Consider the following 113,764-nt stretch of genomic DNA (forward strand, 5'->3'; position numbering starts at 1 on the left):
AGCCGGGAGCTTGTCGACGCTGTCGGCGGAGTCGAGCGTCACAGCCGAGGGACTCCAGCGGGTGCCCGAGAAGTCCACGAGGTCGACGAGCTTGAGGTACTGCCCGGTCGAGGCCGACGTGCTGTAGGTGAGGACGGTGACCGGGTCGCCGCGCCGGAGGTCTTTGCCGAGGTTGATGACCGGGTTGACACCCGTCGAGATGCCTGTCCCGGTGCCGATGCCGGTCAGCGGCGACGCCAGCGACGCCGGGAGGAGAGCGGTGATGATGCCCGCGACCACGATGCCTGCGAGACCGGTGACGAAGCTGGCCTTCGACGGCCTCCGGCCGGTCGAGATCAGCAGGATCGCGATGTAGCCGAGGACGGTCGCGACGACCCACACCCACGCCGGGTCGATGTTCGGGATCAGCGCCGGGACGAGGATGACGACGGCGAACACGACGCCGGTCAGCCCCGGGATGCGGCTCACCCGCGCGAGCACGTCGAGCAGCACGGACGCCGCGGCGACCGACACCACGATCACGGCGAGCAGAGCGTCGCCGACGACCACGGGCGCCTGGTCGCTGACGATGGCGTCCTCCGCCTGCTGAACGAGCAGCCGGATGCGGTCCACGGTGTCGCTGGTCGGGATGATGCCGGCGATCGCCGTGCCGCCCTGGACGATCACCGTCGACGCGACGAGCCCCACGACCAGGCCGGCCAGCGAGGCGACCGCCGACGGCCAGTGGGCCGCGCGGGCGGCAGCCGACGCGGCGAAGACGAGGCCCGACACCACTGCCGGGACGAACCACCAGGAGGAGCCCTGGAAGAGCGGGTGCAGGCTCGCCAGCGACGTGAGAAGGGTCAGCCAGAGCACGAGGGTCAGCCCCCAGCGCGCATTCCCGGGCGCGAACCGGTCGGGCACGCGCTCAGCCACCGAGCACCCCCGGTGCGTGCAGGACGGCCTCGCGGTCGCCCGCCGAGTCGGTCTCGACGACCCGCCAGCCGGTCTGGCGGAGGGTCGCGGCCACGTGGCGCGGCGCATCGCGGTCGGTGTCGTCGGGCGTCAGCGGGTCGCCGTCGAGATGAACGACGATCGCCACTCCCCCGACGCCGGGGCCGCGCGCGTGGCCGAGGCGCACCAGGTCGCCGGGCGTGAGGCTCGAGACGATGGCGATGACGGGCTCGCGCGGTGCGGCGTCCGGGCTGCGGTCGTCGACCGGGTCGTCGAGGGCGATGTCGGCGAGGCGCTCCAAGAAGAGCGGCGTCGTCGAGGGGTCGTGGACACCCACCGAGCTGCCCTCTAGCGTCACTACGCGGGTCTGCGAGCCGGCCATGCCGTACTCGAGCGCGAGCGATGCCGTCAGAGACACCGCCCACTCGAAGCCGTCGCTGACCGGATCGCCCGAGCCGAGGGCCGGATGCCAGTCGCGCCAGTTCTCCTTGGCGACGGGCAGGACGACGCGGACGCTGGGAAGCGCGTGCTGCTCCTCCTGCCGCACCATGAGCTCGCCCTGCCGGGCGGTCGCGCGCCAGTGCACGCGGCGCATGGGGTCGCCGCGACGGTACTCGCGTGTGATGGGATCGTCCTGCCCGCCGGCGAGGCTGTGGTCGCGGCGCTGGCGCGCCCCCTCGCCGAGGGCACCCGACTCGCGGCCGCCACCGGTGCCGACGATCTCGGGGAACACGACCAGCTCGCCGCGGCCGACGATCTCGACGTGGCGCCGAGCAAGGCCGAACGACTCGATGACGTCGATGCGGGCAGGACCGACGCGGTGCCGGCCTCGGGGCAGGTCGTCGTGCTCGAACGTCAGGCGGACCACCCGGCCGGGCTCGATCTCGGCCACCATCGCCTCGTCGGCGTGCATGCTGCGCCACGGAACGCTCTCGCGCACCCGCAGCGCCACGTGCCCGGTCGACGACGGCGACGACACGCTCAGCGTCTCGACGACCGACCAGCCGGCGACGGCCCGGTCGGGCGAGAAGCGGCGAGCGATGACGAGCTCGGGCATCGTTATCCCGACGGAGACCAGAGCGGCGACGACCACGGCGATGAGGGCGACGCCCGCGAAGACGAGCGGCATGGAGCTCAGCAGATAGCCGACGACGGCTGCTGCCAGGCCCGCGACGGCCGCGCCGAGGCCGCGCGGGGTCGGCCTCGGCCAGCCCCTCGCTCGCTCGGCGAGTGCGCGCCGCACGCTCAGACGGCGGGCTCGTCGAGCGGCACGGGCGTCGTGCGCACCACCTGCTCGACGATGTCGTAGGCGGCCGACACCGCGCCGGCGCCGGAGCGGCCGGCGAGGATCAGCCGGTGGCCGAGCACTGGCCCGCTCAGGGCGTCGACGTCGTCGGGGATGACGAAGCGGCGGCCGTTGAGCGCGGCCCACGCCTTGGCGGCGCGCATGAGCTGCAGGGTGGCACGCGGGCTCGCCCCGAGGCGGAGGTCGGGGTGGACGCGCGTGGCCTGCACGATGTCGACGGTGTAGCGCTCGACAGTGCGGGCGGCGTACACGCGGCGCACGGCGGCGATCATCCGGCGCAGCTGCGCGAGCGTGACGAGGGGCCGGAGCGCGTCGAGGGGGCTCGCCGTCTCGCGCTGGCTGAGCATGCGCAGCTCGCTGGCGGCGTCGGGGTAGCCGAGCGAGATCCGGGCCATGAAGCGGTCGCGCTGGGCCTCGGGGAGCGAGTACGTCCCCTCCATCTCGACCGGGTTCTGAGTCGCGACCACGAGGAACGGGTCGGGCAGCGGGTGCGAGAAGCCGTCGACGGTCACCTGGCGCTCCTCGAGGCTCTCGAGGAGGGCGGACTGCGTCTTGGGCGAGGCCCGGTTGATCTCGTCGCCGATGACGATGTTGGCGAAGACCGGGCCGGGCTTGAACTCGAACGCGTTGGCCTGGCGGTCGAAGATCGAGACGCCGGTGATGTCGCTCGGCAGCAGATCGGGCGTGAACTGGATGCGGCTGACCGACGCGTCGACGGCCTTGGCGAGGGCGCGTGCGAGCTGGGTCTTGCCCACACCCGGCACGTCTTCGATCAGGAGGTGGCCCTCGGCGAGCATGACGGTCAGGGCGGTCGAGATCGCGCCGGCCTTGCCGTCGATGACGGTGCCGACTGCCTCGAGGATGGTGCGCGCGAGGTACTGCACCTCGTCGAGCTCCATCGGGGCCTCGCCGCCGGATGAGAGGGAGGGGTTCTGGGCGTTCTGCGTCGTCGTCGTCATGCTGATCCGTTGTTCGGAGCCGAGGGGAGCTCGGGCGGGGTCGTGCCGGCTGCGGCGGGCGCGCCGGGCCCGGTCGCGAGGTAGGCGGCCACGTCGGCGGGGACGTAGGGCGAGATGTCGCCGCCCAGCGCGGCCACCTGACGCACGAGCGACGACGACACGAGCGCGTGCGCCGGGTCGGGAAGCAGGAACACCGTCTCGACGCCGGCGAGGCTGCGGTTCATGATCGCCATCGGCGTCTCGTAGGCGACGTCGACCTGCGAGCGGATGCCCTTGACCAGCACCTTCGCTCCGACGCGCACGCAGTAGTCGACGAGCAGCCCCTCGCTCCAGCTGGTGACCGTCACCTTGTCGGGCGCGCCTGCGGCAGCGACCGCATCGCTGATGAACTCGACGCGCTTCTCGATGGGGATCAAGGCCGCCTTGTCGGGGTTGTGCACGACCAGGACGTGGAGCTCGTCGAACAGGCCCGCGGCCCGGACGATCACGTCGAGGTGCCCGAGCGTCACCGGATCGAAGGACCCCGGGACGACGGCAATCGTGCTCATTCGGCCACCCTAGTAGTCGAAGGCGACACCTGGCTGAACACTTCCGTGACGCGTCACTGACGGTCTCGGTGAACTCGCGGTGACGCGCACGGGTGTCAGTTCTTGGCGAGCGCGTCGCGGCTGGCGTCGTCGAGTCGGCGGGCCAGCGCCGCGGCGAGGGCCGGGTGCCCGGCGAGCGTCGGGTCGGCCTCGATCACCTCGGCGGCGTGCTCGCGCGCCAGCGCGATCACGTCGCCGTCGTGCGCGACCCGCAGCAGCCGCAGCGACGAGCGTCCGCCCGACTGCAGGCTGCCGAGCACATCGCCCTCCCTCCGCAGGTCGAGGTCGATCTGGGCGAGCTCGAAGCCGTCGGTCGTGGAGGCCACGGCGGCGACCCGCTCTCGCGCGGTCGTCCCCTCCTCCGCGTTCGTGACGAGCAGGCAGAGCCCCGGGTGCCCGCCCCGGCCGACCCGGCCGCGGAGCTGGTGGAGCTGCGAGACGCCGAACCGCTCGGCATCGAGCACCACCATCGTCGAGGCGTTCGGCACGTCGACGCCCACCTCGATCACGGTGGTCGCGACGAGCACGTCGATGCGTCCGGCGGCGTACTCCTGCATCACGGCGTCTTTCTCGACGGCGCTCATCCGGCCGTGAAGCGGCTCGATGCGCCGCCCGGCGAGAGCGGGCGCGTCGCGCAGGGCGGCCAGGACGCCGTCGACGCTGGCTATGGCCACCGGCGCCTCGGCGGCCTCCGCGTCTTCGGCGAGCTCGTCGGCGACCTCGGGCGTCGCGGCGTCGATGGCCGGACACACCACGAACACCTGGCGGCCTCGCGCGATCTCCTCGGACGACCGCTCCCACACCCGCGAGATCCAACCCGGGTGGTCGACGAGCGGCACGACGAACGACTCGATCGGCTGCCGTCCCTTCGGCAGCTCCGCGATGGTCGACACGTCGAGGTCGCCGAACACCGTCATGGCCACCGTGCGCGGGATCGGCGTCGCCGTCAGCACGAGCACGTGCGGAGGGGTCTGCCCCTTGCGCCGCAGCGCCTCCCGCTGCTCGACGCCGAACCGGTGCTGCTCGTCGACGACCACGAGCCCGAGGTCGTAGAACTCGACGCGGTCCGAGATGAGGGCGTGCGTGCCGACGACGATCTGCGCCTGTCCGCTCACCATCGCGAGCGTGGCCTTGCGGCGCTCGGCGACCGGCATCTGCCCGGTCAGGAGGACCGGCCGCAGCGTGGCCGCGAGATCAGGACCGAGGGTCGTCACGATGGATCGGAGGTGCTGCGCCGCGAGCACCTCGGTGGGCGCGAGCAGCGCCGACTGCCCGCCCGACTCGGCGACCGCGAGCATCGCGCGCAGGGCGACCAGCGTCTTGCCCGAGCCGACCTCGCCCTGCACGAGACGGTTCATCGGCACGTCGGCCGCCAGGTCGCGTGCGATCTCGGCACCGACGAGCGACTGGTCGCCGGTCAGGTCGAAGGGCAGGGCCTCGTCGAACCGGGCCAGAAGACCAGCGGGCGCAGGAACTCGCGCCACCGCCGCCGACACCCTCAGCTCGGCGCGCTGCTGCAGCAGTGCCGCCTGCAGCACGAACGCCTCGTCGAACTTCAGCGTCTCGCGCGCGGCCTTCCAGTCGCGGTCGCGCTCGGGCCGGTGCACCTTCTCGAGCGCTTCGCGCAGCGGCATCAGCTGCAGCTCGGCACGTACCGTCTCGGGCACGGAGTCGGGCAGCGGCGGCAGGGTGTCGAGGGCGACCTCGATCGACTTCTGCACCTGCCACGAGGCCACCGACGCGCTGGCCGGGTAGATCGGGATGGGCTGCTTCGCCCATCTCTGCGCCGTGGCATCGCCGGCCTCGGCGTTCCGCTCGTCGCCCTGCTCGAACAGCTCGTAGTCGGGATGCGCCAGCTGGCGGTTGCCCCGGTAGTCGCCGACCTTGCCCGCGAAGATGCCGCGGATGCCCGGGACCAGGTCTTTCGCCCGCCAGGCCTGGTTGAAGAAGGTCAGGGTCAGGATCCCCTGGCCGTCGCCGATCCGCACCTCGAGGATCGACCCGCGTCGCGCGCGCATCGTGCGCTCGCGCACGTCGAGCACCTCGGCCACGATCGTGACGCTCTCGCCGATGGCCAGCTCGCTGAGGGCGGTGAGCTCGCCGCGCCGCGCATAGCGCCGCGGATAGTGGCTGAGCAGGTCGCCGACCGTCTCGTACCCGAACGCGCGCTTGAGGGCACCGGCCGTGCGCCCGCCGAGCGCGTTGGACAGCGTCGTGTCGAGCGGAGAGGTGGGCACGGCTCAACGCTACCCGGCGCCGCCGACACCGCCTGCGATGATGGTGCCGTGACTCGCATCATCAGCGGCTTCGCCGGCTCCACCGCCCTCCGCGTCCCGAAGACCGGCACCCGGCCCACCAGCGACCGCGTCCGCGAGGCGCTGTTCTCGGCGCTGGAGGCGCGCGACGAGGTCCGCGGCCTCCGCGTGCTCGACCTCTATGCGGGCACGGGGGCTCTCGGCCTCGAGGCCGCCTCCCGCGGCGCCGCGACGGTCACCCTCGTCGAGAAGGGCCCGCAGGCCGCCCGCCTCTGCCGCGCCAACGGCACGCTCGTGGCCGGCCGCGCGCCCCGCGGGTCGGCCCCCTCGATCGACGTCGCGACCCAGACTGTGCGCGCCTACCTGCAGCACGCCCCGCAGAAGGCGTTCGACCTGGTACTCATCGACCCGCCCTACGAGCTCGGCGACGACGACCTCCGCCTCGACCTCGTGGCCCTCGTGCCGGCCCTCGAGGCCGACGCGCTCGTCGTCGTCGAGCGCCGCGCCCGCAGCGGCGAGCCGATCTGGCCGGACGGCCTCGCCCTCGAGACGAAGAAGTCGTACGGCGACACCGTGCTCTGGTGGGCTCGCGCCTAGCGGCCTCCCGAGAGCATCGGGCGCAGGAACTCAGCCCACCCCGCCCGACCACCGCGCGTACGGGTCCCACCCCGTCGCATCCGCGAGGGGCGCTCCGTCGAGGAGCACGACGTGCTCCCCCGCGCGCACGACGCCCACCGGGCGGAAGCCGCCGGGCAGGACGGCGTCGGCGGGGAACGTCGCCAGGAGCGAGTGGTCCTCTCCCCCGCGGAGGGCCGCGAGCGGGTCGGGCCCGAGCGCCGACCCGACGAGGTCGAGCGTGACGCCGGAGGCCCGGGCGACGCGGCCCGCGTCGAGGGCGAGTCCGTCAGAGAGATCGAGCATGGCGGTGGCCCCGGCGACGGCGGCCAGCACACCGTCGGCGACCGGCGGCGTCGGCGCGAGGTGCCACGCGACACGGGGGTCGCTCAGGCGGAGAGCGTCGGCGGCTCGGCGATCGGGAGTTCCTGCGCCGTCGACCGCCTCGGCGAAGAGCCGCTCGAGGCCCGACCCCGAGTCGCCGAGAACCCCCGACACGGCTACGAGGTCGCCCGGACGAGCGCCGTCGCGCCGCACGGGAGCACGCCCGTCGAGGTCGCCGAACGCGGTGACGGCGATGGTCATCGTGCGCGAGACCGACATGTCGCCGCCGACCACGCCGCAGCCCGGCGCCATCACCGCGCAGCCGTCGGCGAGGCCGTCGGCGAACCGCTCGAGGAAGGCCGCCTCGGTATCGCCCGGCACCGCCAGCGCGACGACCAGCGCCGTCGGAGCCGCCCCCATCGCGGCCACGTCGGTGAAGTTGGAGGCGGCGGCCTTCCAGCCCAGGTCGTAGGGCGTCGACCAGGCGAGCCGGAAGTCGGGGCCGTGCACCATCAGGTCGGTCGTGACCACGAAGCGCCCGTCGGCCGCGGCCACCACCGCCGCGTCGTCGCCGGGCCCGAGCAGCGTGCGGTCGCCCTTCGGCAGGCGCGGCAGGATGCGGCCGAGGGTGGCGACCTCGCCGAGGCTCTCGACGGTCTCGGGCGCGCTGGTCGCGGCACTCTCACTCATGCACTCACGGTAGCGTGGACGTCGATGCCTCCCCGTCGCCGCCGCCGCGCGGCCCTCGCCCTCGCCGCCGCCCTGGCCGCCGTGCCCGTGCTCGCCGGGTGTGCCGCCGTGCAGGTCACGAGCGTGCATCTGCAGCCCGCGGCGCGGGCCGACACCGTCGCGTGCGCCGACGTCGTCGTGCACCTGCCGACCTCGGTGGAGTCCGAGACCGTCCGCGAGACGAACGCGCAGGGCACGAGCGCGTGGGGCTCACCGACGTCGATCGTGCTGACGTGCGGCATCACGACGCCCGAGGTGTCAGACCTCTCGTGCTACACGATCGAGGGCGTCGACTGGCTCGCCGACATCGGCACCTCGAAGGCCACCTTCACCACGTACGGCCGTAGCCCCGGCGTGCAGGTCGTCGTCGACACGAAGGCCGTCGAGGCCCCGACGAACGTCCTGCACGACGTGTCGAGCGCCGTCGGCACGCTGCCGCAGAACCGGGCGTGCCAGTCGCCGTCCGACGCGACCCCCGCCCCGTAGCCCGCCCAGGCGGGCAGGCACAGGCGGGCAGGCACAGGCGGGCAGGCGCAGGCGGGCAGGTGCAGACGGGCCGGCACAGACGGGCCGGCGCAGGAACTCGCCCTAGCGGATCGTCTCGAGGCCGAGCGCGATCAGCTCGTCGAGCAGCGCGGGGTAGCTGAGGCCGGAGGCCAGCCAGCACGCCGGGAACATGGAGATCGGCGTGAAGCCCGGCATCGTGTTCAGCTCGTTGACGATGAACCCCTCGTCGGTGAGGAACACGTCGACGCGGGCGAGGCCGGCCCCGCCGATGGCGTCGAAGGCACGGGCGGCGAGTTCGGAGAACTGCTCGAACTCGGCGCCCGACAGAGCGGCCGGGCAGACCAGGTCGGCCCCGGGGGCGCCGAGGTACTTCGACTCGAAGTCGTAGAACTTGTCGTCAGCGAGCACGATCTCGCCCGCGACGGATGTGCGGGGCGCTCCGCCGCCGCGGCCGCCGAGCACGGCCATCTCGAGCTCGCGGCCGACGACGGCCGCCTCGACGAGCACCTTCGAGTCTTCGGCCAACGCGATCTCCATGGCGGTGGCGAGCGAGGCGAGCGAGGTCGCCTTCGAGACGCCGACGCTGGAGCCGGCACGGGCCGGCTTGACGAAGACGGGCCAGCCGAGCTCTTCGACGTGCTCCTCGACGACGGCGCGACGGTCGGCCCAGTCGCGGGCGGGGACCGTGATCCACGGCGCGACGTCGATGCCGGCGGCCTGGAGCACCGTCTTGGCGAAGTGCTTGTCCATGCCGACGGCTGAGGCGAGGATGCCCGCGCCGACGTACGGCAGGCCGAGCAGCTCGAGCATGCCCTGGACGGAGCCGTCCTCGCCGAAGGGGCCGTGCAGGATGGGGAACACGACGTCGACCTCGCCCAGCGACCGCTCGACCCCGTCTTCGACGACGGTCATCTCGCGCGTCGCGGACGACTCGGGCCAGCGCACCTGCGTGCCGTTGGCCTCGACGGAGGGCAGCTTCTCGGCGTCGAGGGCGAAGTGCGCCGCGTCGTCGGGTTGGAGCGTGAAGGCGCCGTCACGGGTGATGCCCACCGGGATCACGTCGTAGCGGTCGCGGTCGAGCGCCGCGAGCACTCCGCCCGCTGTGGCGCAGCTGATCGAGTGCTCGCTGGAGCGGCCGCCGAACAGGAGGACCACGCGAAGACGGGAGGCAGGAGTGGTGTCGGTCACGGGGCGCCTTTCGACGATGCGGTGCGAGCCCTACTCGCCCTGCGGCTCGTCGGTCTCGGTGAGGTGCGGCGCGATGTTGCGCGGGTCCAGAGTACCGGCGAGGACCTCGGCGACCTGCTGGACGATGGGCATGTCGACGCCGCGCGACCGGGCCAGCTCGAGGATGGGGGCGACCGACGCGAGGCCCTCGGCCGTCTGGTTCATCTGGCGGATCACGTCGTCGTACCGGTAGCCCTGGCCGAGCAGGCGCCCCGCCGTGTTGTTGCGCGAGAGCGGGGACTGGCAGGTGGCGATCAAGTCGCCGAGGCCCGCGAGACCGGCGAGCGTCTCCGGCTTGGCGCCGAACGAGACGGCGAAGCTGGTCATCTCGGCGAGGCCGCGCGTGATGATCGACGCCTTCGTGTTCTCGCCGTAGCCGACTCCGTCGACGATCCCGATCGCGACGGCGATGAGGTTCTTCAGGACGCCGCCGAACTCCGTGCCGATCACGTCGGTGTTGACGAACGAGCGGAAGTACGGGTTCGTGGCGGTCGCGGCTACCAGCGTCGCGGTCTCGAGGCTCTGGGACGAGATGACGGCCGCGGTCGGCTGGCGCTTGGCGATCTCGAGGGCGAGGTTCGGCCCGGAGGCGACGGCGACCAGCGACGGGTCGATGCCGAGGGCCTGGATGATGACCTCGCTCATTCGCAGGCCCGTCGACTTCTCGACGCCCTTCATCAGGCTGATGACCGGCACGCCGTCGGGGATCAGGTCGCGGATCTCGGAGAGGTTCTGGCGGAGCGTCTGCGAGGGCACCGACACGTAGATCTGCTCGGCCCGGTCGAGCACCGCGGGGATGCTCGGCGACGCCGTCAGGGTGATCGGCAGGTTGATGCCGGGCAGGTAGTCGCTATTGCGGTGGGTCTCGGTGACCTCGCGGGCGATCTCGGGCCGGCGGGCCCACATCTGCACCTCGGCGCCGCCCTCGGCGAGCACCTTCGCGAACGTCGTGCCCCAGCTGCCGGCGCCGAGCACGGCCACGCGGCGCTCCATCGACGCGGCCCGGACGATCGAGATCGCCTCGGTCGTCACGAATCCCTTGCTGAGTCGGTCGAGGCCCTCCTGAGGGCCGGAGGAGCTAGGAGGTGCCACGGTCGAAACGCCCGATCTCGGATTGGTTGTGGTGCGCGGGGTCGTACCGGACGGCCGGCGGCTGCCCGCCCCGGAGCTCGGCGACGAGCGCGTCGATGCGGCTCATGACGAGCTCGGTGGCCTCGGCGACCTCGTGTTGGTCGAGGTGGCGCCCCCGGTAGGCCGAGAGGTCGACCGGGTCGCCGATGACGAAGGTGAACCGCTTGCGCGGAAAGAGGCGGAGTTTGTTCGACGGCGGCAGGAGCTCCTGCACGCCCCAGCTGGCCATCGGGATCAGCGGCACGCCGGCGTCGATCGCCATGCGGACGGCGCCGCCCTTGCCCCGCATCGGCCAGAGGTCGGGCTGACGCGTGAGCGAGCCCTCGGGGTAGACGACCACGCAGGCTCCCGTGGCGAGCGAGGCGACGCCGGCCGCGACGGGGTCGGACCCCCGGGTGCGCCCGGAGCGATCCACCGGCACCATCTTCGTCTGGCGCAGGATCCACCCGAGCACGGGCACCCGGAAGAGCGACTCCTTCGCGAGGAACCGCGTGATCCGCCCCCGCCGCCACAGGGCGAACGCCACGGCGAGCGGGTCGAAGTTGCTGTAGTGGTTGGGTGTGAGCACGAAAGCGCCGTCGGCCGGGAGCTTCTCGGGGTTCTTCAGCCGGTAGCTCGCGAGGGCCAGCAGCGGCACATAGGCGATGCGTCCTGCCACGGCGAAGACGGCGTTGGGTTCGCGTGTGCGCTTCTGCGGGGGCAGGGGCGCGTCGGGGTTCATTGCGACGATGGCCGTCTATCCCGCGAAGTCGAAGTCCGCACCGAGCTTCCGCAGCTTCGCCACGAAGTGCTCGTAGCCGCGCGCGATGATCCCGACGTTCGTGATCTTCGACTCGCCCTCCGCGGTCAGCGCCGCGATCAGGTGGCTGAAGCCGCCGCGCAGGTCGGGCACGCGGATGTCGGCGCCGTGAAGCGGAGTCGGGCCGGTGATGACGGCGGCCTGCTCGAAGTCGCGACGGGCGACGCGGCGGTCGGCGTGCTTGAGGCCGTCCTTGTGAACGACGATCTGCGCACCCATGTCGTTGAGCGCCTCGGTGAACTGGAAGCGGTTCTCGTAGACGGTCTCGTGGACGACGGAGACGCCATGAGCCTGAGTGAGGGCCACGACGAGCGGCTGCTGCCAGTCCGTCATGAAGCCGGGGTGCACGTCGGTCTCGATGACGACGGGCTTGAGCTCGCCGCCCGGGTGGTAGAAGCGGATGCCGTCCTCGTGGACGTCGAACTCGCCGCCGACCTTGCGGAAGACATTGAGGAAGGTCATGAGGTCTTGCTGCTTGGCGCCCTCGACGAAGATGTCGCCCTTGGTGGCCAGAGCCGCGGCGGCCCAGGAGGCCGCCTCGTTGCGGTCGTTGATTGCACGGTGGGTGTAGCCGCGGAGCGACTTCTGGCCCTCGATGAAGATGACGCGGTTCGGCTCGACGTTCACGATCGCGCCCATCTTCTGCAGGATCGCGATGAGGTCCATGATCTCGGGCTCGATGGCGGCGTTGCGCAGCTCCGTCACGCCCTCGGCGAGGACCGCCGTCAGCAGCACCTGCTCCGTCGCGCCGACGCTCGGGTACGGGAGCTCGATATTGGCGCCCTTGAGGCCGTTCGGGGCAGTCAGGTGGATGCCGTTGTACGACTTGTCGACGACGGCGCCGAACGCGCGGAGGGCGTCCATGTGGAAGTCGATCGGTCGGTCGCCGATGCGGCAGCCGCCGAGGTCGGGGATGAACGCCTCGCCCAGCCGGTGCAGGAGCGGGCCGCAGAACAGGATCGGGATGCGCGAGGAGCCCGCGTGCGCGTCGATCTCGGCGAAGTGCGCGCCCTCGACGTTCGACGGGTCGAGGATCATCTCGCCGCGAGCCGGGTCGGTGATACGGACGCCGTGGATCGAGAGGAGCCCGCGGACGACGTTGACGTCGCTGATGTCGGGCACGTCCTTCAGGATCGAGGGCGTGTCGCCGAGGAGCGAGGCGACCATGGCCTTCGTCGCCAGGTTCTTGGCGCCGCGGACCTCGATGCGTCCGATCAGCGGCTTGCCGCCGCGGATGACGATCTCGTCGGACTTCAGGCCCACGCGGGCGCCTGCTGCTGCTGCATCCTGAACAAGGGAGTTCACTACTTCACCGGCAATGTCTTGGGCCGCCAGGTGGCGCGGCGTGATTCGAATTCTGTGATTGCCGCCTCGTCGCGGAGAGTCAGGGCGATGTCGTCCAGCCCCTCGAGGAGACGCCACTTAGTGTAAGCATCGACCTCGAACGAAACCGTGTAGCCCGCGATCGTGGCGGTTTGCTCGGCCAGGTCGACCGTGATCTCGGGGACCGGCTCGCCGGCCTCCACGGCCGCGTCGATGATGGCCCAGATCTTCTCGATCTCGGGTTCGGCCACGACGGCGGCGAGCAGGCCCTGCTTGCCCGAGTTGCCGCGGAAGATGTCGGCGAAGCGCGGGCTGAGGACGACCTCGAAGCCGAAGTCGCGAAGCGCCCAGACGGCGTGCTCGCGGCTCGATCCGGTGCCGAAGTCGGGCCCGGCGACGAGCACCTTTGCGCCCTGGAACTCGGGGCGGTTGATCACGAACTCGGGGTCCTGGCGCCACGAGTAGAACAGGGCGTCCTCGAAGCCGGTCTTGGTGACGCGCTTGAGGAAGACGGCCGGGATGATCTGGTCGGTGTCGACGTTCGATCGCTTGAGGGGCGCGGGCGTGCCCGTGACCACGGTGGTCTTGTGCATTACAGGGCCCCTTCCAGCTCGGAGGCGGCAGAGTTCGAGGCGGCGGCGGTGGAGGAGTCGGCCGCGAGGTCCCACGGGCTCGAGAGCGTGCCGCGGATGGCCGTGGCGGCTGCGACGAGCGGCGACACGAGGTGCGTGCGCCCGCCCTTGCCCTGGCGGCCCTCGAAGTTGCGGTTCGACGTGGAGGCGCAGCGCTCGCCCGGTGCGAGCTGGTCGGGGTTCATGCCGAGGCACATCGAGCAGCCGGCGAAGCGCCACTCGGCGCCGAAGTCGGTGAACACCTTGTCGAGGCCCTCGGCCTCGGCTTCGATGCGGACGCGCGCCGAGCCCGGGACGACCATGACCCGGACGCCCTCGGCCTTCTTCTGGCCCCGGACGATCGACGCGAAGGCCCGCAGGTCTTCGATGCGGCTGTTGGTGCAGGAGCCCATGAAGACCGCGTCGACGGCGATCTCCTTCATCGGAGTGCCGGCGGCGAGGTCCATGTACTCGAGGGCGCGCGACGCGGCGGCCTTCTCGTTCGGGTCGCTGATGGCGGCAGGATCGGGGACGGACTCCGAGAGCGACACGCCCTGGCCCGGGTTGGTGCCCCACGTCACGAACGGCTCGAGCTCGCCCGCGTCGAGGAAGACCTCGGCGTCGAACACGGCGTCGTCGTCGGTGGGCAGAGTGTTCCAGTAGGCGACAGCGTCGCGCCAGTCTTCGCCCTCCGGGGCGTGCGGACGGCCCTGCAGGTAGTCGTAGGTGATCTGGTCGGGCGCGACCATGCCGGCTCGGGCGCCGGCCTCGATCGACATGTTGCAGATGGTCATGCGCCCCTCCATCGAGAGGGAGCGGATGGCGCTGCCGCGGTACTCGAGCACGTAGCCCTGGCCGCCGCCGGTGCCGATCTTGGCGATGACGGCCAGGATGATGTCTTTCGCCGTGACGCCGGGGCGCAGCTCGCCCTCGACCGTGATGGCCATCGTCTTGAACGGCTTGAGCGGCAGCGTCTGCGTGGCGAGGACGTGCTCGACCTCGCTGGTGCCGATGCCGAACGCCATGGCGCCGAAGGCGCCGTGCGTCGACGTGTGCGAGTCGCCGCAGACGACCGTGACGCCCGGCATGGTGAGGCCGAGCTGCGGGCCGACGACGTGCACGATGCCCTGCTCGGCGTCGCCCAGCGAGTGCAGGCGGACGCCGAACTCGGCGGCGTTGCTGCGCAGCGTCTCGATCTGGGTGCGGCTCGTCAGGTCGGCGATGGGACGGTCGATGGCGAGCGTCGGCGTGTTGTGGTCCTCGGTCGCGATCGTGAGGTCGAGGCGGCGGACTGGGCGGTCGGCCTGGCGGAGGCCGTCGAACGCCTGGGGGCTCGTGACCTCGTGCACGAGGTGGAGGTCGATGTAGAGAAGGTCGGGAGCGCCGTCGGCGCCTTTGACGACGACGTGGTCGTCCCACACTTTTTCTGCGAGCGTTCTACCCAAGGGTGTGCCCTCCATCGGTTGGCTTCGGATCGGACGAGTCTAGCCGTGTTACGGCTGTGTTTCCCCGGAGGGGAACCAGGGGCAACAGCCCGGAGGGGAACCAGGGGCAACAGCCCGGAGGCCAACGCGCCCCCGCGCCGCGTTCTTCCCGGACGGATAGAGTGCGGCTGACGAGGGGGCCGAGCGAAGGCGGTGCTGGGATGACGGGTTGGACCCCGGCGCGCCCCGAGCGCCCCGCCCCCGCCGCACCGCACGGCGCCGCGCTCGGCACGCCGACGGCGATCGCGGGCCTGCCGGTCGCGCCCGTCGGCGAGCGCCGAGTTCCTGCGCCCGTCGCCTCCCGACGCCGTCGACGACGGCTGCCGCTCTCGCCCGCCAAGAGGGTGATCGCCGGCTTCGCGCTGCTGGCCCTCGTGATCGGGGCGGTCACGGGCGTGGGCACGGCCCTCACTCCGTCGTACGGCGATCTCGCTCCGTGGCGTGACGCGGCGATCGCCGACGTGCGCCAGAGCCCCGAGCCCACCGGCTGGACGACGAACCTGTCGCGCGCGATACTGCCCGGCGTGCCGTCGCGGTGTGCGGAGTTCCGGGCCTCGTCGGCCACCGACCCGCTCGTGATGATCACGGCCGACTCGCCCTCGCTCGGATCGACGGCGAACTGCTCGGTGTCGACGATCCAGCAGGTCGACGCCACCGTCGCCCTCTTCGACCCCGTCACCGGCGACGTGCGATGGCGTCACGACCTGAGCCGCGAGTTCCCGGCGACGACCGGGACGTTCACGGTGCAGCAGACCTGGATTCGCGCCGACGTGGGGCGCGTGCTCGTGGCGTTCACGACCGACGGCCGGTTCACTCTCGCGGTGCTCTCGCTCGGCGACGGGACGCTGCTGAGCAGCATCCAGGTGCCGCGCGGCGACATCGGCTCGGGCCCGCTGGTCGAGGGCAGCCTGGTCGCCTACAGCGTCAGCACGTCGCGCGAGGGCTCGAGCCTGTGGACCCTCACGGACATCCGCACCCTCGGCGACCCGGTCTGGACCGACCTCCTGCCCGACTCGACCCCGGTCGTGCTGCTGCGGAGCGGCCTCTTCACCGAGGTCGACGGCCGGTCGGTCCGCATCGACGGCGCCACCGGCGAGGCGAACCAGGTCGGCGACGGCACCGTGGGCTTCGGCTCGGTCGAGGAGGACGGCGTCGACCTGTTCACGAGCGACACGCTGGCGAGCGGCGTCGCGATCACGGCGTGGAGCCCGGAGGGCAGGCGCCTGTGGACGCGCGGCGGCCTCGGCGACTTCGCCGGGCTCAGCCGCAGCTGCCTGCTGACCTCCCTGCCCGGAACCACGTCGCTGCGGTGCGTCGATCGAGCGACCGGCGCGAGCCGCTGGACTCGCGACCTGGCCTCGCAGGGCTCGCCCACCGGCATGATCGGGCAGACGACCGACGACGTCGCGGTCTTCCGGAGCTTCGGCAACCACTCCGAGCTCGTGATGCTCGCCGGCGGCAGCGGCAGGCCGAAGTTCTCGGTCGACCTCCTGCCGACGACGACGATCGCCGCCGTCTCGCGCACGACCGGCTACCTGGTGTCGTCGAGCCTCAGCGGCACGCCGATCGGCCTGATCGCGTTCGATACCGAGTCGGGGCGGATCCTCTGGCAGCGGAACGTGCTCGACGACGGCGACACCGAGATGTGGGGCGGGCGGCTGGTCGAGCTCTCCAGCGACGGCATCGTGAGAGAGCTGACGAATCCTCCGGGCACGGTGCTCGGAACGTAGGCGCGAAGACTAGGCTCCGGGGCGGTCGGTGATTCCGGCCGCAACACGATCGCGCAGCGTCGCGCGAGGAAGCGTCGTCATGTCGCAGATCGACCACCGCCCCTGGACTCCGCCGCGTCCTCCGGGGCCCGCCTCGCCGTGGAGTCCGCCCCTCCCGACCGCGCAGCCGAGCACCGGGGCGCAGGAACTGCCCGCACCCCGCCTCGCCACCCCGCCGTCGGCGCCCCCGCGCCGCCCGGGTCGTCGAGCACCGCGCCGCGGGCGGATCGCCGGTCTGTGGTCCCGAACGTCGCTGCCGCGGCGGATCCTGCTCTCCTATGTCGCTCTGGCCGCCGTCATCGCCGCGGTCGTCGGCGTGGGCGTCGTGGTCCAGCCGTCGTACGGCACCCTCTCGCCGTGGTCGGGCGTGCGCGTCGACGACGTCCGCGCCTCGCCGACCCCGCGCGCCTGGGCCGTCGACCTCGCCTCGACGCTCGCTCCCGGTGCGCCCGCCGAGTGCCTCCGGTTCACGGCCGTCGACGTCAGCCAGGACCTCGCCGCGGTGCGCGCCGACTCGGCGTGGAACTCCGGCTTCTCGGACGACGCCTCGTGCTCCATCGTCCCCTCGGGCTACAAGTCGCGCGTGGCGCTCCTCGACACGGCGACCGGCGCGGTCCGGTGGGTGCACGACACCGCCAACGACGTGGATGCGCGGTCGGGCGTGGCCATCTCGTGGGTCTCCACGACGGGCTCCGGCACGCGCCTCCTGGTGCGCTCGGGCACGGACACCTCCTCCGTCGTCGAGACGCTGTCGACGATCACGGGCCAGGTGCTCGGCTCGACCGGCACGCAGTCGTGGAGCGGCGACGACCGGTTCACGGCGAACGGCGATGTCGTGGCCATGGGCCGCCGCACGGGCGACGGCCTCGAGTACATCTACGAGCTCCGTGATTCGCGTGCGCTGTCGAGGGTGGTGTGGCAGGGCACCGCGAACGAGACGGCGACCCTGATCGCCCTCGACGACCGGCTGCTGCTGGGCGACCGGGGGACACTGCAGATCCCGCTGGCCACCGGCACGCCCCGTCCGTGGAGCGGACCGGTGAACACGGCGCTCGGCTACGCGCTGCGGGGCGACGTGGTCTTCGCCGCCCGTACCCGCGGCTCCGGCGTGACGACGAGCGCCGCGGGCGGCTTCTCGGCCGTCGACAAGACCGGCAGGGTGCTCTGGTCGTCCGACCTCGACCTGCGCGGCAGCTTCTCGGTCGGCCGCGACTGCCTCGTCGTCACCAACCTGCGCGGCGATCGGCTGACCTGCCTCGACTACCGCACGGGCGCGGTCCGCTGGAGTCGCGACACCGAGTCGTACAGCTACGCCGGCAGCGCCGTCGGCCAGCGGACGGACGACGTCTACACGGTGTCGACGAACGACGAACCGCAGGTGGTCGCGCTCGACGGAGGCACCGGACGCGTCCGGTTCCACGCCGACGTGCCCGCCGGTTCGTACGTGGTCGCCGCCGGCCACACGGTCGGCTACGCCCTCACCTACGGGGCCACCGGAGCGAGGACGACCGTCGTGGCGTTCGACCTGTCGAGCGGCCGGAGGCTGTGGGCGCACACCTCGCAGCTGCAGCTGGGGGTCTGGGGAGGGCACGTCATCGACGTCGGGCTCGACGGACTGGCACGTCGACTGGGGTAGCGGACGGCCCCGGTCGTGCCCCGCGCCTCGCGTAGGGTGAGCCGGGTGCTCGCAACGATTACGTACACCGGCCCCGATGCCACCGATCTCGGCTTCCTCCTCCACAAGCACCCCGGCCGCCTGCAGTCGTTCGATCTCGCAGTCGGCCGCGCCCATGTGTTCTACCCGGAGCAGACCGACGAGACCTGCACTGCGGCGCTGATGCTCGAGGTCGACGCGATCGACCTGGTCCGCAGCAAGCGCTTCTCAGGAGGCGACTCCTCCGAGCTCGGCCACTACGTCAACGACCGCCCCTACGCGTCGTCGTCGATGCTCGCCGGCGCGCTCGCTCAGGTGTTCCGCACGGCGATGACCGGCCGCTGCGACGCGTGCCCTGAGCTCGCGGCGAGCCCCCTCCCCCTGACCATCACCCTGGCGGCCGTGCCGTCGCGCGGCGAGCCGGGTCTGGCGAGCCGCCTGTTCGAGCCGCTCGGCTGGACCGTCGTCGATGCCGCGGTTCCGCTCGACCCGGAGTTCCCGGAGTGGGGCGACTCCCGGTACTCCGACCTGACGCTGACGGGCACCCTCCGTCTCGCCGACGCGCTGCACCAGCTCTACGTGATGCTCCCGGTTCTCGACGACTCGAAGCACTACTGGGTGGGCGACGACGAGATCGGCAAGCTGCTGCGCGCGGGCGAGGGCTGGCTGCCGGCGCACCCCGAGCGGGAGCTCATCACCCGGCGGTACCTGGCGCACCAGCGCGGCCTGGTCCGCGACGCGACGGCGCAGCTGGAGGTCCTCGACGGATCGCCGGTGCGCGAGGGGCTCGACGACGCCGAGATCGCGACGCCGCTGCGCGTGCACCGCGCCGAGGCCGTCCTGACCGCGCTCCGAGACGTGGGCGCCCACCGGGTGGCCGACGTGGGCTGCGGTCCGGGCGCGCTGCTCACGCACCTGCTCGCCGACTCCGCGTTCACCGACATCATCGGCACCGACGTCTCGCACCGCGCTCTCGACGTCGCCGAGCGCCGCCTGCACATCCGTGACCTGAGCGACCGGCAGCGCGACCGCATCCGGCTGCTCCAGTCGTCGGTCACCTACCAGGACGACCGGCTGGCGCATCTCGATGCGATCGTCCTGATGGAGGTCGTCGAGCACATCGAGCTGGAGCGCCTCGACGCCCTCGAGTCGTCGATCTTCGGCAGCGCGGCTCCGGGCGCGGTGATCGTGACCACGCCGAACTCCGACTACAACGCCCTGTACCCGTCCTTGCCGGCCGGCCGGTTCCGGCACCCCGACCACCGCTTCGAGTGGTCGCGCGTCGACTTCGCCGCCTGGGCCGACCGCGTCGCGGCCTCCCACGGCTACTCCGTGGAGTACCGGCCCGTCGGCGACGCCGACGAGACTCACGGCTCCCCCACCCAGCTCGCGCTCTTCCGGAAGGCCTGACCATGGCTGAGATCACTGTTCCCGCCATGTCGCTGGTCGTGCTCGTCGGCACGAGCGGCTCCGGCAAGTCGACCTTCGCCGCGCGCGCCTTCGAGCCGTTCGAGACGCTCTCGAGCGACGTGTTCCGCGGCCTGGTGTCGAACGACGAGAACGACCAGTCGGCCACGGCCGCCGCGTTCGAGGCGCTGCGCCACGTCGCGGGCCAGCGGCTGCGTCGCGGCCTCCTCACCGTCGTCGACGCGACGAACGTCCAGAAGGACGCCCGGGCGTCGTTCGTCGAGCTCGCCCGCTCGAACGACGTCCTGCCGGTGGCGATCGTCCTCGACGTGGCGGAGTCCGTGGCCGTCGCCCGCAACGCCGAGCGCACCGACCGCGACTTCCCCGCCTCCGTCATCCGCCGACAGCACGACCAGCTGCGACGGTCGCTGAAGTTCCTCGGCAAGGAGGGCTTCCGGCGCGTGCACGTGCTGTCGAGCGTCGACGAGATCGACCAGGCGACCATCCGCCGCGAGCCGCTCCTGAACGACCTGCGCACCGAGCACGGCCCGTTCGACGCCATCGGCGACGTGCACGGCTGCCGCTCCGAGCTCGAGTCGCTGCTCGGCGAGCTCGGCTACGAGCTGACCCGCGACGAGCAGGGTCGCCCCGTCGACGCAGCCCACCCCGAGGGGCGGCGCGCGGTCTTCCTCGGCGACCTGGTCGACCGCGGGCCCGACGTGGTCGGAGTGCTGCGGCTGGCGATGGGCATGGTGGCCTCCGGCAACGCCCTCGCCGTCCCCGGCAACCACGAGCACAAGCTGGTGCGGGCGCTTCAGGGCAAGAACGTCCAGACCTCGCACGGGCTCGCCGAGACGCTGACGCAGCTCGCCGGCGAGACGCCCGAGTTCCGGCGCGACGTCGAGCGCTTCTGCCACGACCTCGTCTCGCACCTCGTCCTCGACGACGGAAAGCTGGTCGTCTGCCACGCGGGACTCCCCGAGGCGTACCACGGCCGGGCGTCCGGGCGCGTCCGCTCGTTCGCGCTCTACGGCGACACCACGGGCGAGACCGACGAGTTCGGCCTGCCCGTCCGCTACCCGTGGGCGAACGACTACCGCGGCGACGCCGTCGTGCTCTACGGCCACACGCCGACCCCGGTCGCCGAGTGGGTCAACAACACGCTGTGCCTCGACACCGGGTGCGTCTTCGGCGGCGCCCTGACGGCATTGCGCTACCCCGAGCGCGAGATCGTCTCGGTGCCCGCCGAGCGCGAGTGGTACGCGCCGGTCAAGCCCCTGCAGACGCCCGAGCAGGCGGCCCTGTCGCAGGAACGCCCTCCGGGGGTGCTCTCCGTCCAGGACGTCCTCGGCCGGCACATCATCGAGACCAGGCACCACGGCCGCATCGGCGTCCGCGAGGAGAACGCCGCCGGCGCCCTCGAGGTCATGAGCCGGTTCGCCCTCGACCCGAACCACCTGCTCTACCTGCCGCCGACCATGAGCCCGCCCGCGACCTCGAAGCTCGACGACTACCTCGAGCACCCCGCCGAGGCCTTCGCCGCCTTCCGCCGAGACGGCGTCGAGAGCGTCATCGCCGAAGAGAAGCACATGGGGTCCCGCGCCGTCGTGCTGCTCACGCGCGACCCCGCGCGGTTCGGAGCGAAGCCCGGGTGGCGCGGCGTCGTGCACACCCGCACCGGGCGACCGTTCTTCGATGAGGCGACCGGTGCCGAGTTCCTGCGCAGGATCGACACGGCCGTCGACGGCGCGGGCCTGTGGGGCGAGCTCGACACCGACTGGCTCCTCCTCGACGCCGAGCTGCTGCCGTGGTCGTTCAAGGCGGGCGACCTCATCCGAGACCAGTACGCGTCGGTGGGCGCCGCGGCGACCACGGCGCTGCCCGCGGCGGTCGCCGCACTCGAGGCGGCAGCCGCCTCCGGGGTGGACGTCGGCGAGCTCGCCGAGCGCACCCGGCTCCGATCGGACGACGCCGTGAAGTACGTCGCCGCCTACCGCCGCTATGCCGCGCAGTCGTCGGGACTCGACGGCGTGCAGCTCGCGCCGTTCCAGCTGCTCGCGACCGAGGGTCGCACCCACGTCGATCGCCCGCACGAGTGGCACCTCGACCTCGCCGACCGGCTGGCCGACGCCGACCCGGTGCTGTTCCGCCGCACCCGTCGCACGATGGTCGACCTCGGCTCCGACGACTCGGTTGCCGCCGCCACCGCCTGGTGGGTCGACCTGACCGAGGCGGGCGGGGAGGGCATGGTCGTCAAGCCGGCCGAGGGCCTGCGCCGCACGAAGAACGGGCTCGTGCAGCCCGGCATCAAGGTGCGCGGGCGCGAGTACCTGCGGATCATCTACGGCCCCGACTACACGAGGCCGGAGAACCTCCGGCGTCTCAAAGACCGCGGGCTCGGGCTCAAGCGATCGCTCGCGCTGCGCGAGTACGCCCTCGGAGTGGAGGCGCTGGACCGGGTCGTCGCGCGGGAGCCGCTGTGGCGGATCCACGAGGCCGTGTTCGCGGTGCTGGCGATGGAGTCGGAGGCGGTGGATCCGCGGCTGTGAGAGGGTCGGCGGGCTCGCCAGCGCAGTGAGCTTCGCTCAATTTGTTTCCACGCCGAGCCGTATGGCATACTCGACGAGTTGCAAATACGGCCCCATCGTATAGCGGCCTAGTACGCTGCCCTCTCACGGCGGTAACACCGGTTCGAATCCGGTTGGGGTCACGATGCAAAATGCCCTCCCCTGCGGGAGGGCATTTTGCATCTGTGCCTGTCAGAACAGATGTGCCTGTCAGAACAGATGCGCTTGTCAGAACAGCTGAAGGGTCGCTTCGCTCCCTTTCCTTCCGGGGCTGTCGGCCGGGAGCTTGAGCCTCGTGCGCAGTAGCGTGGGGACATGTTGGTTACCAAGTACGAGCACGCAGCCCTTGTCGTCGAAGTGGACGGGCAGCGGCTCGTCATCGATCCGGGCGGATTCACGCGCCCGCTCACGGATGTGACCGACGTCGAGGGCATCGTCATCACCCACCAGCACCCCGACCACTGGACCCCCGGCCAGATCGAGGGCCTGCTCGAGGCCAACCCCGGCGCGCGCATCCTCGGCCCCGAAGGCGTCGCGCACGCTCTCGGCGAGGTGGGGTTCGCCGTGGAGACGGTCAGCGACGGCGACGTCGTCGAGGTCGGCCCGTTCACCCTCCGCTTCGCCGGCACCGACCACGCTGTGATCCACGAGACCCTCCCCCGCGTCGACAACACCGGCGTGCTGGTCAACGACACGCTCTTCCACCCCGGCGACTCGTACACCGTCCCCCCGTTCGACGTTCCTGTGCTCGCTGCTCCGATCGGCGCCCCGTGGCTCAAGATCGGCGAGGCGATGGACTACGCGGCCGCCGTGAAGCCGGGGCGGGCCTTCCCGATCCATGAGAAGACCCTCTCGGAGACGGGGCTGGGGATGCACGTCGACCGGATCCGCGCGGTCGTCGAGGCAGCCGGAGGCGACGTCGTCGTGCTGGCGCCCGGAGAGTCGCTCGAGCTCTAGTTCCTGCGCCCCGGGCTCGCGAGGTGGCCCCCGTCGTCGCCGCGCCTCCAGCGGTGCGACGACGGGGGCCATCTCGCGCACCGCCGTGACGCGAAACGCCCCGTCGCACGAGGCGGCGGGGCGTTCCAGGGCCGAAAGCTAGGCGTCGAGGCGCGTCAGCCAGCCGTGGCGGTCTTCGCGACGGCCGTACTGGATGTCGGTCAGCTCGGCGCGGAGCGACAGCGTGAGCGAGTCGGGGCCGGCGACGGGCGACACGATCGACACGCCCTCGCCTTTCAGCTCGCCGATCGGCACGACCACCGCGGCGGTTCCGCAGGCGAACACCTCGACGATGTCGCCCGAGGCGACGCCGTCGCGCCACTCGTCGAGCGACACGCGGCGACGCTCGACCGTGTGGCCGCGGTCTTCGGCGAGCTGCAGGATCGAGTCGCGCGTGATGCCCTCGAGGATCGAGTCGGAGTCGGGGGTGACGATGGTTCCGTCTCTGTAGACGAGCACCACGTTCATGCCGCCGAGCTCTTCGATGTAGGTCGTGTCGACGGAGTCGAGGAACAGCACCTGCGAGCAGCCGTTGGCGTACGCCTCCTCCTGCGGGAGGAGCGATGCGGCGTAGTTGCCGCCGGTCTTCGCCGCGCCGGTGCCGCCCTTGCCCGCACGGGAGAAGTTCGTCGACAGCCAGATCGACACCGGGGCGACGCCGCCGGTGAAGTAGGCGCCGGCCGGGCTCGCGATCACGTAGTAGCCGACCTTGTGCGCCGCCCGGACGCCGAGGAAGCTCTCGGTCGCGATCATGAACGGACGCAGGTAGAGGCTGGTCTCGTCGGCCGACGGGACCCACTTCTCGTCGACCTGGACGAGCTGCTTGAGCGACTCGACGAAGTCGTCGATCGCCAGCTCGGGCAGCGCGAGGCGCTTGGCGGATCGCTGCAGGCGCCGGCCGTTGGCGTCGGGCCGGAACGTCCAGACCGAGCCGTCGGCATGGCGGTAGGCCTTGATGCCCTCGAAGATTTCCTGCCCGTAGTGGAGGACGGCTGCGGAGGGGTCGAGCATCAGCGGGCCGTACGGGCTGACGGTGGCGTCGTGCCAGCCGTCGTCGGCCGTCCACTCGATGGCGACCATGTGGTCGGTGAAGTACTTGCCGAAGCCGGGGTCGGCGAGCATGGCCTCGCGCTCGGCGTCGGCGCGGGCAGCCGGCGACGGCGTCAGCTGGAAGTTCAGGGGGTAGGTGTCGTGGGTCGTGGTCATGAGCGCGCCTATCGGGAAGTGGGGACGAGTGCCACGGCGGCGGCGATCGCGTCGCCGATCTGCGCCGTGGTTCGGGAGGACCCAGCGGTGCGGCCGCCGATGTCGGCCTCGACAGCCGCCGTCACCCGGGCGGACTCTTCGGCCAGACCGAGGTGGTCGAGGAGAAGAGCCGTCGAGAGGATGGCGGCCGTGGGGTCGGCCTTCTGCTGGCCGGCGATGTCGGGAGCGGAGCCGTGCACCGGTTCGAACATGCTGGGGAAGGCGCCCTCGGGGTTGATGTTGCCCGAGGCTGCCAGGCCGATGCCGCCGCTGATTGCGCCAGCCAGATCGGTGAGGATGTCGCCGAAGAGGTTGTCCGTGACGATGACGTCGAATCTAGCAGGGTCGGCGACCAGGTGGATCGTGGCCGCGTCGACGTGCTGGTAGTCGACGGCGACGTCGGGGTACTCGGCTGCGACCGCGTCGACGGTGCGCTGCCAGAGAGAGCCCGAGAAGACGAGCACGTTGGTCTTGTGCACCAGCGTCAGACGGTGTGCGGGGCGCTTCTGCGCGAGCTCGAAGGCGTACCGGACGACGCGCTCGACACCGTAGGCCGTGTTGACGCTGACCTCGTTGGCGATCTCGTGCGGCGTGCCGGTGCGCAGCGAGCCGCCGTTGCCGACGTACGGACCCTCGGTGCCCTCGCGGACGACGACGAAGTCGACGTCGCCGGGGCTGGACAGCGGCGACGGGACGCCAGGATAGACCTTCGTCGGGCGAAGGTTCACGTAGTGGTCGAGCGCGAAGCGGAGCTTGAGCAGCAGACCCCGCTCGATGATGCCGCCGCGCAGGTCCGGGTCGCGCGGGTCGCCCCCGACGGCGCCCAGCAGGATCGCATCGTGCTGCCTGATGGCGTCGAGGTCGGCGTCGGTGAGGATGTCGCCGGTGGCCTTGAAGCGGGCGGCGCCGAGTGAGAACTCGGTGACGTCGAACGCGGTGTCGCTGCCGTCGGTGACCGCGCGAAGCACCTTGACGGCCTCGGCAACGACCTCGGGTCCGATCCCGTCGCCCGGGATGCTGGCCAGTCGGACGGTGCGGCTCATGCGTTCTCCTCGCTTCGGGGCTGCTGCGTCAAGCTTACCGAGGGGGCGGGGGCGCGAAGGAGTTCCTGCGCCCCTCGGAAGAAGGCCTACAGCGTGACGTCGATCTCCTGCAGCACGTCGGCGTCGATCGCGCGGCGCACCTTCTCGAGCAGCCCCTCGGGAGCCGGGGAGTCGATGGTCAGGACCGACAGAGCGGTGCCGCCCGCCGTGGTGCGCGCGATCTGCATTCCGGCGATGTTGATCCCGGCCTCGCCGAACTCCTTGCCGTAGACCGCGACGATGCCGGGGCGGTCGGTGTAGAGCATCACGATGTGGTGCTTCGCGAGCGGGACCTCGACGTCGTATCCGTTGATCTCGACGATCTTCTCGACCTGCTTCGTGCCGGTCAGCGTTCCCGAGACCGAGATCTGACGACCGTCGGCGAGGGCGCCGCGCAGGGTGATGATGTTGCGGTACTCCTCCGACACGGCGTCGGTGAGCAGGCGCACGGTGACTCCTCGCTGCTCGGCGAGCAGAGGCGCGTTGACGTAGCTGACCGTCTCTTGCACGGCGTCCGAGAACACGCCCTTGAGCGCCGCGAGCTTGTAGACGCTGACGTCGTACTCGGTGAGGTCGCCGTGCACCTCGACGTCGATCGACGTGAGCGGGCTGTCGGCGAGGCCGGAGAAGACCTGGCCGAGCCTCTCGACCAGCGGGATGCCGGGGCGGACGTACTCGTCGATGACACCGCCGGCGACGTTCACGGCATCGGGAACGAGCTCGCCGCCGAGCGCGAGGCGCACCGACTTCGCGACCGAGACGCCGGCCTTCTCCTGCGCCTCGTCGGTCGACGCGCCGAGGTGCGGGGTGACGACGACGTTCTCGAGGGCGAGGAGGTCGGTGTTCGCGGGCGGCTCGGAGACGAACACGTCGAGGCCGGCGCCGGCGATGGTGTCGCTGCGGAGGGCCTCGAACAGCGCCTCCTCGTCGATGAGTCCGCCGCGGGCCACGTTGACGATGAAGGCGGTCGGCTTCATCTTCGCGAGCTGAGCCGTCGAGATCATCCCCGTGGTCTCGGGCGTCTTCGGCATGTGGATGGTGATGAAGTCGCTCTGCTCGAGCAGCTCGTCGAGCGTGAGCAGGGTGACGCCGAGCTGCTGAGCGCGAGCCGGGGTGACGTAGGGGTCGAACGCGACGATGTTCATGCCGAACGCCTGGAGGCGGGCGGTGATGAGTGCGCCGATGCGGCCGAGTCCGATGATGCCGACGGTCTTCTCGAAGAGCTCGACGCCGGTGTACTTCGAGCGCTTCCACTGACCCTGCGCGAGTGCCGCGTGGGCGGCGGGGATGTGGCGGGCGAGGCTCAGGATGTGGCCGACGGTCAGCTCGGCCGCCGAGATGATGTTGGAGGTCGGGGCGTTCACGACCATGACGCCGGCGTTGGTCGCGGCCTTGATGTCGACGTTGTCGAGGCCGACGCCCGCGCGGGCGATGACCTGCAGGTGAGGAGCCGCGGCGATCGCCTCGGCGTCGACCTTCGTGGCCGAGCGCACCAGGATCGCGTTCGCATCCGCCAGGGCGGAGAGGAGGGCGGGGCGGTCGGTGCCGTCGACGGTGCGGACGTCGAAGTCGGGCCCGAGGGCGTCGACGGTCGCGGGCGAGAGTTCTTCGGCGATCAACACGATGGGCTTGGCCACGGGATTCCTAACGATGGTTCGTGCGCGGGGACTCGTCCACAGTAGCCAGGCCCTCGGCCCTTTTCGGGCGCAGGAACTGCCCTCGCGGGTCGAACCTGAGAATCCGCAGAGCATGCCCAGGCGACCCGGACCTAATTGCGCGGCCCGCGTTCCTCTGGCAAGGACAACCCGATGGCGGTCCTTGCGGCACTGGCATTCGCGCGCAGAAATCCTTGCTGGCGATGCGCGACGATGCCCGAATCCTCGACTGCACGAAAGCGTTCCTTGCGGACGGATCGTGTGGCGCGGTCAGAGCTGGTAGGTACTCGTAACGTACGCCGAGACCGACGCCGAGATGGCCGACGCAGCGCAGGCGGCCGCCAGGAGCAGGACGATTCGACGCCCCAACGAGCGGCGCCGACCGATGAGCACCGCGCCCAGATAGGCGACGGCCGGCGCGACGAGGGCGACGATCAGCTGAACCCAGGGAAGCGGCTTGACGAGTCCGTCGAGGCCGTTTGCCCTGTAGAAGGAATAGTTCTTGCTGATGAGGGGAGGAACGGTGATCACGTTCTGCAACCCGATCCAGGTGAAGTACGCCGCCAGCAAGCCGAAGACAGCCAGCGCCGTGATCCATCCGACGAAGGTGGACGAGCGGTCCGACATGATGCCGTTCTCACCGGCCTCGTCACCGCTCGTCGATTCTGCCGACGCCAGGTCGCTCACGAGGTTCCTCCATAGACGAACTGCCACGGGATCAGCACGATGACTCCCACCAGCAGCCAGACGACACGACGACGTGCCGACGAGGCAGGCGTCAGGGAGAGAGTCGCGGCGAACCACAGTGCCGGGGCGAAGACGGCCAGCCATTGCCCGAGATGCCACAGTGTCAATGAGGCGCCGGCGAGCCCCGGTGCCGTCGCACGGGTGACGGCCAAGAGCCAGGCGACCGTGTAGAGCAGGAGGATCGCGGCGAAGACGCCGTGGGCGACGAGCATGCCCGAACTGAGCACGCCCTCGGGCAACTCGTCTTCGTCGCCGTCCGCGTCGTCGGCGGTCTCGTCGCCCCGGTGCCCGCGGGCGGGGCCCTCGACGTAGCTGCTGTCGGCCGACTCGCCCCAGCTCAGGGCCTCATCGTCGTCGAGCTCGTGGTCGACGGGATTCTTCTCGGGGCTCACGCGGCGACCCGCGACGAGATCTTGTCAGCGACCACGGCCGCCAGCGACGGAAACAGGGGGTGGCCGGGAAACACTCCCGTGAGCGTCTCGGCGAGCAGCTCGGGACTCACGCCGGAGCCGGCGCTCGTGCGCAGCAGAGACTGCAGCTCGCGACTCTCGACGTCGTCGGGCACGTCGAAGTCGAGAGCCGCGCGGACGACGCGGACGAGGCCGTCGAAGGCCAGACCGCGCTCGGCGAGCTGCGCGGCCGGTCCGACGAGGCGTTCGTGGCGGCTCAGCTTGCTGAGCGGGTTGCGACCCACGCGGCCGGTGGTGTCGGGGAGGTGCGGGTTCGAGATGCGCTCGAGGTTGCGGTCGATGTAGACCTGCTGCTCGGCGGCGTCGAATCCGTGCTTCTCGATCAGGAGGGCCTTCGTCTCGAGCAGAACCTCGAGCACCTGGGCGTGGATCTCGGGAACCTCGAGGGCCTCGCGGACGCTGCCGATCCCCCGGGCCCAGCCGTAGTAGGCGGCGGCGGCGTGCGCGGTGTTGACGGTGAAGAGCTTGCGCTCGATGAACGGCGCCAGGTCGTCGACCCAGGTGACGCCGTCGATGCCGGGTGCGTCGACGCGGCCCGCGAACGGACCGATCTCGATGGCCCACTCGGCGAACGACTCGATGATCACGTCGAGGCCGGGCGTCTGCTCCGGCACGATGCGGTCGATCTCGCAGTTGGCGAAGACGGCGGAGTCGGCGGCGATCGGCGCGCAGCCGCCCAGCGACTCGACGGAGCGGGCGACGGAGGCGGCGAGCGTCGTGGACGCGCCGATGGCGGTCTCGCAGGCGATGACGACGAGCGGAGCCAGGTCGGCGTCGCGCTCGATCAGGCCGCGGGCGATGAGGGGTGCGAGCGATGGGAGGACGCGCGGGCCGACGGAGGTGGTGACGATGTCGGCGGTGGAGATCTCGTAGACGGCGCGCGCCTCGTCGAGTCGGCTGTCGACGGCGCGGAAGCCGTCGACCGAGGTGGTGCGGCCATCGCCGCCGACCTCGTGGACCTCGTACGACGCGGCTGCTTCGAGCTCCCGGACCAGTTCGGAGTTCACATCGCAGAACACGACCTCGTAGCCCGAGGCGTGGAGGTACTGACCGACGAAGCCTCGCCCGATGTTTCCGGCGCCGAAATGGACGGCCTTCTTGATCACAACCATCCTTCGATCATCGCACGTCGTTCCGTGCAGGACGACAACACCGCTTCCGCCCGAAGATACCGGAGATGACCGGTGCTTCCGGGCGAAAGCGGTGTCGAAAAGGTCACGAAACGGCTAGCGGGCGGCGTTGCCGTCTACGTAGTCGGCGTCCTGCTGCTTCCAGGCGAAGAGCGCGCGGAGCTCGTGGCCGGTGGCCTCGATGGGGTGCTCCTCGCCCTTCTTGCGGAGGGCCAGGAACTCCGGAGCGCCGGCGTCCTGGTCGTTGATGAAGCGCTCGGCGAAGGCACCCGACTGGATGTCCGCGAGGACGGCCTTCATGTTCTCCTTGACGTCGGGCGAGATGACGCGCGGGCCGGAGACGTAGTCGCCGTACTCGGCAGTGTCGGAGACCGACCAGCGCTGCTTGGCGAGGCCGCCCTCCCAGATGAGGTCGACGATCAGCTTGAGCTCGTGGAGCACCTCGAAGTAGGCGATCTGCGGCTGGTAGCCCGCCTCGGTGAGGGTCTCGAAGCCGTACTGGATCAGCTGCGAGGTGCCGCCGCAGAGGACGGCCTGCTCGCCGAACAGGTCGGTCTCGGTCTCTTCTGTGAAGGTCGTCTTGATGCCGCCGGCGCGGAGGCCGCCGATGCCCTTGGAGTACGACCAGGCGAGGTCCCACGCCGAGCCCGTGGCGTCGACCTCGACGGCCACGATGACGGGGACGCCTCGGCCGGCCTCGAACTCGCGGCGCACGGTGTGGCCCGGGCCCTTGGGCGCGACGAGGACGACGTCGATGCCCTCGGGGGCCTCGATGTAGCCGAAGCGGATGTTGAAGCCGTGTCCGAAGACGAGGGCGTTGCCGGCCTCGATGTTCGGGGCGATGTCGTCTTTGTAGACGTGGCGCTGTACCTGGTCGGGCGCGAGGATCACGATGACGTCGCCCCACTTCGCGGCCTCGGCCGGCGTGAGCACCTGGAAGCCGGCCTCCTCGGCCTTCGGGCGGCTCTTGGAGCCCTCCTTGAGGCCGACGACGACCTCGACTCCGGAGTCGCGGAGGTTCAGCGCGTGGGCGTGACCCTGCGAGCCGTAGCCGATGACGGCGACCTTCTTGCCCTGGATGAGCGACAGGTCGGCGTCTTTGTCGTAGAAGATTTCAGTCACAGTGGTGGTTCTCCTTGTTGGTGGTGCGGGTCAGTTCGTGAAGCTGCTAGATCGTGACGCTGTCAGTTCGTGACGCTGTCAGTTCTTGACACTGTCAGTTCTTGAAGACGCGGTCGGTGATGCTCTTGGCACCGCGGCCGATCGCGAGGAGCCCGGATTGCGAGATCTCCTTGATGCCGTAGGGCTCGAGCACCCTCAGAAGAGCCGTCGTCTTGCCGGTGTCGCCCGTGACCTCGATCACGAGCGCATCGGTCGACACGTCGACCACGCTGGCACGGAAGAGGTTGACGGCCTCGAGCACCTGCGACCGGGACGTGTTGTCGACGCGGACCTTGATGAGCATGTGCTCGCGCTGGACCGACTGCGAGTAGTCGAGCTCGACGATCTTGATGACGTTGATCAGCTTGTTGAGCTGCTTCGTCACCTGCTCGAGCGGGAGCTCCTCGACGTCGACGACGACGGTGATGCGGCTGAGGCCGGGGATCTCGCTCTTGCCGACGGCGAGGCTCTCGATGTTGAAGCCGCGGCGGGCGAAGAGGCCGGCGACGCGGGTCAGCAGACCGGGTTTGTCTTCGACGAGGAGGGAGAGGACGTGGCTCATGCGTGTTCTCCGGTCATGTCGCCGTCGCGGGTGGTGTCGGTCGCGCTCGTGCCGGGCGCCTCGTCGTCCCACTCGGGGGCGAGGGCGCGAGCGTGCTGGATCTCGGAGTTCGACACGCCCTGCGGCACCATGGGCCACACCATCGCGTCGCGGCTGACCACGAAGTCGATGACGACGGGACGGTCGTTGGTCGCGAGGGCCAGCTGGATCGCGGCGTCGATCTCGTCTTCGCGGGTGACCCGGATGCCCAGCGCGCCGTAGGCGTCGGCGAGCTTGACGAAGTCGGGGACCATGCGAGTGACGGTGCCGCCGCCGGTGTGGCCGGTGTTCAGGTCGGTGAACGAGTGGCGGCCCTCGTAGAACAGGGTCTGCCACTGGCGCACCATGCCGAGCGACGAGTTGTTGATGATCGCGACCTTGATCGGGATGTCGTTGATGACGCAGGTGGCGAGCTCCTGGTTGGTCATCTGGAAGCAGCCGTCTCCGTCGATCGCCCAGACGACGCGGTCGGGCTGGCCGACCTTGGCGCCCATGGCGGCGGGGACCGAGTAGCCCATGGTGCCGGCGCCGCCGGAGTTCAGCCAGGCGTGCGGACGCTCGTACTGGATGAACTGGGCCGACCACATCTGGTGCTGGCCGACACCCGAGGCGTAGACGGCCTCCGGCCCGGAGAGCTGGCCGATGCGCTGGATGACCTTCTGCGGTGACAGCAGGCCGTCGTCGGGCTCGGTGAAGCCGAGCGGGAACTGCTCGCGGAGACCGTTCAGACGCTCCCACCACGCCGACAGATCGGGCTGCGAACCGCCCGTGATGTCGGCGTAGGCGGCCGTGAGGTCGATGATGACCTCGCGCGCGTCGCCCACGATCGGCACGTCCGCCAGGCGGATCTTCGAGATCTCGGCGGGGTCGATGTCGACGTGCACGACTTTGGCGTTCGGGGCGAAGAGCTCCGCCTTGCCGGTCACCCGGTCGTCGAAGCGGGCGCCGAGGGCGATGATGAGATCGCTCTCCTGCAGGCCGAGGACGGCTGGGACGGTGCCGTGCATGCCCGGCATCCCGAGGTGCTGCCGGTGCGAGTCAGGGAACGCGCCCCTAGCCATCAGCGTGGTCACCACGGGTGCCCCCGTGGCCTCGACGAGCTCGAGCAGCTCGGCCGACGCACCGGAGCGGATCACGCCGCCGCCGACGTAGAAGACCGGCTTGCGCGACTCGGCGATGAGCTGGGCCGCGGCAGTGATCTGCTTCCCGTGCGCCTTGGTGATCGGACGGTAGCCGGGCAGGTCGACCGTCTCGGGCCAGACGAAGGGCGCGGACATCTGCTGCGCGTCTTTGGTGATGTCGACGAGCACGGGGCCGGGGCGGCCGGTCGAGGCGATCTGGTACGCCGCCGCGAGGGTCGCCGGGATGTCCTCCGGCTTCGTCACGAGGAACGAGTGCTTCGTGATCGGCATCGTGATGCCCACGATGTCGGCCTCCTGGAACGCGTCGGTTCCCATCAGGGTCGAGAACACCTGGCCGGTAATGGCCAGGAGCGGCACGGAGTCCATGTAGGCGTCGGCGATCGCGGTCACGAGGTTCGTCGCGCCGGGACCGGACGTCGCGATGGCGACGCCGACCCGCCCGGAGGCGGCGGCGTACCCCTCGGCGGCGTGACCGGCACCCTGCTCGTGGCGGACCAGGATGTGGCGGATCGCCGTCGACGACATGAGCTCGTCGTAGAACGGGATGATCGCGCCGCCGGGAAGGCCGAAGACGTCGGTGACGCCGAGCTTCTCGAGCGACCGGAGGATGGCGCCGGAACCCGTCAGGATCTCGGGGCTGGCCTGGCGTGGGCGCGCGGGTGCGGTGGGCAGGGGACTTGCATCTGGAGTCATCGGTGACGATTCCCTCTGGGGGTGGTGGCGAATGGGTGAAAGCCCTAGTAGGTGACAGCGCCCTCTGCGGCGGACTTCACCTGGCGGGCGTACTTGGCCAGGACTCCGCGCGTGTACACGGGAGGCAGAGGTGCCCAGCCGTCACGGCGGGCGTCAAGCTCAGCCGGATCGACGAGTAGGTCGAGCGAGCGAGCAGCGATATCGACCCGAATCAGATCACCATCGCGCACGAATGCGATCGGACCTGCGTCGACCGCTTCGGGTGCTATGTGGCCGATGCACAGGCCGGTTGTGCCGCCTGAGAATCGTCCGTCCGTCAACAGTAGTACATCCTTGCCGAGGCCCGCGCCCTTGATGGCCGCCGTGATGGCGAGCATCTCGCGCATGCCCGGGCCGCCCTTCGGGCCCTCGTAGCGGATGATGACGACGTCGCCCTTGTCGATGCGCCCCTCCGTGAGGGCGTCCATGGCGGCACGTTCGCGCTCGAACACCCGGGCAGGACCCTCGAACACGTCCGCGTCAAAGCCGGCGGTCTTCACGACGGCGCCCTCGGGAGCGAACGAGCCGCTGAGGACGGTGAGCCCGCCGGTCGGGTGGATCGGGTTGTCGAGCGTGCGCAGCACCTCGCCGTCGAGCGGCTTCGGCTTGATGTCGGCGAGGTTCTCGGCGACGGTCTTGCCGGTGACGGTGAGGCACTCGCCGTGGATCAATCCGGCATCGAGCAGGGCCTTCATGACGACGGGCACGCCGCCGTGTCGGTCGACGTCGTTCATGACGTACTTGCCGAACGGCTTGAGGTCGCCGATGTGAGGCACCTTGTCGCCGATGCGGTTGAAGTCGTCGATGGTCAGGTCGACCTCGGCCTCGTAGGCGATGGCGAGCAGGTGCAGCACGACGTTAGTCGAGCCGCCAAAGGCCATGGCGACGGCGATGGCGTTCTCGAACGCCTCCTTGGTCAGGATGTCGCGCGCAGTGATGCCCAGCCTCAGCATGTTCACGACGGCCTCGCCCGAGCGGTGGGCGAAGTAGTCGCGGCGACGGTCGGCCGAGGGCGGCGAGGCCGAGCCGGGGAGGCTCATGCCGAGCGCCTCGGCGACCGAGGCCATCGTGTTGGCGGTGTACATGCCGCCGCAGGCGCCCTCGCCCGGGGCGATGGCGCACTCGATGGCGTACAGGTCTTCGTCCGAGATCGTGCCGGCCTTGGCGGCACCGACGGCCTCGAACGAGTCGATGATCGTGACGTCCTTCTCGGTGCCGTCCGACAGCTTGACCCAGCCGGGAGCGATCGATCCGGCGTAGAGGAAGACGCTGGCCAGGTCGAGGCGCGCGGCGGCCATCAGCATGCCCGGCAGCGACTTGTCGCAGCCGGCGAGCAGCACGGAGCCGTCCAGGCGCTCGGCCATCATGACGGTCTCGACGCTGTCGGCGATGACCTCGCGCGAGACGAGCGAGAAGTGCATGCCCTCGTGGCCCATCGCGATGCCGTCGGACACCGAGACGGTGCCGAACTGCAGCGGGTAGCCGCCACCCGAGTGGACGCCCTCTTTGGCGCCCTGGGCGAGCCTGTTCAGCGACAGGTTGCAGGGGGTGATCTCGTTCCACGACGAGGCGATGCCGATCTGCGGCTTCTCCCAGTCGGCGTCGCCCATTCCGACGGCGCGGAGCATTCCTCGCGAGGTGGTGGCTTCGACTCCGTCGGTGACGTCTCTGCTCCGAGGCTTCCAGTCGACGCCGTGCTCGTTCAATTTCTCAGGCATGCCGCTCAGTTTAGGGCGTCGGAGTGGCCGCGTCGGACGGGTGGAGCCCCGGCTGCCCGGTCGGCGTCGGCCGCGCCGTCCGGCTGACCGTGAGGTCCATCGGCGACACCTCCAGGATTCCGGCCGAGATGTTCCACCGGGCCGAGTACGAGCGCGTCGCCGACACCACCAGATCGAGGCGCACGCCCGCCGCCGCGGCGTCTTTCTCCGGGGTGCAGGAACTCGCCGCCCGGTCCGAGCCCGCCGCCATGATCAGGCAGAACGAGTCGTCGATCCCCCGCGCCACCCAGATGCCGCCCTTCACGCGACCGTCGGTGAACTGGGCGAGGACGCGCCGGGTGGTCGCCGGGTCGACGCGCGTCGGGACGACCGCCGGGATGTCGGCGGCCACCTGCTTCTGGTCGAAGTACTCCGAGCCGAGGCCCTGGGCGACGGCGGCTCCCGGGTCGACGGCGCTGAGCCCGTAGGTGGCGACGGCGGCCGGAGCGGCCCCGGGGGCGTCGCCCGGCGGGTCGGCGTGGAGCGCCTGGGCGACGCCGGCTCCCGCCAGGCCGGCGACGAGGACGGCGACGCCCGCGCCCGCGACCCAGCTGCGGGCCGGACGGGACCTCGGCGGCGGGGTGGCGTCGGCGGCGGCGGGGGCTGCGGCGGGCAGTTCCTGCGACTCATGGCTCTGCCTGCCGTGCACGAGCGGATGCAGGAGGGCTCGCAGCTCGGCCACGTCGCGCGGGTCGGGCGCCTCGGCGCCGTAGACCCGGGCTTCGAGTTCGCTTCGGCGCTCCTCGGGGCTCATGGCTCGATGGTAGTTCGCCGGGGTCGCGGTCGGCCGGCCGAATGTCGGTGGGGGCGGGCAGGGTGGGCGCATGGATGAGAAAGAGCGACTCCACCTCTACCTGAGGCAGCGGCGCGACGACCTGCTGCACAAGCTCGAGGGGCTCGGCGAGTACGACGCGCACCGGCCGATGACGCCGACGGGCACGAACCTGATCGGGCTCGTCAAGCACACCGCCAGCGTGCAGCTCGGCTACCTGGGCGAGGTGTTCGGGCGGCCCGCCGAGCGGCGGGTGGCGTTCGAGCTGCCCGGTGCGGCCGAAGACGACGACATGTGGTCGCCGGCCGGCGAGTCGATCGCCGACGTCGTCGAGTTCCACCACTACTCGGCCGCGCACGCCGACGCGACCGTCGAGGCGCTCCCCCTCGATGCGGCCGGCGTCGTGCCGTGGTGGCCGGACGACCGCAAGGCCGTGACGCTGCAGTGGATCCTCGTGCACATGCTGTCCGAGACGGCGCGGCATGCGGGGCACGCCGACATCCTGCGAGAGACGATCGACGGGTCGGTCGGCAACGGCCCGGCCGACCCAAACGTGCCCGGCAAGTCGCCCGACGAGTGGGCGGCCTTCCGGGCGAGGATCGAGGCCGCCGCCCGCGAGGCCGGCCACCGCTAGCTCCAGCGAGTCGCTCGGAGGCGTGCACTCCAAGGCGGAGCACCGGCGACTACGGCGGAGCCATGTCGCCGGAGCGACAACGCCGGAAGGTGCGCCCCCGGCCGACCCCAGCGAGTCGCTCGGAGGCGTGCACTCCAAGGCGGAGCACCGGCGACTATGGCGGAGCCATGTCGCCGGAGCGACAACGCCGGAGGGTGCGCCCCCGGCCGACCCCCGCGAGTCGCTCGGAGGCGTGCACTCCAAGGCGGAGCACCGGCGACTATGGCGGAGCCATGTCGCCGAAGCGACAACGCCGGAGGGTGCGCCCCCGGCCGACCCCCGCGAGTCGCTCGGAGGCGTGCACTCCAAGGCGGAGCACCGGCGACTATGGCGGAGCCATGTCGCCGGTGCGACAACACCGGAGGGTGCGCCCCCGAGCGACTCGGCCTAGCTCTGGCCGAGGTGGGCGCGGAGGTCGGCCAGATCAGCCAGCAGGTGCGCGACCGCGGCGGGATCGGCGACGCGGTAGGCCGCCGCGGTGACGCCCGAGCCGCACTTGAGGCCGAAGTCGTCAGGGCCGAGCACGGCGAAGCCGTCCTCGTCGGTCACGTCGTCGCCGGCGAAGAGAACGGCGGTCGCACCGGTCATGGCACGCAGGCGTTCCAGCCCGTCGCCCTTCGATGCGCTGCGGACAGCGAACTCCAGGACGTCCTTGCCGGTGCGCGAGAAGGCGCCGGGCGCCTCGGCCTCGATGCGGCGAGCGGCCTCCGCATCGGCCGCCTCGGTATCGGCGTCGGTCGCATTGCGCGTGTGGAGGGCGAAGCCGGCCGGCTTCTCCTCGACGATGACGTTCTCGTAGCCGGCCGCGACCTCGTCGAGGACGGTGTGGATCGTGGTCCGCAGCGCCGACTCCTCGGGCGTGAGGCCGACATCGGCCGAGCCGTCGATCCGGTACTCGACGCCGTGCGACCCCACGAGCAGCACGTCGTCGGGCATCTCGGACACCTCCGCCAGGCTGGCGATGGCGCGGCCCGAGACGAGGGCCACCGTGGTGTCGGGGAGCTCGACGAGACGGAGCAGGGCCTCGCGCGCCTCGGGGAGCATGCGCGCGCCCATCGGCTGGTCGACGGTCGGCGAGAGGGTGCCGTCGAAGTCGAGCGCGACGAGCAGCACGGCGGTGGTCGCGAGGCGGCCGAGCGCGTCGGCCATGGCGGTCTCGGCTGCGGCGTCGGGTTCCTCGGCGGCGCCGGGCACGGGGGCGGGGGTGGTCATGCGGCGGTCTCCGGGGTTCCTGCGCCGTCGTCTGCGGGCTCGGATCCCGACGACTCGGCCAGCGCCTCCTCGACGGTCTTCTTCGGCGGTGCCGCGATGCGGTGGCCCGGCCGGACGTCGGAGAGCGCGGCCAGGAACGACGCCGACCACTTCGCCACGTCGTTGTCGAGCACGCGTCGGCGCAGGGCGCGCATGCGCGTGACGCGGTCGCGGCGCGGCATCTCGATCGCGCGCATGATCGTGTTCTTGAGGCCGCCGATGTCGTGCGGGTTGACCAGGAGGGCGCTGCGGAGCTCGTCCGCGGCACCGGCGAACTCGCTCAGGATGAGCACGCCGTCGCTGTCGAAGCGGACGGCGATGTACTCCTTGGCGACGAGGTTCATGCCGTCGCGCAGGGCCGTCACGAGCATGATGTCGGCGGCGAGGTAGAGCGCGACCATCTCCTCGCGCGGGTAGCCGTGGTGGTGGTAGCTGATCGCGGTGTGGCTCATGGTGGCGTAGTCGCCGTTGATGCGGCCGACCGTCAGCTCGATCTCGTCGCGCAGGGCCATGTACGCCTCGACGCGCTCGCGGCTCGGCGACGCGACCTGCACGAGAGTCGCGTCCTCGACGCTGAGACGGCCGTCGGAGAGCAGCTCGCCGAACGCCTTCATGCGGTGGCGGATGCCCTTGGTGTAGTCGAGGCGGTCGACGCCGAGGATCACCGTCTTCGGGTTGCCGAGCCCCTCGCGGATCTCGCGGGCGCGGGCCTGGATCTCGGGCTTGCGGGCCAAGGCCTCGAAGCCGGCGGAGTCGATCGAGATCGGGAAGTGCTTCGCGACGACGCGGCGCACCTTGCGACCGCGGCGCGACAGCGGGGCCGACTCGTCGTCCACCGGCACGTCGATGTAGGGGCGCGTCGTGGCGTAGCCGAGCAGATGGCGCACCGAGCGCGAGAAGTTGGAGGCGTCGTCGGCGCGCTGGAACCCGATGACGTCGGCGCCGAGCAGACCCTCGAGGATCTTCTCGCGCCACGGCAGCTGCGAGAAGATGCCGAGCGGCGGGAACGGGATGTGGTTGAAGAACCCGATGGTCAGGTCGGGGCGGAGCTCGCGGAGGAACTGCGGCACCAGCTGCATCTGGTAGTCCTGCACCCACACGACGCCGTCCTGCTCGGCGACCTCGGCGGCGCGCTGGGCGAACCGGCGGTTCACCAGCACGTAGCTGTCCCACCACACGCGGTGGTAGGTCGGGGCCGAGATGACGTCGTGGTACAGCGGCCAGAGCGTGTCGTTGCTGAAGCCTTCGTAGTAGCGCTGCACCTCTTCTTCGCTGAGCGGCACGGGCACGACGTTGATGCCGTCGTTCTCGAACGGCTCGAACTCGAGGTCGGGCTTGCCGGCCCAGCCCACCCAGGCGCCGTCGTTCGCGCGCATCACGGGCTCGAGGGCCGTGACGAGGCCGCCGGGCGAGTGCTCCCACTTGACGTCGCCGTTCTCGTCGACGGTGTGGTCGACCGGCAGGCGGTTCGAGACCACGACGAAGCCGTAGGTCTCGTGCTCGGTGGCGGGAGGGGTGTGATCGGGGTGTTCGGACATCGGGTGTAGGTGCTCCGCTCGCTGACCCGGGACGCATTCCCCCGGGGTTCCGAGGCTACCAGCGCGCCGAACCGGGCGGTTCAGAGGCCCGGGCGCAGGAACCCGGGGCGGCCGGCCCCGGCAGATCAGTCCAGCAGGCGCAGGGTCGCCTCCGCCGCACGGGCCAGGGCTACGCCGTAGCTCCGGCCGTGCCCTGCCGCGTGCACCGCAAGCGGGTGCAGCTGGTGCAGGGGCACCCGCGCCTCCCAGCCCGGGCGCAGCGGCGCTGCCGCGTCGTACGCGGCCAGCACGTCGTCGAGGTACGGGCAGCCGAAGAGCGCGAGCATGGCGAGGTCGGTCTCGGGGTGCCCGCCGTGCGCCGCCGGGTCGATCAGCACGACGCCGTCGGCGCCGAAGAGCACGTTGCCGTTCCAGAGGTCCCCGTGGAGGCGCGCGGGCGCCGCATCGTCGTCGAACTCCCCCGCCGCGACGGCATCGCAGGCGCGCCCGACGACGGCCGCCTCGTCTGGCGCGAGGCTGCCCGCCGCTACGGCGATGTCGGCGAACGGCCGCACGCGCTGCTCGGCGTAGAAGACGCCCCACGAGTCGCGGGGGCGGCACGCCTGCTCGCGGCTGCCGATGAAGCTGGGGCCGGTCCAGCCGTCGGGCGGGGCCCCGAAGTCGGCGGCGCCGGCGCCGTGGGTGACGGCGAGCGCACGGCCGAAGGCGCGGGCCGCGGCGGTCGCGGGGCGGACCTCGGCGACGGCTTCCAGCTCGATGCGGCCGGTCGCCACGGCGATCACCTCGGCGACCCGGGCGCCGCCCGCCGCCTGGGCTTCGGCCAGCCAGCGGAGGCCGCGGGCTTCGGCCTGGAAGAAGCCTGCGGGAGCATCGGGCCGGGTCTTCACATGCGAGGTCACCCCTGAATCCTGCCCGTCACCAGTGATCGAGGACCACCTGAAGGGCTTTGTAGAAACAAAGACCGACGGCAATGACCAGAAATCCGGAAACGACTTTGCCTCGCCACAGGGAGCATGTGACAACAAGAGCCACCAGGGTGGCGAATGCCTCGAGAAGGAGGACGCCATCCCAATCTCGATCAAGTCTCCGGCGAACGTCGGCCGTCCCGACGAACGTTGCCACGGCGACACACCAGAGCCACCAGCGCGTCTCGTAGACGCGCTTCTCCACGACAGGGTGTGGTTCGTTGGTCAAGACGACTCCTTTCGAAGATATCGAAGGAACCCGACGGCACCAGGGACAACAATCCAGAGAGCGGCGGATGTCACCGCGGCCAAGGGATCAGCTCCTGATGCCATCCAGTTCGGGAAACTCGCGGATGCGAAATACCTGCCGCCGCCGTCAGGAACGACCGCGAGCGCGAGATCGAAAACAAGCTCGACGAAGAGGACCACTGCGACCGCCACTGGTGGAGACAACGCAACCGCGCCGATTGCGAACCCGAACAGACATCCCGGCACCACAAGAGCTACGACACCCCACACCATCGCCCAGAACCCACCGAGGACCATCGGTTGTTCGCGGCTGAGTCCCACGGTCAGTCCCGCAGCAACGGCTAGCACGATGGCAACACCGCTGATTCCGAGGACTCCGATGAGGGATGCGGCGATCTTCGCTCGAAAGATGCGATCACGCCGCGACTCCACGAAAAGCGTCTGCTGTATCGCCTGCGTGCGCCAGTCTGATGCAGCGGCGATGGCCGACAGGACGGGAGCGATAATTGCGAACGGCAAAACAGCAGCCGCCGCCGTCTGACTCAGGTCGAGGACTCCCCCTTCTTGGACAAGCAGCCCGAGAGCGCCGAGCCCTACGGCAGCGACGATGCAGACGAGCATCGTGACGATGGACGATCGCGTGTCAAAAAGCTTCCTCAACTCATAGGCAATGAGGCGGCTCATTTGGCACCTCCGCGTAGGGGAGGTCGATATTCACCTGAGGCGACAGCAGCGAACGTCTTCTCGAGTGATTCGCCTCGATCGTCGCGGAGTTCGAGTACGGCGATGCCAGCCCGGAATGCACAGAGGCCAACCGCCTCAAGCGGACCATCGATCGCCCAGCTTCCCGCCGAGTATCGATGCGCCCAGCCGGTCTCCGAGAGGGCATCAGCGAGTCGCGCATCATCGTCGACTCGAAGGAGAGTTCGCGTGTGCTCGACGGCTGAGCCACAACTTACATCATGCACAAGCATCCCGCGGCTCAGGATCAAGACGCGATCCGCCACCGCTTCGAGCTCGTTCAAGAGGTGACTTGAGACGACTACGATCCCGCCGGATTCGGCGAACTGCCGCATGACCGACTTCACCCAGGTGATCGCCTCGGCGTCGAGGCCGTTCATCGGCTCGTCGAGAAGGAGAATCGCTGTCGGCCGAAGAGTGGCGAGTGCCAACCCCAGTCGTACCTTCATCCCGAGAGACAGAGTCTTGACAAGACGACTACCAACCGCGGAAAGACCGGACCACTCCAATCGATCATCAGCTCTGGACCGACTCTGTCCAGAAAGAAAGGCCACCAACCGCAGGGTCTCTCGGACCGTTCGACCAGGATGGAGGTTGTCCACTCCCAAGAACACGCCAGTACCGGAGTCGCCAATTCGGGTCAGCTCCGGAGATCCACCATCAATCGTGATCGTCCCGCTCGACGGCTGACCAAGGCCCGACAGGAGCCGGAAAAGCGTGGTCTTCCCCGAACCGTTGGGCCCGGCAAGTCCCACCACGGTCCCGGCCCGCACATCGAAAGAGATACCGCTGAGAGCGTCTCGTTTTCCGTACCGCCTAGTGACGTCTCTGCATACGAGATGCACCATAGGACTCCTTCGAGAATGGTCGCGGCGGGCGAAATGCGAAGATTTCGCCCGCCGCACGGGTTAGTGGGTGAGAACCCAGTCGACGATCCGGCTGAGAATCTCAGTCGCAGAAGCGTTGGCGAGGAACTTGATACCCGAGCGGACCCACGAGGCCAGACTGTTCCACCAAGCCACCGTCTTGCTCCAACCGGCCTTGGCCGCTTTGACGCAGGCCTTCCAGATTGCGACGCCGGCTTTTTTGATGAACGAGATGATCGGACCGATCGGGATCCTGCCCCTCGACGACTTCGACGGCTCCGGAGTATCCGCCGGGATTCGAAGGTCGGCAGCGATGCCCGACGGGGATCCGATTGGCGTGACGGAGCTTGCGGTCGAGACAACCGCCGTGGTGGTGCTGGGAGCAGGCGCCGCAACGACTGGCGTCGCTCCGAGACCGATCGAGAGGCTCCCGAGCACGATGCCTGCAGCGACTGAGACACGATTGACTTTCTTCACGCGTTTCCTTTCTGGACGAACATACACATGAAATGTCTCGGTAATACTTCAGCGACGCGAGTCGGCATCTCGGCGGACACACGCGTACCCCGCATCCGTCGCCGGGCGCCGCCGCCTAAAATCGCGAGCATGCACCGCACCCGCGCCTACCGCGACGGATCGCTCGTCGGCGAGGACTTCGCTCTCGACGACGTCAGCGACTACCTCGAATCCGACGACTGCATGATCTGGGTCGACTTCGTCTCGCCCACCCAGGCCGACCTCGACAAGGTCGGCGAGGAGATGAACCTGCACGAGCTCGCCATCGAGGACGCCCTCGAGCACGGGCAGCGGCCGAAGCTCGACCGGTACGAGAAGTTCCTGTTCGCCGTGATGTACGACGTCGACTTCGACCCGGAGTCGGGCGACCTGGCCACCCGCGAGGTCAAGGCGTTCATCACTCGGCGCGCGATGGTGACGATCCACGACGAGTCGTTCGACATCTCGCTCGTCACGAAGACGTGGGACGACAACCGCGACCTCGCCCAGAAGGGCGTCGCCTTTCTCGTCTGGGGCCTCCTCGACCGCATCGTCGACCGGCACTACGACACCGCCGACGCCCTCGACGACGCGATCGACGGCTTGGAGGAGAACCTGTTCGACCTGAAGCAGCAGACGATGGAGATCCAGCGCCGCTCGTTCGCGCTCCGCAAGAGCCTCGTCACGCTGCGGCGCGTCGTGAACCCGATGCGCGAGATCCTGAACACGCTGCTCCGGCGCGACGACACCCAGTTCGCGCCCGACATGGGGCCGTACTTCCAAGACGTCTACGACCACGTGCTGCGGGTGATCGAGCAGACCGACAGCCTCCGCGACCTGGTGTCGACGATCCTCGACACGAACCTCAGCATCCAGAGCAACCGGATGAACCTCGTCATGAAGAAGGTCACGTCGTGGGCTGGAATCATCGCCGTGCCGACGGCGATCACCGGGTTCTTCGGGCAGAACGTGCCGTTTCCCGGCTACTCGCACGAGTGGGGCTTCGCCCTGTCGTCGGTGTCGATCGTGGCGATCTCGGTGGTGCTGTACGCGTCGTTCAAGAAGCGCGACTGGCTGTGACGCACCACCTCCTGCGATCCTGAAATACCGCACTTCTTAACACCGTGTTCACGGGGCGGCCACAGTCGGCGCCTAGCGTGAGCCGCATGATCACGGTCGGCATGAGCACCTCCTGCGTCTATCCGCTCGGCCTCGAGCAGGCCTTCGCGATCTCAGCCGAGGTCGGCTTCGACGGAGTCGAGATCATGGTGACCAACGACCCGGCCACGCACCGGGCGCCGCGCCTGATCGAGCTGGCGCGCGAGCACGGCCAGCCGATCCTGTCGGTGCACTCCCCCGTGCTGCTGCTCACGCACTTCGTCTGGGGCCGCGACCAGCGCACGAAGCTCGAGCGAAGCGCCGAGCTGGCCCGCGAGGTCGGCGCGGGCACCGTCGTCGCGCACCCGCCGTTCCGCTGGCAGCAGGGCTATGCCGAGCAGTTCCTCGATATCGTGCGAGAGGTCTCGGCCGCCTACGAGGTCACGGTCGCCGTCGAGAACATGTTCCCGTGGAAGATCGCGGGCCGCTCGATGAAGGCCTACGCCCCGGGCTGGGACCCGAGCACCATGGACGTCGACGCCGCGACCCTCGACTTCTCGCACGCCTCGCTCTCGGGTCGCGACTCGCTCGAGCTGGCGCGCGCCCTCGACTCGCGCCTCCGCCACGTGCACCTGTGCGACGGGTCGCGGGCCTCGGACGACGGGGGCATCTTCGACGAGCACCTCGTGCCTGGCCGCGGCGTCGAGCCGGTGGCGGCCGTGCTGCGCGAGCTCGCCTCGCGCGACTGGTCGGGCTCGGTCATCGCCGAGGTCAACACCAAGAAGGCCGGGTCGCAGGAACTCCGCCTCGCCATGCTGCAGGAGACAGTCGACTTCGCGCGCTCCGCTCTCGCCGTGCCCCGCGTCGCGCCGTCGGCCCCGGCCCCGTCGCTCCGCACCACGATCGGGACTGGGCACCACTGAAGCCCGTGGTGCCCAGTCCCGATCGTGGGCCTGCGCGTGGCACCGGCGGTAGGGTCGCGGCCATGGACATCGTGCTCGTACCCGGATTCTGGCTCGACGGCGCCTCGTGGGACGCCGTGACCCCGGCGCTGACGGCAGCCGGCCACCGCGTGAACGCCCTGACCCTGCCCGGGCTCGAGTCGGTCGACGCCGACCGCTCCGAGGTCTCGCTGGCCGATCACGTCGCAGCCGTGGTCGCTGCGGTCGACGCGGCTGACGGGCCTGTGGCGCTCGTCGCGCACTCCGGCGGCGCGGCACCCGTGCACGGCGCCGTCGACGCCCGTCCCAAGGCGGTGGTGCGCGCCGTCTACGTGGACTGCGTGCCGATCGGGCACGGCGCGGCGGTGAACCGCGACCTGCCCGTCGTGGGCGGCGAGATCCCGCTGCCGGCGTGGTCGGCCTTCGACGAGCCCGACCTCGTCGGCCTGGACGAGGGGCTGCGCGCCGAGTTCCGGGCGCGGGCCGTCCCCGAGCCGAGGGGCCCGGCGTACGACGCGCTCGAGCTCGGCGACGTGCGCCGCTACGACGTGCCGATCACGGTCATCGCCTGCGAGTTCGGCTCCGCCCTGATCCGCGAGTGGGTCGAGAGCGGCCAGCCGTTCGTCTCCGAGCTCGGCCGGATCCACCGCCGCACGTTCGTCGACCTGCCGACCGGCCACTGGCCGCAGTTCACACGGCCCGACGACCTCGGCGCCGCGATCGCGGCGGCCGTCGACAGCGCCTAGAGCCGCACCAGCGCCAGCACCGCGAGCGGAAGCATGACGACCGTCAGGCCGAGCCCGGCGAGCAGGAACCGCTTCCACGGCACCTCCACGCCGAGCGAGACCAGGCGCCCATGCCACAGCAGGGTCGCCAAGGACGCCCACGGAGTCACGATGCACCCCAGGTTCACGCCGATCAGGATCGCGACGAGGCGGAGCTCGCTGCCGCCGACCGGCTCGAGCGCGAGGTAGGCCGGCAGGTTGTTAGCCGTGTTCGCCGACAGGGCCGCGCCCCCGGCGAGACGGAGCAGGTCGGGGAACGACGTGCCGGTGCCGACGATGTCGCCGAGCAGGGTGGCGAGGCCGAGCGCCTGCGCCGCGGCGACGACGACGAAGAGCCCCGACGCGAACAGGAGGGTGCCCCACGGCACGAGGGTGAGGCGCAGGGCGGAGGGCTTCCGCACGGCGAAGGCCACGACGAGCACGAGGGCGGCCGCCGCCGCGGGGATCCAGACGGCGACACCGGAGACGAGCGCGGGGACGAGCAGCACGACCACCACCGCGGCGATGACGAAGAGCCCGCGGTCGGGAGCCGGAGTTCCTGCGACCCTCTCGAACCGTGCGCCGAGCTCGCGGCGGTAGCGCACGCCCACGGCGACGACCGGCACCAGGATCCCGACGGCCGCCGCCGGGGCGACCAGCGCCGCGTACGCGAGCGGGGCGGGGTTGCCGAGCGCGTGCACGGCGAGCAGGTTGGTCAGGTTCGACACCGGCAGCAGGAGCGAGCCGCAGTTCGCGATCCAGACGGTGGTGAAGGCGAACGGGAGCGGTGAGGCGCCGACCTTCCGGGCCACGAGGACCACGACCGGCGTGAGCAGCACGGCCGTCGTGTCGAGCGACAGGAAGACGGTGCACAGCACGGCGAGCAGCACGACCAGGAGCCAGAGCACCCAGACGCGGCCGCCGGCCACTCGGGCGGCGACGTCGGCGAGGCCGGCGAACAGGCCGGCTTCGGCTGCGAGGTCGGCGACGATCGTGAGGCCGATGACGAAGCCGAGGACGGGGGCGACCCGGTCGAGGAGGGCGAGGAGGGCGTCGGGCGAGAGCACACCGGTGAGGGCGGCGACGGCGCCGATCACAGCGAGGCCCGCACCGATGAGGGCAGTTTTCACTGCGTCAGTGTGCCATGCCCAGAGGTCGTCATCTGTATTGGACGAACCAGGCGACCTGGACGTACCCCTGAGCCGACGCCGACACGGCCTTGCCGTCGGTGTTCGTCTCGACCTGTAGGGTCCAGCGCATCGGCTTCGTCGGCACCCCGGCCGCGTTCGTGGTCTGCCCGACGAGCTTGCCGTCGAGGTACCAGCGCACCGTGCCTTTGGTCCGCTCGGTCACGGCCGTGTGCCACCCGGTGCCCATGTTGGAGGTGACGTCGTGCGAGGGACCGTCGAAGGCGTTCGTCGACGAGCCCACGACCTTGGAGGCCGGGTAGATGGCGCCCGCCAGGTTGCCGTCGGGCCAGTCGATCTCGCCGTCGCTCCAGTCGTCGGAGGTCGGCCAGAGCAGGAAGGCGAGCTTGTACCCGGCGACCCGGTCGCGCGCGGCGTCCGTGGTGAAGTTCTGGGAGTACGACGGGGTCCACGTCGTGCCGTTCGACACGACCGGGCCGGTGGGCATGGCGGTGGAGGCCGTCGCGGCACCGGCGGTCTGATCGGGGCTCCCGGCTGAGACGAACCCCCCGACGACGGCTGCGGCCGCGGCGAGACCGACAAGAGCCCTGGCTCGTGGTCGCATCCGGACACAGTAGCGAGCGGTCGTTACCGGCGTGTGTCCGGGTAGGTTTGACGTCAACGACGTCTAGGAGTCAAAGTTGCGCAAGTTCCTCTTCAACGGTGCCATCATCAGTGCGGCCTTCTCGGGCTTCAGCGCCCTCAAGGCCACGGCGAGCGGCCCCCGCGATTGGCGCCTCCTGCTCCTCTGGGTGAGCTGGGCCGCGTCGACCGCCATCGCCATCGGCAACGTGGTCGACGCGGCGAACCACGCCGACGACGACGCCTAGTCGTTCCCCGGGGCGTCCCGCTCGACGATCGCACTCCGCTCGACGATCGGGATGGCCGACGTGAACAGCGCCGCCCTCTCCGTGTCGGCGTGCTCGCCGGTGAACAGCCCGCCCTCGGCGGCCGTGGACTTCGTCGCGCGCCGCGACGGGGCCTCCGTGGCCACCTGCTCGACACGCGTGCGCGGCATCGACTGCGGGCTCTTCTCGTGCATCCACGTGACGAGCTCCTCGCGCACCAGGCAGCGGAGGTCGAAGAGAACGGCCGCATCGACGGCCGACACCAGGATGCGCACGTGCACGAATCCGCCGACCGCGTCGGTGACCTGAAGCACCTTGACCCGTTTGTCCCACAGGTCGGTTGCGGCCAGGATCCGGTCGAGCTCCTCGCGCATGGCCCCCGGGGCGATGCGCCAGTCGAGGTCGAAGTCGACCTGGCCGAGCAGCTCCGAGTTGCGCCGTGTCCAGCTCTCGAACGGCGTCGTCGTGAAGTAGGTCGACGGCAGCACCATCCGCCGGTCGTCCCAGATGTGCACCACGACGTAGGTCAGGGTGATCTCTTCGATGCGACCCCACTGCGTCTCGACGATCACTACGTCGTCGACGCGGAGGGCGTCGCTGAAGGCGAGCTGGATCCCGGCGAACACGTTCGACAGCGTCGACTGCGCGGCGAGACCGGCGATGACCGAGACGAGCCCGGCGCTGGCCAGCACGCTCGCGCCGACGGCCTCCACACCCGGGAACCCCAGCAGGATCGCGCCGGCCGCGATGATCACGATCGCCGCCACGGTGAGCCGCCGGATCAGCAGCACCTGCGTGCGTAGCCGCCGCGCCACCCGGTTGTCGGGCTGATCGAGGCGGTACCGAGCGAGGCCCAGGTCTTCGAAGTAGATCGCGAGCGACGCGATGAGCCACGCCATCGCGACGATCAGGGCACAGCGGAACACCTGCCCGACGAGCGAGTCGCCCGTGTATCCCTTCGGCAGCACGTTCTGCATCGACGACGAGAACGCGATCCAGACGAGCGCGATCAGCAGTGTCGTCCGGAACGGCCGCCGCACGCGGATCACGAGGCGTGACGCCCACGCCTCCCGCTTGGCGATCAGCCGGAAGATCAGCGACACCACCGCCGAGACGATGAAGGCGATGAGGACGGCCGCAGCGACGGCCAGAACGGGTTGCAACCAGGTCATCGTCCAAGCCTGTCAGCGAACGACGCCTGTCGCGCGATTCAGGGCGCAGGAACTCGGGATGGCCAGTTCATTGCCAGCCCGCCCCGACCCCATTGACATTGGAAATATTAACTAGCTACCTTGAGTGCACAATTCGTTCTACCAAAGGATTATCAATGACTCTCCTGGCCAGGCTTGCACTCTCGTCTATTGCAGTCGTGTCGCTTGTAGCGGCCTCGCTGGCCTTCGGACTCGGCGCAGGTCTGTGCGTGGTCAGCGCAGGCATCTTCTGCGTCGTCGCCGGCGCCATCATCACTGCCGCAACTGTTGCTATCACGGGCAACGGAGCAATCCGTTGCGGCACGAAGTCGCTCCGCGTGTACCCGTTCGCCAGCCACAAGCCCCGGTGCGCGTGATGCCGCGACTGATGATCCAGCTGTTCACGCGCATTCCCGTAGCGACTGCGATCAGCGCCGCGCTCGTCGTTCTAAGTGCCGTGGTTGCTACCTGTGGCGATGCCGGGCTATGGACACGACTCATTCAGGGCCTCCTACTTGCTGCGAGCCTGGCATACGTCGGCGCCGTGATCAGATCGCGACGCTCAACCCGGAACGGTCAGCCATGAGGTCCAGAGCGGAAGCGCGTCGATTCAGATACTGCGGGGGCGCTGGCGCAGCGCCTCCTGCGCGAGACCCCGGGTCGCGTAGGTGCCGAGCAGCGTCGCCGACGCGAGGTGCGAGCCGCGGAGGGCGGAGTAGCCGTTCCAGTCGCTGCGGACGAAGCCCAGGATGGCCTCGTCGCTGGAGACCTGCACCAGGTGGTCGGTGAGTGCGCGAGTCGTCACCCGGACTGGGCGGCGAGGAAAATCTAGTCGTTCGAGTGTCACGACGCCCAAGTTATCCGGGCGGCCCTCGCGGAGCCCTGGGACTTCGCTGTCGTTTCGCTGTTTGTACCCCAAAGTCCTCCTTAACGCCGACTGGCCCGCCGGTGAATGCGCCAGTAGCGTGCCGCAATGAGTACCCCCATAAAGGGGGGGCCGAGCGCCCCCGATGGCAAGCCCGCTGACGAGTTCGTCGCACAGGACTTCTCGCACGAGCAAGAGGGATTCCATCAGGGGCTGAAGCCTCGCCAGCTGCAGATGATAGCGATCGGCGGGGCAATCGGAACGGGCCTGTTCCTCGGCGCGGGCGGGCGTCTCGCCACCGCCGGGCCTGCGCTCGCCATCGTCTTCGCCATCTGCGGCCTGTTCGCGTTCTTCATCCTCCGCGCTCTCGGCGAGCTCGTGCTCCACCGTCCGTCGTCGGGCTCGTTCATCTCGTACGCTCGGGAGTTCTTCGGCGAGAAGTTCGCGTACGCGGCCGGCTGGATGTACTTCCTGAACTGGGCGATGACCGCGATCGTCGACACCACGGCCGTTGCGCTCTACCTGCAGTACTGGAAGGCGTTCACCTCGGCGCCGCAGTGGCTCCTCGCCCTCATCGCCCTCGCCGTCGTGCTCAGCCTCAACCTCGTGGCCGTCAAGGTCTTCGGCGAGATGGAGTTCTGGTTCGCGCTCATCAAGGTGACGGCGCTCGTGATCTTCCTCGTGATCGGCGTGATCTGGCTGGCGGCGGCCTTCCCGGTGACGCACGACGGGTCGTCGATCGACACGGGGCTGGCGGTCCTCCGCGACAACGGCGGCATCCTGCCGCAGGGTCTGCTCCCGGCCGTCCTCATCGTGCAGGGCGTCGTCTTCGCCTACGCGGCCATCGAGCTCGTCGGAACGGCGTCGGGCGAGACGCAGAACCCCGAGAAGGTCGTGCCCCGCGCGATCAACACCGTCATCATCCGCATCGCCGTCTTCTACGTCGGCTCGCTCGTGCTCCTCGCCCTCCTGCTCCCCTACACGGCGTACAAGGCGGGCGAGAGTCCGTTCGTCACGTTCTTCTCGAGCATCGGCAACCCCCAGGTCGGTCAGATCGCGGGGTCGATCATGAACTTCGTCGTCCTGACGGCGGCCCTGTCGAGCCTCAACGCCGGCCTGTACTCGACCGGCCGGGTGCTCCACTCGATGGGCATGAACGGCTCGGCGCCGAAGTTCACCACGGTCATGTCGAAGGGCGGCGTCCCATTCGGCGGGATCCTGCTGACCGCCGGCATCACCCTCCTCGGCGTCGCACTCAACGCGGTCGTGCCCGACCAGGCGTTCGAGATCGTGCTCAACATCTCGGCGCTCGGCATCGTCACGGCGTGGGCGACGATCATCCTGTGCCAGATGAGGTTCCGGAAGTTCGTCAAGGAGGGCAAGGCGAAGGCGCCGACGTTCCGCATGCCCGGTGCCCCCGTCACCTCGTGGGCGACCCTGGCGTTCCTGGTCGCGGTTCTCGTGCTGATGGCCTTCGACTCGCCGATCGGCACCTTCACCGTGGCGTCGCTGATCATCATCATCCCGCTGCTGATCCTGGGCTGGTTCCTGCAGCGCGACCGGATCCTGCAGATCGCGGCCATCCGCGAGGGCGTCACGGGTCCGTTCCCCGTCACCGGTCGAGACGCCGACCAGCAGGTGCCCCGCGACGACAAGTAGAGCTGCATCGCACCGCACCCGGTGCAACCCACGATCGGGACTGCCCACCACGGCATTGTGTGGTGCACAGTCCCGATCGTGGTTTCAGCGGGCCCGGTCGTCTGTCAGGCGAGGGCGGCGGCGTGCAGCCGCGCCAGCTCGACATAGCGGGCGGCGTTGTCGCGCAGGCCGGTGACCTCGTCGTCGCTCAGCGGGCGGCGCACCTTGGCCGGCACCCCGGCGACGAGCGACCGCGGCGGCACGACGGTCCCCTCGAGCACGACGGAGCCGGCCGCGACGAGCGACCCCGCGCCGATGACCGAGCGGTTGAGGACGGTGGCGTTCATGCCGATGAGGCAGTCGTCCTCGATGGTGCAGCCGTGGACGACGGCGCCGTGCCCCACGCTGACGCCTGATCCGATGACGGTGGGAGTTCCTGCGTCGCAGTGGACCGACACGTTGTCCTGCAGGTTCGAGCCGGCGCCGACGGTGATGTCGTCGACGTCGGCCCGTACGACGGCGCCGTAGAACACGCTCGCGTTCTCGCCGAGACTCACCCCGCCGACGAGCACGGCACCGGGTGCGATGAAGGCGGACGCAGGAACTCGGGGCGCTCGGCCCCCGAAGGAGATGGCAGTCATCCCCTCACGATGTCACTCAGAAGGCCAGGAGGTTCTCGCGGAAGGTGGCACCGTCGTACGAGTCGCGGATCAGGCCGCGGCGACGGAGGGCCGGCGCGAGCCCGTCGCACACCTCGGTGATGTTCTTGCGGGTGACCGGCAGGGCGACCAGGAAGCCGTCGCCGCCGCACTCCTGCATCATCTCCTCCATCTGCGAGGCGACGCTGTCGGGCGAGCCGATATGGCGGGTCCCGACCGTGGTGCGGAGGGCGAGCGTCTCGCGGAGCGTCTTGCCCTTCGAGGTGCGGGCGAACTCGTCGACCGACGACTGGTGGCCGTTGCTCTTGCCCGTGAGGTCCTCGATGGGCGCATCGAGGTCGTACTTCGAGAAGTCGATGCCCGAGACGTACGACATGCCGGCGAGGGCTCCGTCGAGGTTGGCTGCGGCGGCCGCGTCCATGCGGTCGGCCTTGGCCTGAGCCTCGGCGTCGGTGTCGGCCAGGACCGGCTGGTACAGGAACAGCACCTTCACGTCTCTCGGGTCGCGGCCGTTCGCGATCATGCGCGCCGAGATGTCGTCGCGGTACGCCTTGGCGGCCTCCGTCGTGCGCACCTGGGCGACGATGGTGTCGGCGTGGCGGGCGCCGAACTCCATGCCGGCGGGGCTGCCGCCGGCCTGGCAGATGACCGGGTGGCGCTGCGGCCCCGGCGGCACGTTGAGCGGCCCGCGCGTCTTGTAGAACTCGCCGTCGAAGTCGGCGCGGTGCACCTTGGTGTGGTCGGCGAAGACACCGGCCTGCTCGTCGAACGTGAGCGCGCCCTCCTCCCAGCCGTCCCAGAGTGCCGTGACGGCGTCGACCCACTCGTCGGCCATCTGGTACCGGAGGTCGTGCTCGAAGTGCTCGTCGTAGCCGTAGTTCTGGGCGGCCGCGTGCGGGCTCGACGTCACCAGGTTGATGCCGACCCGCCCCTGCGTCAGGTGGTCGAGCGTCGTCATCAGGCGGGCGGCGAGGAAGGGCGGGTAGAAGCTCGTCGAGGCGGTCGCGACGATGCCGAGCTTCTTGGTGGCGCCGGCGAGGAGCGGCACGAGCGGCATCGGGTCGAAGCGGATGACGCCGGTCTCGAGGGCCTGGCGCGGAGTGCCTTCGAAGACGTCGGGCAGGACGGACGAGTCTTCGAGCATCATGTAGTCGAAGCCGGCGCGCTCGAGGCTGGTCGCCAGGTCGACGAAGAGCTGCGGGTTGCCGACGTCTTTCGGGACGTTGCCCGACCACTGGCCGTTCCAGCCGTAGGCGCCGAAGCCGGTGGTGAGGAACCAGGCCATGTGGAACATCGTGAATCTCCCGTGCGATCGTGGATGGGTCACTCCAGGATGGACAACGGGTGTTTCGGACGGCCCACCCCTCCGGTTTCGCGATGATTGCGCCGCGCAAGCGCAATACGATCCGAGGATGGGGGCCGGTACCTGACGGTGTGCCCGGCGTTCGCCACGGCGGCATGCGCCGCCGCAGGGCGCGCTTCGCGCGCCGGCGTCGTCCGAGCCGCGCGAAACTCCAGCGCGTTAGCCCCTTACGGCGGCGATTGAGGGGCCAACGCTGGAGTCTCGACGACGAGTGCGGGGCGGCGGCGGGCGAACGCGGGGCGACGGGGGGCAGGGGCGGCGGGGGGCGGCGCTAGAGGCCGAGCGCGCGGAGGGTCACGGTCAGCGACCGCGCCGACGACGACGTCGCGTTGGCGTCGTTGTGGGCGGCGGCGTCCTCGTCGGCGAAGTCCGAGATGCCGCGGACGGCGAGGAACGGCACGTCGAACGCGAAGCACGTCTGCGCCAGGGCGAGCGTCTCCATGTCGACGGCGGCCAGCCCCGGGAAGTCGACGGCGACCGTGCCGAGCGTCTCGGCCGTCATGAAGCGGTCGCTCGAGGCGACGAGGCCGGAGTGCACGGCCCAGTCGGCCTCGTGCTGGTCGAGCGCGGCGGCCAGCAGGGCGGGGTCGCCGGCGTAGCGGGCGGGCATGCCGGGGGTCTGGCCGAGGGCGTAGCCGAAGGCGCGGGCGTCGGCGTCGAGGTTCGCGCACTCGGCGCCGACCACGACGTCGCCGACGCGGAGTTCCTGCGACAGGGCACCGGCGGAGCCGGCCGACACCGCCCCCCGCACCGTCGCACCGCGCGCGTGCGCCGAGACGATGGCCGCTGTGGCGGCGGCGGCGGCGTTGACCAGGCCGATGCCGGTCAGCACCAGGGTGAGGGCGCCGCCGCCGGGCACGGTGAGGTCGCGCTGCACCGAGCGGCCGATGGCGACCGGCGCGCCGACCGACGTGGCGTGGGCGAGGTACGGGGCCGCCTCCTCTTCCATGGCGACGAAGACGAGGGCGGTCGTGGCAGTGGTGGCGGTGCTCATTCGGAGGCTTTCTTTCGATTCGAGACGAGCGCCCCGATGGGACGGCCGAGCAGGAGGAGCAGGAGCGCGTAGAGGTTCACGACGGGGAACACGACGGCCACCACGAGCGCGAGCGCGAACAGGGCCGTCGAGATCACGGCGGGCGTCACCCGGAGGCGGCCGATCGTGGCGGGATCGCCGAGGCCGGGCTCGTGGGTGAGCAGCCAGTCGATGACCGCGGCGGATCCGCTGGTGACCACCATCGTGCCGATGTAGAGCGCCGAGTTGGCGCGCTCTCCGCTGGAGCGGCTGATGACGTTCGCTGCGAAGGGCAGGAACACGATCGACGCGAGCCAGACGAGGTTCGCGTTGACGAGTCGGCGGTTGTACGAGACGGCGTACTCGAAGACCGTGTGGTGCACCGACCAGAAGCGGCCGATGACGGCGAACGTGATCGCGAAGCTGACGACGGCGCCGATGTTGTCGGCGAGCAGCCCGCCGAGGTCGCGCCCCGAGGACTCCCCCGCGATGTCGACCAGCGGCAGGATCAGCAGGGTGATGGCGATCGCGACGGTGGCGTCGGAGAAGTTCACGAGCCGGTCGAGGCCGCGGTCTGTCCTGGGGTGCGCCATGCGATCAGGCTAACGGGTGGACACACGGGTGCCCGGCGGTGTAGTCAGGTGCCAGAGGTCGCGACGTCGCGGCCCGCGAGGAGGACACCGTGGTCGAATTCTTCTGGATCTTCATTGGGGCCGTCGTCGTGCTCGGTGGCGGCATGACGGTCGCGTCGTTCATCGCTCTGCACGACCAGAACTAGCCGACTTCGGGCGCAGGAACTCCGCTCTGCCGCGCCTTCGTTGCGCGGCACGACATACTGGGTGCGTGGCCGATCCGATCCCTCGCCGACCCGACGCCTCGCGACAGCGGAATCTGTCGCGCATCCTGCGCCGCATCCACGTCGCGCCTGCGACCCGCAGCGACCTGACGCGGCTCACCGGCCTCAACCGCTCCACCATCGGCACGCTCGTGGCCGACCTGACCGAGCGCGGCCTCGCCATCGAGGACGACGCGAGCTCCGCCGGGCAGATCGGGCGCCCCAGCCCCCTGGTGCGTCCGAGCGACAGACCCGTCGCGATGACCGTCAACCCCGAGATCGACGCCATCACCGTCGGCGTGGTGCAGCTCGGCGGCCGCGTGCTGCGGAAGGACCGCATCGAGGTGTCGCACCGGCCGTCGGTGGCCGAGGCCGTCGCGGTCACCGCCGAGGCCGTCGCGCGGATCAGCGCCGACCTGGCGGGTGACCACGACGTCGTCGGGCTCGGCGCGGCCGTGCCCGGCATCGTGCGGATGCCCGACGGCTTCGTCCGGATCGCACCCCACCTCGGCTGGCGCGACGTGGCGTTCGGCGAGCAGCTGCAGGCCGCCACCGGCCTCCCGGTCCAGGCCGCGAACGACGCGATCCTCGGCGCCCAGGCCGAGTGGATCTTCGGCGCCGGCCGCGGCTCGGACGACCTTCTCTACGTCAACGGCGGCGCCAGCGGCATCGGCGGCGGCATCGTCTCGGGCGGCGCGCCCCTCCGCGGGGCGAGCGGCCACGCCGGCGAGATCGGCCACGTGACGGTGCGGCGCGGCGGCTCGCTCGACAGCGCCGGCCAGCAGGGCACTCTCGAATCGGAGGTGCACCGGGCGGGGCTGCTCAGGGCCCTGGGCCTTCCGACGGCGAGCCCCGACGAGTTCGAGCGGATCCTGCTCGCCTCGAAAGCGGGGGCCGTGACGAGCGAGGTGCACCGCCAGATCGACAGCCTCGTCGTCGCTCTCGCCACCGCGGTCAACCTGCTCAACCCGTCGCGGATCGTGCTGGGCGGGTTCCTGGGGTCGCTTGCAGCGGTCGACCTGCGCAGGATCCGCGACGGCGTCGCCGCCCACTCGCTCGATCCGCTCTGGGACGGCGTCGACATCCGCCGGTCGCAGCTCGGCTCGGACCTCCTGACGATCGGGGCCGCGCAGCTGCCGATCGAGGCGCTGATCGCGGGCCTCTAGAGCTCCCGGCCGTCTGCCCGGATCGGGGCATCTCGAGGCTGCGGCTAGCGGCGGCGAGGGCGGGGGCGCGCGACGGCCGTCGAGCCGGCGACGTGCAGCGTGCACGGCAGCAGCAGGTGCAGGGGCTCGGCCGCCGGGCCGTCGAGCTGGTTCACGAGCGACTCGGCGGCGATGCGGCCCAGCTGCCGGCCGGGCGAGTCCATCGTCGTGAGCGGCGGCTCGTGCAGGGCGCCCGCCGCAGTCGACGACGCGATCGACATGACCGAGACGTCGCCGGGCACGTTCAGCCCCTGCTCGGCGAGGCCGCGCATGAGGCCGAAGGTCGAGTCGTCTTTCATGATGAGCACCGCCGTCACCTCGGGATCGGCCGCGATGAGGTCGTGAGCCGCGGCGTTGCCTCCGGCCGTCGACTCGCCGCAGTGCACGACGATCGCGTGCATCCCGCGGCGCTCGGCCGAGCCGAGGAATGTCGACTCGGTGCGGATGTGCGGGGCGTACCCGGCCATCGGGCTGCCCTCCATGTCTTCGGTCACCAGGCCGACCCGCTCGTGCCCGAGGCTCTGGAGGTAGTCGAGGCTGTCCTCGATCGTCGTCTCGAAGTCGATGTCGACGTACGAGAGGGCCTCGGGATGCCGGGTGCGGCCGATCGCCGTGAACGGGACGCCGCGCTCGAGGAGGAGGTTGATGCGGTGATCCTCCATCTTGATCTCCATGACGATGACGCCGTCGATGAGCCCGCCCGAGATGAGGTCGTCGACGTCTTCGCCGTTCGCCTCGCTCGGCCAGAGCACGAGGTGGTACCCGAGGTCGGAGGCGCGACCCGCTGCGCTGGTGAAGAAGCTGGTCGCCGTCGGGCCCATCCGGTGCTCGACCGACGGGAAGAGCAGAGCCATGATCCGCGTGCGGCGGCTGGCCAGCGCTCGGGCGACGACGTTGTTGCGGAAGCCCAGCTCGGCCATGGCCGAGGTGACGCGGTCGCGGGTCGATGGCGAGACGTTCTTGGTGCCGTTGACGACGAACGAGACCGTGGCGATCGAGACCCCCGCGCGAGTCGCGACATCTTGCATTGTCGCCATCGGGCCTCCTGCCTGAATCGGGTGGATTCACTGTAGCGGGAAACCGACCAGAGGAATTTGTTGCGTTAAGCGCTTTACTAGCTAAGCGCTTTACTGCTACGTTCATGCCACTCGAGAACGCAACGAAGCGCTCCCTGCCTCGTGCACCCCCGAGCGCGGCGATCACCGCCGCACCCCCACCCCACGAGATGCACACACCACGAGAAGAGCTAAGCAATGAAGCCTAGATTCCCCGAACTGCGCCGTGCCACGAGGCTCCGTCGAACTATCATCGGCGCCGTCGCCATGGCGGCCACCGTGCCGCTGGTCCTGACCGGCTGCTCGGCCGGAGGCGGCGGCTCGTCGTCGGCCGACTCGAAGACCCTCACCATCGAGGACTACTACGCGGCGAGCTTCAACCCCATCTACAACCAGTGCGCCAAGACGGTCGGCGCCAAGGTCAAGATCAACCACGTCGCCGGCGCCGGCCTGATCGCGAAGGTGCTGCAGCAGGCGTCGTCGCGCACCCTGCCCGACGTCCTCATGCTCGACAACCCCGACGTGCAGCAGATCGCCGCCTCGGGCGCCCTCTCGCCGCTCGACGACTACGGCCTCAGCGCCGACGGCCTCGTGCCGGCCGTCGAGAAGGCCAACACCTACAAGGGCAAGCTGTACGGCCTTCAGCCGGTCACCAACTCGATCGCGCTCTACTACAACACCAAGCTCCTCAAGGCCGCCGGCGTCACCCCGCCGAAGACCTGGGACGAGCTCCGTGCGGCAGCGAAGAAGCTGACCACGGGCAAGACCTACGGCTTCGCGATGAGCAACATCAACACGTACGAGGGCACCTGGCAGTTCCTGCCCTTCTTCTGGTCGAACGGCGGCGACGAGAAGAACATCGACACCACCGCGGCCACCGAGGCCCTGCAGTTCGACCTCGCCCTCCAGAGCGACGGCTCGATGTCGAAGAGCTCGATCAACTGGGCCCAGGCCGACGTGAACAACCAGTTCATCGCCGGCAAGGCCGCCATGATGATCAACGGCCCGTGGCAGCTGCCCGCCCTCAACGCCGCGAAGGGCCTCTCCTTCGACAGCGTGCCGATCCCGACGAAGGACGGCGCCGCCACGGTGGCCCCGCTCGGCGGCGAGGCGTTCACCGTCCCCGTGACGAAGGACTCCGCGAAGATGAAGCTCGCCGGCAAGTTCGTCGGCTGCCTCAACGAGGCCAAGATGCAGGCGACCATCGCCGGCATCACCGGCAACGTCCCGACGAACATCGACGCGGCCGACGCCTGGGCGAAGGACCACCCGCAGGTCGCCTCGTTCGTCACCACGGTGAAGACCGCTCGCGCCCGCACCGGCGAGCTCGGCGAGGACTGGCCCAAGGCCGCCACGAAGATCTACACCGCCGTCCAGCTGGCCCTGACCGGAAAGGCGACCCCCGCAGACGCGCTCAAGCAGGCGCAGACGCAGAACCAGTAGGTCGTCGGGGAGCCAGCCCGGCCGGGCCGGCTCCCCTTCCTTTACAGAGCACAGGGAAGGCAGATATGAGCGTGTCAACGCAAGTGAGATTGGGCCGCGACGTCGTCACGACGCCGCCGGTCCGCCCGGGACGACGGCGAGCGCAGATGCTCAGCGGAGCGACGCGGTGGCTGTTCGTCACGCCGGCCGCGATCTTCGTGGCCGTGTTCTTCGGGTACCCCGTCGTCAAGAACGTCATCATGTCGTTCCAGGACTACACGACGAAGACCTTCTTCACGGGCGAGGCCCCGTGGGTGGGCTTCGCGAACTACGTCAGCATCTTCACCAGCTCGGTCTTCACGACCAGCCTCATCAACACCGGCCTGTTCACCATCGGGTCGATCGTGATGCAGTTCGTGATCGGCCTGGGCCTGGCGCTGTTCTTCAAGCGCAACTTCCCGCTGTCGGCCTTCCTCCGCGGACTCCTCCTGCTCCCGTGGCTGCTGCCTCTGATCGCGTCCAGCGCGGTGTGGAAGTGGCTGCTCGACCAGGACAGCGGGGCGCTCAACCAGTTCCTCGGCATCTTCGGAGTTCCTGCCGTCCCCTGGCTCGTCAGCCCGAACCTCGCTCTGATCGCCGTCATCGGCGTGAACATCTGGCTCGGCATCCCGTTCAACACGACCATCCTCTACAGCGGCCTGCAGGCCGTCCCGACCGAGCTCTACGAGGCGGCGTCGCTCGACGGCGCAACCGGGTGGAAGGCCTTCTGGCACATCACCTGGCCCAGCATCCGCTCGGTCGTGAGCGTCGTGATAATCCTCGGGGTGGTCTACACGCTGAAGGTGGTCGATCTGATCCTCGGCCTCACCGGCGGCGGTCCCGCGAACTCGACGCAGACCCTTGCGACGAACGCGTACCACCAGTCGTTCATCAACTTCCAGTTCGGAATCGGAGCCGCCGTGAGCAACGTCCTCATCGTCGTGTCGTTCGTGTTCGCCATGATCTACCTGGCCATCTCGCGGAAGGCGGTCGACGAATGACCGTCAGCATCCCCCGTGCGCAGGCGCGAGTCCGTGCCGCGACGACGACGAACCCCCGCAAGCCGAAGAGCAAGGCCCGCTCGATCCCGCTGACCATCGTCGGGATCATCATCCTGGCGATTATGGTCTTCCCGGTCTACTGGATGGTCAACACGAGCCTGCAGGCGACTGCGGGGGCGGCCACGGCCACCTGGTTCCCGTTCTCGCCGACGTTCGCCGGCTATCAGGCCGCGTTCTCGCAGCAGGGCCAGAACTTCCTGTCGAGCATGATCATCGCGCTCAGCACGGTCGTCGTCACGCTGGCGATCGCGACCCCGGCGGCCTACGGCCTGGCGCGGTTCAAGATGCGGGGCACCCGACCGCTTCTGCTGATCCTCCTGATCACGCAGATGGTGCCGACGATCGTCGTGGCGAACGCGCTCTACACGCTGTTCAACGACGTCGGGCTGCTCAACTCGTACGTCGGCCTGATCCTCGCCGACAGCGCGGTGCAGGTGCCGTTCGCGATCCTGCTGATGCGGGCGTTCATGGAATCGCTGCCGCCGAGCCTGGTCGAGGCGGCGCTGGTCGACGGCGCGGGCGACTTCCGCGCATTCGTGTCGATCGTCATCCCGATCAGCCGCAACGCCATCGTGACGGCGGCCCTGTTCACCTTCCTCGGGGCCTGGGGCGACTTCCTGATCGCGCTGACGCTGACGTCGACCGACGCGGTGAGGCCGATCACCCTCGGCATCTACAACTACATCGGGTCGAACGTGACCGACTGGGGTCCCGTCATGGCCACCTCGGTGCTCGCGTCGCTGCCTGCCGCGGTGCTCCTCCTCTTCGCGCAGAAGTACATCGCGGCCGGCGCGCTCGGCGGGGCCGTGAAGTGACCACGGCCTCGGAAGGGGTGCCCGTCGATCGCGGCACCCCGCTCCGGGTCGTCCTCGTGGGCGCGGGCCTCATGGGCCGCAACTGGCTCGAGGCGCTCCGGCACTCGGCCGATGCCCGTGTCGTCGGGATCGTCGACCTCGACCTCGACCTCGCGCGATCGGCGGCTGGCGAGTACGGCGTCGACGTCGTCGGGACGAGCGTCGCCGACGTCGCCGCCGCGGCGAGCGCCGAGGCCGTGATCAACGTCACGGTGCCCCGGGCCCACCTGCCGGTCACCACCGAGGCTCTCGATGCCGGGCTCCCGGTGCTCTGCGAGAAGCCGATCGCTCCCACGGTGGCGGAGGCGCTGCTCACGGCAGCCGCCGCCGAGGCGTCGGGCCGGCTGGTCATGACGAGCCAGAACCGCCGCTATTACAACTCGCTCGCCGCCTTCCGGGGCGCGATCGACGAGATCGGCGAGACGGCCCTGCTCACCACCGAGTACGCCAAGGAGGCCCATTTTCCGGGCTTCCGGGAGACGATGGCGCACCCGCTCCTCGTCGACATGGCGATCCACGCCTTCGACGTCGCGCGCTACCTGCTCCGGTCGAACCCGGTGTCGGTGTGGTGCGAGACGTACAACCCGGCGTGGAGCTGGTTCGACGGCGACTCGGTCGCGACCGCGACCTTCGAGTTCGAGGGCGGTACCCGCTACCGCTACACGGGCTCGTGGACGACCCGCGGCATGGACACCTCCTGGAACGGCGTCTGGCGGGCCGGCGGCTCGCACGGCACGGCGACCTGGGACGGCGAGCGCGGCGTCGACATCGAGCGCGCCGACCCCTCGGCATCCGTGCCCGGCACCGGAGCGAGCGTCGTCACGAGCTCGGGTCTCTTGGAGCCGATCCGCGACGACGCACCCGAGGAGGTCGCCGGGGCGCTGGCCGACTTCGTCGACGCCGTCCGCACGGGGCGCACGCCCGAGAGCGAGGTCCACGCGAATGTCCTGAGCCTCGCCATGGTCGAGGCCGCCGTGAGGTCGGCCGACACGGGGGTCCGCGTGCGCATCGCGGACGTGCTCGACGACGCCTACGCGACCGCCCTCGACCTCCCCGCTCCCCCCGCCGTCCACGACGCGCTCCTCGCCTGGGGCTCCGCGTCGGTCGGCCTCCACCTCTTTCACCCCGTCGACGCCTGACCCGCAGCTCCGCCGACCAGCCGAACACCGACAAGCCACACACCGACAAGCCAGTACAGAAGGGCTCACCATGTCAACACCTCTCCGCGTCACCGTCTGGGGCGAGAACGTCCACGAGAAGGTCGAGCGCCACGTCGCCGAGCGCTATCCCGACGGCATGCACGGCGCGATCGCCGCCGGCATCCAGGAGAACCTCCCCGACGCCGTGATCACCGTCGTCACCATGGACATGCCCGAGCACGGCCTCACCGACGAGCTCCTCGCCGACACCGACGTGCTCACCTGGTGGGGCCACGCCGCACACGGCGACGTCGACGACCTCATCGTCGACCGCGTCCACCGCCACGTCCTGAGCGGCATGGGCCTGCTCGTGCTGCACTCCGGCCACTGGTCGAAGATCTTCGGCAAGCTCATGGGCACGACCTGCACCCTCCGCTGGCGCAGCGAGCACGACCAGGAGCTCGTCTGGACCGTCAACCCGCAGCACCCGATCACCCGCGGCGTGCCGAACCCGATCGTCATCCCCGAGCAGGAGATGTACGGCGAGTACTTCGACGTGCCCACCCCCGACGAGCTCGTCTTCATCTCGGGGTTCACCGGCGGCGAGGTCTTCCGCTCGGGCATGACCTACCGTCGCGGGCTCGGCAAGATCTTCTTCTTCTCGCCCGGCGACCAGGACTTCCCCGTCTACCACCACAAAGACGTTCGACGCGTGATCGCGAACGGCGTCGAGTGGGCGCGCCCCGAGCGCGAGCGCGCCATTCCGACGCTCAACCGCTACGACCTCGGCGAGTACTTCGACGGCCAGCACTACGCCGGTCCGTTCGACCACCCGCTGGAGGCCCCGGCCGAATCGGTCGGCGCATGACCGGGTTCCGCGCCGAGGCGCCGTCGGATCGTCCGCTCCGGGTGATCCAGGTCGGCGCGGGCGGCATGGGCCAGGCCTGGCTCGGCACCGTCGCGGCCGATCCCGACGTCGAGCTCGTCGGGATCGTCGACCTCAACCTCGACGCGGCGAAGGCCTCCGCGCAGGCGCTGGGTTCAGGTGCACCCGGGGCGCAGGAACTGGCCGTCGGCACCGACCTCGCGGCACTCGTCGAGCAGACCCGCCCGGATGCCATCCTCGACATCACGGTCCCCGTGGCCCACCACCCGGTGACGACCCAGGCGCTCTTCCTCGGCCTTCCAGTGCTCGGCGAGAAGCCGGTGGCGCCGACGATCGCGCAGTCGCTGTCGCTGGCGGCCGCGGCGGAGGTCTCGGGCGAGCTGTTCATGGTGTCGCAGTCGCGGCGCCGCAACGACCAGCTCGTCGACCTGAGGCAGCACGCCGCCCTGCTCGGCGACGTCGGCATCGTCACGACCGAGTTCTACAAGGCGCCGCACTTCGGCGGGTTCCGCGAGGAGATGGACGACGTCCTCCTTCTCGACATGGCCATCCACCCGTTCGACTCGGTGCGCTACCTCCTCGGAACCGAGCCGGTCTCGGTCTACTGCGAGTCGTACAACCCGTCGTGGTCGTGGTACTCCGGCGACGCGGCGGCGACCGCGCTGTTCGAGTTCGAGGGCGGCGTCCGCTACGAGTACGACGGCTCGTGGTGCAGCCCCGGGTTCGAGACGTCGTGGAACGGATCGTGGCGGGTCAGCGGCGAGCACGGCTCGGCGCTGTGGAACGGCGACGACTCCCCCACGAGCGAGGTCGACGGCGGGCTGGGAGTTCCTGCGCCCGCTGCCTCGCTCGGCGACGGGATCGCCGGCTCGCTGACGGCTTTCACCCGCGCGCTCCGGACGGGCGAGGCCCCCGACGGCGAGGTGCACGGAAACATCATGAGCCTGGCGATGGTGGAGGCCGCGATCGCATCCAAGAACCAGCGCCGCCGCATCCTGATCGACGAGGTGCTCGAGGGCGCGCTGACCGAGGCGATCGCCGCCGAGACGCGCGACGACGTGCGCGAGCGCCTGACGTCGTGGGGCTCGGTCCGCTCCGCTCTCGCCGCCGTCGGCTCCCGCGTCGCCTGACCGACAAGGCGGGTCTCCGTCGGCTTCGGCCCCGTGACGAGAGACCCGCCCGCAGCGGCGGCCCCCGCCGATACCGGCGCGGGGCAGGCACGATACGGTCGGAGCATGACGACCGCGCCCGAGAAGAACGCCGTCGACCGCCTCTTCGACCGCGTGTTCGCATTCTTCCCGATCCGCGTGATGCTGCTGTTCGGCGGCAAGAACGGGTTCGTGCTCGCCGCCGGCCTGGCCTACCAGGCGCTGTTCGCCCTGTTCGCGGCGCTGTGGTCGGGCTTCGCGGTCGCCGGAATCGTGCTGTCGCAGAGCCCGTCGCTGCAGGACTCCCTGTTCGATATCATCGACGCGTCGGTCCCGGGCCTCATCTCGTCGCCCGGCGGAGGCGGCAAGGGCGCGATCGACCCGACCTCGCTGCTGCACGCCAGCGTGTTCAGCCTCACCGGCGCGATCGCCGTCGTCGTGCTGGTGTTCACGGCCATCGGGTTCCTCGGCTCGGCGCGCGGATCGGTGCGCACGATCTTCGACGTGCCGCAGCCGACGGAGCCCTTCCTGCTGCTCAAGGCGAAAGACCTCCTGATCGGGCTGCTGTTCGGCGTGGCGGTGCTGGCCTCGAGCGTGCTGTCGCTGGTGAGCACCTCGTCGGTGCGGTTCCTGCTCGGGATGCTCGACATCTCGCAGTCGAACCCGGCCGCCACCCTGCTGCTGCGGCTGGTCGGCCTCGCCGTGGTCTTCGTCTTCGACACGGCCGTGCTGATGGGGCTCTTCATCGTGCTCGCCGGCCTGCACATCCCCCGGCGGCGCCTCCTCCAGGGCGCTCTGCTCGGCGCGCTGGCGCTCGGCGTGCTGAAAACGGTCGCAGGATCGCTGCTCGGGCGCGGCACGACCAATCCGCTCCTCGCGTCGTTCGCCGTCATCGTCGGTCTGCTCATCTTCCTGAACCTGGTCTGCCAGGTGCTGCTGATCGTGGCGTCGTGGATAGCGCTGATGATGGCGAGAGACGGAGTGCTGGCCGACCCCGTCGCCGAGAAGGCGCGCGTCGAGCGGCTGCAGGAGGAGCTGCGCCTCGAGCGGGAGCGCGAGGCCGCCGCGCGTCGCCGCGAGATCGAGCTCCGGGCGCTGCGGGCGAAGCCCCTGTGGATCCGGGCCGCCTCGGCCGTCCGAGACAGGTTCCGGCGCGGCGCTCCTTGACCTGACGCCAGCGCGCACCTAGTTTGGTGTTTGGCACAACAATCCCCGTGCCGTCTACCTCTCAGAACGGTGACCCCCCATGGCAACGAAGCCCACGCGCGACGACAAGTTCTCCTTCGGTCTCTGGACCATCGGCTACAACGGGTCCGACCCGTTCGGCGGCCCCACGCGCCCGCCGCTCGACGTCGTGGAGGCCGTCGAGAAGCTCGACGAGCTCGGCGCCTACGGCCTCACCTTCCACGACGACGACCTCTTCGCGTTCGGCTCGACCGACGCCGAGCGCCAGACCCAGATCGACCGTCTCAAGGGCGCTCTCTCGGCCACGGGCGTTAAGGTCCCGATGATCACGACGAACCTGTTCTCGGCCCCCGTCTTCAAGGACGGCGGCTTCACGTCGAACGACCGCCAGGTGCGCCGCTTCGCCCTCCGCAAGGTGATGCGCAACGTCGACCTCGCCGCCGAGCTCGGCGCCGAGACCTTCGTCATGTGGGGCGGCCGCGAGGGCGCCGAGTACGACGCCGCCAAAGACGTGCAGGCTGCTCTCGAGCGCTACCGCGAGGCCGTCAACATGCTCGCCCAGTACACCGAGGACAAGGGCTACGGCATCAAGTTCGCCATCGAGCCCAAGCCGAACGAACCTCGCGGCGACATCCTGCTGCCGACCCTCGGCCACGCGATCGCCTTCATCGACACCCTCGAGAAGCCCGAGCTCTTCGGCGTCAACCCCGAGGTCGGCCACGAGCAGATGGCGGGCCTGAACTTCACCGCCGGCATCGCCCAGGCGCTCTACTGCGGCAAGCTCTTCCACATCGACCTCAACGGCCAGCGCGGCATCAAGTACGACCAGGACCTCGTCTTCGGCCACGGCGACCTGCAGAACGCGTTCTCGCTCGTCGACCTGCTCGAGAACGGCGGCCCCGGCGGCGTCCCGGCCTACACCGGCCCCCGCCACTTCGACTACAAGCCGAGCCGCACCGAAGACATCTCGGGCGTCTGGGACTCGGCCGCAGCCAACATGCGCATGTACCTGCTGCTCAAGGAGCGCGCCGCGGCGTTCCGCGCCGACCCCGAGGTGCAGGCGGCCCTCGCCGCATCGAAGGTCGACGAGCTGCGCACGCCGACCCTGAACGACGGCGAGACCTACGACCAGATCCTGGCCGACACCTCCGCCTACGAGGACTTCGACGCCGACTCCTACTTCGGCGCCAAGGGCTTCGGCTTCGTGCGCCTGCAGCAGCTGGCGCTCGAGCACCTCATGGGCGCGCGCTAGACCATGGCAGAACTCGTAGCCGGCGTCGACTCCTCGACGCAGAGCTGCAAGGTCGTCATCGTCGACGCCGCCACCGGGGCAATCGTCCGCGAGGGTCGCGCCTCCCACCCCGACGGCACCTCGGTGAACCCGTCGGAGTGGTGGCGCGCCCTCGGCGAGGCGATCACCGCGGCGGGCGGGCTCGACGACGTGTCGGCCCTGTCGGTCGGCGGCCAGCAGCACGGTCTCGTGGCGCTGGACTCGGAGGGGCGCGTCGTCCGCGACGCCCTCCTCTGGAACGACACCCGCAGCGCCCAGGCCGCCCGCGACCTGACCGACGAGCTCGGTGCCGCCGCCTACGCGGCGCGCACCGGGCTCGTCCCCGTCGCCTCGTTCACCGCGACGAAGCTGCGCTGGCTCCGTGACGCGGAGCCCGAGAACGCCGCCCGCGTCGCGGCGGTGGCGCTCCCCCACGACTGGCTGTCGTGGCGGCTCCGCGGCTACGGCCCGGCCGACGACTCGCCGCTGGGCCCCGACCTCGACGCTCTGGCGACGGATCGCTCCGACGCCAGCGGCACCGCCTACTACGACCCGGCCCGCGACGCCTACGACGACGAGCTGTTCGCGCGTGCGTTCGGGCGCCCGCTGCGCGTGGCCGGGGCGGAGGGCGACGCCGACGGCGTCGTCGTCCCGCGCGTGGTCGCGCACGACGAGGTGATGGGCGCCGTCGACGGCGCGGTGGAGCTGCCGGCGGGGGCGCGCGTTCCTGCGGGCCTGAGAATCGGGGCGGGTGCGGGCGACAACGCCGCGGCCGCGCTCGGCCTCGGGGCCGGGGCGGGCGACGTCGTGATCTCGCTCGGCACCAGCGGCACGGTCTTCGGCGTGGCGCCCAGCGTCACGTCCGACGAGTCGGGAACAGTCGCCGGATTCGCCGACGCCACCGACCAGCGGCTGCCGATCGTCACCACGCTCAACGCCGCCCGCGTGCTCGATGCGACGAGCGCGCTGCTCGGTCTCGACTACGAGGCGTTCGGCGAGGCTGCCCTGACCGTGGGCGCAGGAACGGGCGGGCTCGTCTTCGTGCCCTACCTCGCGGGCGAGCGCACCCCCAACCTGCCCGACGCCACCGGGACGCTGACAGGGCTGACCTCCGCCACGATGACCCCCGCGCACCTCGCGCGCGCCGCCATCGAGGGCATGCTCTGCTCGCTCGCGGCCGGCGTGGACGCGGTCGTCGCGTCGGGCGTGACGGTGGAGCGCCTGCTGCTCATCGGCGGGGCGGCGCAGAATGCCGCCGTGCAGGCCATCGCCGCGCAGGTGTTCGGGCGCGACGTAACCGTGCCGACGCCCGGCGAGTACGTCGCGCTCGGGGCGGCGGCGCAGGCCGCGCGGCTCGTGACCGGCTCGGCTGCGGCGTGGGCCGGCGGCGACGCCGTCGTCGTGCCGGGCGACGCGCAGCCGGTGATCCGCGAGCAGTATGACGCGGCGGCGGGGGCGTACCTGGTCTAGCGCCGCCGGTGACGGCTCAGAACCTCCGAACCGACTCAGACCCTCCGAACCGACTCAGACCCTCCGAATGGGCGCAGACCCTCTGAATCGGCGCAGACCCTCTGAATCGGCGCAGTCCCTCCGAATCGGCCCCCGTACCTGTCCGTGGACACGTATGCAGGCCGATTCGGAGGGTTTCGTCGTTCCAGTCACTGGACCGACAAAGCAAGATCCGTATCGGGCGGCCGCCCCGCCAGATCGGCTCGCTCCCGCCGTGGCATCGTCGGGGACGTGCCGATTCGGCGGGCCCGGCCGACCGACCCGACGGGGGCCTGCCGATCCGGCGGGCGGAGCCGGCGACAGCGACGGCTACGGCTACGGCTACGGCTACGGCTACGGCTACGGCTACGGCTACGGCTACGGCAGGCCTACAGCGACGTCATCCCGCCGTCGACCGTGAAGATCGCGCCGGTCGCGTACGACGACTCGTCGCTGGCGAGGTAGACCATGATGCCGGTGACGTCGGCGGGGGTTCCGGGTCGGCCGAGCGGGACGCGCGAGGTGATGGCGGCGCGCGACTCGGCATCGCCCGAGATGGCCGAGACGAGCGGGGTCTCGGTGTAGCCGGGGACGACCGTGTTCACGCGGATGCCGTCTCGCGAGTACGCCATGGCGGTGGCACGCACCATCGAGTGGATGCCGCCCTTGGTCGACGAGTAGGCCGCGAACTCGGAGCCCTCGCCGTTCAGGCCGGTCGGGCTGCCGGTCGCGATGATGGAGCCGCCGCCGTTGGCGAGCATGGAGCGGACCGCGTGCTTGACGGTCAGGAACGTGCCGGTGAGGTTGATGCCGACGGTGCGGTTCCACGTCTCGAGGGAGACGTCCGCGATCTTGGCGTCGTGGCCGAAGAGCTGCACGCCCGCGTTGGCGACGACGACGTTCGGAACGACGCCGTCGGCGTCGAGAGCGGCGAAGGCCGCCTCGACCGAGGCCTCGTCCGAGATGTCCATCGTCACGGCGACGCCGCGACCGCCGGACGCGCCGTCGGCCGACGCCGACGCGGCGGCGTCGGAGGTTGCCGCGGCAGCGGCCTCGAGAGCCGCCGCGCCGTCGCGGTCCGCGTAGACGACGGTCGCGCCTTCCCGCACGAACGCGTCAGCGATCGCCCGGCCGATGCCGGAGGCGGCACCCGTGACGAGGGCGGTCTTGGTGGTCAGGCGGAGCGTCATCGATCGGCTTTCCTGTCTTCGGTGGAGGTCGCGGGGTGCGCCAGGGCGTGCAACTGCAGCTTGGCCACGAGGTCGTCGATCAGCAGGCGGAGGTCGAGGTGCGTGTAGACGCGGATCGTGCCGGCCCCCTCGAGCGGCGGCCGGTACTGCCCGTCGTCGCCGAGCTGCGGGCGCGGCACGAGCACGTAGTCGCTCGACGACGGGTCGGCCTCGAACGACGACTGAAGAGCGGTGAGCAAGACCAGCGGGCTGTCGCCGAGCACGTACGTCTCGCCGATGTTGAGGCCGAACTCCAGCACCCGCGAGGCCACGGCGTCGAGCGACGACGCGAGGTACTCCCCCAGCGGGCCCAGCGGGCGCACGCGCGCGTCGATCTCGGCGAACGACATCAGCACCCGGCGGTACGCGTCGCGGGGCACCTGCCAGATGGCGAGGTCGGGTGTCGCGAAGACGGTCCGGGCACCCTGCACGTCGATGTTGAGGTTGTACTCGACGGCCGAGGCGCCGGGAGGCGGGGTGCCGATGCCCGGGTGCTCGTTGCCGCCGATCCAGACCAGCGTGATCCTCGCCGCGATCGACGGCTCGAGCAGCAGCGCGCTGGCGAGGTCGGTCATTCCGGCGCCGGCCGCGAAGTAGAGGGGCAGGTCGGTGTCGTCGCGGAGGGCCTCGGCGATGATCGCGCGGGCGGCGGCCGAGTCGCGCGGCTCGGTCGGCGAGACCAGCGCCAGCTCGGCGCCCTGGACCACGGGGATGTCGGCGCGGCCGACGCGCTCGAGCAGGTCGGTCGCGACCGTCACCGCGTTGGCGGCCTGGTGATCGCTCGAGTCGAAGCCGTCGTTCGGCGCCAGGTGCGAGCCGATGACGAAGGGGATCTCGACGGAGGGCGAGAGCACGTGGTGAGCGAGCTGCCAGAGGTCGTCGAGGTCGCCCGAGAAGTCGTTGTCGACGATGACGCGGGCGCGGGGCCGGACGTGTTCGAGCATGTCTCTCCTTCGAAACGGGACCGAGGGCGCATAACCCCCATCCCCGGGATGCGGTGGCCCGCGCTCACTCTAGAAGCGGTCAACCGGTTGTGCAATACGTCGCACGAAAGACGCTGGCGGGCCAGCGCGCCGACCCGGTAGTTTGTAGCGTACCGAAACAAAGTGCACGACAAAGGAGTCGCCGAATGCCCCAACACATCAACGTCGCCATGGTCGGCCACGGCTTCATGGGAGCCGCGCACTCGCAGGCCTTCCGTGTCGCGCCGCGCTTCTTCGACCTGCCGCTCACCCCGGTCATGTCGACGCTGGTCGGCCGCAACGCGTCGGCGACCACCGCCGCGGCCGAGAAGTGGGGCTGGGAGAAGACGGCCAACGACTGGCACGACGTCGTGAACGACCCCGACATCGGCCTCATCGACATCTCCTCGCCCGGCTCGACCCACGTCGAGATCGCCGTGGCCGCGCTCGAGGCCGGCAAGCACGTGCTGTGCGAGAAGCCGCTGGCCAACACGGTCGAGGAGGCCGAGACGATGGCGGCGGCAGCTGCGGCGGCGGCCGAGCGCGGCGTGTACGCGATGGTCGGGTTCAGCTACCGCCGAGTTCCTGCGCTCACCTTCGCCAAGCAGCTGGTCGCCGAGGGGCGGCTCGGCACGATCCGGCAGGTCCGGGCCCAGTACCTCCAGGACTGGCTCGTCGACGAGGACGGCCCGATGACCTGGCGCCTCGACAAGGCCAAGGCCGGCTCCGGCGCTCTCGGCGACATCGGAGCGCACGCCATCGACGCCGTGCAGTTCATCACGGGGCAGATGCTCGACGACGTCTCGGGCCTGCTGCACACGTTCGTCACCGAGCGACCGCTGCTCGACGAGAGCGTCGCGCAGACCAGCCTCGGCGGCGCCGCGTCGACCGAGCGCGGCCAGGTCACCGTCGACGACCTCGCGCTCTTCACCGCCAAGCTCTCGGGCGGCGCCATCGGCTCGTTCGAGGCGACGCGCTTCGCGACGGGCCGCAAGAACGCCTTCCGCATCGAGATCGCCGGCAGCCTGGGCGCCCTCTCGTTCGACCTCGAGCGCGAGAACGAGCTGGAGTTCTACGACGCGACGGCACCGGCCACCGAGCTCGGCTTCAAGAGGATCCTCGTCACCGAGCCCGAGCACCCCTACTTCGCCGCCTGGTGGCCGACCGGGCACACCATCGGCTACGAGCACGCGTTCTCGCACCAGCTCGTCGACCTCCTGACCTCCATCGACGCACGAACCCAGCCCACCCCGTCATTCGAGGACGGCCTGCAGGTGCAGCGCGTCCTCGACGCCGTCGACCGGTCGAGCGAGGCCGGGAGCGCGTGGACGACCACCCGAGCCACCGCCACCGCGAACGGAGAGACCCGATGAGCATCCAGCGACCGATCACCCTGTTCACCGGCCAGTGGGCCGACCTGCCCTTCGAGGAGGTCTGCCGCCTCGCCGGCGAGTGGGGCTACGACGGCCTCGAGATCGCCTGCTGGGGCGACCACCTCGACCCCGACCGCGGCGCCACCGACGACGCCTACATCGCCGATCGCAAGGCGATCCTCGAGAAGAACGGCCTCCAGGTCTTCGCGATCTCGAACCACCTCAAGGGCCAGGCCGTGTGCGACGACCCGATCGACCAGCGCCACCGCGACATGCTCCCCGACTCGGTCTGGGGCGACGGCGACCCCGAGGGCGTCCGCCAGCGCGCCGCCGCCGAGATGAAGAACACCGCCCGCACGGCCGCCCGCCTGGGCGCGAAGACGGTCACCGGGTTCACGGGCTCGTCGATCTGGAAGTACGTCGCCATGTTCCCGCCGGTGCGCGACGAGCTCGTCGAGGCCGGCTACCAGGACTTCGCCGATCGCTGGAACCCCATCCTCGACGTCTTCGAGGAGGTCGGCGTCCGCTTCGCCCTCGAGCCGCACCCGTCCGAGATCGCCTACGACTTCTGGACCACGAAGAAGACGCTCAAGGCGATCGGCCACCGCGCCTCGTTCGGCATCAACTGGGACCCTTCGCACATGGTCTGGCAAGACCTCGACTCCGTCGGCTTCCTCTGGGACTTCCAGGAGCACATCTTCAACGTGCACTGCAAAGACACGAAGAAGCGGCTCAACGGCAGGAACGGGCGTCTCTCGTCGCACCTGCCCTGGGCCGACCCCCGACGCGGCTGGGACTTCATCTCGACCGGGCGCGGCGACGTGCCGTGGGAGGACGCCGTGCGCATGCTCAACGCCATCGGCTACGAGGGCCCGCTCTCGGTCGAGTGGGAGGATGCCGGGATGGACCGCCTCGTCGGCGCCCCCGAGGCGCTGCAGTTCGTGCGCGGCCTGTCGTTCCCGCAGCCGTCGTCGGCGTTCGACGCGGCCTTCGCCCGAGACCGGAGCTGATCACCCCATGACCGACGCCGCCATCGCCCACCCGTATCAGGACGCCTCGGTCGACATCGACCAGCGCGTCGACGATCTGCTCTCTCGGCTCGACACAGCCGACAAGGTGGGCCTGCTGTTCCACAGCATGGCGGCGCTCGGCGACCCGACGGTGGCGAACCCGGCCTTCGGCCTCCCGTCGCTTCAGACGATGGTCGTCGACCAGCGGATGAACCACTTCAACCTGCTGGGCGCGCCCGGGTCGGGGCGCGAGTTCGCCCAGTGGCTGAACGTCGCCCAGCGGCTCGCGGTCTCGACTCCGCTGGGAATCCCGATCTCGTTCTCGACCGACCCGCGGCACGCGTTCACCGACAACCCGGGCACGGCCATGATGGCGGGCCCGTTCTCGCAGTGGCCCGAGACGCTGGGCCTCGCGGCGATCCGCTCCCCCGAGCTGGTCGAGCGGTTCGCCGACATGGCGCGCCGGGAGTACCTCGCGGTCGGCCTGCGCGTCGCCCTGCATCCGCAGATCGACCTGGCGACCGAGCCGCGATGGTCGCGGGCGAACGGCACCTTCGGCGAGGACGCCGACCTCACGTCGGAGCTGGTGGTCGCCTACATCCGGGGCTTCCAGGGCGAGTCGGTCGGGCCCGAGTCGGTGTCGACGATGACCAAGCACTTCCCCGGCGGCGGGCCTCAGAAAGACGGTGAAGACCCGCACTTCGCCTACGGCCGCGAGCAGGTCTACCCGGGCGGCATGTTCGAGCAGCACCTCAAGCCGTTCGAGGCGGCTTTCGCCGCCGGCGGATCGCAGATCATGCCCTACTACGGCATGCCGGTCGGCACCCAGTACGAGGAGGTCGGCTTCTCGTTCAACAAGCAGGTCATCACCGGGCTCCTGCGCGAGCGCTACGGCTTCGACGGCGTGGTCTGCACCGACTGGGGCCTCCTCACCGACGCCGACATCATGGGCACGATGTACCCGGCCCGGGCCTGGGGCGTCGAAGACCTCAGCCGCGAGGAGCGGGCGCTCAAGGCGCTCGAGGCGGGCGTCGACCAGTTCGGCGGCGAGCTCTGCACCGACGTGGTGCTCGGCCTCGCCACGAGCGGACGCCTGCCCGAAGCCCGCCTCGACGTCTCGGTGCGGCGCCTGCTGCGCGAGAAGTTCCGGCTCGGCCTCTTCGAGAACCCGTTCGTCGACGAGGAGCGCGCCGCCGTCGTCGTCGGCAACGACGAGTTCGTCGCGGCCGGTGCGGCGGCGCAGCGCGCGTCGCTGACGCTGCTGGTGAACGACGGCCTCCTGCCGCTCGCCGCGGGCGCCAAGGTCTACGGTCTCCCCGCCACGGCGCTCGAGGGGCACGGCACGGCCGTCGACGACCCGGCCGAGGCCGACGTCGCGATCCTGCGCGTCAAGGCTCCGTTCGAGGCCCGGGGCGAGGGCTTCGAGGCGCACTTCCACGCCGGGTCGCTGGACTTCGCCCAGGCCGAGATCGACCGCATCACCGCGATCGCGGCGACCGTGCCCACGGTGCTCGACGTCTACCTCGACCGCCCGGCGATCCTCACGCCCTTCGCGGGCGAGGTCGGCGCGCTGGTGGCCGATTACGGGTGCTCGGACGAGAACCTCGTGGCCGTGCTGTTCGGCGACGAGTCTCCGCAGGGGGCTCTGCCGTTCGACCTGCCCCGCTCGATGGCCGCCGTCGAGGCGTCGCGCGAGGACGTCGCGTTCGACACCGTCGATCCGCTGTTCCGGTTCGGGCACGGCCTGCGCTACTAGCGAGGGAGCGGGTCAGCCGCCGAGCGCCGACTGGACGAGGCCGGGGAGGGCGACGAGCAGGATCAGCCCGATCATCACCAGCAGCGCGATCCGCAGGCTCGTGCGGATCATCGGCGGCTTCGGCGTGACGACCGGCGCCGTCCAGCGCATCGGCGCCAGGATGGCCGACTCGGCCCCGGCACCCCACCCGGCGGCGTCGCGCGCGAAGCCGAACTCGTCGAAGTGCATGGGCGGCCGGCCGGTCTGCGCGCGCTCGCCCGCCGTGGCGTCGAGGTAGGCGCGGTACGCCCACGAGTCGACGTCGTGGCGCACCACGGGCGCCGCCGTGCGGATCGCCTCGCGCACGCGCCGCTCGACGGTCGCCCGCGCGCTGAGTCCGGTCGCCAGGCGGATGCCGCCGAAGACGAAGAACAGCGCCGTCATGCCGAAGAAGCTGTGGTCGCCCGACGCGATCGCCGTCACCCCGAAGAGCACGCCGATCGCCAGGATGATCGAGCCCCACGTGAGCGCGCTGGTGATTCCCGAGGTGAAGGTGGCCCGGAACGGCGTCCAGTGAGCCGGCTCGGGCGCCCAGAACTGCCACTCCGGCGGGGCGGCGTACACGGGACGCCGAAGCGGCGGCGTCCACCCCGCGGGTGGCTGCCAGCCCTGGTTGCGGGCGACCCACTCGGGTGTCGGCGTCGGCCAGCCGGGCGGGGGCACGAAGCGGAGCGGCGGGCGGTCGGGGGTGTACGTCATCGGCGTCGTCGCGGATCCTGCGCCGCTAGCAGTGCACGGCCTCGAGGAAGATGTACTTCGCACCGGCCATGTCGTCGCCGATCGGCATCGACACGTGGGCGGTCTGGCCGGCGACGAGCGCCACCGGGGTCGTCCGGGTCGCCTTGTCGCTGCCGGTCTTCGAGTCGGCGAAGCCCCAGTCGATCGTCGCCGCCGGGCAGCTCGCGACCGGCTGCACGTCGATGTTCAGGCAGTCGGTGCCGGTCGTGCAGGTGTTCGTGTCGAGCACCGTCCAGCCGTCGGCGGGCACGTAGACCGTCGAGTCGGCAGCGGAGTTCGAGTTCGACAGCGACGAGAGAGCCGTCGAGGTGGAGCCGTGCGGTATCGCCAGCGGGATCGCGATGCCGATCACGATCGCGGCCGCGGCGCCGAGCCCCATCCAGAGGCCGCGTCGCGAGCGTCGGCCCGTGTCGGCGTCGGTGAACGCCGCGGCGGCGGAGGCGGCGGGTGCGGCGGACGCCCAGAGGGCCATGGTCGGCGACGGCGCACCCTCGGGCAGCTGGGGCGCAGGAACTGCGGCTCCGTCCCACGGCTGCGCGTCGCGGCCGAAGCCGAACTCGTCGAACGTCTGCGCCGGGGCACCTGTCTCGGCACGCTCGCGAGCCGTCCGGTCGAGGTAGGCGCGGTAGCCCTCGGAGTCGAGCTGACGGCGCACCTCGATCGAGTCGGGGCCGATGGCGGCGCGGGCCGCGGGGTCGACCTTGCGGAGCGCCGCCAGACCGGTGATCAGGCGGATCGCGCCGAAGATCAGGGTTCCGTAGAGGAGGTAGTACGAGCGGCCGAACTCGCCCAGCATGCCGGCGAGGGTGATCGCGATCGCGACACCGAGCATGATGCCGCCGACCAGGATGGCGCGGTGCGCGTGCTTGGCGAAGGGCTGACGGTAGTCGTCCCAGGCGGCGCCGTTCGGAGCCCAGAACCGCCAGCCCTGCGGAGCCGGGGCGAGCGGGTACTGTCCGCTGGTCGGCGGGGTCCAGCCCGCGGGCGGCTGCCAGCCCTGGTTGCGGACGACCCAGTCGGCGGGCGGCTGCGGCCACCCCTGCGGCGTCTGGAATCGGAGTGGCGGGCGGGCGGGCGAGATGGTCACAGCGTCTCCTGCATCGTGGGGTCCCCCTGGACCATAAAAGTCTTGGTGAATTCACAGTATCTGCAGAGTGTGCACTCTATGGATCCCCCGAACGGGGCGGTTCGCCGCGTCGTCCCCGGGCAGAATGGCTGGATGCCCGGAGATCGCCCCGCCCGCCCCCAGTCCGTCTTCGTCGTCGACCGCGTGGAGCGGCTCACGCCCCACCTGGTGCGCGTCCACCTCGGCGGCGACGCGTTCGACGCGTTCCTCGCCGGGGCCGACCCCGAGCGCCTCGCCGCGACCGACAAGTACGTCAAGCTGCTGCTGGCGAAGCCGCACCTCGGGCTCGTTCCGCCGTACGACCTCGACGCGCTGCGCGAGACCCTCGCGCCGGAGGACGTCCCGGTGCGCCGCACCTACACGGTCCGCTCGGTCGACGAGGCCGCGAAGACCATCGCCGTCGACTTCGTGGTGCACGGCGACGAGGGCCTCGCAGGGCCGTGGGCCGCCGCGGCCCAGCCGGGCGACCTGCTCGCGCTGTCGGGGCCTGGCGGCGGCTATGCGCCGTCGGCCGACCCCGCGGTCTTCCATCTGCTCGTCGGCGACGACGCCGCGCTGCCCGCCCTCGCCGCGGCCATCGAAGCGCTCGGCACCGACGCCCGCGGCGTCGCGCTGCTCGAGGTCGAGTCGGCCGCCGATCAGCTGCCGCTCACGGCGCCGACCGGTGTCGAGCTCCGCTGGCTGCACCGCGCTGGCGCCGCCCCCGGCAGCCTGCTCGTCGCCGCCGCCGAGGAGCTCGCGCGGCCCGAGGGCGTGGTGCAGGCGTTCGTGCACGGCGAGCGCACGGCCATCAAGCAGGTGCGCCGGGTGCTCACCGACGGCTGGGGCCTCGACCGGGCCGACCTGTCGCTCTCGGCGTACTGGGCGCTCGGCCGCGCGGAAGACCGCTTCCAGGCCGAGAAGCGCGAGCCCGTCGGGCAGATCTTCTGAGGATCTCCGCGTCGGCCACACGGAGTGGGGGGCGCGCTTCGCGCGATCGAAGGCCGATGTCCGCCTCGTGCCGAAGGGGCATCGCTTCGATCGCCCGATCGCCGGCGTCTAGCGCTCGGAGACCTGGCCGGCCTTGATGTAGAGGCGGCGCTCGGCGCGGCGAGCCACCGCCGAGTCGTGCGTGACGATCACCAGCGTCAGGCCGCGCTCCCGCCACACCCCCTCCAGCAGCGTCATGATCTCGTCGCGGGTCACCTCGTCGAGGGCTCCAGTCGGCTCGTCGGCGAGGAGCACGCGCGGCTCCTTCACGAGGGCTCGGGCGATCGCGACACGCTGCTGCTGGCCGCCGGAGAGCTCCGACGGCAGATGCTCGGCCCGCTCCGCCAGGCCGACCGACTCGAGCGCGGCGGCCACCCGGGTGCGGCGCGCGTCTCGCGGCAGGGAGCTGTCGGCGAACGCGGTCTCGACGTTCTCGGCCGCCGACAGCGTCGGGATCAGGTTGAACCCCTGGAAGACGAATCCGATCTCGGTGGCGCGCGCCCGGGCGAGGGCCCCGTCGGAGGCCGTCGCGAGTTCCTGCGCCCCCAGCTTCACCGAGCCCGAGGTCGGCCGGTCGAGCGCGCCCAGCATCTGCAGCAGCGTCGACTTGCCGCCGCCGGTCGGGCCCTGCACGGCGACGAGCTGACCGCGCGGGATCACCAGGTCGACGCCGCGCAGCGCCTCGACGGTGCGCTTCTTCTGCCGGTACGTCTTGGTCACGCCGGTGAGCGTGAATGCGGCATCGGGGCCGCCGGTGGTCGTGGCGAGTGGGGTCGGGATGGTCGTGGTCATGAGGTCTCCTGGGGTGCGGCGGCAAGGGGTGCGGCGGTACGGGAAGCGGCGAAACGGGCTGCGGCGGTTCGGGCTGCGGCGAATCGGGGTGCGAAGGCGGGGCGGGCCATCGTGGTCGGGCTGGGCGAGACGCTCCCGCGGCCCTCGGCCGGAGCGGGCCCGGCCCGGCGCGACGTGCGTCTCACGCGACGCTCCGCAGCGCCTCGGCCGGTCGCAGGCGCGAGGCCCGCCATCCGCCGAAGGCGCCGGCGAGGAGTCCGCCGAGCACGGCCAAGCCTGCCGCGATGAGGATGATGCCCGCCGTCAGCGGGATCTGGAGCGCGATGTCGGTCGTCGTGCTCGCGGTGGACGCTCCCCCGGGGCCGCCGGCGCCGGGGCCGGAGGTCGACGCCGCGGCGGCGGTCGACAGGGTCGGGGCGATGACGTTGACGATGATGATCCCGGCGACGCCGACCGCGGCGCCGATGGCCCCGCCGATGAGGCCGTTGACCACCGACTCCCCGGCGACCTGGCGCACGATCCGGCCGTTCGACCAGCCGATCGCCTTGAGAGTGCCGAACTCGCGGGTGCGGCGGCTGACGCCCGAGACCGTGAACAGCACGGCGATGGCGAAGGCGGCGGCCAGGACGATCAGCGACAGCCACTTGCCGAGGTTCGACACCAGGTTCGAGACGGTCGAGAGCGAGCCCGAGATGCTCGAGGCCAGATCGGCCTCGGTCGAGACCGTCGCGCTGGGGAGGGCCTTCTCGATGGCGGTCTGGATGCTCGTGACGTCGGAGGCCGAGTCGGCCGAGACGGAGATGTCGGTGACCTTGCCGTCGAGGTCGGCGAGCGACTGCGCGGTGTCGAGGGGGATGTACGTGTCAGAGGCGGTGGCCGAGCTCGACGACGACGACGAGACGATCCCGACGACGATGAACTTCTTGCCGCCGATGGTGAGGGTGTCGCCGACGGTCTTCTTCTCGGTGGTCGCGTAGGTGCTGTCGAGCACGACGTTCTTCGTGCCGTCGTCGCTGGCCTTCAGGTAGCGGCCGGAGTCGAGCGTGGTCGCCGACATCGGCCCCACGCTCGTGTCGGTCGTCGAGATGCCGGTGACGGTGAACGAGTCGACGCTGAAGCTGCTGGGGCCCGTGCCGGTGCTCGTGCTGCTGCTCGAGTCCGTGCCGCTTCCGGTGGTCGGAGCCTTGCCGGTGGTGCCGGAGCCGCTCGTGCCGCCGCTCGACGGCGCCGCTCCGATCGAGCCCGAGAACGAGCTGTTCGTGAGGCTCAGGGTCGCGGTGGCCGCCTTCACTCCCTCGACGGCCTCGACCGTGGCGAGCGACGACTCCTTGAGGCTCGACGTGCCCATCGCGAGCTGCAGGGTCGACTGCGACAGCTTGGTCTTGCTGCTCGACGAGCCGCTGGCGGAGTCGCCGGAGCCGAATGCGAACTGCTGGCCACCCGCTCCCGCGCCCCCGGCCGTGGCGGTCTTCGTCACGGTGATGTCGGTGCCGACGCCGTAGACCGACGAGAGCGCCGTCGACTGCGCGCTCTTCACCCCGGCCGAGACGCCGTTGACGATGATGACGAGCGCGATGGCCAGGGCCATGCCCATCGCGATGATGATGCTCTGCTTCTTGCGGTTGCCGAGCTCTCGGCGGAGGTAGGTGAAGAACATGCGGGCTCCTGTGGTCGGGGGTCCTGACTGTCGGACTCGCTCACGCTAGGAAGGCGCCCTGCCGGCCCGCCCTCAGCCTCCACAGGAACCGCCAAGAGAACGTAAGGGAACGCTATGGACGAGCGCGTTCCCTCGAAGCCGATGCCTGCGAATCGCGTGTGCGTGCATGCACCGAGTGCATGGATGCACCTAGTGTGATCTCGTGATCACCGAGGCACCCGACCGTCGCGCCGCTCTGAAGGCGCGCCACCGCGCCGCCATCCTCGGCGCCGCGCGCGAGCTGGTCGACGAGAAGGGCGGCCCGCGGTTCAGCGTCGACGAGCTGGCCGAGCGCGCCGACGTCGCCCGTCGCACGGTGTTCAACCACTTCGCCTCGCTCGACGAGATCCTGCTCACCCTCTGCGACGACGCGCTCGAGGTCATCATCGAGGACTTCCTCGCGGTCGCCCGGGCCACCCCGGTCGGCGACGGCAGCCGCTCCGCCATGTTCGACGAGGTGGCGCAGATGCTGCGCACCGCCGACCTGCCGTCGGCCATCGCGTCGATCGGGCGGATCCTGGGCCCCCTCGACCCGATCGACTCCCGCGGCCGCGCCCTCAGCGACGCCGCCTTCGCGCGCGCTGCCGAGCGGCTGCTGCCCGAGGTGGCCCGCCGCAACCCGGGCGCCGACTCGCTCGACGCCGAGCTGCTCGTGAGCTCGCTGATGGGCGGCGTCATCGTCATCGCCAAGCACTGGGTCGTCATGACCGACGTGCGCCTCGACGACGGCACGCGAGCACAGTGGAGCGAGCTGCTCGGCCGCCTCATCGACACGGTCCGCACGGGCTACCACCACTAGACGTCTCACCCGGGGTTCACCGGCGCACCCCACCCGCACACCTCCACCACATCAACGCAGAAAGCCGAGATCAGCAGCATGGCCGGACTCCTCTACCGTCTCGGGCGCTTCTCCGCCCGCCGCCACTGGACCGTCATCGTCGCCTGGGTGGTGATCATCGCGCTGGCCGGCGTCGGCTTCTCGCTGTTCAAGGGCACGATCTCGTCGGCGATCAGCATTCCCGGCACGGCCACCGAGCAGGTGCAGAACGAGCTCTCGGACAAGTTCCCGAAGGCCTCGGGCGGCAGCGGCAGCATCGTCTTCGAGACGACATCGGGCAAGGCCTTCACCTCGGCCGAGAAGTCCGACATCAAGTCGTGGCTCGGCGAGGTCGCCGACATGAAGGGCGTGAAGTCGGCGACGAGCCCCTTCACGACGCAGGCGCAGCTCGAGGACGGCAAGCAGAAGATCGTCGACGGGCGCACGGCCATCGACGACGGGCGGACGCAGCTCGCCGACGCGCAGGACCAGATCGACGCGGCCGAGCCGCAGCTCGAAGCCGCTCAGAAGCAGCTCGACGGCGCGGTCGCCGCGGCGAAGGCGAGCGGCAGCTACTCCGTCGCCAAGGCCCAGCTCGACGGCCAGCAGGCGATCCTGGACGGCCAGCAGAAGACGATCGACGCGAACCAGGCCAAGCTCGACGCCAGCAAGAAGAAGCTCGAGGCCCAGAGCACCACGCTCGAGCTCAACTCGCAGCTGCTCGACCTCTCGTCGAACATCCGCTTCGTCTCGAAAGACGGAACAAGCGCCGTCGGCTCCATCCAGTTCACCACCGGCACGTACGAGGTCGACCCCGATCTGAAGACCGCGATCGTCGACAAGTCCGCCAAGGGCGTCGACGGGGTCCGCATCTACCCGACGAGCGACATCGCCCAGGGCGTGCCGAGCATCGTCGGGCCGGGCGAGGTCGTCGGCGTGATCGTCGCCGCCATCGTCCTGCTGATCATGCTGTCGACCATCATCGGCGCCGTGCTGCCCCTGCTCAGCGCCATCGTCGGCCTGGCCGCTTCTGTTCTCGGTGCCATGGCTTTCTCCGGCCTGGTCGAGTTCAACTCGGTCACCACCGTCCTCGGCATCATGCTGGGCCTCGCGGTCGGCATCGACTACTCGCTGTTCATCCTGAACCGGCATCGAAAGCAGCTGAAGCAGGGCATGGACGTCCACGAGTCGATCGGACTCGCGAACGGCACCTCCGGCAACGCCGTCGTCTTCGCCGGCTCGACCGTCATCGTCGCCCTCCTGGCTCTGAACGTCACCGGCATCCCCTTCCTCGGCCTGATGGGCACCGTCGGAGCCGTCGCGGTCGCCGTCGCGATCCTCGTCGCGATCTCGTTCACTCCGGCGATGCTGTCGCTCGTCGGCATGCGCATCCTCCGCAAGAAGGAGCGTGCCGCCATCGGCAACACGGCCTCCACCCGGGTGCCGAACGCGCCGATGAAGAGCTGGCGCGCCGTCGCCACCCTCGTGCTCGGCGTCGTGATCCTCGGCGTCATCGCCCTGCCCGCCATGCAGATGCGCCTCGGGCTGCCCGACGGCTCGTCGGAGGCCACCGACTCCAGCCAGTACAAGGCCTACAAGACCCTCGAGCGCGAGTTCGGCGCGGGGCAGAACAGCCCGCTCGTCGTCGTGGCCGACCTGCCCGCCAAGGCGACCGACGACGACCTCCTGAAGCAGGAGATCACGATTGGCAAGGCCCTGACCTCGAACTCCGACGTGGCGGCCGTCGCCCCCATCGGCGCCTCGTCAGACGGAACCGTCGTGGCGTTCCAGGTCGTCCCCGAGGGCGGCCCGTCGAGCGAGTCGACCGAGACGCTCGTGCACTCGCTGCGCGACCTCTCGCCGCTCACGTCGGACGCCGGAGACATCACCCTCGGCGTCGCCGGCAACGCCAGCGCCAACATCGACGTGTCGGAGAAGCTCGCCAACGCGCTGCCGATCTACCTCGTGCTGGTCGTCGGGCTGTCGCTGCTGATCCTGATCCTGGTGTTCCGGTCGATCCTCGTGCCGCTGACCGCGACCGCCGGCTTCGTGCTGTCGCTGCTCGCGACCTTCGGCGCCCTGACGGCGGTGTACCAGTTCGGCTGGGCCAGCGCCCTGTTCGGCGTGCACGACCCCGCCCCGATCCTGAGCTTCCTGCCGGTCATCGAGGTCGGAGTGCTGTTCGGTCTCGCGATGGACTACCAGCTCTTCCTGGTCTCCGGCATGCGCGAGGCGTACGCCCACGGGGCACCCGCGAAGATCGCCGTCCAGCGCGGCCTCTCCGCCGGGCGAGCGGTTGTCACGGCAGCCGCGATCATCATGATCTCGGTGTTCTCGGGCTTCATCTTCTCGGAGTCGTCGACCATCCGCCCCATCGGCTTCGGCTTGGCGTTCGGCGTGCTGCTCGACGCGTTCGTGGTGCGCATGCTGCTGATCCCGGCCGCGATGCACCTGCTCGGCAAGACGGCCTGGTGGTTCCCGAAGTGGCTCGACCGGATCGTGCCCGACGTCGACGTGGAGGGCGCGAAGCTCGAGCGCTCGCACCCCGCGCAGTAGGCCCGGCGGGGGTGGGTGCGGTTCCTGCGCCTGCTCCCCCGCTTCAACCCACGATCGGGACTGGGCACCACGAAATCTCGTGGTGCGCAGTCCCGATCGTGGTGTCGGGCGGTGTGGTCGCGGTGGGGAGTCCCGATTGTGGTGTCGCGCCGAGCCGGGCAGCCGCTAGTCGAGGGGGCGCAGCGCCGGGTGCTGGGCGAGCGCGTCGGCGCCGTGCGTCATGAACAGCGTCATGACCGCCAGGATCGGCGCGTCGATGCCCGACAGGCGCAGCGGCGGGATGCTCTCGAAACCGCAGACCAGAGTGCGCTCGGCGACCTCGGGGTATACGGCCGTCATCGCGCCGTAGTGGAAGCTCAGCCACTGCCCCCGCACCAGGCAGAGCAGACGGTGGTTGGTGACGAGCACCCGGATGCCCTCGCGGTCGCGCCACTGCGTCGCAGCCAGAGCCTGGGCGGCGCGCTGGCGCGAGGCGTTGACCGCGCCCGTGACGACGAGGCCCGCGAGGATGAACGCGGGGCTGCCGAGCAGGAAGCTCCCTGTCGGCTGGTAGCCGGCGTCCTGCCCGTAGAAGCGCTCGTGCACGGCTTTCAGGTCGTAGAAGAAGACCTCGCCGGCCTCCGGCACGATCTCCCACGCGGAGATCGTCGGCGGAACCTCCTGATCGAGCAACGCGGCCCGCAGCCTCCTGGCCTCTGACCAGGCCGCGTCGGCGCCCGCCACGTCGGTGGCGTTGGGCGCGCCGAGAACGACCTCGGCTCCGGGCGCAGGAACTCCCGCCCCCGCCGTCGGAGCCTCCTGCCGCGCCGGCTTCGGCGCCCGCGACATCGCCCACCAGCGCCGGATCATTACGGCGATGACGAGCGCGACGACGACGCAGGCGAGAACGAGCACCCGGTTATCGTCGCACGCCCGGCCCCGAAAGCGGCCGATCCGCCGGTCAGAGCTGGTAGCCGCACACCTTCTCGAAGGCGGCGTCGGCGGTCTTGACGTCTTTGCTGTCGGCGACGACCTGGGCCGCGCCCTCGGTGAACCCGCTGTCGGAGAACGTCGTGTAGTCGGTCACCAGCACATCGAGCGACTCTGCGACATCCTGAGCCGACGACTTCACCTCGGCGTCGCCGACCGACTTCGCCGCATCGGCGATGTCGACGCTGAGGTGCTTCATGGCCGTCTCGTAGGCTGCGGGATCGGTCTTCGTGTCGGCGGTGTGCGCCTTCACCTCGACCTCGGATGCCTGCACGTGCCGCTTGATCGACTGGCACTCCGCCCCCTTCGAGACGGCCTTGACCGCGGCGACCGGCGAGCAGCCGACGAGGCCCCCGGTCACGACGGCAGCGAGAAGGAGCGCGGCGGCTGCGCGCGGGCGTGCGTTGTTCATGGTTCCCCCGGTGTGATGGTGCGATCTGCGACGACGGTACCAGCCGCCGAGGCGCACCAGACTCGGCGCGGTGCCGGTCGCGCCGAACACCGAACACCGGTAGGTTTGTTGCGAACGACAGCAAATGCTCGGCCCCGGGCAGCACCAGGCGGCCAGCACGACCCGCAGGAGCCCCATGCCCGACATCACCTGGACCGTCACGACGCAGGATCTCCCGTGGCAGACCCAGCCGGCCCCGGCATCGACGCCGATGGTGATCACGGCGATGACCGACTTCCCGAACGTGATCCTGAACCGGGAGCACACCGACCAGACGATGGAGGGCTTCGGCGTCTGCTTCAACGAGCTGGGGTGGACCGCCCTCGCGCGGCTGACCCCCGAGGAGCGCGGCGGGATCCTGCGCCAGATGTTCTCCGGCGACGCCGACAGCGACTCCGCCGGATTCACGATCTGCCGCATGCCCATCGGCGCGAACGACTTCTCGACCGACTGGTACTCGTACGACGAGACCCCCGGCGACCTCGAGCTCGCCGACTTCAGCATCGACCACGACCGGTCGACGCTCGTGCCGTTCATCCAGGCCGCTCAGGTCGAGCAGCCGGCGCTCCGGCTGTGGGCGTCGCCGTGGAGTCCGCCGACCTGGATGAAGTCGACGGGCCACTACGCCGGCGCGAAGCCGTTCCCCGGCTCGGGCGTCGAGAACGGCATCGGCGACGAGCAGGTGGGCGCCGAGGGCACCGACATGTTCCGCCTCGAGCCGGAGTACCTCGACGCGTACGCCCGCTACTTCGCCCGGTTCGTCACGGCCTACGCCGCCGAGGGCATCGCGATCGAGATGGTGATGCCGCAGAACGAGTTCAACTCCGCGCAGGTGTTCCCGAGCTGCACGTGGACCCCCGACGGCCTCACGCGGTTCATCCGCGTGCTCGGGCCGGCGATGGCCGAGCTCGGGGTCGACGTCTTCTTCGGGACGCAGGAACGCGCGGCCACCCACCTGCTCACCGACGTCCTGGCCGACCCCGAGGCGTCGCGCTGGGTCAGGGGTGCGGGGTTCCAGTGGGCGGGCAAGGGCGCCATCGCCGAGATCCACCGCACCCGTCCGGAGCTCGCCCTCTACCAGACCGAGCAGGAGTGCGGCGACGGCCTCAACGACTGGCGCTTCGCCCGCCACACCTGGTCGCTGATGAAGCACTTCCTGAGCAACGGCGCCAGCGCCTACACGTACTGGAACCTCGCGCTCGACGAGGGCGGCGTCAGCCGCTGGGGCTGGGCGCAGAACTCGCTCGTCGTCGTCGATCCCGCGACCAGCACGTTCCGGTACACCCACGAGTACTGGCTGATGAAGCACCTCAGCGGGTTCGTGAAGCCCGGCGCCGTGCGCATCGAGGCGTTCAGCTGGTCGGGCTACGAGAACCAGCTGGCCTTCCAGAACCCCGACGGCAGCGTCGTGGTCGTCGTGCAGAACGACCTCGGCGAACCCCTGCCCTACAAGGTCGGCCTCGACGGCCAGGTGTTCGAGGCCCTGCTGCCGGCCGACTCGTTCTCGACCTTCACGATCGCGTAGCCCTCTCGCGCCCCCGCTAGGGTCGGAGGCGTGAGCTCACGCCCCGTCATCGCCATCGCCGGCCTCGCGACCGAGTCGTCGACGTTCTCGCCGGGCCGCACCACGGCCGAGGACTTCCACGCGCAGCGCGGCCACGAGGTCGTCGACTCGTGCGCCTTCCTGGCCGAGGGGCAGCCCCTGCGTGAGGCGGCCGAGTGGCACGGCGCCCTGCGCGGCAAGGCCCTCCCCGGCGGTGCCGTGCCGCGCGCCGACTACGAGCGTCTCGCCGACGAGCTCACCGCCCGGCTCGCCGAGCTGCCGCCACTCGACGGCCTCTACTTCGACATCCACGGCGCGATGAGCGTCGAGGGGCTCGACGACGTCGAGGCCGACCTGCTGCGCCGCATCCGGGCCGTCATCGGCGCGCGCCCGATCGTCTCGACGTCGATGGACCTCCACGGCAACGTCTCTCGCGAGCTCGCCCACCAGACCGACCTGATCACCTGCTACCGCCTGGCCCCGCACGAAGACGCCGAGGAGACGCGCGAGCGGGCCGTCCGCAATCTCATCGAGCATCTCGCCTCAGGACGACCGCGCCCGTTCAAGGCCTGGGTGCCGATTCCGGTGCTGCTGCCGGGCGAGAAGACGTCGACGCGCCTCGAGCCGGCTGCCTCCGTCTACGCGCGCGTGGCCGAGGTCGAGGCGCGCCCGGGTGTGCTCGACGCCGCGATCTGGGTCGGCTACGCGTGGGCCGACGAGCCGCGCAACCGGGCCGTCGCGATGGTCACGGGCACCGACGAGGCAGCGGTGGCCCAGGCGGCGCAGGAACTCGCCGCCGGGTTCTGGGCCGCCCGCGACCGCTTCGCCTTCGTCGCCCCCGCCGACACCCTCGACGGCGCGCTCGACCGGGCGCTGGCCTCGGCCGCCCGCCCCTTCGTCATCAGCGACTCCGGCGACAACCCGACCGCGGGCGGGTCGGGCGACATGAGCTGGGGCCTGACCCGGCTGCTCGCGCGACCCGAGTTCCGCTCTGACGACTCCCCCGTCGTGATCTACGCGTCGGTGCCGGGCGCCGCGGCCGTGGCGACGGCCGTCGAGGCCGGCGTCGGAGCGACAGTCGCAGTCACCGCGGGCGCCGAGGTCGACTTCGCGCACGCCGGGCCGGTCACGCTCACCGGCGTCGTCCACAGCATCCGCCACGGCGACCGCGACGCCGAGACCGAGGTCGTCGTGCGGGTCGGCTCGGTGTTCGCGATCCTGACCCGCAGGAGAAAGCCCTACCACCACGAGCACGACTTCACCGACCTCGACCTGGCGCCTCGCGACGCTGCGGTCGTCATCGTCAAGATCGGCTACCTCGAGCCGGAGCTGTTCGATCTGGCCGCCGACTGGATCCTCGCGCTCACGCCCGGCGGCGTCGATCAAGACCTGGTGCGGCTCGGCCACCGGCGCATCCGCCGGCCGATGTTCCCGTTCGACGCCGACGGCGGCGAGCCCGACCTCTCGGCGCGCTTCATCCCCGCGTCGACCGAGCCGCTCGACGGGATCGACGAATGAGCGCCGGGGCTCCACGAGAGACCGCCCGACCCGCCCTGGAGGTCGCCGTCTCGACGCCGGCGGGCGCTCGTGCGGCCGTCGCCGGCGGCGCCGACCGCGTCGAGCTCTGCTCCGCGCTCGAGCTCGGCGGCCTGACGCCGTCGCAGGGCCTGGTCGAGGCCGTGGTCGAGGTCGGGCTGCCGGTGCAGGTGCTGATCCGGTCGCGGCCCGGCGACTTCGTCGTCGACGACGACGAGGTGCGGCTGATGGAGCGCGAGCTGCGCGCCGCGGTGTCGTCCGGCGCGGCCGGCGTCGTGATCGGAGCACTGACCGAGGCCGGAGCGCTCGATCTCGACGTGGTCGACCGGCTCGCGCGCGCGGCGCGCCACGCGCGCGACGACGTGGAGGTCACCGTGCACCGGGCGATCGACCAGTCCGCCGACCCGGTGGCCGCGGCGGCCTCGCTCGCCGGGCGCGGGATCGACCGGATCCTGAGCTCCGGAGGCGCGGCCCGGGCGGGCGACGGAGTGGCCGTGCTGCGGCGGATGGCGGCGGAGCCGGGCGCGCCGACGGTGATGGCCGGGGGCGGCGTGCGGGTGGGCGACGTGGCCGGGGGCGGCGTGCGGGTGGGCGACGTGGCCGAGTTCCTGCGCGCGGGGATCACGGCCGTGCACGTGTCGGCCAAGCGGGCCGCACCGCGCCGCGGCGGCGCGTGGATCCCGCTCGGGGCCGGGGTCTCGGGGGAAGGCGCCGACACGCACTTCGTGACCGATCAGGGGATCGTCGAGGCTGTGCGCGTCGCGCTTGACATCTGACCTCTTCGTCTATCATCGGCGTTTTCGGGATTCTTCGAGCCGTTGACGCGCACAGACATCGGATGATTGGATGGTCGTACGACCTCCACCGAAAGGACCTCGCACCGTGGCGATGTTCAAGACCGACCCTGTCCGCCCGCCCGCCTACGCCGGTTTCGAGAAGCCGACGCCGGCCTGGTTCGAAGACGCGAAGCTCGGCATCTTCGTGCACTGGGGGCCGTACTCGGTCCCGGCCTGGGCTGAGCCGATCGGCGCCCTCGGCACGATCGACCCCGAGTACTGGAACATCCACAACCCGTACGCGGAGTGGTACTACAACACCGTCCGGATCGAGGGGAGCCCGGCCCACCAGCACCAGCAGGAGGCGTTCGGCGGCGCCGACTACGACGAGTTCATCGACCTGTGGAAGGCCGAGAACTTCGACGCCGACGCCGTCATGGCCCTCGTGAAGCAGACCGGGGCGGGCTACTTCGTGCCGACGACCAAGCACCACGACGGCGTGACCCTGTGGGACGCCCCGGGCACCGACGGCCGCAACACCGTGGCCCGCGGGCCGAAGCGCGACCTGGTCGGCGAGTTCCACGACGCGGCCGAGCGCGCCGGCGTCCGGTTCGGCGTCTACTACTCGGGCGGCCTCGACTGGCATTTCAGCGACCTGCCGCCCATCACCGGCAAGGACGACGACATCATGGTGAGCCGCCCCGTCGGCAAGGACTACGCCGACTACGCGTTCGACCACGTCGCCGACCTCATCGAGAAGTACGACCCCGAGGTGCTCTGGGGCGACATCGAGTGGCCCGACGCCGGGAAGCCCGACGGGCCGAAGAGCATGGCCGAGCTGTTCCGGCGCTTCTACGCCTCGCGGCCCGAGGGCGTGGCCAACGACCGCTGGGGCGAGACGCACTGGGACTACGGCACCTCGGAGTACGAGCTGGGCGCCTCGTCCGAGCACGGCACCTGGGAGAACAATCGCGGCGTCGGCTTCTCGTTCGGCCACAACCGGCTCGAAGACGAGTCGAACTCGCTGGACGGCCCCGGAGCCATCAGGTACTTCGTCGACGTCGTCTCGCGCGGCGGCAACCTCCTGCTGAACATCGGGCTCACCGCCTCGGGTGAGGTCACACCGCTGCAGCGCCGGGTGCTGACCGAGCTCGGCGCCTGGAACTCCGCCCACGGCGACGCGATCTTCGGCTCGCGCGCGCTGCCCGAGTCGGTCGCCGCGCCGTCGGAGTCGCCGTGGACGCGCTGGACGGCCTCCGCCGACGGCACCACCGCCTACGCGATCGTCGATGCGCCGGCCGGCACGGTCGTGACGCTCGAGGTGAACGGCGCGACCCGCGAGGTGACGCTGCCGGAGCGCGACGAGGTCGGCCCCGCGGTCGTGGCACCCCCTCTCTCCGCCTGAGCGCCGGGTGGCCACGCCCCGCGGGACCGGCTCAGGCCCGCCGAACCGGGCCGCCCACCCCGCCGGATCGGCACGAACCCGCCGGAAGATCGGCGGGTACGAGCCGAAACGGCGGGGCCACGCGTAACCGCGATACCGTCCGCCGCGCACCCGGCACACCCCCGCCAGACCGGCCCGGCCCCGCGGGAGCGGCTCGGCCCCGCCAGACCGGCACGGCCCCATCGAAACGGCTCCGCCCCGCCGAACCGGGCCGCGCGCCCCGCCGAACCGGCACGAACCCGCCGAAGGTTCGGCGGGTACGAACCGAAACGGCGGGGCCACACGCCAGCACCGCCTCAGCCCCCGCGCAACCGGCACGGGCCCGCACGGCCGGACGGCTGAACGGCGCCACCCGCCCCGCAGCAAAGGTCGGATGTATGGTGACTCCATGGCAGTGACAGACGAGGCGATCTCGAAGATCCAGGCGATGATCGTCGCGGGCGACCTCAAGCCCGGCCAGCGCCTCCCTCCCGAGAAGGAGCTCAGCGAGAGCCTCGGCCTGTCGCGCAGCTCCCTCCGCGAGGCGGTCAAGGCCCTCGAGCTCATCCGGGTGCTCGACGTCCGCCGCGGCGACGGCACCTACGTGACCACGCTCGACCCCGGCCTGCTGCTCGAGGCGGTCTCGTTCGTCGTCGACATGCACCAGGACCACTCCCTCGTCGAGCTGTTCGAGGTGCGGCGCATCCTCGAGCCGGCCGCCGCGGCGCTGGCGGCGACGAGGCTCGACGCCGACGCAATCGACGAGCTCCGCACCCTGGTCGACGAGGTCGACGAGACCACGACCGTCGAAGACCTGGTGGCGCACGACCTCGACTTCCACGCCCGGATCATCCAGGCTGCCGGCAACGCCTACCTGTCGAGCATGCTCGAAGCCCTCAGCAGCCGCACCGTCCGCGCGCGCATCTGGCGCGGCCTCACCGAAGAGCGCTCCGTCAGCCGCACCCTCGACGAGCACCACGCCATCGTCGACGCCCTGGCCCGCCACGACGCCGACCTCGTGCGCGCGCTCGTGACCGTGCACGTCAGCGGCGTCGAGAACTGGCTCCGCCGCTCGCTCGAGTAGTCCGGCCGCCCTCGACCACCGGGCGCAGGAACTAGCCGGACCGTCAGAGGCCACCGCCCGAGCCCGGCCCGACGCCGTCAGGCGGGCACGCCGACGTGATAGACGCGCGACGCCGTGCCCGACTCGAGCGCCTCGCGCTCGTCGGACGCCAGCGCCGCCAGCACGGCCCTGCCCCGTGCCGCCGTGTCGGCGTACGTCCCGGCCGTCAGCGACACCGGCCAGTCGCCGCCCCACATCAGGCGGTCGGCGCCGAAGGCCTCCAGGGCCACGTCGGCGGCCTCCCGCGTGTGCTGCCCCAGGCCGGAGATCTTGGCGAAGACGTTCGGCCGTCGGGCGAGGTCTGCCACCGCCGCGCGCCACGACGGAGTAGGCGACTCCGGCTTGCCCAGGTGGTCCACCACGATCTGGAGCGACGGCATGGCGTCGGCGAGGCGCGTCAGCGCCGGCCACAGGCGCGGCCAGGCGTCGGGCACGTCCAGGGGCAGCCGGTGCGCCGCGAGCAGCCGGAGCGTCTCGCGCACCGGCGCCCGGTCGAGCACGTCGTCTCGGGGATCGTCGTGGATCAGCTGGCGAATGCCGACGATCGGCTCGCCGAGGAGCCTCCAGCCGTCGAGCCGCCGCTCTGCCTCGCCCGGCGACTCCAGCGGGACCCAGGCCACCACTCCCAGCGCCCAGGCGTCGGCCGCGGCGGAGGATCGTGCCACCCGCAGCAGCTCCAGCGTGTCGCGGTCGGTGTCGGCCGCCTGCACGAGGACCGCGCCGGTCACGTCGCCCGAAGCGAGAGCGGCCGACGCGTCGTCCGGCCCGAACGACGCGTGGACGGGCCCGAGAGCGGGGGTGTTCCACGCGTAGTCGCCCGAGGCGAGGCTCCACAGGTGCAGGTGCGCATCGATCATCGTCACGGAATGAGGCCGCGATCCTGCAGGTCTCTCCAGAGCGCGTCGGGCACCTCGGTCGTGAAGCGTGCGACGTTCTCGGCGATCTGCTCCGCCGTGCGCGCGCCGATCACGACGCTTGTCACGGCCTCGTGCCGCAACGGGTACTGCAGGGCCGCCGCGGGCAGCTCGACCCCGTGGCCCCAGCAGACCTCGGCGAGGGTGCGCAGGCGGTCGAGGACGAGCTCGGGCATCTCGCCGTACTCGTAGGGCAGGTCGCCGCGCGGCACCGGCGACGACAGCGCGCCGGAGTTGTAGACGCCCACGGCCACCACCTCGACGCCGGCGGCAACGCATTCCGGCAGGAGATCACGGAGCGCGGGCTGCTCGAGCAGCGTGTACCGGCCGGCGAGCATGACGACGTCGACGAGCCCGGTCGCGACGGCCGCACGGAGGGCATCGACCGACTTGGAGCCGACGCCGACCGCCCGCACGATGCCTTCGGCCCGGAGCGCGGCCATCGCCGGAAGCGCCGTCTCAAGCGACGACTCGAGCCCGTGCTCCTCGGGATCGTGGAGGTAGAGCGCGTCGACACGGTCGTGGCCGAGCCGCTCGAGGCTCTCTGCGAGCGAGGTGCGGATCCCGGCGTCGGAGGCGTCCCAGACCCGGGCCACATCGGCGGCGACGGCGAAGCCCATGTCGTCCCGCCGGTGCGCGGTGGACGGCGAGGGCCGCAGCAGCCTCCCGACCTTCGTCGACAGGAAGTACTCGTCGCGCGGCCGCCCGGCGAGGGCGGCGCCCAAGCGGCGCTCCGACAGCCCGAGGCCGTAGTGCGGCGCCGTGTCGAAGAGCCGCACTCCGGCGTCCCAGGCGGCGTCGACCGCCGCCCGGGCGTCGGCGGGGTCGAGCTCGGCGAACAGGTTGCCCTGGGCGGCGGCGCCGAAGCCGAGCCGTGGGAGGCCGAGCCGCGATCGGCCGACGCCGAGCACGGCCGGCGCAACCGCTGTCACTGGCCGACCTCGATCGGCACCGTCTCGGGCAGAGTCCAGACCAGCGGGATCCCGGAGTCGTCGCCCGTGTAGTCGTCCTCCACCTCGAGCAGCTCGGCCATCTGGGCCTGCCACTCGGCGTTGACGGGGTCGTCCGCGAGTACGAGCCGCATGGCGCGGTAGTCGTCGACCTCGACGAGGTGGAACAGCTCGCGGCCGCTCCGCCAGATGCTCCAGGCCGTGACGCCGGCGGCGCGCAGTCTCGGATCGAGCGCGTCGGGGATCGCCGCGTGGATGCGGTCGTAGTCGGGCTCCCGGCCCGGCTTCAGCCGGGTGTGGAGGGCGATCCGCTCCGTCACCGGGCGCCCTCCCTGAGGAAGATCTCGACCACCGGGATCGCCACGTCGGGCCGGACGACCGGCAGCTGCAGGGTGAGAGTCCCGGCGGGCTGGCCGCCCATGCCGGTCGTCAGGGCCGGCGTGCTCGGGTCGATCTCGCGGAAGCTCAGCTCGGATGCGTCGTTGAGGAGCTGCGCGTACTCGACCTTGCCGGCGAGGCCGGGCAGGTGGATGTGCTCGAACGGCCAGGAGAAGAGGTGCAGGTAGAGGCGGTCGCCGCGCTGCGTGTATCGGGCGTCGACCGGGGCCTCGAAAGCCGAGGCGCCGGCGCCGTGGATCGAGCGGTCATGGCGGCGCATCCACTCGGCGAAGGCGTCGAGCGCGTGCGTGGCGACGGCGTCGAGCTCGCCGCGAGCGGTCGGGCCGACGTTCAGCAGCATGTTGCCGTTCTTGGAGACGCCGTCGATGAGCATGCGGATCATCAGCTCGGGCGCCTTGTGGTTGTGGTTGTCGCGGAAGTAGCCCCAGCTGCCGTTGATCGTCTGGCAGGCCTCCCACGGAACCTCGACGCCGTCGACCGTCATCGGCTCCGAGGGCTGGTACTGCTCGGGCGTGACGATGTCGCCGGGGATCGCCAGGCGGTCGTTGACCACGATGCCGGGCTGGAGCTCGCGCGTCAGCGCGAGGAGCTCCTGCGATCCCCAGTCGTCTTTGCCCTTGCCGCCCCACACCGGGTGGTGGTGCTCGACCTCGTACGAGAAGTCGTAGAAGAGGTAGTCGATGCGGCCGTAGTCCGTGAGGAGCTCGCGCACCTGGCCGTGGAGGTACTCGCGGTACTTCGCCATGTCGCGCCCCTCTTGCAGGCGGGCGATCTCGTCGGGCGAGTCGTCCCGGCGCGGGTGGCGGCCGTCGATGGTGAAGTCGGGGTGGTGCCAGTCGAGAAGCGAGTGGTAGAAGCCGACGCGGAGGCCCTCGGCGCGGACGGCGTCGACGAATTCGCGGACCAGGTCGCGGCCGGCCGGGGTGTTGGTGGCCTTGTAGTCGGTGAGACGGGTGTCCCAGAGGCAGAAGCCCTCGTGGTGCTTCGTCGTCAGGACCACGTACTTCATGCCGGCGGCCTTGGCGGCGCGGGCCCAGGCACGCGGGTCGTAGAGGTCGGGATCGAAGTACTTGGCGTACTTCTCGTACTGCTCGGTCGGGATCTTCTCGTAGTTCATCACCCACTCGTGGCGGGCGGGCAGGGCATAGAGGCCCCAGTGCACGAACATGCCGAATCGGTCGTGGACGAACCAGGGCGCGATGCCCTCGGGTGCCGTGTCGACGTCGGTGTCGGTCGGTGTGAGCGTGGTGGTCATGCGAAGCCTTTCCAATTGGGGGTCAGCGGCCGCCGAGGCCGCTGGTGACGATGCCCTTGACGAGGTGGCGCTGGAGGACGATCAGGAGGGCGACGGTCGGGATCATCGAGATCACGCTGGCCGCCATGACGAGGTTCCACTGGCTGCCCTGCTGGCCGAAGAACTGCTGGAGGCCGAGCGGGATCGTGCCGTGCGCGTTGACGTCGTTGACGACGATCAGCGGCCAGAGGAACGAGTTCCAGTACGAGATGAACGAGAAGACGGCGAGCACCGCGAGGGTGGGGCGGGCCAGCGGCAGCATCACGAAGAAGAACGTGCGGATCGTGCCGGCGCCGTCGACGCGGGCGGCGTCGTCGAGCTCCTGCGGCACGGTCAGGAAGAACTGCCTGAGCAGGAACGCGCCCAGCGCCGTGAACGCCCACGGGATGATGAGCGCTTGGAAGGTGTCGACCCACCCGAAGCCCTGCATCATGACGTACATCGGGATGACCAGGACATCCTGCGGGATCATCAGCGTGGCGAGGAACAGGATGAACACGGTGTTGCGCCCGCGCCAGCGGAGCCGCGAGAAGGCGTAGCCGCTCAGCACCGAGACGGCCATGTTGATGATCGTGCCGGCCGCGGCGACGAGGATCCCGTTGATCAGGAAGCGGGCGAACGGCAGGTAGGTGAACGCCTCGACGTAGTTCTGCCAGCGCAGCTCGGAGCCCCACAGGGTCGGCGGAGTCGTGAACGTCTCGGAGGCTGGCTTGAGCGAGGTCGCCACCATGTAGATGAGCGGCGAGATGAAGGCCAGGGCGATCAGGCACAGGATCGCGTACCCGATGCCGCTCCTGACCCGGTCGCGCGTCGCGCGATGCACGACCCGTTTCGGTGCCGGGCGGACCCGGCCGATCGTTCCGCTACTCATAGTGCACCCACTTCTTCTGGCCGATGAACTGCACGGCGGTGACACCGAGGATGATGATGAAGAGCACCCAGGCGCCGGCTGACGCGAGGCCGAGCTGCTGGTACTGGAAGCCCTGGTTGTAGATGAACTGGACGAGCGTCAGGGTCGACGACCCCGGCCCGCCCTTCGTCAGGATGAACGGCTGGATGAAGACCTGGAACGACGTGATGAGTGTCATCATCGTGGCGAAGAACACCGACGGCGAGATCATCGGGAACTTGACGCTCCAGAAGGTGCGCCAGGCGCCCGCGCCGTCGAGCTCGGCCGCTTCGACGAGGTTCTCGGGCACGGAGTCGAGGGCGGCTGAGAAGATCAGCATGTTGTAGCCGAAGCCCTGCCAGACGCTCATCATGACGACGGCGATCATCGCCCAGCTGGTGCTGGCCAGGAAGTTCGGCGCGTGGAACCCGAACAGCGTCTGCACCGACGCGTCGATGGCCCCGCCGGGCTGGTAGAGCATGCGCCAGACGACGACGTTGGCGACGATCGGCGTCACGGTCGGGATGAAGAACAGCACCCGGAAGACGTGGCGGTTGCGGATCTTGGGCGTCAGCCACGCAGCGAGGCCGAGCGACACGATCAGGTTCAGCGGGATGTACAGCACCGTGAACAGGAGCGTGTTGAGAAGGGCCGTCCGGAAGATCGGGTCGCCCAGCAGCTTCGAGTAGTTGTCGAAGCCGATGAACTGCTTGTCGCCGAGGAGCGGCCAGTTATTCAGGCTGATCACCATCGACGCCACGATCGGCACCAGGGTGAAGACCGCGAGGCCGATCACGTGCGGGCTGGCGAAGGCGAGACCCCACCAGGATCTCCTCCCCCGTGCAGCTCCGGGGGTCTCGCGGGGATCCTCGGCCGTGACGGCCGCGATGGCCGGCGTGGTCGGAGGTGCGACGGATGTCGTTGTCATGGGTGTGGGTGCCTCCCTGTTGCGGACCTCGAAGGGCGCAGTTGCGGACCTCGAAGGGCGGGCCGCGGTGTGCGGCCCGCCCGATGCACTACTGGGGCAGCTGCCCGGCGATGTCCGACAGCACCTTCGCGCCGCTCTCCTGGCCGTTGACGGCCTGGATGGCGTACTGCGTGAAGAGCTGGCTCAGCTGGTCGCTGTTCTTGTTGCCCGGCAGAGGCACGGCGCCCTTGAGCGCTACGGCGAACGTCTCGTCGGCGCCCTCGATCTTGGCGTTGTCGAACCAGTCCTGCTGCACCGAGGTGCGGCTGGGGAACGCGCGGCCCTCGGCGGCGAGCCCGCCGAGCACCTTGGCGCTCGTCATGGAGACGATCGCCTTGTAGGCCTGGTCGGGGTACTTGCACTCCTTCGAGATGCCGAAGCCGGATCCGGCCGAGTACGTCGTCTCGGTCGTGTCGCCGACGGGGAGCGTCGTGACGCCGAGGTCGAACTTCGCCTTCTCCTTCTGCGTGATCAGCGACCACGGGCCGTCGGTGTACGCGGCGACCTGGCCGTTGACGAACGCGTTGCCGTCGGCGGACGCGTCGCTGGACGCCTCGGTCGAGTAGCCCTTCTTCACGAGGGTGGCCATCCAGTCGAGGCCGGCCGCGAACTTGGCGTTCGTCGGGTCGAGGGTGCCGTCGCTCGTGACGACGCGGCCGCCGTTGTAGGCGAGGATCAGCGACTCGAGCGGGATGTCGCCGACGTTCGGTGCGAAGAGCGTCTTGCCCTTGGCCTTGAGAGCGGCGCCCGCCGCCTCGAAGTCGGCGGTGGTCCAACCCGGCTTCGGCTCGGCGACACCGGCCGCCTTGAACATGTCGCGGTTGTAGAACATCAGGAAGGGGCCGGTGTCGTACGGCAGGGCGTAGAGCTTGCCGTCGACCTTCATGCCGGTGAGAGCCGTCTGGTCGAACTCCGACAGGTCGGTGCTGTTCTTCTTCACGAGCGAGTCGAGGTCGACGAGCTGCGAGGTGTAGTTGGCGGCGCGGAGGCTCTGCAGCGTGACGATGCACGGCGCGCTCGACGACGACAGCTGCGTCTGGAGCTTGGTCCAGTAGTCGGCGAACGGGGCGCCCTGGATGGTCACCTTGAGGCCGTCCTGGTCGGCGTCGGCCGCGTCGGCGACCTTCTGCCAGGCGGCCTGGTCGGCGTTGCCGGAGATCCACATGCCCCAGGTGAGGGCGTCGGCGGACTGTCCGCCGGCGGATGTGGAGCCGGAGCAGGCGGCCAGCGCGAGTGTCATCGCGATGGCGGCTCCGGCGAGGAGAGGGCGGCGTTTCATGACTGGCTCCACTTCGTTGTGAGGGTGTCGGTGCTGTGTTCAGTTCAGGAATGTTGCCGAGTTGAGGTCAGCGTCATCGAAGGCTCAGCGGGAGGCGACGGCGACCGGCTCGCCGATCTCCCGCCACACCGAGCCGTGCGGATACGAGTAGGCCTGAGCCGACTCGGGCAGCATGTCGGCGCCCGCGCCGGGAGCCGTCGGAGCGACGTAGTTGCCGTCGCGCATCACGACCGGCGTCGCGAAGTGCTCGTGCAGGTGGTCGACGAACTCGATCCGGCGGTCGTCGAGCGAGCCCGAGACGGCGACGAAGTCGAACATCGAGAGGTGCTGCACGGCCTCGCACAGCCCGACGCCGCCGGCGTGCGGGCAGACCGGGATGCCGAACTTGGCGGCCAGCAGCAGGATCGCGACGTTCTCGTTCACCCCGGCCACGCGGGTCGCGTCGATCTGGAGGTACGAGAGCGCCTTCGCCTGCAGGAGCTGCTTGAAGACGACGCGGTTGGCGATGTGCTCGCCGGTGGCCACCGGCACGGGGGCGATCCGGCGGGCGATCTCGGCGTGGCCGAGGATGTCGTCGGGGCTGGTCGGCTCCTCGACCCAGGCCAGGTCGAACTGAGCGAGCGCGCCGATCCACTCGACGGCCTCGTCGACGTCCCAGCGCTGGTTCGCGTCGATCGCGATCCGGATGTCGGGGCCGACGGCCTCGCGGGCGAGCCCCAGACGTCTGATGTCCTCGTCGACGCTCGCACCGACCTTCAGCTTGATCTGGGTGAAGCCGTCGCGGACGGCCTCCTTGCTGAGGCGGACGAGCTTCTCGTCGGAGTACCCGAGCCACCCGGGAGTCGTGGTGTACCCGGGGTACCCGGACTCGAGGAGGAGGGACTCGCGTTCCCGCCGCCCGTCTCTCGAGGCGTTCAGGATCGCCAGGGCCTCGTCGCGGGTCAGCGCGTCGGAGAGGTAGCGGAAGTCGACGAGGTCGACGATCTGCTCGGGGGTCAGCCGGGCGAGCAGCTGCCAGAGCGGCAGGCCCGCGCGCTTGGCCTTCAAGTCCCAGAGGGCGTTGACGACGGCGCCGACCGCCATGTGCATCACGCCCTTCTCCGGGCCGAGCCAGCGGAGCTGCGAGTCGTGGACGAGCTCGCGCCAGACCCCGCCCATGTCGGCGAGGAGCGCGTCGACGTCGCGGCCGACGAGGAACGGGGCGAGCGCCTTGTAGGCGGCGACCTCGACGTCGTTGCCGCGGCCGATGGTGAAGACGAAGCCGGAGCCGCTGAGGCCGTCGGCGTCGTCGGTGTGGATGACGACGTACGCGGCCGAGTAGTCGGGGTCGGCGTTCATGGCGTCGGATCCGTCGAGGTCACGCGATGTCGGGAAGCGGACGTCGCGGCTCTCGAGCGAAGTGATGCGGCTCACCTGGACTCCTTTGACGAGGTGGGGGCACACCGCGGTGACGAGCACCGCGAGGTGGGGCACGGCATGCGGTGCCGTGATGTGCCGCAACTCTAAACATCCGATGTCTAGTGAGTCAAGAGGAGATTTTCTCTACTCGAGGGACTACTTTAGGCAGGGCAAAGGTGCAGACACTTGATGAATTGCGCCGATTTCGACGATTAGGAGCGCAATGCGATTTCTCAGGACCGGCCCGCTCGGGTCGGAGCGACCCGCCGTGGCGACCGACGACGGCACGTTCGACATCTCGTCGGTGCTCGACTCCCTCGGGGTGAGAGACATCGGGCCGGAGTTCTTCGCGGCGGGTGGGATCGACGCCGTCCACAACTCTCTCGGCGCGCTCCCCGCCACGACGCCGGCCGAGCGCATCGGCTCGCCGATTGCGGCCCCCGGCAAGATCGTCTGCATCGGCCTCAACTACCGAGACCACGCCGCCGAGACGAACGCGGCGATCCCCGACGAGCCGATCGTCTTCATGAAGGACCCGTCGACGATCGTCGGTCCGAACGACGACGTGCTCATCCCGCCGACCAGCACGAAGACCGACTGGGAGGTCGAGCTCGGCATCGTGATCGGGGCCGAGGCGCGGTATCTGGCCTCGCCCGACGAGGCGAGTTCCTGCATCGCCGGCTACGTCGTGTCGCACGACGTCTCGGAGCGCGAGTACCAGCTCGAGCGCGGCGGACAGTGGGACAAGGGCAAGTCGTGCGAGACGTTCAACCCGCTCGGCCCGGAGCTCGTCACCGCCGACGAGGTCGACCCGTCGAACCTCCGGCTGACGCTCAGCGTGAACGGCATCTCGCGCCAGGACGGCACGACCGCCAACCTCATCTTCGACGTGCCCTACGTCGTCTGGTACCTCAGCCAGTTCATGGTGCTGCGCCCCGGCGACCTCGTCAACACGGGCACCCCGGCGGGCGTCGCGCTCGGCCTGCCCGACCACCCGTACCTCCGCGAGGGCGACGTCGTCGACCTCGCGATCGAGGGGCTGGGTGCTCAGAGGTCGACGTTCCGCCGCGCGACCACGGGCGCCGTCGCGTCATCGGCTGCGTCTTCTCGGGCGGCCCGCGCATGACCGGGCAGCTGGACGGCCTCCGCGCCGTCGTCACCGGCGGCGCCTCGGGTATCGGGGCCGCGATCGTCGACGCTCTGCTCGCCGGCGGCGCCCGAGTGGCCGTCATCGACCGCGCCACCGACGGAAGCCACCCCGATGCCTTCGCCGTGCAGGCCGACATCGGCGACGACGCCTCCGTGCGCGCGGCGATCGACGCCATCGCGGCCGAGCTCGGCGGCATCGACACCCTCGTGAACAACGCGGGCATCGGCGCTCAAGGCACGGTCGAGGCGAACGACGACGAGGAGTGGCACCGCGTCTACGACGTCAACGTCGTCGGGCTCGTCCGTGTCTCGCGCGCCGCGCTCCCCCACCTGCGCGCCGCCGGGGCCGCGTCGATCGTGAACACCTGCTCGATCGCGGCCACCGCGGGGCTCCCCCAGCGGGCGCTGTACTCGGCGACGAAGGGGGCCGTGCTGGCGCTGACGCGCGCCATGGCGGCCGACCACCTCCGCGAGGGGATCCGCGTGAACTGCGTCAACCCCGGCACCGCCGATACGCCCTGGGTCGGGCGCCTGCTCGACTCGGCCGACGACCCCGCCGCCGAGCGCGCCGCCCTCGAGGCGCGACAGCCGCACGGCCGGCTGGTCTCGGCCGCCGAGGTGGCCGCCGCCGTCGCGTACCTCGTCAGCCCCGCCGCATCGTCGACCACCGGCACGTCGATCGCCGTCGACGGCGGGATGCAGAACCTGCGCCTGCGCGACTGACCCCGCCTCTGAAAATTCAAGGAGATTTGTGGCGCGGCGGCCTCGGATCGCACTGAGGCCGCCGCCCGACGCCGGTTTCTCCGTGAAATTCGGAGGCGGGGCGGGGGTAGCGTGCAGGCATGAGCGACTTCACGTACCAGGGCCCCGCCGACATCGACCGGGCCATCGGCTACTTCGTCGGGTTGGACGACAGCGAGAAAGACGCCCTGGCCGTCATCGAGTTCGACGGCGTCATCGACGAGCTGCAGGCCGAGTACGAGAAGGCCAGCGCCGACCCGGCGTACCGCCCCACCGACGACTTCCTGGTGCGCCTCGGCGACTACCTCGGCATGGCGGGTGACAGCGCCACGGCTTAGGCGGTCAGCGCCCGCTCGAACGGGGTGCGGAACACTGGCTTGACCAGCGCCCCGCCGAGACGCTCCTGCAGCGAGGCCCCCGCAGCGGCAGCCAGCGCAGGAACGTCGGTGCCCCGATCGGCCACCACCTTCACCCGAACCTCTCCGTCGGCCGCCACGGCCCACCCGCCGACGATCTCCCCACCCCACCACACGGTCGGCCCGAGGTTGCCGTTGGTGTCGAAGTGCGGGGCGGGGTCGACGCCGAAGAACCACCCCCGCTGCTTGTAGCCCATCGGCGTCGGGTCGAGGGCGGGCAGCAGCGTGATGGCCGGCGGCGCGGGCTCGACGTCGAGCTCCGCGCCCGCGAGGGCGACGCCGGGCTCGCCGTCGAGGTCGACCTCGTCGATCGCCAGGCGCCCGAGGGCGGCCCGCACGGCGGTCTTGGTCCACCCCGTCCACCACTCGATGTCAGAGACGGGTGCCGGACCGAACACGCGCAGCCACTCCTCGACGAGCGACGCCTGCGCCTCGGCCTGCTCGACGACCGGCAGCCCGTCGGGCCACCAGTGCTCGAGCGGCTCCCAGCGGTGCAGGCGGGTCGTCCACTCCCCCGCCGCCGTGCCGCGGACGATGCTCCCCTCGGCGCTCATCAGCGTCAGCAGGATGCTCGTCACGTTCTGAGCGAGGTCGGACTTCACGCGAGGGACGATCGCCGTGCGGAGCCGCGGCTCGTCTGTGCTGAGCTGCGCGCCGGTGGCCGTACCGCGGGCGAGGAGGCCTGCGTGAGCACCCCGCTCGACCTCGGACACCCAGGCCCCGATATCGCCTGCGATCGACGGCTCGGTGCCGTTCAGCTCGAGCATGCGCACGAGGCGCCTGCGGAGCGTCACGGCGAGGGGCGTGCTGGCCGCGGCCTGCACGACGGGGACGATCTCGCGGGGGAAGACGAAGAGCGTGCGGCGCATGGCCATCCAGCGGACGAGCGCCCGGCGGTCGTACATGGCGGCCTGGACGTCGGCGATGGTCAGGTCGCGGGCGCGCGCGAGCACCTGCAGATAAACCGAGGCGGGGTCGGTGGCGTGGAGCGCGAGCACCGACCGGGTCGCCTGCTCGGGAGTCGCGGCGTCGCCCGTGAGGTGGTGCCGCCGCACGAGGAGCGCCCGGCGATCGGCTGCGGTGAAGGTGCGCATGCTCCGACCGTAGCGTCAGCCGCCGACACCCAGGGCCGTTCGCGCAACGGTCACCGGCCGTTCACATTTCATTGCAGATTCATAGGCAACCTAGAGGAAGTCCCCCGCTCGGGGGGCGTCAACGAGGAGACTGCAATGCGAAAAACAGCCAGCACCCGTCACAGAAGAGTCGCGATCGTAGCCGGCGTCGTCGCCGCCGCTGTCCTGCTTCCCAGCGCGGCATTCGCCGGCGCTGAGGCCGCTCTGTCGCAGAACGGCGGCGCCACGCGCCTGGCCGGCGACCAGACCGCGGCCGTCAAGGCCGCCATCAAGGGCTCCAAGGCGAAGAACGTCATCCTGCTCATCGGCGACGGCATGGGCGATTCCGAGATCACCGTCGCGCGCAACTACGCGTACGGCGCCGCCGGTCGCTTCCCCGGCCTCGACGCGCTGCCGCTGACCGGCTCGTACACGACCTACTCCCTCTACAACTCCGGCCCGGACAAGGGCAAGCCCGACTACGTGACCGACTCCGCCGCTTCGGGCAGCGGCTGGGCCACCGGCACCAAGACCTACGACGGCGCCATCTCCGTCGACATCGACGGCGCCCCGCAGGCGACCATCACCGAGATCGCCAAAGCGAACGGCTACCGGACCGGCGATGTCTCCACCGCCGAGATCCAGGACGCCACCCCGGCCGTCCAGGTCGCCCACGTCGACGCGCGCAGCTGCTACGGCCCCGACTCGACCTCGTGCGGAGACGACTCGCTCGTCAACGGCGGCCTCGGCTCGATCAGCGAACAGCTGATCGGCACGCGCCCCGACCTCACGCTCGGCGGCGGCTCGACCAGCTTCACGCAGACCGCGAAGGCCGGCAAGTACCAGGGCCAGACCCTCTTCGACCAGGCCGAGGAGCGCGGCTACAACGTCGTCTCGACCGGGGCCGAGCTCGCCGCCGTCAAGAAGGCCGACCAGAAGAACCCCGTCCTCGGCCTCTTCACCCCGGGCAACTTCCCCACCCGATTCGCCCCCAGCACGGCGACCGTCGGCGGAGCCAGCCTCGCCCCCGTCACCTGCCAGCCGAACCCGGAGCGCCTCGGCTCCGATCTCAGCCTCAAGACGCTGACCAGCAAGGCGATCTCGCTCCTGAACAAGCCGAAGGACGGCAAGGGCTTCTTCCTGCAGGTCGAGGGCGCATCCATCGACAAGCAGGATCATGCCGCCAACGCGTGCGGCCAGATCGGCGAGACGATCGACTTCGATGAGGCCATCCAGTCCGCGCTCGCCTTCGCGAAGAAAGACGGCAACACGCTCGTCATCGCTACCGCCGACCACGCCCACACGAGCCAGATCGTCGACTCGACGCCCCCGGCGACCCTCAGCACCGCGCTGACGACGGTCGACGGCACCACGATGAAGGTCGCCTACGGCACCGCTGCGGCCGGCGGATCGCAGCAGCACACCGGAACCCAGGTTCGCATCGCGGCCTACGGCCCGGGAGCGGCGAACGTCGTCGGCCTGACCGATCAGACCGACACCTTCTTCACCATGGCCCGCGCTCTGAAGCTCGACACCGACACGGCGTCGCTCAGCGACAAGGGCCGCGCCTCGGCGAGCGACTCGCGTCCGCGCCCCTCGGAGAAGGTGACGATCACCGGCACGAAGTTCGCCGGCGACCGCCAGGTGAGCGTCACGGTCGGCTCGGCCGATCTCGGCACGTTCGACGTGATCGACGGCTCGGTGTCGGTGAAGCTCACGGCTCCCGTGAAGCTCGGCGACGTGGCGATCACGCTGAGCGGCGTGCAGACCGGCCATGACGCCGTCGCGAAGATCCGCGTCACCAAGTAGCGCATCGCGAGAGACCCCCGCCTCCGGCACCCGCGCACAGTCGCGGCTCACGTGCCACGCCGGAGCGGGGGTCTTCCGTACGCCCCGAGCGAAGCCCACCTCGCGTTCACCGCCCGGCCACGAACCGTTTCGTCCGGTCGGCGAGGCTTGCCGGGCCCGCCCACCGATCTGAACGGACACGCATGCGCCCGCCCCTCGTGAAGCTGGGAGCCATCACGCTCACCGGCTCGCTCGCCTTCGCCGGCATCCTCGTCGCCACCACCACTGCCCAGGCCGCTCCCGACTCCGGGATCGTCATCAACGAGATCGAGTCGCAGGGCGGAACCCCGGGCGACTGGATCGAGTTCGCCAACCTCTCGCCGACGGCCGTCGACATGTCGGGCATGGTCGTCAGAGACGACGTCGACACCGACTCGTACGTGATTCCCGACGGCACGACGATCGCGCCGGGTGCGTTCTTCACGGTCGATCAGCTCGGCGGCACCGGCGTGACGACGGGCTTCGACTTCGGCCTCGGCGGTGCCGACTCCGTCCGCCTCTACGACGCAGACGGCACGACGCTCGTCGACGCGCACACCTGGACCGCCCACGCGACCACGACGTACGGCCGCACCGCAGACGGCTCGTTCCGGACGACCTCCGGGGCGACCGGGACGCCGCCAACGAGTTCCCCGAGCCCACACCGACTCCGACGCCCACTCCGACCGCCACGCCCACGCCCGGGGGCGGGTCCCCTGCGGGGCTGGCCTTCAACGAGGTCGAGTCGAACGCCGACGACACCGACTGGGCCGAGGTGACGAACACCTCGACCGAGGCCGTCGACATCTCGGGCTACACCTTCAAGGACAGCGACGACACCCACTCGTACGTGCTGCCCCGGGGCTCGATCGTCGAGCCCGGCGCGTTCGCCGTCATCGACCAGAAGACCACGACCGACAACGGCTTCGACTTCGGCCTGGGCGCCGACGACGCCGTCCGCCTGTTCGACACCGGTGGCGCCCTCGCTGTCAGCTACAGCTGGACCACCCACAGCGCGGTGACCTACGGCCGCTGCCCCGACGGCACCGGCGACTGGACGACCACGACCGTCTCGACCAAGGGCGAGGCGAACGACTGCTCCTCGCCGGTCAGCATCAACGAGGTCGAGTCGAACGGCGGCTCGCCCGACGACTGGGTGGAGCTCACGAACATCGGCGCGTCGACCGTCGATATCTCGGGCTACGTGTTCAAGGACAGCGACGACACCCACTCGTACGTGATCCCCGCCGGCACCACCGTGGCCGCAGGCGGCTTCACCGTGCTCGACACCACGACCGCCTCGACGCCCGACGGCTTCGACTTCGGCCTCGGCGGCGCCGACAGCGCGCGGCTGTTCCTGGCTGACGGCAGCACCCTCGTCGACTCGTCCAGCTGGACGTCGCACGCAGGAACCACCTACGGCCGCAACCCCGACGGCACCGGCGACTTCGAGCAGACCTCGGAGGCCACCAAGGGCGCCGCGAACCGCTTCGAGGGCACAGCCGTCGCCGAGACCTGGCCCGGCAGCCCCGACGAGACGGCGCTCGACGCCGAGGTCACGTACACCGGCGACCTCTCGGGCCTCGACTACGAGCCCTCCGGCACGTCGAAGGACGGCACCCTGTGGGGTGTCGAGAACGGCAACGGCAAGCTCTACAGGATCGTGTCCGACGCCTCCGGCGGCTGGGCGCCGGCCACCACCGGCGGCTGGGCCGACGGCAAGGTGCTCCACTACGCCGACGGCACCGGCACGGTCGACGCCGAGGGCGTGACGGTCGCCGACGACTCCTCCGAAGGCGGCATCTACGTCTCGTCCGAGCGCGACAACGACGTCTCGTCGGTCAGCCGCCCGGCCGTCCTGAAGTACGACGCCACGTCGCCGGCGACCGTCCTGAACGCCGAGCAGGAGTGGAACCTCGCGGCCGACTTCCCCGGCCTCGGCGCGAACTCGGGCCTCGAGGGCGTCACCTGGATCCCCGACGCGTTCCTGACCGGGAGCGGCTTCGTCGACGGTTCGACGAACGCCGCCTACGAGCCCGCCGACTACGCGGGCCACGGCGACGGCCTCTTCTTCGTCGGAGTCGAGGGCACCGCCAGCGTCTACGCCTACGCGCTCCTCAGCGACGGCGGCTTCCACCGCGTCGCCACGATCGCTACGTCCTTCCCGGTCGTCGCCGACGTGCAGTTCGACGCCGACCTCGGTCGGCTCTGGGTCGTCTGCGACGACGCCTGCGAGGGCCAGACGGCACTGTTCTCGATCGACGACTCCGGTGCGTTCACTCAGAGCTCGCTCTACGACGCCCCGTCGAACGCCGACCCGGCCCTCGCCAACGAGGGCTTCGCGATCGCTCCGGCCGCCACGTGCACGACCGACGGCGAGCGCGAGACGTTCTATGCCGACGACAACGACACCGACGGCTTCTCGTTCCGCGAGGGCAGCTACCCGTGCGAGCCCGCGACGACGACCCCGGGCGCAGGAACGGGCGGCGGCGACAGCGGAACCGATCCCGCGGGCGTCCTCAGCCCCGACCAGCTCACCGCCGCGAACCGCGGCGACGTCGCCGCGGCCGACCCGTCCCTGGCCTACACCGGCACGGACGTCATCGGCACGCTGGCGGTGGCCCTGGCCCTGCTGGTCGCGGGTGCCGGCGCGATCGTGGTGCGACGCCGCCAGAAGGCGTAGCCCCGCCGCACCCTGACCTGCGGCACCACGATCGGGACTCGGCACCAGTCCCTCGCCGCTCCGCACCACGATCGGGACTCGGAACCGAGCCCGGTCGTGGTGCGGAGTCCTGATCGTGGGCGGGGAGCCGGACCGGGGCGCGAGCACGGGGTTAGCATCGACGCGTGGGGACCAACGCGGACGAACGGCGGCACGAGCTCGAGGCCATCGCGTTCGGCGAGGGCACGACGGCGGCGGAGCGCGCCGACGCCCTGCGGGCCCTCGGCGTGAAGCCGGTCAAGGCCGGGCCAGTTCCTGCGCCCGAGTCGTCGACGGAGGCTATGGAGGATCCCGGGCACGCAGAAGCCGAGACGTCGGCTCCGACTCCGCGATCGCAGTCGCGCATCGTCGCGACGGCGGCCTTGCTCGCCGGCATGCTCGTCGTGGGCGGCGCGGCCGGCTTCGGGATCCGCACGGCGACAGCCCCCACCGCCGAGGCGACACCCGACTCGGCTCTGACGTCGCGCCTCGCCGCGGGCGATCCCGCGACGAGCGCATCGGACCCCGCCATGGACTCGACGCTCACGAACGACGACACCCTCAACTCCCCCGCGGCATCGCCCACGAGCGACGTGTCGACGGCCCAGGCGCAGGCCGACTCGCTGTTCGTGGGCGACCAGACGACGCTCGACAAGTACCCCTTCCCGCCCGACGCCGGAAGCGACACCGACTTCACCGCGTCGACCACCCGCCTCGTCCTGACGAGCGCGCAGGGCATGCGCGTCTGGGTGGCCGAGCGAGCAGGCGACGGGGGCGGCTACTGCCTCCTGATCACGTCGAGAGCCGACTCGTCGAACGGCCTCGCCGGTTCGTCGACGTGTGCCTCTCCGGGCTCGTTCGCCGCCAACGGCATGACGCTCACCATGTCGTCGTTGACTGCCACCTGGACGGGCAGCTCGGTCGGAATCAGCGTCACGGGCTGACGGGCGCGCACTCCCTCCGAGGGGTGCGCGGTATTCCCTCCGAGGGGTGCGCAGTATTCCCTCCGAAGGGTGCCCTGGCAGTGCCCCCAAGACCCCAGGTGACGCGGATACGCTTGAAGCGTGCTTACAGTGAATGCTTTCGGAGCCCCCTCCGCCACCGAGCCCCTTGTCCCCCTCACCATCGAGCGTCGTCCCGTCGGCGCCGAAGACGTCCTGATCAAGATCGCCTACGCCGGCATCTGCCACTCCGACATCCACTTCGCCCGCGGCGAGTGGGGTCCCATCAGCTACCCGCAGGTCGTGGGTCACGAGATCGTCGGCGAGGTCGTCGAGGCCGGCGCCAATGTCACCAAGTTCTCCGTCGGCGACCGCGTCGGAGTCGGCTGCATGGTCAACTCGTGCCGCGAGTGCGCCAACTGCCTGGCCGGCGAAGAGCAGTACTGCCTGAAGGGCAACATCCAGACCTTCGGCGGCATCGACCCGAAAGACGGCAACGTCACCCAGGGCGGCTACTCCACCCACGTCGTCGTCGACCAGGACTTCGTGCTGAACGTCCCCGAGTCGCTCGACTACGCCGCCGTCGCCCCGCTGCTGTGCGCCGGAATCACCACCTACTCGCCGCTCCGCCACTGGAACGCGGGCCCCGGCAAGAAGGTCGCCGTCGTCGGCCTCGGCGGTCTCGGCCACATGGCCGTCAAGCTCGCCGCCGCCATGGGCGCCGAGGTCACCGTGCTCTCGCAGAGCCTCTCGAAGCAGGAGGACGGCCTCCGTCTCGGCGCCTCGCACTACTACGCGACCAGCGACCCCGCCACCTTCGAGAACCTCGCCAACGAGTTCGACCTCATCATCAACACGGTGTCGGCGTCGATCGACATCAACGCCTACCTCAGCCTCCTCACGCTCGACGGCGCCCTCGTGGCAGTCGGCGCTCCGGCCGAGCCGCTCGGCGTCCAGGTCTTCACGCTGTTCGGCAACCGCCGCACCTTCGCGGGCTCGTCCATCGGCGGCATCCGCGAGACCCAGGAGATGCTCGACTTCTGCGCTGAGCACGGCATCGTCCCCGAGACCGAGCTGATCGGCGCCGACCAGATCAACGAGGCGTGGGAGCGCGTGCTGAAGAGCGACGTCCGCTACCGCTTCGTCATCGACACGGCCACCCTGACCGGCGCGGGCGCCTGATGAAGGCGGCTCTGATGTACGGCGCGGGCGACGTCCGCGTCGAGACCGTGGATGACCCGACGCTCGCCGACCCCGCCGATGCGATCGTGCGCGTCACGGCCGGCTGCATCTGCGGCTCCGACCTGTGGCCGTTCGCGTCCAAGAAAGACAGCGACACGGGCTCGCGCATGGGTCACGAGTTCGTCGGCGTCGTCGAGCAGGTCGGCGACGACGTCGCGCACGTCAAGGTCGGCGACTTCGTCATCGCGCCGTTCGTCATCTCGGACGGCACCTGCGACTTCTGCCAGGAGGGGCTCGAGACCTCCTGCAGGCACGGTGAGGCCTGGGGCGGAACGACGCACGACGGCGGGCAGGGCGAGATCGTCCGCGTGCCGCTCGCCGACGGCACCCTCGTGGTCGTGCCGGCCGGATTCGACGAGAAGCTGATCCCCTCGCTGCTCTCGCTGTCGGACGTCATGTCGACGGGGTACCACGCCGCCATCATGGCCCGCGTTCAGCCCGGCCAGAGCGTCACCGTGATCGGCGACGGCGCGGTCGGCCTCAGCGCCGTCCTGTCGGCGAAGCTCCTCGGAGCCGAGACCATCATCCTGATGGGTCGCCACACGGCGCGCACCGACCTCGGTCGCGAGTTCGGCGCGACCCACGTCGTCGCCGAGCGCGGCGACGACGGCATCGCCGCAGTGAAAGAGATCACGAACGGCGACGGCACGCACGTCGTGCTCGAGGCCGTCGGCCTCGGCGCCGCCGTCGAGACCGCGATCGCCGTCGTCCGCGACGGCGGCGTGATCAGCCGCGTGGGCGTGCCGCAGGAGCAGTCGCTCCCATTCGGGCGCAGCGAGTTCATGCGCAACCTCACGATGACGGGCGGCGTGGCCCCGGCACGCCACTACATCCCGACCCTGCTGCCGCTCGTGCTCGACGGCTCGATCGAGCCCGGCAAGGTCTTCGACGTCACGATCGGCGTCGACGAGGTGCCCGCGGGCTACCAGCAGATGGCCGACCGCACGGCGCTCAAGGTGATGGTCCGCCCCTAGGTCGCTGCCTTTCGGGCACGCGCAGGAACTGCCCCGTCCACCGTCGACTCGACGGTGGCGGGGCAGTTCCTGCATCCGCGCCCCCGCCCGTTGGCACGAGATAAGCTCACCCCACGACACGTTTCGAAGGAGAACCCCGTGCACGAACTCAGGCCCGACTGGACCCGCACACTCGGCTCGACCGGCCTCACCACCACCGCCGTCACCATCGGCGGAGGCCCTCTCGGCAGCCAGCCGCTGCTGTTCGGCTACGACACCCCCGAGGCCCAGGCGGTGGAGCTCGTCGAGGCCGTTCTCGACAGCCCGATCCGCTCGATCGACACGTCGAACCAGTACTCGGGCGGCGACAGCGAGACGCGCATCGGCCTGGGGCTGGCGGCGCACGGCGGGCTGCCCGACGACTTCCTGGTCGTGACGAAGGTCGACTCGATCGACGGCGACTACTCGGGCGAGCGGGTGCGCGCCTCCGTCGCCGAGAGCAAGGCGCGGCTCGGCCTCGACACACTGCCGCTCGTGCACCTGCACGACCCCGAGAACCAGGCCTTCGAGTTCATGTCGGCCCCCGGCGGCGCGGTCGAGACGCTGGTCGCCCTGCGCGACGAGGGCGAGATCGGCCACATCGGGCTGGCCGGCGGGCCCAGCGGCGAGATGCGACGCTACATCGACCTCGGCGTCTTCGAGGCGATCCTCGTGCACAACCGGTACACGATCGTCGACCGCAGCGCGGCCGCCCTCCTGCAGCACTGCGCCGACGCCGGACTCGGCATCATCAACGCGGCCGTCTACGGCGGCGGGATCCTCGCCGCACCCCGCTCCGGCAACACGAACTACGGCTACCGACCCGCGGCTCCCGAGACCCTCGCTGCCGTCGCCGCCCTGGCCGACCTGTGCGACGAGTACGAGACCGACCTCGGCACCGCGGCGCTGCAGTGGTCTCTGCGCGATCCGCTCGTGAACACGACGGTCGTCGGCATCAGCAAGCCCGCGCGCTTGGACGGGCTGCTGGCTTCGTCCGCCGCCGAGCTGCCGGACGCGTTCTGGGAGCGCGCCGAAGAGCTGACCCCGCCGGCGCGGGTCTTCCTGGACGCGTAGCTCCGCGCCTGCGGGGCGCCCGCCGCGCGCCGGCTCTGCGCCCCGCAGGCAGCCCGGTGGCGGCCCGGCGGTGGCCCGGCGGCGGCGAACTAGGGTCGACGTGTGAACCGCACCGACCGGCTGTACGCCCTCGTCGAAGAGCTGCGCGCCGTGGCGCCCCGCCCCCGGAGTGCCCGCTGGCTCGCCGAGCGCTTCGAGGTGAGCGGCCGCACGATCGAGCGCGACCTCTCGGCGCTGCAGCAATCCGGCGTGCCGATCTGGGCGGAGCCCGGCCGCACCGGTGGCTACTGCCTCGACGCGTCGCACACGCTGGCTCCGCTCGGCTTCACCGTCGACGAGGCCCTGGCGATGACCGTCGCACTCGGCATGCTGGGCACGAGCCCGTTCTCGGGGCCCGCGGCCTCGGCCCTGCGGAAGGTGGTCGCCGTCTTGGACGACACGACGACGGGGGTGACGGGCGAGCTCGCCTCCCGGGTGCTCTTCGTGCGCGACGAGGCCCCGACCGGAGCACCCGCCGGGCTGGTGGAGGCGTTTCGGAGCGGCGAGATCCTGCGCCTGGAGTACCGCGACAGAGCGGGCGTCGCCACGCGGCGCGATGTGGAGCCGCTCGGCTACGTGGGGCGCGAGGGCAGCTGGTACCTGGTCGGGTGGTGTCGGCTGCGCGACGGGGTGCGGGCGTTCCGCGGCGACCGGATCGCGGCGGCCGAGCCGACCGGCGAGAGACCTCCGAGGCGTCCGTTCAGCGCCGCCGACCTCGACGCGATGTACGGCCATATCACTGCGGCCGGGTCGTGAACGGGGAGCTGTCCCGGCGCGCCTCGTAAGCACCGCGGTTCGTAAGCATCGCGGTTCGTAAACACCGACAGGGGGCTGTCGCCGGCGCCTCCGAGACTGGTCGGGTCGGGCCACCGGGGCCCGCCGGAAAGGCCACCATGGACTTCGCCTCCATCCGCATCATCACGCACGACGTCGACCGGCTCACCGCCTTCTACGAGAGGGTCGCAGGAACTCCGGCCACCCGCCCCGCCCCCGTCTTCGCCGAGATCCGCACTCCGACGGCCACCCTCGCCATCGGCAGCACGGCCACCGTCGCGATGCTCGGCGACGCCGCCCCCGTTCCTGCGTCGAACAGGTCGGTGATCATCGAGTTTCGCGTGGCCGATGCCGATGCCGAGTTCGCGCGCCTGCGCGACCACCTCGACGACATCGTGCTCGAGCCGACGACGATGCCGTGGGGCAACCGCTCGGCGCTGTTCCGCGACCCGGACGGGAACGTGGTGAACCTGTTCTCGGTGCCGGTGGGGTGAGCCGGGTGCGGCTCGCTGCCCGGGCGTCCCGCCCGACCTACTTCTCGCGGATCGTGATCGGGGGGATCGGAGTCGCATATCCGTACGTGGGAAACCCGATGGTGATGGAACCGTCAGGGTTGCACACCGACAGGAAGGAGCCGCTGGCCGCCGGCTTGGTCCCCAGTGGTGGCCTGTACTCGGACTGCGGAGCCCGGACCAAGACGATGCCGTGCCGCACATAGAGGGCCCCACGCGCGCGAAGGAGCGTGTCTGTCTCGCGAGCCATGACTCCGGGTTCTCCATGACAGGAATCGGCGACGTCGGTGTAAGTCGCTCTGTGGCCGACGTAGGCGGTGACACCCGTCGCCCCCGACCCGACAGCCACGAGGATTCCCGCTGAAGCAAGAGCCCGGCGAACGGACAGGTCGAGTCTGGAGCGCAGCCAGAGGAACGCACGGGCCGACGCAGCGACCTCAGCGATCACCAGCGAGAGCGCTCCGACGTCCCAGCCCGCTGCGCCGTGAAAGAAGAGATCGACGTGAGCGAACGCACCCAGGCACACCAACGCGACCGTGACGGCCGTGAACGTCAGCGCGGCAGTTGAGAATAATCGGCCTGATCCGACCCGAGCACGCGATCGAGCATCCGCCATACCCCCAAGCTACGGAAAGATCTCGGCGCTCTCCTCGACCAGAAGATGCATTCGAGGCGACGGAGGGATGACCGTCGTCGACCGCCGCCTGGTTTGGAAAAGTCGTGGAGCACTGGCGCGGCTGGTCAGGGCTTCGCGTCGTGGCCGGCAGGCGCCTCGGAGAGTCTCCATCGTCCCTCTGGTCACGCGGTTGCTCTCAGATCACCTGGGGAGTGAATTCGTCGTGGAGTGTTCTTGTCGGACGGTGGCGATCGCGGTCCGGGTGAGTTCGACGCTGCGCTGCAGCCCCAGTTCGTTCGTGTCCAGGAGCACGCGCGACTGGAATCGAGCGAGCTCGTCGGGCCACTGCTGGTAGATCCCCTCTAAGAAGACGCGCTCCCGCGAGACGCCCCGCGATGGGTCTCGCTGTGCGCGCTCGAACGCCACACTGAAGGGCGCGGTAAGCGCAACCGTGACGACGGGGGTACCCGCCGGCGCCTGGTCGATGATTCGGAGGACTTCTTCATAGCTGCCTGATCCCTCAGCTATGACGCACGTGAGTGAGGAGCGCAGCCACTGACCCGTGACGGACTCGAAGATGCGATGCGCGGTCTCCCAGTCCGGCAGGGTGGGCAGAGCCATCGCCGCTATCTGATCGAGTTCGACCAAGGCGACGCGTTCGCCGGCCTGCCTGAGCTCATGGCTCAGCGCGGCTGCCAGCGTGCTCTTGCCCGACGCTTGAGGTCCGGCGATCACGATGAGCGCGAGCGGAGGCAGAGGGTTCATCGTTCAACCCTGCCGGAGTCAACGTCGTCGCACCAGAGGCCACTCCCCGGGCTCCACCCTGCGGTCACGGGATCAGGTGCTGCGCGATCGTGCCCGAGCCGTCGGCAAGCGTGATCTCGGCAAGTGCGCCGTTGACCAGCGGCATCTGAGGTGACTGGTGCCCTGTATCGAAGTCGAGGATCACCGGTACCCCGAGACCACGCAGCGCGCGTCGGACTGCTTCTTCTTGCGTGAGACCAGCCAGACTTCCGCCGGAGGTTCGGCCGATCACGATGCCGTTCG

The 113,764-nt window shown here is 70.5% G+C and carries 107 protein-coding genes and 1 tRNA gene (2 of these 108 cut by a window edge); 49 read left to right on the plus strand and 59 right to left on the minus strand.

Annotated elements, in window-relative coordinates:
• The 5 genes from EDF46_RS04020 to EDF46_RS04040 all read right to left on the minus strand — a co-directional run.
• Positions 1-903, minus strand: partial view of a DUF3488 and transglutaminase-like domain-containing protein gene (locus tag EDF46_RS04020; protein ID WP_158614141.1) — the 5' end (the start) only. The gene continues 1,332 nt to the left of window position 1, outside the view; the window shows 903 of its 2,235 coding nt (coding positions 1-903); the start codon lies at positions 901-903; its stop codon lies off the left edge, out of view.
• 4 nt (positions 904-907) lie between these two features.
• On the minus strand, positions 908-2,176 hold the full coding sequence (locus tag EDF46_RS04025) for a DUF58 domain-containing protein (protein ID WP_123504952.1): 1,269 nt from the start codon (positions 2,174-2,176) through the stop codon (positions 908-910).
• Positions 2,177-2,178: 2 nt separating this feature from the next.
• Positions 2,179-3,198, minus strand: a complete 1,020-nt coding sequence (locus tag EDF46_RS04030; protein ID WP_370454055.1) for an AAA family ATPase — start codon at positions 3,196-3,198, stop codon at positions 2,179-2,181.
• A complete protein-coding gene (coaD, locus tag EDF46_RS04035; RefSeq protein WP_123504953.1) occupies positions 3,195-3,746 on the minus strand; it encodes a pantetheine-phosphate adenylyltransferase in 552 nt (183 codons plus the stop codon). The genes EDF46_RS04030 and coaD overlap by 4 nt, the downstream gene beginning before the upstream one ends.
• A gap of 95 nt (positions 3,747-3,841) precedes the next feature.
• Positions 3,842-6,022 (minus strand): ATP-dependent DNA helicase RecG, encoded by a 2,181-nt coding sequence (locus EDF46_RS04040; protein WP_123504954.1) that lies wholly within the window; start codon positions 6,020-6,022, stop codon positions 3,842-3,844.
• Between the two features lie 48 nt (positions 6,023-6,070).
• Between EDF46_RS04040 and EDF46_RS04045 the strand changes: the two genes are divergently transcribed.
• Positions 6,071-6,637, plus strand: coding sequence for an RsmD family RNA methyltransferase (locus EDF46_RS04045; RefSeq protein WP_123504955.1), 567 nt, complete (start codon positions 6,071-6,073; stop codon positions 6,635-6,637).
• Positions 6,638-6,667: 30 nt separating this feature from the next.
• On the opposite strand, the gene thiL is transcribed toward EDF46_RS04045, so the two are convergent.
• Positions 6,668-7,669 (minus strand): thiamine-phosphate kinase, encoded by a 1,002-nt coding sequence (thiL, locus tag EDF46_RS04050; protein WP_123504956.1) that lies wholly within the window; start codon positions 7,667-7,669, stop codon positions 6,668-6,670.
• 24 nt (positions 7,670-7,693) lie between these two features.
• Here thiL and EDF46_RS04055 point away from each other — a divergent pair, with 24 nt between their 5' ends.
• Positions 7,694-8,194, plus strand: coding sequence for a DUF3515 family protein (locus EDF46_RS04055; RefSeq protein WP_123504957.1), 501 nt, complete (start codon positions 7,694-7,696; stop codon positions 8,192-8,194).
• Positions 8,195-8,296: 102 nt separating this feature from the next.
• Here the strand turns inward: EDF46_RS04055 and EDF46_RS04060 are convergent, their stop codons facing one another.
• The 6 genes from EDF46_RS04060 to leuC form a co-directional block, all read right to left on the minus strand.
• Entirely contained in the window at positions 8,297-9,403 is a 1,107-nt protein-coding gene (locus EDF46_RS04060; RefSeq protein ID WP_123504958.1) for a D-alanine--D-alanine ligase family protein, read from the minus strand.
• A 30-nt stretch (positions 9,404-9,433) separates the two neighbouring features.
• Positions 9,434-10,435 (minus strand): NAD(P)H-dependent glycerol-3-phosphate dehydrogenase, encoded by a 1,002-nt coding sequence (locus tag EDF46_RS04065; RefSeq protein ID WP_123505195.1) that lies wholly within the window; start codon positions 10,433-10,435, stop codon positions 9,434-9,436.
• Positions 10,436-10,520: 85 nt separating this feature from the next.
• Complete coding sequence (locus EDF46_RS04070; protein WP_199738185.1) at positions 10,521-11,294, minus strand: 1-acyl-sn-glycerol-3-phosphate acyltransferase; 774 nt, start codon at positions 11,292-11,294, stop codon at positions 10,521-10,523.
• A gap of 15 nt (positions 11,295-11,309) precedes the next feature.
• Entirely contained in the window at positions 11,310-12,677 is a 1,368-nt protein-coding gene (gene murA / locus EDF46_RS04075) for a UDP-N-acetylglucosamine 1-carboxyvinyltransferase (protein ID WP_123504959.1), read from the minus strand.
• Positions 12,677-13,288: a 3-isopropylmalate dehydratase small subunit gene (gene leuD, locus EDF46_RS04080; RefSeq protein ID WP_123504960.1), complete on the minus strand. Its 612-nt coding sequence runs from the start codon at positions 13,286-13,288 to the stop codon at positions 12,677-12,679. The genes murA and leuD overlap by 1 nt, the downstream gene beginning before the upstream one ends.
• A complete protein-coding gene (gene leuC, locus EDF46_RS04085; protein WP_199738186.1) occupies positions 13,288-14,766 on the minus strand; it encodes a 3-isopropylmalate dehydratase large subunit in 1,479 nt (492 codons plus the stop codon). Before leuC ends, leuD begins: the two co-directional genes overlap by 1 nt.
• Before the next feature lie 185 nt (positions 14,767-14,951).
• Here leuC and EDF46_RS04090 point away from each other — a divergent pair, with 185 nt between their 5' ends.
• The 6 genes from EDF46_RS04090 to EDF46_RS04115 all read left to right on the plus strand — a co-directional run bounded on the left by EDF46_RS04090 (position 14,952) and on the right by EDF46_RS04115 (position 23,144).
• Positions 14,952-16,520 carry a PQQ-binding-like beta-propeller repeat protein gene (locus EDF46_RS04090; protein ID WP_123504961.1) on the plus strand — a complete coding sequence of 523 codons (1,569 nt, stop codon included), beginning with the start codon at positions 14,952-14,954 and terminating at the stop codon, positions 16,518-16,520.
• A 79-nt stretch (positions 16,521-16,599) separates the two neighbouring features.
• The gene (locus EDF46_RS04095; protein ID WP_123504962.1) at positions 16,600-18,195 is read left to right on the plus strand and encodes a PQQ-binding-like beta-propeller repeat protein; all 1,596 of its coding nucleotides are present in this window, start codon (positions 16,600-16,602) and stop codon (positions 18,193-18,195) included.
• Positions 18,196-18,240: 45 nt separating this feature from the next.
• Positions 18,241-19,623 carry a 3' terminal RNA ribose 2'-O-methyltransferase Hen1 gene (locus tag EDF46_RS04100; protein ID WP_123504963.1) on the plus strand — a complete coding sequence of 461 codons (1,383 nt, stop codon included), beginning with the start codon at positions 18,241-18,243 and terminating at the stop codon, positions 19,621-19,623.
• A 2-nt stretch (positions 19,624-19,625) separates the two neighbouring features.
• Entirely contained in the window at positions 19,626-22,169 is a 2,544-nt protein-coding gene (locus EDF46_RS04105) for a polynucleotide kinase-phosphatase (RefSeq protein WP_123504964.1), read from the plus strand.
• 88 nt (positions 22,170-22,257) lie between these two features.
• Positions 22,258-22,330: transfer RNA gene (locus tag EDF46_RS04110), tRNA-Glu, on the plus strand.
• Between the two features lie 172 nt (positions 22,331-22,502).
• Positions 22,503-23,144, plus strand: coding sequence for an MBL fold metallo-hydrolase (locus EDF46_RS04115; protein ID WP_123504965.1), 642 nt, complete (start codon positions 22,503-22,505; stop codon positions 23,142-23,144).
• A 138-nt stretch (positions 23,145-23,282) separates the two neighbouring features.
• Here the strand turns inward: EDF46_RS04115 and EDF46_RS04120 are convergent, their stop codons facing one another.
• The 11 genes from EDF46_RS04120 to EDF46_RS04170 all read right to left on the minus strand — a co-directional run bounded on the left by EDF46_RS04120 (position 23,283) and on the right by EDF46_RS04170 (position 35,659).
• Positions 23,283-24,389, minus strand: a complete 1,107-nt coding sequence (locus EDF46_RS04120) for a branched-chain amino acid aminotransferase (RefSeq protein ID WP_123504966.1) — start codon at positions 24,387-24,389, stop codon at positions 23,283-23,285.
• Between the two features lie 8 nt (positions 24,390-24,397).
• Positions 24,398-25,471 carry a 3-isopropylmalate dehydrogenase gene (locus tag EDF46_RS04125; RefSeq protein WP_123504967.1) on the minus strand — a complete coding sequence of 358 codons (1,074 nt, stop codon included), beginning with the start codon at positions 25,469-25,471 and terminating at the stop codon, positions 24,398-24,400.
• Between the two features lie 86 nt (positions 25,472-25,557).
• Complete coding sequence (gene serA, locus EDF46_RS04130) at positions 25,558-27,147, minus strand: phosphoglycerate dehydrogenase (protein ID WP_123504968.1); 1,590 nt, start codon at positions 27,145-27,147, stop codon at positions 25,558-25,560.
• Between the two features lie 288 nt (positions 27,148-27,435).
• Positions 27,436-27,852, minus strand: coding sequence for a hypothetical protein (locus tag EDF46_RS04135; protein ID WP_123504969.1), 417 nt, complete (start codon positions 27,850-27,852; stop codon positions 27,436-27,438).
• Positions 27,849-28,304, minus strand: coding sequence for a hypothetical protein (locus EDF46_RS04140; protein WP_123504970.1), 456 nt, complete (start codon positions 28,302-28,304; stop codon positions 27,849-27,851). Before EDF46_RS04140 ends, EDF46_RS04135 begins: the two co-directional genes overlap by 4 nt.
• Positions 28,301-29,494, minus strand: coding sequence for a mannitol-1-phosphate 5-dehydrogenase (locus EDF46_RS04145; protein WP_123504971.1), 1,194 nt, complete (start codon positions 29,492-29,494; stop codon positions 28,301-28,303). The genes EDF46_RS04140 and EDF46_RS04145 overlap by 4 nt, the downstream gene beginning before the upstream one ends.
• 114 nt (positions 29,495-29,608) lie before the next feature.
• A complete protein-coding gene (gene ilvC, locus EDF46_RS04150; RefSeq protein WP_123504972.1) occupies positions 29,609-30,634 on the minus strand; it encodes a ketol-acid reductoisomerase in 1,026 nt (341 codons plus the stop codon).
• A gap of 94 nt (positions 30,635-30,728) precedes the next feature.
• Complete coding sequence (gene ilvN, locus EDF46_RS04155; protein ID WP_123504973.1) at positions 30,729-31,235, minus strand: acetolactate synthase small subunit; 507 nt, start codon at positions 31,233-31,235, stop codon at positions 30,729-30,731.
• Entirely contained in the window at positions 31,232-33,109 is a 1,878-nt protein-coding gene (locus EDF46_RS04160) for an acetolactate synthase large subunit (protein ID WP_123504974.1), read from the minus strand. The genes ilvN and EDF46_RS04160 overlap by 4 nt, the downstream gene beginning before the upstream one ends.
• Positions 33,110-33,153: 44 nt before the next feature.
• On the minus strand, positions 33,154-34,866 hold the full coding sequence (ilvD, locus tag EDF46_RS04165; protein ID WP_123504975.1) for a dihydroxy-acid dehydratase: 1,713 nt from the start codon (positions 34,864-34,866) through the stop codon (positions 33,154-33,156).
• Positions 34,867-34,876: 10 nt separating this feature from the next.
• On the minus strand, positions 34,877-35,659 hold the full coding sequence (locus tag EDF46_RS04170) for a hypothetical protein (protein WP_123504976.1): 783 nt from the start codon (positions 35,657-35,659) through the stop codon (positions 34,877-34,879).
• Positions 35,660-35,729: 70 nt separating this feature from the next.
• Between EDF46_RS04170 and EDF46_RS04175 the strand changes: the two genes are divergently transcribed.
• Complete coding sequence (locus tag EDF46_RS04175; protein ID WP_123504977.1) at positions 35,730-36,311, plus strand: DinB family protein; 582 nt, start codon at positions 35,730-35,732, stop codon at positions 36,309-36,311.
• A 426-nt stretch (positions 36,312-36,737) separates the two neighbouring features.
• Here EDF46_RS04175 and otsB read toward each other — a convergent pair whose 3' ends face one another.
• The 7 genes from otsB to EDF46_RS04205 all read right to left on the minus strand — a co-directional run bounded on the left by otsB (position 36,738) and on the right by EDF46_RS04205 (position 42,437).
• The gene (otsB, locus tag EDF46_RS04180) at positions 36,738-37,562 is read right to left on the minus strand and encodes a trehalose-phosphatase (protein WP_199738187.1); all 825 of its coding nucleotides are present in this window, start codon (positions 37,560-37,562) and stop codon (positions 36,738-36,740) included.
• Positions 37,559-39,139 carry a trehalose-6-phosphate synthase gene (locus EDF46_RS04185; protein ID WP_123504978.1) on the minus strand — a complete coding sequence of 527 codons (1,581 nt, stop codon included), beginning with the start codon at positions 39,137-39,139 and terminating at the stop codon, positions 37,559-37,561. The genes otsB and EDF46_RS04185 overlap by 4 nt, the downstream gene beginning before the upstream one ends.
• A 125-nt stretch (positions 39,140-39,264) precedes the next feature.
• Positions 39,265-40,038 (minus strand): fructosamine kinase family protein, encoded by a 774-nt coding sequence (locus EDF46_RS04190; RefSeq protein ID WP_233579811.1) that lies wholly within the window; start codon positions 40,036-40,038, stop codon positions 39,265-39,267.
• Between the two features lie 16 nt (positions 40,039-40,054).
• The gene (locus tag EDF46_RS18670) at positions 40,055-40,333 is read right to left on the minus strand and encodes a hypothetical protein (protein ID WP_233579813.1); all 279 of its coding nucleotides are present in this window, start codon (positions 40,331-40,333) and stop codon (positions 40,055-40,057) included.
• Positions 40,330-41,037 carry a hypothetical protein gene (locus tag EDF46_RS04195; RefSeq protein ID WP_123504979.1) on the minus strand — a complete coding sequence of 236 codons (708 nt, stop codon included), beginning with the start codon at positions 41,035-41,037 and terminating at the stop codon, positions 40,330-40,332. The genes EDF46_RS18670 and EDF46_RS04195 overlap by 4 nt, the downstream gene beginning before the upstream one ends.
• Complete coding sequence (locus EDF46_RS04200; protein ID WP_123504980.1) at positions 41,034-41,942, minus strand: ABC transporter ATP-binding protein; 909 nt, start codon at positions 41,940-41,942, stop codon at positions 41,034-41,036. The genes EDF46_RS04195 and EDF46_RS04200 overlap by 4 nt, the downstream gene beginning before the upstream one ends.
• Positions 41,943-42,002: 60 nt before the next feature.
• Entirely contained in the window at positions 42,003-42,437 is a 435-nt protein-coding gene (locus EDF46_RS04205; RefSeq protein ID WP_123504981.1) for a hypothetical protein, read from the minus strand.
• A 129-nt stretch (positions 42,438-42,566) separates the two neighbouring features.
• Between EDF46_RS04205 and EDF46_RS04210 the strand changes: the two genes are divergently transcribed.
• The 3 genes from EDF46_RS04210 (at position 42,567) to EDF46_RS04220 (ending at position 45,240) form a co-directional block, all read left to right on the plus strand.
• The gene (locus EDF46_RS04210) at positions 42,567-43,535 is read left to right on the plus strand and encodes a magnesium transporter CorA family protein (RefSeq protein ID WP_123504982.1); all 969 of its coding nucleotides are present in this window, start codon (positions 42,567-42,569) and stop codon (positions 43,533-43,535) included.
• 86 nt (positions 43,536-43,621) lie between these two features.
• Positions 43,622-44,476 carry a sugar phosphate isomerase/epimerase gene (locus EDF46_RS04215; RefSeq protein WP_123504983.1) on the plus strand — a complete coding sequence of 285 codons (855 nt, stop codon included), beginning with the start codon at positions 43,622-43,624 and terminating at the stop codon, positions 44,474-44,476.
• Positions 44,477-44,538: 62 nt separating this feature from the next.
• Positions 44,539-45,240 (plus strand): alpha/beta fold hydrolase, encoded by a 702-nt coding sequence (locus EDF46_RS04220; RefSeq protein ID WP_123504984.1) that lies wholly within the window; start codon positions 44,539-44,541, stop codon positions 45,238-45,240.
• On the opposite strand, the gene EDF46_RS04225 is transcribed toward EDF46_RS04220, so the two are convergent.
• Complete coding sequence (locus tag EDF46_RS04225) at positions 45,237-46,388, minus strand: SLC13 family permease (RefSeq protein ID WP_123504985.1); 1,152 nt, start codon at positions 46,386-46,388, stop codon at positions 45,237-45,239. The two genes, EDF46_RS04220 and EDF46_RS04225, sit on opposite strands and share 4 nt — an antisense overlap.
• Positions 46,389-46,416: 28 nt before the next feature.
• Positions 46,417-47,010 (minus strand): hypothetical protein, encoded by a 594-nt coding sequence (locus EDF46_RS04230; protein WP_148061131.1) that lies wholly within the window; start codon positions 47,008-47,010, stop codon positions 46,417-46,419.
• A 76-nt stretch (positions 47,011-47,086) separates the two neighbouring features.
• Here EDF46_RS04230 and EDF46_RS04235 point away from each other — a divergent pair, with 76 nt between their 5' ends.
• Positions 47,087-47,275 carry a hypothetical protein gene (locus EDF46_RS04235; RefSeq protein ID WP_123504987.1) on the plus strand — a complete coding sequence of 63 codons (189 nt, stop codon included), beginning with the start codon at positions 47,087-47,089 and terminating at the stop codon, positions 47,273-47,275.
• Here the strand turns inward: EDF46_RS04235 and EDF46_RS04240 are convergent.
• Positions 47,272-48,465 carry a mechanosensitive ion channel family protein gene (locus EDF46_RS04240; protein WP_123504988.1) on the minus strand — a complete coding sequence of 398 codons (1,194 nt, stop codon included), beginning with the start codon at positions 48,463-48,465 and terminating at the stop codon, positions 47,272-47,274. The two genes, EDF46_RS04235 and EDF46_RS04240, sit on opposite strands and share 4 nt — an antisense overlap.
• Positions 48,466-48,620: 155 nt before the next feature.
• Between EDF46_RS04240 and EDF46_RS17950 the strand changes: the two genes are divergently transcribed.
• The gene (locus tag EDF46_RS17950; RefSeq protein WP_148061132.1) at positions 48,621-48,860 is read left to right on the plus strand and encodes a hypothetical protein; all 240 of its coding nucleotides are present in this window, start codon (positions 48,621-48,623) and stop codon (positions 48,858-48,860) included.
• Between the two features lie 233 nt (positions 48,861-49,093).
• On the opposite strand, the gene EDF46_RS04245 is transcribed toward EDF46_RS17950, so the two are convergent.
• Positions 49,094-49,288: a hypothetical protein gene (locus tag EDF46_RS04245; protein ID WP_123504989.1), complete on the minus strand. Its 195-nt coding sequence runs from the start codon at positions 49,286-49,288 to the stop codon at positions 49,094-49,096.
• Between the two features lie 168 nt (positions 49,289-49,456).
• On the opposite strand from EDF46_RS04245, the gene EDF46_RS04250 reads away from it, so the two are divergent.
• Positions 49,457-51,007 (plus strand): amino acid permease, encoded by a 1,551-nt coding sequence (locus EDF46_RS04250; RefSeq protein ID WP_123504990.1) that lies wholly within the window; start codon positions 49,457-49,459, stop codon positions 51,005-51,007.
• Between the two features lie 104 nt (positions 51,008-51,111).
• On the opposite strand, the gene EDF46_RS04255 is transcribed toward EDF46_RS04250, so the two are convergent.
• The 4 genes from EDF46_RS04255 to EDF46_RS04270 form a co-directional block, all read right to left on the minus strand.
• Positions 51,112-51,627 (minus strand): gamma carbonic anhydrase family protein, encoded by a 516-nt coding sequence (locus tag EDF46_RS04255; RefSeq protein ID WP_123504991.1) that lies wholly within the window; start codon positions 51,625-51,627, stop codon positions 51,112-51,114.
• 16 nt (positions 51,628-51,643) lie between these two features.
• The gene (locus EDF46_RS04260) at positions 51,644-52,930 is read right to left on the minus strand and encodes an NtaA/DmoA family FMN-dependent monooxygenase (protein WP_199738188.1); all 1,287 of its coding nucleotides are present in this window, start codon (positions 52,928-52,930) and stop codon (positions 51,644-51,646) included.
• A gap of 349 nt (positions 52,931-53,279) precedes the next feature.
• On the minus strand, positions 53,280-54,002 hold the full coding sequence (gene mtnN / locus EDF46_RS04265; RefSeq protein WP_123504993.1) for a 5'-methylthioadenosine/S-adenosylhomocysteine nucleosidase: 723 nt from the start codon (positions 54,000-54,002) through the stop codon (positions 53,280-53,282).
• Entirely contained in the window at positions 53,999-54,613 is a 615-nt protein-coding gene (locus tag EDF46_RS04270) for a TMEM175 family protein (protein ID WP_123504994.1), read from the minus strand. The genes mtnN and EDF46_RS04270 overlap by 4 nt, the downstream gene beginning before the upstream one ends.
• A gap of 250 nt (positions 54,614-54,863) precedes the next feature.
• On the opposite strand from EDF46_RS04270, the gene EDF46_RS04275 reads away from it, so the two are divergent.
• Positions 54,864-56,021, plus strand: a complete 1,158-nt coding sequence (locus EDF46_RS04275; protein WP_123504995.1) for an ROK family protein — start codon at positions 54,864-54,866, stop codon at positions 56,019-56,021.
• A 44-nt stretch (positions 56,022-56,065) separates the two neighbouring features.
• Here the strand turns inward: EDF46_RS04275 and EDF46_RS04280 are convergent, their stop codons facing one another.
• Complete coding sequence (locus tag EDF46_RS04280; protein ID WP_233579815.1) at positions 56,066-57,097, minus strand: LacI family DNA-binding transcriptional regulator; 1,032 nt, start codon at positions 57,095-57,097, stop codon at positions 56,066-56,068.
• 216 nt (positions 57,098-57,313) lie between these two features.
• On the opposite strand from EDF46_RS04280, the gene EDF46_RS04285 reads away from it, so the two are divergent.
• The 10 genes from EDF46_RS04285 (at position 57,314) to EDF46_RS04330 (ending at position 68,028) form a co-directional block, all read left to right on the plus strand.
• Positions 57,314-58,558 (plus strand): extracellular solute-binding protein, encoded by a 1,245-nt coding sequence (locus EDF46_RS04285; protein WP_233579817.1) that lies wholly within the window; start codon positions 57,314-57,316, stop codon positions 58,556-58,558.
• A 65-nt stretch (positions 58,559-58,623) separates the two neighbouring features.
• Positions 58,624-59,577 (plus strand): carbohydrate ABC transporter permease, encoded by a 954-nt coding sequence (locus EDF46_RS04290; protein ID WP_123504998.1) that lies wholly within the window; start codon positions 58,624-58,626, stop codon positions 59,575-59,577.
• The gene (locus tag EDF46_RS04295; protein WP_123504999.1) at positions 59,574-60,452 is read left to right on the plus strand and encodes a carbohydrate ABC transporter permease; all 879 of its coding nucleotides are present in this window, start codon (positions 59,574-59,576) and stop codon (positions 60,450-60,452) included. Before EDF46_RS04290 ends, EDF46_RS04295 begins: the two co-directional genes overlap by 4 nt.
• On the plus strand, positions 60,449-61,630 hold the full coding sequence (locus tag EDF46_RS04300; protein WP_148061133.1) for a Gfo/Idh/MocA family protein: 1,182 nt from the start codon (positions 60,449-60,451) through the stop codon (positions 61,628-61,630). Before EDF46_RS04295 ends, EDF46_RS04300 begins: the two co-directional genes overlap by 4 nt.
• Positions 61,631-61,700: 70 nt before the next feature.
• The gene (locus EDF46_RS04305; protein WP_123505001.1) at positions 61,701-62,498 is read left to right on the plus strand and encodes a ThuA domain-containing protein; all 798 of its coding nucleotides are present in this window, start codon (positions 61,701-61,703) and stop codon (positions 62,496-62,498) included.
• Positions 62,495-63,646 carry a Gfo/Idh/MocA family protein gene (locus EDF46_RS04310; protein ID WP_123505002.1) on the plus strand — a complete coding sequence of 384 codons (1,152 nt, stop codon included), beginning with the start codon at positions 62,495-62,497 and terminating at the stop codon, positions 63,644-63,646. The genes EDF46_RS04305 and EDF46_RS04310 overlap by 4 nt, the downstream gene beginning before the upstream one ends.
• Positions 63,647-63,751: 105 nt before the next feature.
• Complete coding sequence (locus tag EDF46_RS04315; protein WP_123505003.1) at positions 63,752-64,831, plus strand: YihY/virulence factor BrkB family protein; 1,080 nt, start codon at positions 63,752-63,754, stop codon at positions 64,829-64,831.
• Between the two features lie 79 nt (positions 64,832-64,910).
• Positions 64,911-66,101 carry a xylose isomerase gene (gene xylA, locus EDF46_RS04320; RefSeq protein WP_123505004.1) on the plus strand — a complete coding sequence of 397 codons (1,191 nt, stop codon included), beginning with the start codon at positions 64,911-64,913 and terminating at the stop codon, positions 66,099-66,101.
• Positions 66,102-66,104: 3 nt separating this feature from the next.
• Entirely contained in the window at positions 66,105-67,589 is a 1,485-nt protein-coding gene (xylB, locus tag EDF46_RS04325; RefSeq protein ID WP_123505005.1) for a xylulokinase, read from the plus strand.
• A gap of 253 nt (positions 67,590-67,842) precedes the next feature.
• Positions 67,843-68,028, plus strand: a complete 186-nt coding sequence (locus EDF46_RS04330) for a hypothetical protein (RefSeq protein WP_123505006.1) — start codon at positions 67,843-67,845, stop codon at positions 68,026-68,028.
• Here the strand turns inward: EDF46_RS04330 and EDF46_RS04335 are convergent.
• Positions 67,997-68,797 (minus strand): SDR family NAD(P)-dependent oxidoreductase, encoded by an 801-nt coding sequence (locus EDF46_RS04335; RefSeq protein WP_123505007.1) that lies wholly within the window; start codon positions 68,795-68,797, stop codon positions 67,997-67,999. The genes EDF46_RS04330 and EDF46_RS04335 overlap by 32 nt on opposite strands.
• Positions 68,794-69,780: a nucleoside hydrolase gene (locus EDF46_RS04340; protein WP_123505008.1), complete on the minus strand. Its 987-nt coding sequence runs from the start codon at positions 69,778-69,780 to the stop codon at positions 68,794-68,796. The genes EDF46_RS04335 and EDF46_RS04340 overlap by 4 nt, the downstream gene beginning before the upstream one ends.
• Positions 69,781-69,965: 185 nt before the next feature.
• Between EDF46_RS04340 and EDF46_RS04345 the strand changes: the two genes are divergently transcribed.
• The 3 genes from EDF46_RS04345 to EDF46_RS04355 are packed head-to-tail and all read left to right on the plus strand — an operon-like array spanning position 69,966 to position 73,937.
• Positions 69,966-71,171, plus strand: a complete 1,206-nt coding sequence (locus tag EDF46_RS04345; protein WP_233579819.1) for a Gfo/Idh/MocA family protein — start codon at positions 69,966-69,968, stop codon at positions 71,169-71,171.
• A 2-nt stretch (positions 71,172-71,173) separates the two neighbouring features.
• Entirely contained in the window at positions 71,174-72,181 is a 1,008-nt protein-coding gene (locus tag EDF46_RS04350; protein ID WP_123505201.1) for a sugar phosphate isomerase/epimerase, read from the plus strand.
• Positions 72,182-72,188: 7 nt separating this feature from the next.
• Positions 72,189-73,937, plus strand: coding sequence for a glycoside hydrolase family 3 protein (locus EDF46_RS04355; protein ID WP_123505009.1), 1,749 nt, complete (start codon positions 72,189-72,191; stop codon positions 73,935-73,937).
• A gap of 12 nt (positions 73,938-73,949) precedes the next feature.
• On the opposite strand, the gene EDF46_RS04360 is transcribed toward EDF46_RS04355, so the two are convergent.
• Positions 73,950-74,675 carry a hypothetical protein gene (locus tag EDF46_RS04360; RefSeq protein ID WP_123505010.1) on the minus strand — a complete coding sequence of 242 codons (726 nt, stop codon included), beginning with the start codon at positions 74,673-74,675 and terminating at the stop codon, positions 73,950-73,952.
• A gap of 25 nt (positions 74,676-74,700) precedes the next feature.
• Positions 74,701-75,801, minus strand: coding sequence for a hypothetical protein (locus tag EDF46_RS04365; RefSeq protein ID WP_123505011.1), 1,101 nt, complete (start codon positions 75,799-75,801; stop codon positions 74,701-74,703).
• Positions 75,802-75,933: 132 nt separating this feature from the next.
• On the opposite strand from EDF46_RS04365, the gene EDF46_RS04370 reads away from it, so the two are divergent.
• Positions 75,934-76,770, plus strand: a complete 837-nt coding sequence (locus EDF46_RS04370) for a siderophore-interacting protein (RefSeq protein ID WP_123505012.1) — start codon at positions 75,934-75,936, stop codon at positions 76,768-76,770.
• Positions 76,771-76,878: 108 nt separating this feature from the next.
• Here EDF46_RS04370 and EDF46_RS04375 read toward each other — a convergent pair whose 3' ends face one another.
• Positions 76,879-77,601, minus strand: coding sequence for an ABC transporter ATP-binding protein (locus tag EDF46_RS04375; RefSeq protein WP_123505013.1), 723 nt, complete (start codon positions 77,599-77,601; stop codon positions 76,879-76,881).
• Between the two features lie 181 nt (positions 77,602-77,782).
• Positions 77,783-79,258, minus strand: coding sequence for an ABC transporter permease (locus EDF46_RS04380; protein ID WP_123505014.1), 1,476 nt, complete (start codon positions 79,256-79,258; stop codon positions 77,783-77,785).
• A 202-nt stretch (positions 79,259-79,460) separates the two neighbouring features.
• Here EDF46_RS04380 and EDF46_RS04385 point away from each other — a divergent pair, with 202 nt between their 5' ends.
• Both EDF46_RS04385 and EDF46_RS04390 read left to right on the plus strand, forming a co-directional pair.
• Complete coding sequence (locus EDF46_RS04385) at positions 79,461-80,096, plus strand: TetR/AcrR family transcriptional regulator (protein ID WP_123505015.1); 636 nt, start codon at positions 79,461-79,463, stop codon at positions 80,094-80,096.
• A gap of 78 nt (positions 80,097-80,174) precedes the next feature.
• Positions 80,175-82,670, plus strand: a complete 2,496-nt coding sequence (locus tag EDF46_RS04390; RefSeq protein WP_123505016.1) for an MMPL family transporter — start codon at positions 80,175-80,177, stop codon at positions 82,668-82,670.
• Positions 82,671-82,835: 165 nt separating this feature from the next.
• On the opposite strand, the gene EDF46_RS04395 is transcribed toward EDF46_RS04390, so the two are convergent.
• Both EDF46_RS04395 and EDF46_RS04400 read right to left on the minus strand, forming a co-directional pair.
• Positions 82,836-83,564 carry a hypothetical protein gene (locus EDF46_RS04395; protein ID WP_123505017.1) on the minus strand — a complete coding sequence of 243 codons (729 nt, stop codon included), beginning with the start codon at positions 83,562-83,564 and terminating at the stop codon, positions 82,836-82,838.
• 46 nt (positions 83,565-83,610) lie between these two features.
• A complete protein-coding gene (locus EDF46_RS04400) occupies positions 83,611-84,051 on the minus strand; it encodes a hypothetical protein (RefSeq protein WP_148061134.1) in 441 nt (146 codons plus the stop codon).
• Positions 84,052-84,226: 175 nt separating this feature from the next.
• Here EDF46_RS04400 and EDF46_RS04405 point away from each other — a divergent pair, with 175 nt between their 5' ends.
• The 5 genes from EDF46_RS04405 to EDF46_RS04425 all read left to right on the plus strand — a co-directional run bounded on the left by EDF46_RS04405 (position 84,227) and on the right by EDF46_RS04425 (position 90,452).
• Positions 84,227-85,615 (plus strand): glycoside hydrolase family 30 beta sandwich domain-containing protein, encoded by a 1,389-nt coding sequence (locus EDF46_RS04405; RefSeq protein WP_123505202.1) that lies wholly within the window; start codon positions 84,227-84,229, stop codon positions 85,613-85,615.
• 30 nt (positions 85,616-85,645) lie between these two features.
• Positions 85,646-87,151: a M81 family metallopeptidase gene (locus tag EDF46_RS04410; RefSeq protein WP_123505019.1), complete on the plus strand. Its 1,506-nt coding sequence runs from the start codon at positions 85,646-85,648 to the stop codon at positions 87,149-87,151.
• Positions 87,148-87,945, plus strand: a complete 798-nt coding sequence (locus tag EDF46_RS04415) for a copper homeostasis protein CutC (RefSeq protein WP_123505020.1) — start codon at positions 87,148-87,150, stop codon at positions 87,943-87,945. Before EDF46_RS04410 ends, EDF46_RS04415 begins: the two co-directional genes overlap by 4 nt.
• A 112-nt stretch (positions 87,946-88,057) precedes the next feature.
• Complete coding sequence (locus tag EDF46_RS04420) at positions 88,058-89,350, plus strand: alpha-L-fucosidase (RefSeq protein WP_233579881.1); 1,293 nt, start codon at positions 88,058-88,060, stop codon at positions 89,348-89,350.
• 427 nt (positions 89,351-89,777) lie between these two features.
• Positions 89,778-90,452 carry a FadR/GntR family transcriptional regulator gene (locus EDF46_RS04425; RefSeq protein ID WP_123505022.1) on the plus strand — a complete coding sequence of 225 codons (675 nt, stop codon included), beginning with the start codon at positions 89,778-89,780 and terminating at the stop codon, positions 90,450-90,452.
• A gap of 77 nt (positions 90,453-90,529) precedes the next feature.
• On the opposite strand, the gene EDF46_RS04430 is transcribed toward EDF46_RS04425, so the two are convergent.
• The 8 genes from EDF46_RS04430 to EDF46_RS04465 all read right to left on the minus strand — a co-directional run bounded on the left by EDF46_RS04430 (position 90,530) and on the right by EDF46_RS04465 (position 98,596).
• Positions 90,530-91,348: an amidohydrolase gene (locus EDF46_RS04430; protein WP_123505023.1), complete on the minus strand. Its 819-nt coding sequence runs from the start codon at positions 91,346-91,348 to the stop codon at positions 90,530-90,532.
• Positions 91,349-91,350: 2 nt separating this feature from the next.
• Positions 91,351-92,337: an aldo/keto reductase gene (locus tag EDF46_RS04435; RefSeq protein ID WP_233579820.1), complete on the minus strand. Its 987-nt coding sequence runs from the start codon at positions 92,335-92,337 to the stop codon at positions 91,351-91,353.
• On the minus strand, positions 92,334-92,675 hold the full coding sequence (locus EDF46_RS04440; protein ID WP_123505025.1) for an L-rhamnose mutarotase: 342 nt from the start codon (positions 92,673-92,675) through the stop codon (positions 92,334-92,336). The genes EDF46_RS04435 and EDF46_RS04440 overlap by 4 nt, the downstream gene beginning before the upstream one ends.
• Complete coding sequence (locus EDF46_RS04445) at positions 92,672-94,009, minus strand: alpha-L-fucosidase (RefSeq protein WP_123505026.1); 1,338 nt, start codon at positions 94,007-94,009, stop codon at positions 92,672-92,674. Before EDF46_RS04445 ends, EDF46_RS04440 begins: the two co-directional genes overlap by 4 nt.
• A 22-nt stretch (positions 94,010-94,031) precedes the next feature.
• Positions 94,032-94,919 carry a carbohydrate ABC transporter permease gene (locus tag EDF46_RS04450; protein WP_123505027.1) on the minus strand — a complete coding sequence of 296 codons (888 nt, stop codon included), beginning with the start codon at positions 94,917-94,919 and terminating at the stop codon, positions 94,032-94,034.
• Positions 94,912-95,865, minus strand: coding sequence for a carbohydrate ABC transporter permease (locus EDF46_RS04455; RefSeq protein WP_123505028.1), 954 nt, complete (start codon positions 95,863-95,865; stop codon positions 94,912-94,914). Before EDF46_RS04455 ends, EDF46_RS04450 begins: the two co-directional genes overlap by 8 nt.
• A gap of 88 nt (positions 95,866-95,953) precedes the next feature.
• Complete coding sequence (locus tag EDF46_RS04460; protein ID WP_123505029.1) at positions 95,954-97,183, minus strand: ABC transporter substrate-binding protein; 1,230 nt, start codon at positions 97,181-97,183, stop codon at positions 95,954-95,956.
• 84 nt (positions 97,184-97,267) lie between these two features.
• Positions 97,268-98,596 (minus strand): enolase C-terminal domain-like protein, encoded by a 1,329-nt coding sequence (locus tag EDF46_RS04465; RefSeq protein WP_123505203.1) that lies wholly within the window; start codon positions 98,594-98,596, stop codon positions 97,268-97,270.
• Positions 98,597-98,804: 208 nt separating this feature from the next.
• Here EDF46_RS04465 and EDF46_RS04470 point away from each other — a divergent pair, with 208 nt between their 5' ends.
• The 3 genes from EDF46_RS04470 to EDF46_RS04480 all read left to right on the plus strand — a co-directional run bounded on the left by EDF46_RS04470 (position 98,805) and on the right by EDF46_RS04480 (position 100,809).
• Positions 98,805-99,707: a fumarylacetoacetate hydrolase family protein gene (locus EDF46_RS04470; RefSeq protein ID WP_123505030.1), complete on the plus strand. Its 903-nt coding sequence runs from the start codon at positions 98,805-98,807 to the stop codon at positions 99,705-99,707.
• Positions 99,704-100,453: an SDR family NAD(P)-dependent oxidoreductase gene (locus EDF46_RS04475; RefSeq protein WP_123505031.1), complete on the plus strand. Its 750-nt coding sequence runs from the start codon at positions 99,704-99,706 to the stop codon at positions 100,451-100,453. Before EDF46_RS04470 ends, EDF46_RS04475 begins: the two co-directional genes overlap by 4 nt.
• A gap of 119 nt (positions 100,454-100,572) precedes the next feature.
• Positions 100,573-100,809: a hypothetical protein gene (locus EDF46_RS04480; RefSeq protein WP_123505032.1), complete on the plus strand. Its 237-nt coding sequence runs from the start codon at positions 100,573-100,575 to the stop codon at positions 100,807-100,809.
• Here EDF46_RS04480 and EDF46_RS04485 read toward each other — a convergent pair.
• Positions 100,806-101,981 carry a winged helix DNA-binding domain-containing protein gene (locus EDF46_RS04485; protein WP_123505033.1) on the minus strand — a complete coding sequence of 392 codons (1,176 nt, stop codon included), beginning with the start codon at positions 101,979-101,981 and terminating at the stop codon, positions 100,806-100,808. The two genes, EDF46_RS04480 and EDF46_RS04485, sit on opposite strands and share 4 nt — an antisense overlap.
• Before the next feature lie 135 nt (positions 101,982-102,116).
• Between EDF46_RS04485 and phoA the strand changes: the two genes are divergently transcribed.
• The 9 genes from phoA (at position 102,117) to EDF46_RS04530 (ending at position 112,083) form a co-directional block, all read left to right on the plus strand.
• The gene (gene phoA / locus EDF46_RS04490) at positions 102,117-103,808 is read left to right on the plus strand and encodes an alkaline phosphatase (RefSeq protein ID WP_123505034.1); all 1,692 of its coding nucleotides are present in this window, start codon (positions 102,117-102,119) and stop codon (positions 103,806-103,808) included.
• Positions 103,809-103,990: 182 nt separating this feature from the next.
• Positions 103,991-104,605 (plus strand): lamin tail domain-containing protein, encoded by a 615-nt coding sequence (locus tag EDF46_RS04495; protein ID WP_123505035.1) that lies wholly within the window; start codon positions 103,991-103,993, stop codon positions 104,603-104,605.
• Positions 104,602-106,509 (plus strand): lamin tail domain-containing protein, encoded by a 1,908-nt coding sequence (locus EDF46_RS04500; RefSeq protein ID WP_123505036.1) that lies wholly within the window; start codon positions 104,602-104,604, stop codon positions 106,507-106,509. The genes EDF46_RS04495 and EDF46_RS04500 overlap by 4 nt, the downstream gene beginning before the upstream one ends.
• A gap of 164 nt (positions 106,510-106,673) precedes the next feature.
• The gene (locus tag EDF46_RS04505; RefSeq protein WP_123505037.1) at positions 106,674-107,471 is read left to right on the plus strand and encodes a hypothetical protein; all 798 of its coding nucleotides are present in this window, start codon (positions 106,674-106,676) and stop codon (positions 107,469-107,471) included.
• A gap of 120 nt (positions 107,472-107,591) precedes the next feature.
• Positions 107,592-108,650 carry an NAD(P)-dependent alcohol dehydrogenase gene (locus EDF46_RS04510; RefSeq protein WP_123505038.1) on the plus strand — a complete coding sequence of 353 codons (1,059 nt, stop codon included), beginning with the start codon at positions 107,592-107,594 and terminating at the stop codon, positions 108,648-108,650.
• The gene (locus EDF46_RS04515) at positions 108,650-109,684 is read left to right on the plus strand and encodes an alcohol dehydrogenase catalytic domain-containing protein (RefSeq protein ID WP_123505039.1); all 1,035 of its coding nucleotides are present in this window, start codon (positions 108,650-108,652) and stop codon (positions 109,682-109,684) included. The genes EDF46_RS04510 and EDF46_RS04515 overlap by 1 nt, the downstream gene beginning before the upstream one ends.
• Before the next feature lie 138 nt (positions 109,685-109,822).
• Positions 109,823-110,776, plus strand: coding sequence for an aldo/keto reductase (locus EDF46_RS04520; RefSeq protein ID WP_123505040.1), 954 nt, complete (start codon positions 109,823-109,825; stop codon positions 110,774-110,776).
• Positions 110,777-110,878: 102 nt separating this feature from the next.
• Positions 110,879-111,571 (plus strand): YafY family protein, encoded by a 693-nt coding sequence (locus tag EDF46_RS04525; RefSeq protein ID WP_123505041.1) that lies wholly within the window; start codon positions 110,879-110,881, stop codon positions 111,569-111,571.
• Positions 111,572-111,708: 137 nt separating this feature from the next.
• Positions 111,709-112,083, plus strand: a complete 375-nt coding sequence (locus tag EDF46_RS04530; protein ID WP_123505042.1) for a VOC family protein — start codon at positions 111,709-111,711, stop codon at positions 112,081-112,083.
• Positions 112,084-112,120: 37 nt separating this feature from the next.
• Here the strand turns inward: EDF46_RS04530 and EDF46_RS04535 are convergent, their stop codons facing one another.
• From EDF46_RS04535 to EDF46_RS04545, 3 genes are all read right to left on the minus strand, one after another.
• Complete coding sequence (locus tag EDF46_RS04535; protein ID WP_148061136.1) at positions 112,121-112,717, minus strand: hypothetical protein; 597 nt, start codon at positions 112,715-112,717, stop codon at positions 112,121-112,123.
• Positions 112,718-112,918: 201 nt separating this feature from the next.
• Entirely contained in the window at positions 112,919-113,482 is a 564-nt protein-coding gene (locus EDF46_RS04540) for an AAA family ATPase (RefSeq protein ID WP_123505044.1), read from the minus strand.
• Between the two features lie 64 nt (positions 113,483-113,546).
• Positions 113,547-113,764 carry the 3' portion of a hypothetical protein gene (locus EDF46_RS04545; protein ID WP_233579821.1) on the minus strand. The gene runs 91 nt beyond the window's last position, so 218 of the gene's 309 nt are visible here — the last part of the coding sequence; its start codon lies beyond the right edge, outside the window — the gene reads right to left on this strand; it ends in the stop codon at positions 113,547-113,549.

It is taken from the genome of Frondihabitans sp. PhB188 (assembly GCF_003752365.1).
Taxonomy (GTDB): domain Bacteria; phylum Actinomycetota; class Actinomycetes; order Actinomycetales; family Microbacteriaceae; genus Frondihabitans.

Bases quoted from the DNA above. Each gene is read 5' to 3' on its own strand.
- EDF46_RS04030 (WP_370454055.1), bottom strand. From the start codon at position 3,198: ATGACGACGACGACGCAGAACGCCCAGAACCCCTCCCTCTCATCCGGC.
- coaD (WP_123504953.1), bottom strand. From the start codon at position 3,746: ATGAGCACGATTGCCGTCGTCCCGGGGTCCTTCGATCCGGTGACGCTC.
- thiL (WP_123504956.1), bottom strand. From the start codon at position 7,669: ATGAGTGAGAGTGCCGCGACCAGCGCGCCCGAGACCGTCGAGAGCCTC.
- EDF46_RS04055 (WP_123504957.1), top strand. From the start codon at position 7,694: ATGCCTCCCCGTCGCCGCCGCCGCGCGGCCCTCGCCCTCGCCGCCGCC.
- EDF46_RS04065 (WP_123505195.1), bottom strand. From the start codon at position 10,435: ATGGAGCGCCGCGTGGCCGTGCTCGGCGCCGGCAGCTGGGGCACGACG.
- EDF46_RS04070 (WP_199738185.1), bottom strand. From the start codon at position 11,294: ATGAACCCCGACGCGCCCCTGCCCCCGCAGAAGCGCACACGCGAACCC.
- leuD (WP_123504960.1), bottom strand. From the start codon at position 13,288: ATGCACAAGACCACCGTGGTCACGGGCACGCCCGCGCCCCTCAAGCGA.
- leuC (WP_199738186.1), bottom strand. From the start codon at position 14,766: ATGGAGGGCACACCCTTGGGTAGAACGCTCGCAGAAAAAGTGTGGGAC.
- EDF46_RS04090 (WP_123504961.1), top strand. From the start codon at position 14,952: ATGACGGGTTGGACCCCGGCGCGCCCCGAGCGCCCCGCCCCCGCCGCA.
- EDF46_RS04095 (WP_123504962.1), top strand. From the start codon at position 16,600: ATGTCGCAGATCGACCACCGCCCCTGGACTCCGCCGCGTCCTCCGGGG.
- EDF46_RS04105 (WP_123504964.1), top strand. From the start codon at position 19,626: ATGGCTGAGATCACTGTTCCCGCCATGTCGCTGGTCGTGCTCGTCGGC.
- EDF46_RS04115 (WP_123504965.1), top strand. From the start codon at position 22,503: ATGTTGGTTACCAAGTACGAGCACGCAGCCCTTGTCGTCGAAGTGGAC.
- EDF46_RS04120 (WP_123504966.1), bottom strand. From the start codon at position 24,389: ATGACCACGACCCACGACACCTACCCCCTGAACTTCCAGCTGACGCCG.
- EDF46_RS04125 (WP_123504967.1), bottom strand. From the start codon at position 25,471: ATGAGCCGCACCGTCCGACTGGCCAGCATCCCGGGCGACGGGATCGGA.
- EDF46_RS04145 (WP_123504971.1), bottom strand. From the start codon at position 29,494: ATGGTTGTGATCAAGAAGGCCGTCCATTTCGGCGCCGGAAACATCGGG.
- ilvN (WP_123504973.1), bottom strand. From the start codon at position 31,235: ATGAGCCACGTCCTCTCCCTCCTCGTCGAAGACAAACCCGGTCTGCTG.
- EDF46_RS04160 (WP_123504974.1), bottom strand. From the start codon at position 33,109: ATGACTCCAGATGCAAGTCCCCTGCCCACCGCACCCGCGCGCCCACGC.
- ilvD (WP_123504975.1), bottom strand. From the start codon at position 34,866: ATGCCTGAGAAATTGAACGAGCACGGCGTCGACTGGAAGCCTCGGAGC.
- EDF46_RS04170 (WP_123504976.1), bottom strand. From the start codon at position 35,659: ATGAGCCCCGAGGAGCGCCGAAGCGAACTCGAAGCCCGGGTCTACGGC.
- EDF46_RS04175 (WP_123504977.1), top strand. From the start codon at position 35,730: ATGGATGAGAAAGAGCGACTCCACCTCTACCTGAGGCAGCGGCGCGAC.
- otsB (WP_199738187.1), bottom strand. From the start codon at position 37,562: ATGACCACCCCCGCCCCCGTGCCCGGCGCCGCCGAGGAACCCGACGCC.
- EDF46_RS04185 (WP_123504978.1), bottom strand. From the start codon at position 39,139: ATGTCCGAACACCCCGATCACACCCCTCCCGCCACCGAGCACGAGACC.
- EDF46_RS04195 (WP_123504979.1), bottom strand. From the start codon at position 41,037: ATGAGCCGCCTCATTGCCTATGAGTTGAGGAAGCTTTTTGACACGCGA.
- EDF46_RS04200 (WP_123504980.1), bottom strand. From the start codon at position 41,942: ATGGTGCATCTCGTATGCAGAGACGTCACTAGGCGGTACGGAAAACGA.
- EDF46_RS04210 (WP_123504982.1), top strand. From the start codon at position 42,567: ATGCACCGCACCCGCGCCTACCGCGACGGATCGCTCGTCGGCGAGGAC.
- EDF46_RS04215 (WP_123504983.1), top strand. From the start codon at position 43,622: ATGATCACGGTCGGCATGAGCACCTCCTGCGTCTATCCGCTCGGCCTC.
- EDF46_RS04220 (WP_123504984.1), top strand. From the start codon at position 44,539: ATGGACATCGTGCTCGTACCCGGATTCTGGCTCGACGGCGCCTCGTGG.
- EDF46_RS04230 (WP_148061131.1), bottom strand. From the start codon at position 47,010: ATGCGACCACGAGCCAGGGCTCTTGTCGGTCTCGCCGCGGCCGCAGCC.
- EDF46_RS04240 (WP_123504988.1), bottom strand. From the start codon at position 48,465: ATGACCTGGTTGCAACCCGTTCTGGCCGTCGCTGCGGCCGTCCTCATC.
- EDF46_RS17950 (WP_148061132.1), top strand. From the start codon at position 48,621: ATGACTCTCCTGGCCAGGCTTGCACTCTCGTCTATTGCAGTCGTGTCG.
- EDF46_RS04250 (WP_123504990.1), top strand. From the start codon at position 49,457: ATGAGTACCCCCATAAAGGGGGGGCCGAGCGCCCCCGATGGCAAGCCC.
- EDF46_RS04255 (WP_123504991.1), bottom strand. From the start codon at position 51,627: ATGACTGCCATCTCCTTCGGGGGCCGAGCGCCCCGAGTTCCTGCGTCC.
- EDF46_RS04260 (WP_199738188.1), bottom strand. From the start codon at position 52,930: ATGGCCTGGTTCCTCACCACCGGCTTCGGCGCCTACGGCTGGAACGGC.
- mtnN (WP_123504993.1), bottom strand. From the start codon at position 54,002: ATGAGCACCGCCACCACTGCCACGACCGCCCTCGTCTTCGTCGCCATG.
- EDF46_RS04270 (WP_123504994.1), bottom strand. From the start codon at position 54,613: ATGGCGCACCCCAGGACAGACCGCGGCCTCGACCGGCTCGTGAACTTC.
- EDF46_RS04280 (WP_233579815.1), bottom strand. From the start codon at position 57,097: ATGGCGACAATGCAAGATGTCGCGACTCGCGCGGGGGTCTCGATCGCC.
- EDF46_RS04285 (WP_233579817.1), top strand. From the start codon at position 57,314: ATGAAGCCTAGATTCCCCGAACTGCGCCGTGCCACGAGGCTCCGTCGA.
- EDF46_RS04290 (WP_123504998.1), top strand. From the start codon at position 58,624: ATGAGCGTGTCAACGCAAGTGAGATTGGGCCGCGACGTCGTCACGACG.
- EDF46_RS04295 (WP_123504999.1), top strand. From the start codon at position 59,574: ATGACCGTCAGCATCCCCCGTGCGCAGGCGCGAGTCCGTGCCGCGACG.
- EDF46_RS04305 (WP_123505001.1), top strand. From the start codon at position 61,701: ATGTCAACACCTCTCCGCGTCACCGTCTGGGGCGAGAACGTCCACGAG.
- EDF46_RS04310 (WP_123505002.1), top strand. From the start codon at position 62,495: ATGACCGGGTTCCGCGCCGAGGCGCCGTCGGATCGTCCGCTCCGGGTG.
- EDF46_RS04315 (WP_123505003.1), top strand. From the start codon at position 63,752: ATGACGACCGCGCCCGAGAAGAACGCCGTCGACCGCCTCTTCGACCGC.
- xylA (WP_123505004.1), top strand. From the start codon at position 64,911: ATGGCAACGAAGCCCACGCGCGACGACAAGTTCTCCTTCGGTCTCTGG.
- xylB (WP_123505005.1), top strand. From the start codon at position 66,105: ATGGCAGAACTCGTAGCCGGCGTCGACTCCTCGACGCAGAGCTGCAAG.
- EDF46_RS04335 (WP_123505007.1), bottom strand. From the start codon at position 68,797: ATGACGCTCCGCCTGACCACCAAGACCGCCCTCGTCACGGGTGCCGCC.
- EDF46_RS04340 (WP_123505008.1), bottom strand. From the start codon at position 69,780: ATGCTCGAACACGTCCGGCCCCGCGCCCGCGTCATCGTCGACAACGAC.
- EDF46_RS04345 (WP_233579819.1), top strand. From the start codon at position 69,966: ATGCCCCAACACATCAACGTCGCCATGGTCGGCCACGGCTTCATGGGA.
- EDF46_RS04355 (WP_123505009.1), top strand. From the start codon at position 72,189: ATGACCGACGCCGCCATCGCCCACCCGTATCAGGACGCCTCGGTCGAC.
- EDF46_RS04360 (WP_123505010.1), bottom strand. From the start codon at position 74,675: ATGACGTACACCCCCGACCGCCCGCCGCTCCGCTTCGTGCCCCCGCCC.
- EDF46_RS04370 (WP_123505012.1), top strand. From the start codon at position 75,934: ATGCCCGGAGATCGCCCCGCCCGCCCCCAGTCCGTCTTCGTCGTCGAC.
- EDF46_RS04375 (WP_123505013.1), bottom strand. From the start codon at position 77,601: ATGACCACGACCATCCCGACCCCACTCGCCACGACCACCGGCGGCCCC.
- EDF46_RS04380 (WP_123505014.1), bottom strand. From the start codon at position 79,258: ATGTTCTTCACCTACCTCCGCCGAGAGCTCGGCAACCGCAAGAAGCAG.
- EDF46_RS04390 (WP_123505016.1), top strand. From the start codon at position 80,175: ATGGCCGGACTCCTCTACCGTCTCGGGCGCTTCTCCGCCCGCCGCCAC.
- EDF46_RS04400 (WP_148061134.1), bottom strand. From the start codon at position 84,051: ATGAACAACGCACGCCCGCGCGCAGCCGCCGCGCTCCTTCTCGCTGCC.
- EDF46_RS04405 (WP_123505202.1), top strand. From the start codon at position 84,227: ATGCCCGACATCACCTGGACCGTCACGACGCAGGATCTCCCGTGGCAG.
- EDF46_RS04415 (WP_123505020.1), top strand. From the start codon at position 87,148: ATGAGCGCCGGGGCTCCACGAGAGACCGCCCGACCCGCCCTGGAGGTC.
- EDF46_RS04420 (WP_233579881.1), top strand. From the start codon at position 88,058: ATGTTCAAGACCGACCCTGTCCGCCCGCCCGCCTACGCCGGTTTCGAG.
- EDF46_RS04425 (WP_123505022.1), top strand. From the start codon at position 89,778: ATGGCAGTGACAGACGAGGCGATCTCGAAGATCCAGGCGATGATCGTC.
- EDF46_RS04430 (WP_123505023.1), bottom strand. From the start codon at position 91,348: ATGATCGATGCGCACCTGCACCTGTGGAGCCTCGCCTCGGGCGACTAC.
- EDF46_RS04445 (WP_123505026.1), bottom strand. From the start codon at position 94,009: ATGACCACCACGCTCACACCGACCGACACCGACGTCGACACGGCACCC.
- EDF46_RS04450 (WP_123505027.1), bottom strand. From the start codon at position 94,919: ATGAGTAGCGGAACGATCGGCCGGGTCCGCCCGGCACCGAAACGGGTC.
- EDF46_RS04455 (WP_123505028.1), bottom strand. From the start codon at position 95,865: ATGACAACGACATCCGTCGCACCTCCGACCACGCCGGCCATCGCGGCC.
- EDF46_RS04460 (WP_123505029.1), bottom strand. From the start codon at position 97,183: ATGAAACGCCGCCCTCTCCTCGCCGGAGCCGCCATCGCGATGACACTC.
- EDF46_RS04470 (WP_123505030.1), top strand. From the start codon at position 98,805: ATGCGATTTCTCAGGACCGGCCCGCTCGGGTCGGAGCGACCCGCCGTG.
- EDF46_RS04475 (WP_123505031.1), top strand. From the start codon at position 99,704: ATGACCGGGCAGCTGGACGGCCTCCGCGCCGTCGTCACCGGCGGCGCC.
- EDF46_RS04480 (WP_123505032.1), top strand. From the start codon at position 100,573: ATGAGCGACTTCACGTACCAGGGCCCCGCCGACATCGACCGGGCCATC.
- EDF46_RS04485 (WP_123505033.1), bottom strand. From the start codon at position 101,981: ATGCGCACCTTCACCGCAGCCGATCGCCGGGCGCTCCTCGTGCGGCGG.
- phoA (WP_123505034.1), top strand. From the start codon at position 102,117: ATGCGAAAAACAGCCAGCACCCGTCACAGAAGAGTCGCGATCGTAGCC.
- EDF46_RS04495 (WP_123505035.1), top strand. From the start codon at position 103,991: ATGCGCCCGCCCCTCGTGAAGCTGGGAGCCATCACGCTCACCGGCTCG.
- EDF46_RS04515 (WP_123505039.1), top strand. From the start codon at position 108,650: ATGAAGGCGGCTCTGATGTACGGCGCGGGCGACGTCCGCGTCGAGACC.
- EDF46_RS04530 (WP_123505042.1), top strand. From the start codon at position 111,709: ATGGACTTCGCCTCCATCCGCATCATCACGCACGACGTCGACCGGCTC.
- EDF46_RS04535 (WP_148061136.1), bottom strand. From the start codon at position 112,717: ATGGCGGATGCTCGATCGCGTGCTCGGGTCGGATCAGGCCGATTATTC.
- EDF46_RS04540 (WP_123505044.1), bottom strand. From the start codon at position 113,482: ATGAACCCTCTGCCTCCGCTCGCGCTCATCGTGATCGCCGGACCTCAA.